A 115,343-nucleotide genomic window follows, 5' to 3' on the forward strand; every position below is an offset into this window, starting at 1 on the left:
TTTTTGTTATGTAAAAAAAGGAGAATACCATAATTCATCCTGTTATGGGCAGAATAGTAGCTATCTTCCTGAAAAACCAAGGCATAAGTTTTACATTTCATATGACCTATGATATCGTTACATTCAAGGAATCTGTACCAGCCATTTCTCTTTCACTGGCTGGAATACATTATAGTTATATAACAATAGGAAGAGTGCACATGGGGGCATCACCAAGACTTGGAGATTTACTGATAGACCAAGGCTTCATTACCCACGATCATCTTGATTTTACCCTGCGGGAACAAAACGCCACCGGAGAACGGATGGGCGAGTGTCTCATGCGGTTGGGGCTTATCACCGACTCGGATCTTGCTCTGGTGCTGGCAAAACAGGGTAACAGCCCCTTTATTGATTTAAGAAACTTTCTCCCGGACCCCAAATTACTCGCACTTATTCCGGGTAAGGTCGCTGCCCATTACCAGTTTCTGGTCGTAAAAAAAGAAGAAAACGAACTCCATATTGCCATTGCCGATCCATTTTCAAAGATGGCAGCCGAACAGGCGTACAGGATTACAGGGCTCATCGTCCACGTCCATGTGGCGGGCGCCAACCAGCTCCAAAGAATGATCGAGCGTTTTTATTATCTCATTGAACACCCCATAGAAGATGAGATTAAATCGATCACCAACAAGCTGCGGCTCAACCCAAATATCGATGTTGATGTACAAAAGCTTGTGGATAACCTGCTCGGCTCTGCTATCAGTTACAGAGTGACAGATATCCATATAACCCCCAGTGATATCTCATCCCGGGTCATGTACCGAATCGATGGGGTTCTGAAACCGATCTACGTCTTCCCCATCAGTCTCCACAGCCGGTTGACCACCAACATTAAAGTCAACTCCGGCATGGATATCGCCGAACAGCGCAAACCCCAGGACGGTAGAATGTCCTTTGACTTTTTTGGTGACACCTTTGATATCAGGGTATCATCGGTGAGAACAAATTTTGGTGAGAACCTGGTTCTCCGCCTGCTACCATCGAGGGGTTCTTCAACCTTTAACATCCATGAACTGGGCTTTGGTAAAGCAAAACAGCAAGTACTGCGTAAAACTTTCCAGCTACCCCATGGCATGGTTCTCATCACCGGCCCTACTGGTTCGGGTAAAACAACTACCCTCTACGCGGCACTTCGTGAACAGGATGCCATTGGCAAGAATATCCTCACCGTTGAAGATCCAATAGAATACGAACTCCTGATGATTCGCCAAACCCAGGTTAATGTGCGGGCAGGCTACACCTTTGCATCAGCCATTCGCACCTTTCTCCGGCAAGATCCCGATGTTATGCTCATAGGTGAGATTCGTGACGAAGAAACCGCGGGGCTTGCAGTGCGAGCAGCACTCACCGGCCACCTTGTGCTATCAACCCTGCACTCCAACAGTGCCATCGCAGCTCTTGCGAGATTAAAGGATCTCGGAATATCACCCTACCTTATGTCTACCTCCTTAAAAGGAATTATGGCTCAGCGCCTCGTGCGGCGCCTCTGTACCTTCTGTAAAGAGGAAACCAGTGCCACTCCCGAGGGTATAGAAGAATTCGGACTCGATCCCGATGGAAAATATTACAAGGCAGGACGCTGCAACCATTGCCAGGACACCGGCTATCTTGGCAGGGATGCCATCTCTGAGGTCATACCAGTCAGCGATCAAATAATGCGGCTTATTGCAACAGATGCCTCTCTTGATGCCATTGAGGATGCATGCCGTGCAGAGGGTTTTACCGACCTTCGTTCCTCAGGAATCAATAAGGTACGTGCAGGCATCACCAGCATCGAAGAACTGACAAGGGTTATAGGCTAATGCCACATTACAGCTACCAGACAATGAACGGCGCGGGGGACGTATTCAAAAAACGCGGCAAGTTTACCTCCCTTGAAGAATTGTTTGGTACAGTGGAGCGTAAGGGGGAGATCCTTGTTGACTACAGGAAACAACTGTTCCCACCCTTAGCCCGGCCAGGTGGAAAACTAAAACGTCCGATTCTCGCTGAGTTTTTCAGAAACCTTGCTCTTCTCATCAAGGGTGGTGTCCCCCTTCGTGAGGCCCTGGATGATATGACTAAACCGCCCTGCCATCCGGTCCTCAGTGAAACCTTCAACACCATCAACGAGCGTATTGATGATGGATTACTCTTTTCTGAAGCCATCAATGAAGCACCATCAATCATCCCCAAAATCATGCTGCCGCTCATTGCCATTGGCGAGGAGACCGGTAACCTTGATAGAACCCTGCGGGACGGCGCTGATCACATTGACCGCGTGGAGCATATAATCAGTTCAACACGCCGGGCTCTTATCTACCCAATTGTTGTACTCTTATCAATGTTCGGGGCCCTTGCATTCTGGATGTTGTTTGTACTACCCCAGTTGATGGACCTCTTTTCCTCAATGGGAATAAAAGACCTTCCCATTACCACGAGGATTCTCATCGCTTCAACCGAATTCTTTGATACCTGGTGGCCTGTAATCCCTATTACAATCGCACTTTTCGCACTCTTTTTTACTCTGAGTAAAAAGAATGCGAAGATTCAGTATATCTGGGACCAGATGTGGAATCATGTTCCACTCATAAAACACGTAGTACGGGCATCCCAGCTCGCCTTCTTTTTTGAATATACAGCCATGCTGACTGACGCAGGAGTCAACATACTCCGTTCCATGGAATTAATGGAACAATCCGTTTCTAACCAAATACTTAAAGACGGCGTCCGAATGATGCGAAAGGAGATCAGCGAAGGTAACCCGATGTCTGAGGCCATTAACTCCTTTGCCTTTTTTGAACCCTTTGTCCTGCGGATGGTTCGTGTCGGCGAACAGACGGGAAGCATGCCCGAGCAATTTTCACTTCTGGCAACTCACTACATGACCCAGGTGGACAAACTGGTCTCTGCAATGTCAAAGACAATTGAACCAGTCATCATAGTTATTGCCGGTTTTATCTTTGCAATTATTGCCCTTGGCCTACTCGGCCCGGTATACAATATGATTTCTCAACTCGCGTAATGAGATGACGACCTTTACCCAACCAAAAGCACAGTATCTTGCCCTCTATGGTTTTAGAACCGCACCCTTTGGTCTGAGCCCTGACACTGAATTTTTCTACCCATCTCCAACCCATATGTCGGCGGGGAAAATCCTGAGCCATGCCATAGCAAACGGTGAGGGCTTTATGGTCCTGACAGGTAGAGCTGGTCTTGGTAAAACATTACTCTTAAAGCGTATACTCGAAGGCCTTGATAAGAGAAAACTACCAATCCTTATCCTCAGCCCGGCTGTTGATGCAAAAGGTTTGCTGCAGTTACTTCTAGGGGAAATTGGTCTTGAATACAACGAACAAACTTCAGCGGCCCAACTATTACAGATCTTCCAAAACCATGTTCTTACCATGGCCGAGCAGGACCGTGAGCTCTTCATCATTGTCGATGAAGCGCAGAACATGCCACTCAAGACCCTCGAACAGCTTCGCATGCTCTCAAACCTTGAAACAGGCAAACGCAAATTGATGCAGATCCTTCTCATTGGCCAGACCGGCCTTGAAAATCTGCTGAATAATCCCAAACTAGGTCAACTCGCCCAGCGTATTGTTGTTCAGGAAAAACTGCAGCCCTTAAACCTCATAGAGGTTACCAGATATGTGGAGTACCGGCTTAAGCGAGCAGGAGGAGAGGACATTCAACTCAGCCCGTCAGCCTGCAGGCTGCTGCATAGCGCAAGCCGTGGAACACCTCGCCTTATTAATAGAATAATGGATAGAACCCTGCTCCTGGCAAGTCTGGACTCAACGAGAGAACTGAGCAAAAGACATGTTAAAACTGCCATCAGCACCATGAAAGACATTACAAAAAACAGCGCACGGACAAGAGCCTTTATTAAGCCAGCGGCCCTTGCAACAGCTGCAATTATTCTTGTAATAATTGCCTATTTTTTTCTACCAGATGATCTGAAAGTTTTCTCACAGATGACCGTTCATGACAATAATCAGGCCCTACTTCAACAGCACGCCATGACGAACTTTGCCCACATTGCCCCTCACACTCCAGTTGCTACTTCAGCCCAGGGAATACGATCATGATCCGTAATAAGCAATGGTGTGTCCTGCAAAGACCAGAGGGTGGCTACCTGCTCACCCAGGTTATGAGTAGTAAAAACACCATAACCTTTTCTCCCATCCAGGAGCTTGCAAGCCTACCAAAAGATCTGGGAGGTTCCATACATTTCACCTTTACCCCTGAAGACTACTATCTCTATACTGACACCTTCCCAAAGCTCAAACCTGAGCTTCTTGAACTGCAGATCAAAAAACGGTTTTCGGATCTGGGCATTGCCATGGACCCCTCGAGGCTCCTTCCAAAAAGCAAAGCAATTCCTGGTAAAAGCAGCTCCATAAACTCAATATTTATATCCCAGGAAGACCTTGATCAGAACCTTTCAGCAATCAGTGCCATGGCAGGTTTACGAAACTGCAGCCTCATTCCGGCTGCAGCCTCCATTGCCGGACTGATTAAAACTGTGACGGAAAAAGCTGTGCTCATCTTTCTTATGGGAGAACGTTTTAGTCACGTACTGGTCGTAAAAAATGGGGTTCCGATCTACAACCAGTCCCTTGCCCAAACAGGTCCCGGCCAGGTGGAAGAGGCACTTATTCCCAATGCCGTCGATTTTGCAAGAGTTACTCTTAGAAAAGATCATGACATTGATGAGATCAATATCGTATGTCTTGGCAAACGACGAGAATCCATCGACCTGGCAAGTCTTGATATTGAAGAGTGGCACCCTGATTTCAGCAAGGCAATAACAACCACAGAGACAGACTATATTCTTCGCCACCCGCATCTCTTCGGCGGGTATTTTGCTGAGCCTGCATATAACTTTATTCCAAAAGAATTTCGTCAAATCTGGAAAGTACAAAATTTTTCCAGAATTGTTGCCATAACTGCAGGCCTTACAGCTGTCGCTCTACTTGCAGGCTGGTTCTATTTTCAGCCCGCTCTTAAAAAGCAGCGCAGTCAGTACCTCACTGCCACAACGGAACTTAAGGAAAAAAAAGATACTATCGCAAATAGAATGCCGCAGACCACAATGCTGAACAATTTTGAGCGACTGGTCAACATCAGAACAAAAGCAAAGGACGATTTCCGCCTGGATATTCTAGCCAAAGATCTCTCAGAATCTCTACCGTCACAGGTTCGGGTTACTGAGCTTATTATTCAGCGCAAAACCACTCAAACCAATGAAAACGTAGACCTTGCCCTAACTCCCGACCCAGCAATACCTGAAGATGAACCCACGGACGGATCTCTTAGTCTCCCTGAAAAAACACAATCTAAACCTTTTTCAATGGCTCTGACATGCCATAGTACAGGAAGCTACAGCGAAGTAACCACCAGATTTGAAAAAACAGCAGTTGCTCTCAATGACTCATTTGGAGTGGAAGACTTAACCTGGAGTTACCGGGAGGAGGACAAGGTGGGAACCTTGTATTGCAACCTTTTTCCTCAGCAAAGGGAGAGAAGTAATGAGTTATAATCTACCCAGGCCTTCCCCCCTGTCACTGCTTTTACAGTGTTTGTGCATAATAGCTTTTGCAATATGTCTCTACCTTTTCGGCACCGCGTATCAGACAAACAACGAGTACAAGGTGGCCTTACAACAGCTTCAGGAAAGAAAAATACAACTAAACCAAGCCTACGAACAGGTCGATAAATATATGAAATTTATTGATACAAACCCATATTACCAAAAAAATCTTGGGGAGCCACAATGGGAAAAAGTGGATGAGACATGGGAAGGGTTACCCTACGACCAATTAGTACAACGGTTTTCAAGTCTCTATAGAGACGATAGACCATTTATCCTGGAATATTTCTCAGCATCACTCGAAAAAGAAAGACAACAAACCGAAAACAACAAAGAGACACCCAGCAACAGTAAACTCATTTTTCATCTGCAAGGTTATTACCTATGTCCATGCCAGTAAATAACGTAAAGGCCATGGCCTTAACCTCACTCCCCCTCATGTTGCTTATCGTGCTCACGAGTGTCATCATATGGCAGTTAACTCAAGTCCTGCCATTTGAAACGGGCAGACGCTTATCGGTTCACCAGGCCTTACAAAATATTCCTAGTGGTGATATGGAAAAACGCATGACGGAACTTCTGCCAGAGGATATGTTTGCTGGAAAGGATCCATTCTTCCGTAGTTCTCCACCAAAACCATCTAATCTTGAGCAAAGTAAAGATGTAGCAGCAACTATAGATCTTCAGGAAATACACCTGACCACTATTGCCCAGGGCAAATCCGGAAGATACTGCCTGATCAACGGAACTATTTACAATGAAGGCCAGAGTGGTGAGGGTTTCACAGTGCAGCAAATAGATCCCCAACATGTGCTGTTTTCAACCCCTGCCCAGGCATTCACATTACAGCCGGGAAAAAAAATCACCCTTGAAAAGGGCAGAATACGTATCCCGGTCAAGGAAAAGTGAGACAGGATTCGTTTCAGTACTCGCCTGGCAGGTATGAACAGTTCGAAAAACTCTCTGAATTCACTATCGGGCTTCTACTCTAAACACTTGATTTCAAATTACACTTCGGATTTCTTGTTTCGTATTACATCATTTCCGGAGTAAGATATAAAAGAGACTGACAGGTAAGAAAGCAACTGCTGATACTAACGAGATTACATCTCACAACACATTTGACTATGAATCCATTCGTTACTTCCCACATTCTGGCTTGTGTCAATAAGCGCTGGCCCAACCGCTTCAAAGAGAACAGGTCCATTATCCTCCTGTTTGTTTCACTTACACTGCTTATGATACTTCCGGGCTGTTCTGCTAAAGAGCCTACCCCTGCAGCCGAGTTACACTCTGCACCATCGGTCTACCCTGAAAATGAGCCCTCACTCTTTAGTCAGGAGAAGCAACAACCTGAAAAACCTACTGTTAAACATGTTGCCATTGTTGATGAAGAAGAAAAGATACCACTAAAACCTAAATTCAAAGAACTCTCCCCCCTCGACAGAGAACGTATCAGTGCAAGTTTTACAGAGGAAACCTACCGCCCCATCTTCCAGATTCTTGCACGAGCAGCAGGCCTTAACCTTGTTCTCGCCCCGGAACTCGAACAATTGATCGGCGGGCATAGTCTCACAGCTGAGTACCAGGAGATAAAGGTCAGAACAATTCTCGATGCGATATGTTCAATTTTTGATGTATCCTGGCATGAAGAACATTCAACACTTTTCATCGAACCGTTTATTAGCAGGACTGTCCACCTCGATTTTGCAGCAGGCGTCAACACATCAAGCTTTAGCGTGGGAGGCGATGTTCTTGGTGGCACCAGCGGCTCAAGTGATGATATTCAAAGCCCGCTCACCGGCAGGTTTGAGGTGGAAGGGGCCATTGACAATACAGTAACGGACATTTACACCAACATAGAAGCCACTGTCAGTCAACGCCTAGAAGGTAATGGAGAATTTCTCCTTAACCGGCAGACGGGTACACTTATGATGCGCGCCCGCCCCCGACTCATCAATGAGCTTGAAGAATACCTCGAGACCCTCCATAAGAAATATTCAAAACAGGTCGTTATAGAAGCTCAGATAATTGAGGTAAACCTTGATGAGAGCCAGAGCCTTGGCATTGACTGGCAAAACATAAACTTATTTACGAGTACAGAGCCGATACTAGAGGTGGCTCAAACCCTTGTTAACGTCAGCGGTAGTAGCACTGATTCATTATACAACATCGCAGTGGACACACAAGATTACTCGCTTACTGCTGTATTTAGTGCGCTTAAACAATATGGAAACCTAAAGGTTCTATCCAACCCGCGTATTAAAGCCATGAACGGACAGTCCGCAATGATAAGTGTAGGACAATCTGTTTCCTACCTCAGTAGTCTTACAAAGACAACAGAAGGTACTGGTGACGACAGGTCTGTTGACATAACGACAGAGATAGGCTCAATTTTTGATGGTATTCTCTTGGGTGTCACCCCTGTTATCAAGGAGGACAACTCTGTTACCCTACATATCGTTCCTATCAAAAGTGAAATTGTATCTCTAGACCAACAGCAACTCTCTGATGATTCAGAGGACTCATACAGTATAACCTTCCCTACAGTGAATCTCAGGGAAATTTCAACCACAGTCAATATACGCCCACACACTATTGTTGTCCTCGGCGGGCTCATAATGGAGCGGGAACAGGAGGAAGAAAGTGGCCTACCATTCCTGAGCGATTTACCCTTCCTCGGATGGGCATTTAAACAAGTTGTAACCTCTAAAGAGACCGTTGAAATGGTGATCATTTTAAAAGTGGATGTTATCCAATAACAGATGAGTAAACTATATGATGTTATAACCCGTCTTGAGGATGTTGCATCCCAGGAAGAAACGGGTCAGGATGCTCAGGCACCTCAAATTTCAGAAGCCACTGAAAGGGTGCGTTCTCCATGGCTTAGGCTTGTTGTAATCACACTTTTAATCATTGTTTTCGGAATAGTATTGATAGGCGCTACTGCCTGGTTGCAACAATGGTTTTCAGGCAATGTATCATTTCCCTCTGCTGACCAACCTATCAAAGAGGTTCTTACAGATCCAAAACCAACACCACCAGCAATAGAGACGGACATAACTCCGTCAGTTACTGGAGACAGCAGCCAACCACGAGCATCTCAACAAACAGTCAAACTTATAACCGAAGATTTTCAAGGTGTAATGAGTATTGATGTGGCTACCCAAACCCTCAGCGTTGAATCATTGGACCAGTTAATTGAATCTGACATATTTGGTATTTCAAATTTTTTAGACTCTCCAAAAGCTTCTAAATTCACAATTTTCATCCACGATCTTGATATTGCAGAGGCTGTCAATGAGGATTTCAATGAAGCTGAGACTACAGAGCCTTTGTATTCTCCAAAGAATACCTCTATTGATGATATTAAGGCCAAGAGTAGCAAATGGCTCCACCAGGCAGAATTATACAGGTATGAACAGGAATGGGAGGGAGCCATAATTCTATACCAAAGGGTATGGGAAATTTCCAAGAACCCAGATGTGGCAAACAATCTAGCCGCAGCCTTGATCGAAGTAAACAGAGTTGATGAGGCTCATATTATCCTTAAAGAAACGTCTGCAGCAGCACCACATGATCCAGATATTCAGCAAAATTTACGGATTGTTGAGCAAATTTTAGGGCAGTGAAGACTTTCTAATTTCCTCTTTACCTGAGACAACATATAGTATGAAAATAAGAGTACTACATAGATTATTTTTTACGGAGCGTGGTTTTACTCTTGTGGAAATTGCTCTTGTTATCACAGTAATTGGTCTGTTACTCACTTTTGGCCTGAGTGCCTGGATGTCAATGAAGACATCACAGCAAATTTCAGCCACACTAACAACGTTAAAAACGAGTTCTAGCTGCCTTGGTAACTATGTAATACATTCAGCGACAGTACCGCCACAGACATATTTCGCAAAAAATTGTACAGAGACAGACGCATGGGGGAGGGATATTGTCTATTACAATAATGGTGATGATATAGAACTTACAAGTGCCTCAACAAAAACAGTTCGCGATAGTGATGGCGATCATCCGGATGGACTCTGGTTACTCGTCAGCAGTGGACCCAATGGTGTGTTTGAAACAACCTCCAATTCGTCCCCATGGGATTGTTCCACAGGAGATGATTTGTGTCACTTTACCAGTAAAAATGCTCTCATTTATGAAACCAAAAAATAGACAGGGCTTTACCCTCATTGAACTTTCCATCGTGCTTGTGATTCTTGGCCTCATTGTAGGTACAGTCACTCCTCTTATTATTTCAATAACCAAAAAAAATAAGCTCACCGGAGGACGAAAAATCGTTGAGACTGCGCGGGATGAGATAAAAGGTGATTTTCTACAAAACCGTATATTGACAAGCGATCTTACCTCGATCGGTCACACCATAGATCCATGGAAAAACGATCTGGTTTATATCCCTGCACCTAATCTCGATGGTATAGATCTTTGTAGCTGGCTTGCTGGAGGCACAAATCAGACTGGACTGTCGGTATGTCTTGATGGCAACTGTACTTCGGGTAAAAAAGACAACGTCGCCTTTGTTATTGCCTCCATAGGCCAAAACTTTAACAGACAGATGGAAGCTGCGACTAATATAGATGGTATAGGTGGGGACAGAGAGGTTCGAATATACAGTTACGGAACTGAAATCGACCGTTACACAGCGGATGTCAACCGGGCTACCGACCAATTTGATGATATTATTCAATACGTTACTGTGGATGAACTCGCTCTGCTTGTAAGCTGTACAATTGTACTCGACAACCAAACAGGGCAGACTATTTGTTCACATGGCGCTGCCATAGACAATGATAGCGACGTGGGAATAATTAACTACAATCAGCAGTTCAGCCTTGGCTCAACCATGGACAACTGTACAACCATTGATAGCACATGTGAAATCCTATATGATACCGCCTTAGCCGAGGATACTGATAAAAATGGAAGAGTGGAACTCGATCAAGTGCCCCCCTCATGTGCACTTAATAATGGTTAGCACCCTATCCAGGAAAAGCTGTCATTAAAAACTGGTAGTGTAGACTCCGAGATAACCGAAGAACCTTTTAACATTGCGAACTTTACATTACTTCCAGATAAGTGAACGTAGTGAGACCTTCGAGGTACCTATCCCTTTTATCGGGTTAGTGTAATTACACCCACTCTCTTTTTCGTTATTACAATTACGTTATCCACCTTTGTAAATCACTATAGATACTAATAAAATTTACCATTTCCTTACCAACCAAACAGCACAAATACCTTTTTCACACCACATATCAACTACATAACCTACCTTCACAACAAAACCACTGCGACCTCCATGTTCTGGCATATTTTATGCTATAATATCTATACAATTAATTTTATGTCGGAAAAAGCCAAACCCATTGCAAGATGGGGACGGAAAGCCACGGGTCCCAAGAGGACAGCCGAGTTACTGCTCGATCAATCGTTTTTGACAGAAAAAAAATCCCCGGGGGAGAAATTATGCGAGCAAAATTACTTAGAAACGATAAGGGTTTTACCCTTATTGAAATGGCTATCGTTCTGGTTATTATCGGTTTGATTCTAGGCGCCGTTATTAAAGGCAAAGATGTTTTGAATAGTGCCAAGCAAAAGAAGTTTTACAATAATTCTATCAAAGAATGGGAATTAACGCTTGCCAGTTACTTTGACAGAACAGGTAACATGCTTGGAGACGGTACCGACAATGCCGGAACTGCTGCCACAGCCAATGGACGATTTGATAGCCAGTATATTTATGGTAACCTTGATGATCAAATTAGAAAAATCGGTTTGACGGTTCCTACAAGCACAGGTCCCACAAGTGGGCAATATCTATTTACTGGCGCTTACAGCGGCCCAACAACAGTAAATTTTTATCTGCAAAATTACACAAGTACTTCTACTGCAACCGGAGCTTCAGGTAATAACAATATCTTACGTTTTATATCGCTTCCTGTCGATTTGGCAATTGCTTTGGATACAATTATTGATGGCTCTATAAGTCCAGATTCTGGTTCTTTTCGCATTTACCCTGACAGCAATACAGAGTGGCCTAACGCTTCCACGACTACAGTCCAACAGGCTTATTACATCATTGATCTTCCATAAGAAGGTATTTACAACTAGGCAGGACTAAGGGGCTTGTATCCAGCAAGTCCCTTTCCTTTTATCCAACCTGTGCAAATAGTTTTTCCTAACACTCTAACTTCAGCCCGAACTAACCAACTTCACTAGCACAACAGGCACATCATCTTTGCACAAAAAATCACCTCCAACCACTATAGTCCCTCCAAAAAAGAACATAGACCTTTTATCTCCCATTTAAAATTTAAAGAAAATTAACAAATGTCGTATGACACTGTAGTACTGCTGATTTTCACTCCTCCCAGGTCTCATTACTCTCAAATCCCTATCAATATTGACTTTAATATTAAATATCTTTTATTACCCCACCACTCCACAAATAAAGGTCTAAGTAAAAACAGGGATAATGTGAGCTACCGCTATGGAATTCCATATAAAAAAACGTTGCTTTGCAAGCAATGATTGACTAGGATTGCACCCTTTTGAATATCTTGTAGACGCGCAATTGGTCGCAAGAATTGTTACAAATCTGTAACAAAGAGGCAAAGCGATTTCATATCAGTACGTTATCGCTTATATGAATTTTGAATGATCGGAATAACCCAATCAAAGTCAACATAACATCATTTTACGGAGCATACGATGAAAGACAAAGATTCGGACTTAACGAACCGCATGGAAGACGAGATTTGGGGAGAGAAATCACTGATGGAGCGCTCCCATATCAACAAGGACACCTACCTTACGTGCTGGTGCCCTCATTGTGATAAAGGGCTCAATGAAGACAACAAGGCTGTTTTCAAGATCACTACGAGTAATGGTGATGTTGGAATAAGCAAGATGTCACCGTATCTTAATGTTCTTGACCGGGAAACTACCATGCAGGTAGATGACCATGATGAGCTTGAAGATGTGCAATGCCCACACTGCGACACCTCACTTATCATACCCGGTGAGATTTGCATACAGGATAATTGCAAAATGATGTCTTTTAACGTTTCAGTTTCCGACTCTCAAAAGTTGAATTTGGTCCTTTGCGTTCGTCGTACCTGTCGCTGGTACAAAATGAGCGATGAGGACAACGAACGACTCATTTTAAGGGATAGCCATGAGTGGTAAGAATAATCGCAGGAACTGGACCAAAGGTCTGACAATTGTCATGCTGGTTGCAGTCGCTGGTGCTGTCATCGGCACCATGGGCAACAGCCACGAAACGACAACTGACAGAGCCTACTTAAAGAACACAGCTGGGTCGGTACTTTTTGATCATGGAAAGCACAGTACATCAGCAGAATCATGTGCTCAGTGTCACCACGAGCTGTACGCTGCAACACAATCAACATCATGTGAAGACTGCCACGACGAAGGCTTTACCGCTGATGAGTTTGATCATGCTCAGTTAAAAGAAGCCCATAGCCGTGATTGTTCCAAATGCCACGAAGAGAGTGGCGCTGATGTCAAGCCAGCCTCCTGTCGGGAATGTCACCCGGGAGCACAGCCTAGCGAGACTCAGACAAACAGTTGCATGGAGTGTCATGATGACGACAGCTACACTCCTGAGATTATGGAACACGATGAATACCTGGAAATAGAAGATCACACCTGTCTTGGATGCCATACGCCACAGACTGTATCTACGGTATATCATACAAATTGCACAAGTTGCCATTTAGAGACCTCGCCGGAACGATTCTCCTCAGCTGATGGAGAAGTGACGTGTGGGGCGTGTCATCTACAATAAGGATGTTGTCATGCAGGGACTTTTGAACCTATTTAAAAAGAAACCGATGGTACCACAGCTGACGAGTTACGATCCAGAAATTCGTCAGATTGCGGATCCTGACCGCGTCGTTCTTCCCATTGAATATCCAGGGAAGATACGCTACATCCCCATTGTTGAGGCTGGTGAAACAGTCGCACGGGGACAGGTCATTGCCAAATCAAGAATCGGAAATTGTGTCTGTGCCAGTATAAGCGGCACTATAAAAGAGATCACTTCTATCTGGACGGCACAGAGTTTTCACTCTCCTGCCATCGTTATTGAAAAAGATGACAAAGCGCCGGATGCACCTGAAGAGATTCTTGGTGGGCCCATGGAAACCAAGGACCGTGAAAAGGCTATGGACAGACTGCGCATTGCTGGTTGCGCTCCGCCATGGAGTCTTTCCGGTCGTGAGTATGAAGATGGTGAAATACCTGATCTACCGCCTGTTGAAACAATTGTTATCACAGGTATCCGTCAGGAAACTACAATTTTAACCTCTCAACTGCTTCTTGAGCAAAATGCTGACAAAGCTGTTGAAGGTTTAAAGATGCTTGGCGCTATCGCACCTAACGCCCGCATCCATATAACTGTTCCAGAACAGTTCAGAGAATGGACCGAAACTAAGTTCAAGGGTATCGCTGAGGTTGAGTATCTGCCGGCACACTACACCGGACGGATTGAGCGGGAAGTTGTATCGCGTATTGTGGGACGCAGAATTCCAAACCGCGAAAGCTACCGCTTCCATGGCATCGCCGTACTCGATGTGGAATATCTTCTCGCCATGGTTGATGCACTTGCTGGAAAGTCACCACTGACCCATAAGTGTCTTACCATCAGCGGCTCGGGAATTGACAAGGCGATTACAGTACGTTTTCCCCTTGGAACTTCAATTGCGCATATCCTGACCAGCCAGGGTCTTGATATAGCAAATTATACCCGCCCTGTTGTAGGCGGCCCCATGATGGGATTTGCACAGTACTCTGATATTACCCCACTTACATACAACAACGGTCTTTTTCTCATCACTGAAGATGTTGCCCCATTTGACGCCTTGGCACCCTGCATCAACTGCGGTCGATGTGCCAGAGCCTGCCCTGTTGACATTCAGGTTCACCTGGTAAATCGAATGATAGAATTTGGACAGCTTGATGCTGCCAGAAAACTGCACCCGGAAGCATGCCATGAGTGCGGCTTATGTGGCAATGTATGTCCTGCTGAGCGACCAATTGTTCAACTCCTCCATTTCTGCAATCATGAAATGGTTCATGGTGAACGTTACAACTGGATCACCGGAGATAATTCATGAAAGAACTTAATATTGTAAATATGCCGGCCAAGCAGGAAAAGCCTATGCTTGATGTTGCCGTCGGCCCACACTATCGCATCGGCACCGGGCTTGCTGAAATATACCAGAAGTGGGTTATTGCACTGATACCGGCTATCGCTGCAAGTCTTTACTTTTTTGGACCAGCTTCTCTTAGAATATTCTGTCTTTGCGTGGGCTTTGCCCTCGCCCTGGACTATATTGCAGAGCGAATCGCACCGTCAAGGGATCTTACTTCAAACTGGAGTAGTGTCAGCCTGTCCTTACTCCTTGCATTTATGCTGCCCCTTAACGCACCCGTCTGGTTAATTTTCATCGGTTGCTTTGTTATGGTCATCGTAGGTAAAAAGTTCTTTGGTGGTGTTGGCGCATACCCGGCGCAACCGGCTGTACTTGCAATTGCCATTCTCCAGCTGTCATGGCCCCAGAGAATGGATAACACTGCGGCCCTTGCCAACTTTGACTGGTCTGCCTACATGGTAGAGCCCCTGCGTCTGGTTAAATCAATTGGAGCGTCGGCTGAGTCCCAGTATAATCTCTTTGATCTCTTTATTGGAAAACAGGTTGCTGGAACCGCCGAAGGAATGGTCTTTTTCGTCCTTCTCGGAGGTATCTTCCTTCTGGTTATGAAAGAGATTCAATGGCAGCTCCCCTTTGGCTTTATCCTTGGACTCCTGGTAACTGCTACCGTACTCCATATAACCAACCCAGAAGCAATTGCCTCCCCACTCTTTTATCTCTTTAGTGGCGGCACACTCTTCATGGCTTTTTTCCTCATTACCGATCACACTACATCCCCTGTCAATAAGACTCCCCTAATTCTTTATGGAATCCTGGCAGGTGTGTTACTGATGCTCATCAGAGGGTATTCAAAGCATGTTGACGGCATCGTTTACGCCGTACTCCTTGCCAATTTATGCGCTCCTCTTCTTGACATGATCAAACCAAAAGTTAAGGGAGATAGAGATGTCTGATATCATTCGTATGGTTGTTGTGCTCTCACTGATTGCCGGAGTCTCTTCCGCGGCACTCACAGCAGCCAATATTAAACTCGGTCCTCAGATCGATAAGCAGACTGACCTCTATGTACGTGGTCCTGCTCTTGAGCGTCTTTTCGAACAACCGGCTGAAAAAGTTCTCGGAAACAAGGTTGTTATCAAGGCTGCCGATCAGAATATTCCTGTATTTTTCACCACGGTTGACGATAAGGTTGCCACCCTTGCGGTTGAAGCCATTGGCAAAGGTGGTTTTGGTGGAGACCTGAAAATCATGGTCGGTATCGATCTTAATGCCAGCGCCATGACAGGAATGGAAGTGGTTTCCCACAGTGAAACACCAGGTCTTGGTGCAAGGATATCTGAAATATCCTTTAGAAAGCAGTGGCAGGGACTACCAACTGATAGCCCCATAGCTCTCACCACAGCCGGAGGTACAATTGACTCAATCAGTGGTGCTTCTACAACTTCAGGAGCAGCCGTACGAGGTACCAACGACGCTCTGGCATTTGTACGTGACTACAAGGACGAGATCCTTAAGTCGATCTCTGAGCTTTAAGGAGGATTTTAAGTTATGGCACAGAAATTTTTACCCACATTGACAGCTGGCTGGTGGAAACGGATACCACCATTTCGCCTTGTACTTGGATTATGTCCAGCACTTGCTGTCACCATGTCGGCCGAGAATGGGCTTGGTATGGGGCTTGCTACCGCATTCGTACTGACCTTATCAAACGGCGCAATCTCAAGCCTTAGAAATGTCATCCCAAGTAAGGTACGGATCGCATCATATATCGTTATCATTGCAACGCTGGTTTCACTCGTTGAGTTACTGATGAAGGCCTACTTCTTCCCACTTGCGGAGCAGCTTGGTATCTACATTCCTCTCATCGTTGTTAACTGTATTGTTCTCGGTCGTGCTGAAGCCTTCGCCTCCAAAAACCCTCCACTCATTTCAATGGTGGACGGCTTTAGTGTAGGAACTGGATATGCAATATCTCTTTGTCTCATTGGTTCTATCCGTGAGATCCTTGGTGCAGGTACCTGGTTTGGCAATCCTGTTTTCAGTGAATCTTTTGAACCCATGGCGTTTTTTGTTTCAGCGCCAGGTGCATTTATGACCATTGGTTCAATACTTGCTCTCCAGAATCTCTACTCTCGCTGGAGCGGCGAGAAATTCATTCAGGGGTAAAAGGGAATAATCATGGAATATATCTATCTCGCTATATCAGCCACCTTTGTAAACAATATCCTACTTGGTCAATATCTTGGTAACTGCCCTTTTTTAGGGGTTTCCAAGAGAATTGAAACAGCAGTAGGAATGTCGGCTGCAATTGTCTTTGTTACTTTACTGGCATCTATCTTCACCTGGTCTGTATTCACCTATGTGTTGATACCCTATGACCTTCAATTTCTACAGACACTGGCCTTTATCCTGATCATTGCGTCTCTTGTTCAACTTGTAGAAATCATACTCAAGAAAAAGAGTAGAACTCTCTACAATGCGCTTGGTGTGTATCTGCCACTGATCACAACCAACTGCGCGGTTATGGGTGTTGCTCTTCTCATTGCGAAAAATGAAATGGGATTTATTGAGATGCTCGTTTTTTCCAGCTGTAGTGCAGTTGGTTATGGTTTAGCTTTGATCCTTTTTGCTGGAATTAGAGAGAGACTTCTTCTTTCTTATGTTCCACAAAGTATGCAAGGTACATCTATTGCTCTTGTAACTGCCGGTATCATGGCACTTGCTTTTATGGGCTTCCAGGGCATGGCCTAAATTTAAGGAGAATTATTGTGATTGCACCGGTACTCCTGTTAGTCGGAATCGCCTTCGTGGCGGCTGTCATTCTAGGCATAGCAGCACGTGTTTTTTATGTAAAAGAAGATCCAAGAATTGAAGCCGTGACAGATTTACTGCCCGGCGCCAATTGTGGTGGTTGTGGTCAGGCTGGTTGCAGCTCTGCTGCTGAAGCCATGGTCAAAGGAATTATCCCTGTCAACTCATGCGTTGTGGGTGGTACAGAAGCGGCTGAAGAAATTGGCGCGTTTCTCGGCTATGACGTATCTGGCGCTGAGCCTACCCTTGCATGTGCATCATGTGAAGGTGGTTATAGAGCTGCCAGGAAATTCACCTACTCAGGTCTCCAGGACTGTAGAGCAGCACTCCAGCTTTACCACGGATTTATCCGTTGTGAAAATGGTTGTCTTGGACTCGGCTCCTGCAGGAATGCCTGTAAATTCGGAGCCATTACAATGGATGAGGAGTCAGGTCTTCCTGATTTCGATCCAGAGCGCTGTGTTGGTTGTGGCGCTTGCGTTGCTGCCTGTCCTAAGGGTATTATTAATCTTGTTGGTGAAAAGGTTAAAATACTTCACTGGAATCAGGAAACCCAGTGTCTATCACCATGTCGTCAAAAGTGTCCTGCCCAAATTAATATTCCTAAATATCTGGCCCATGCCCGTAACGGTGAATTTGGAGCAGCTCTTGCCACAGTAAAAGACAACAACCCGCTGGCTACTGCCACTGGTCGTGTTTGTCCTGAACTCTGTGCTACGGAGTGTAGACGTCAGATTCAAGATGATCCTCTTGCTATCAACGCTGTTAAGCGTTTTCTCTCTGATTGGGAACGTGAAGGTGGTGAACGCTTGCAGGTCTCTGTTGCTCCTGAGACAGGACATAAGATCGCTATTGTTGGTGGTGGGCCATCAGGTCTTACTGCAGCGTACTACCTTGCCCGTCTCGGCCATGAAGTTGAGATCTTTGAGATGATGCCAAAGTTGGGTGGTATGCCGCTGTATGGTATTCCTGAGTATCGTCTATCTGAGGAGCAGTATTCCTGGGATATCAACGGTGTACTGGAGCTTGGTGTTAAAGCGCACACCGGAATGAAGCTTGGTCGCGACTTCTCCCTACAATCTCTTAAAGATCAGGGCTTTGAAGCTACCTATCTCGCACTCGGCTGCTGGTTTGGCAGAATGCTTCCTTTTGAAGGTAAAGAGCTTAAGGGTATTTACAGTGGTATCGATTACCTGAGAAGATTCCATACCGACGAAGAGCAGATTAAAGGTAAACGATTTGTCATTATTGGTGCTGGTAACGTGGCGATGGATTGTGCCCGTTCAGCCCTTCGCGCAGGTGCTGAGAACGTACTTCTTATCTTTCGTTTCTCCCGGGATCTTATGGAGGCAAATGCCCATGAGATAACCGATGCTGAAAACGAAGGTGTTGAAATGCGCTGTCTCATCTCACCTATGAAATTTGTAGGAGAGGACGGAAAACTTACAGGTGTTCAGGTTCAAAAGGTTACCCTTAAGGATAACCCTGGTGGTATGCCTGATTGTGTTCCGGTTGAGGATACTATTGAGATCCTCGAGTGTGACGTTGTGATCCAGGCGGTTGGTCAGGGTACCGACCTTGACGAAATCGTGGAAAAAGATGGTCTTGGTAAAACAAGATTCAGTACAGTAGATGCAAGTGAAGATACACTGGAGACTAATCTCCCTGGCGTATTTGCCGGTGGTGACTGTTTTACAGGTCCGCGCCTTCTTGTTGAAGCCGTTGCTGGTGGGCGCTTTGCAGCGAGGTCTATACACTACTATGTCACAACTGGCGAAGTACCACCGGTTGAGAACAGACAGCGCGAAATGATGCCACCTGCTATGGTTGAATCTCTTATCAATGTTGCTCCTATTTCACTTAAAGCGAAGAAACCAATGGTTCCTGTGCAAGAGAGAATAGACTCCTTTAGGGAAGTTGAGGGAACCATCACTGAAGATCAGGTTATCAAAGAGACAAGTCGTTGTCTTAACTGCGGTGTCTACTGCTATGATCAGGATGACCTTCCGTCATCACAGACACGTATTGCAACATCCTGCCCCAACGAGCCACGCATCGTTGAGAAAGAAAAAAAGAAAGAAGTAGCTTAAGTATTACCCCGCAGTCCGGATTCTCTCCGGGCTGCGGTTTTTTTCTTTAGAAGATCCTGTACTATCCTCGTTTCACTTCCTCTTGTTTCGCTCAGTTGTCTTTCACCTTCCCGACAACATATGGCCCATCCGGAATTGCAGCCACTTTAGGAGAATTTTTCAGGAGTTCATCAACAATCTTTTGAACATCATCTATTTTCGTCCCCCCAAAATAACTGATCTCTTCTTCTGACAAGCCAGGTGAATAAATAAATATCTTCCCTGCATGATCCAGAGCCTGGTATATATTTTGGGCACACCACTGGTCAATGACAAAATCTTTAGGGTCACTGTGGTTTTTGTTAAAATCTTCAGGAGTTGGGTTAGACTTCATGATAGAGGAAAATTCCTCATTGCCCAGTCCCTCTTCACATCCACAGGTAACTATAATATCCCCACCTTTTTTCAGAATATCACGAGCACTTGTGAGACATTTGGCAACCTGGTAAAAAGAGGCATCCAGCGGATAACCTCCTGCAGAAGTCACAACGAGATCAACCTTTTCCTCGAGGTTAGCCACAGCATGGTGTTGAACAAGCTCACACCCTTTTTTATGGGCCTCCTCATAGTGACCACCAAACACACCAGCGAGTTCCCGATCCTGATTGATCACAACGTTGAGGATAAAGTCAACACCTGCTAGTTCAGTAACTTCCATTGCGTACTTATGAAAAATATTTTTCTCAAGCCTGCAATTCGCCCCATGCAATTGATCGATTACTTGAAATGAGTGCATGAATTTCATGGTTTCGTAACTCGATATACCAGGGAGAATCGACTTTCTGCTCCCAGAGAAACCTGCATAAAAATGGGGTTCAATAAGACCGGTTAAAATTTTCAGGTCAGCATCAAGATAGTGAGTATTCACCTCAATGGGTGCACCCTCAATTGTTGCTATTTGTCGTAGTTCTTCTGCCTTTTGACAATAGTGATTCTCTATCCTGTAATTGTTCTTTACCTCTTTGCCCACTAGAGCCTCTAACTCATCACCTAAGTTAGGGCGATGCATCCCTGTAGCTATTAAAATGATAATATCATCCCTTGCAATACCACTCTCTTCCAATATTTGTAATAGTGGTGGCAGTATGATGCTATTAGGCACAGGACGAGTAATATCTGAGATCACCACACATGCATTTTTCCTACCCTTTGCAATTTCTCGTAAGGGCGGCGTTCCGATGGGATTATTGAGTGCCTCCATCACTACTGCAACAGGATCGCTGACACCATCTGCAGGTTTGTTCTCAATAAGTATTGCTGATTCTGGCAAATCAATTGTAATTACATCCTTGCCACAGAGTAAATTCGCCTTCATACACGTCTCCAAAAATATAGTACGCCACACCCAAAATAGTGAACCATCAGATATATGCTGATAATTCTACATTGCTTCATTGCTCAACTCATTTACCAGAGGAATCATCCGTTGGCCCGGGAGCACAGAGAGCTCCTTCTGTATTTGAGAGATTTCCGCAATTATTACAGACAAATTTAGGATTCAATTGAAGGGCATTAACCTCTTCAGTTTTTCCTGCAGTTTTCAACTCACACATATGAATCTTATGGTTTTCAGGATTAGTACATAGGTTGTCGACGTTTGGTAATCTTCCACTCATTATTCACTCCACAATTAAAATTTAAAAATACAACTACTTCCTTCCATCTAGAAGGCGAACCCAATCTGCAATTTTTCTGATATCTTCAGGTCCTGTCTTACAGCAACCGCCAATGATACGTGCTCCTGTATCATACCAAAGTAAAGATCTTTCTCCATAGGCAAGATCCTCTGAAGAATAGCTGTGCCATATCTTGTCTATAGGATCATAATGGTGTCCACCATTTGGATAAACGATAATTGGTTTATCTGTTGCTCCCTTTATTTTTTCTATTAGAGATTCAATATACTGAGGGTCTGTACAGTTTATGCCTATGGCAGCCACCTGATGATACCTATCTAACCAGCGCGCGCAATCTTCAATCTTTTCACCACTACTGATATGTTCGCCATCCTTTGCACTAAAGCAGAACCATGCGCAAACTGCCGGATTATTTTGTAGTAGTCGTATCAGTGCTTTCGCCTCTACTAAAGTAGGAATCGTCTCACAGGCAAGAACATCAGGACCAGCCTCAACAAGAACCTGGAAACGTTTTTCATGAAAGCGCATTAAACCATCTTCGTCCAGTTGATACTCGCCCAGATACTCTGAACCATCAGCAAGATACGCCCCATAGGGACCAACCGAAGCTGCAACAAGGGGGCGCGGACGATTACTACGGTTTTTCTTGTCAGCCCAAAATGCATCACGCACCTCTTTTGCTAGAGTCACTGACAATGCAATTAACTTCCCTGCCTCCTTCTCACTGATACCGCGACTCATAAAACCCTCAAAGGTCGCTTGATAACTGGCACTTATCACACAATCAGCACCTGCAACATAATATTGTCTATGCACCTCTGCAATCTTGTCCGGGTTTTCCAGCAGAATTTTCGCGGACCAGAGGGAATCGACTAAATCACATCCTCCTCGTTCGAGTTCTGTGGCAAGTGCGCCGTCCAGGATAAGTAATGGTTGAGTGGCTAGTATCTTTAGAATTGGATTCATAGATACATTTTTAATTATGGAATCAATAATGATCAATAAGAGTTTTGAAAATTTAAACGGTTACTGGGAAAAAAGAGATACTCCAAAGACAGGTTTCTACATAGAAAACCAGATAGACAAAAAACAAAAACCTTACAAGATAACGAGTGAATTTATAAGTACCGAAGCCAACTAAGAACCCCGGCCAAATACCGCCGGGACTCAGTCCAATACCCCCTAGTGGGGCGTAGTACCATCACGAAATTCATTACACTACAAATGAATTTCTATGGTTCTATGCAGGCCAACTGCCAAACGGCTGTTTTTCCATCTGCATGGTGCCATCGGCGCCTTTAAAGATGTTTATCCAGGCCTGCCAGTTTTGATTATCCAATTCCGGATAATCAAGCCTGTAGTGGCTGCAGCGACTTTCTTTACGCATAAGAGAGGCCTTCAGCTTCATTTCAGCGCTTATGATCATGTTTTTTGTTTCATGGGCCAGCCGTAGTTCGTGCATATCTGCTGCCATCAGCATTGGCATATGGTGATCACGCAACTCCTCTACATAGGCCAAGGCAGCCTGTAACATAAGCTCTTTCTTAATATAGAGAACAAAGTTCGGAATCATTATCCCCTGCAGGGTTTGCGTTACCCATGCAGGGCTGTACCCCGCCTTTCTTTTTAGGGGGGTAAGAATTTCTGATTCAATCTGCTGCACTTTTTTGATTGAAACAGATGCGATTTGTACACTGCCACAGTATTCTGCTGCAGCTTCAGCAGCCACAGCTCCCTGCACTGCCGACCCGGCCAGAGAAGACCCAATCTGTGTGTATATGGCCCCAGCCATATATGAACCAAGCGCATCTCCTGCTGCATACAAACCAGGAATGTTTGATTCGCATTTTTCATTTATGGGAACCAGCCCCTCTGCTTTATGAATTGCCATTCCAGCAGAGGCCCCTCCAACAGATGTCCCCATCATACCTGGAGGACCGCCACCCTCTTTCATTCCTGGAGGAGGACCATAAGGTCTCTTTCTTGACGGACGACCTGCCATGTGCTCCCTCATTTGGTTAAACTCAGCTGGTCTATAAGGCCCTCCACCCAAGGCCTCCTCATTACCCATGCCAGGAGGACCGCCTGCAAGAGGACCACCCTTCATATATGCTCTATAATTTCCATCCACCCCAAGGTCGTGGCGTATTCCGACCCCTGTTACATTCGGTGTTCGTTCAAACATGCCATGCCAACCATCATAACAAGCGGCTGCATTCTTAGCCTGGCCAACATGTCCATCATTCCATTCTTTACCAGTAACCTTAGCGCCAATGTCATAGGCCATAACCGTACCATCATGGGTGAGATCACAAATGGGAAAGCCATTTGGTTTAAAACCACCGGCCCCGGTACAGAGAATGACACTTTTTGCTCTGAAAATATGGACTTCTTCCTCATCAAGATTAAAACCTGCTGCACCTGCAATCCGACCATCCTCTTTAATGAGGTGGGTGACAACGATTCGCTCAATAATTGGGATATTGCGTTCCTTGAGCGGTTGAGTAAAACTCTTATTATAGAGGGGCGAATCAAAAAATCCCCATTCACGAAGATCAGCCACCCGGGCAAGGGAGTGTTCTGCCATTTGCCTCGTATATGTCTCGTTATTACTACCAAGAGCCGACCGGGAAACCTTCTTAACAAAATCATCAAGGCTGATTTTTTCTTTTTCAGGATCGTAGGCAAATATTCCCTTAGCAAAAGGAGTTTGCCCTGAGGAACCGAGTCGCCCCTTTGATATAAGGGTCACCTTAGCACCAGCATCGTGTGCTTTAACTGCAGCAAACAATCCGGCCATTCCACCACCGACAACCAGCACATCTGTTGTCTTATCCACACGACCAATAGAAGTAGTATTGACGCTTGATTTATTCGTGGCCCATCCTGTTTGAAGGCCCAATGCTGCAAGAGTAGCCACACCTGCAACACCCCCCGCTGCTACCATAAACTGCCTGCGCGAAATACTATTATCTTCCTGATCCATACTCATCGTACTGTTCCTTGTTCTAATATGAGTGATGCCATATATCTTTTTATCAGTAACAGCACCCCTGTCACTGCAAACAATACAAAATACACAGAGAGGAGTGAATTGACGTGACGCCCAAGATTAATCGAGTGGCAGATAGCTACAATAATACATGGAACCGCTAAAAGACCGTGCAGCCGTCTCCAGGCATTATAACTCATCGGAATTTGGTTCCGAAATAGAGAGGTGAGCCCCAAAAGCAGCATCAGAATCCAGGCACTCATCCCAAGAGCAACCCCCGTTGTATTTACGGTGCTAACAATTGTAAAAAGTGCATCCATACTGCCTGTACCTGCTTCGTACTTCCGGGGCAGGACAAGTAAAAAAGGATGGAGCAGCACTACAATTAAAAGACTATACCCAAGGACTTTATGAATGGTAATAATACGCCCCATTGAGCAGCCATTAAACATTCTACGATTAATACCTGACAAGAAAAACTGTGCCGACATAAGGCTCAATGACAATAGAATGAGAAGCGAAATTGATTCTTTTAATATGGTGCGCCTTGGGAAATCTCCCGTTAGATAGAAAAAAACTGGTAAGCCAATACATGCTACAGTAAGCCACCACAAACCTTTATTACCTGACTGGCCGTGCATTTTCACCCCCATGAAACAAAAACCGGTATCGATTTTTCCGGTGTAATAGTTATTGCATCCACAGGACAATACATCCTGCACAAGTGACAAATCTGACAATCTGCCGGATACTTGATTATTGCTTTTTGCGTTTTTGCATCAAGGCGAAGGACATCAGTGGGGCAGCTCTTCACGCATATACCACAACCGATGCACCCATTAATTGCTTGGATAGTCATTGTTTGTCTCTTTCACATTTTTTGATCACTCATCAGGCATGGTACCGCTATCTATACGAAACCAGAACCATGCCTGATAGCTTTTTACTGCTGAGGGCGATGTCCTTCCGGAACTGCAACTATCTGATTTTCAACAGTCTGGCAGGTTGCCTTTACAGACTCACCACGTCGTCCAGAGAAACTCACGATGTCACCAACCGCCTTTCCTTCACAAGCCTTAATTGCTTCTGGAGGAGGTCCCTGCTGACCACGGCCCTCCTGCTCGTTCTGGGCACATGCTGCGACAGCCATCATTACTACAGTCATCATTGGTACCAATGTCTTAATCATTCTCTTCTTATTCATAACGTTTCTCCTGTTCACTTTTTCTAGGGGATATTAGTTCAGTTATTCTTGGGTCAACGGATCAACAACGGGCGCAATAACACAGAGCAATATTGTCACTGCGATCTTCACCATTGCCCAGCGAAAATATCAGGTCAATGTGCACAAATTAAGTAGAGAATATGTAGAGAATATGGAAATACCTACTTTGATTGGAAGGTCTTAAGGGAATGTATTGAAATCGTGCAAATAAGATCTAACACCAGACTATAAGCTCAGGAAGGCACCCAGATCTTTGGGAGTGACAAGGTTACGAATAGTAGCAGTATCATCTGATCAGACAGGCGCCTATCTACACCTTAACGCCGTTCAACACCATCCTAAGAACCACGGGCAACCTGAATGATCAACTCTGTTGTTCTGTTCTGAGAAATACGACATGGCTCTGTCTAATGTTCAGGCAGTTATGTATCTATGAACCACCTGCATTGCGAATATCTCAATGCAGGATAGTCAGTTTACTCTCTTCTATTTACGTTGGCCGCCAAAACCACCCCCACCTCTACCTTTTCCCCCACCACTGCCATCCCGGAGGCCTTTCCCGCCACCTCGTCCTCTGCCACTACCGACACCGCTCCGAGGCTTGCTTGCGTCTGGCTCAGTTGCATTTGGGGGTTCACTCGTTTGTGGAGTCACAGTATCTGATATCTTGTTTTCTTTTGTTTTCATATTTCACCTGATCTCAGTATGTTATTTTTCATTTGCCCGTTTTAAGCGGGGGACCAGAAGATGTAGTGATGTGAGTTTTACGCTTATCAACATATTGATAAAAAATTGGAAATGCCACAAAGAAGGCGACGCAGATTATATATTCAATTCCTTTAATATGGGTATAAAAATCCACCAGTGTATGTATTGGCTGAATCATACCACTGGCAATGAGATATTGTCGTACGAGTTCAGTTACTTGCCAATTGGCCTGGGATAAGCCTCCCATAAGTGCTGCAATCGCCCATACTCCAAAGAAACATGCTGACCCTATCAACACTATTGTGACAGATTTTATACGTTTTATTGCCATGGAGTCCTCCTGGATTGTATGTTCGATTCACTCGTCTCTCTATTTCACCCGTCAGACTGGGGTACGATCAAGCTATCTCGTGTAAAACTAGAACCCTGTGATCGCAGTGATATATCCTCGTATCATCTGAAGAGGACCAAAACTAATCAAACCGGCAACAACACATGCTGCCGCCCAGGCTCCAATCAATGCGCAGAACACCTTACCTAAGGTAAAAACAAATCCCATAACTTCGTCATTGATATCTACGTTAACTTTCTCTTTAGTGATAATTTGACTTTTCATGGTGTCCTCCACTCTTGTCTGCCTTTTTGAATGATCTGTTGACCACCTCTTAATCTTTTATTTGCATGAGACATGCCATACGAATACTCTTGAAAAAGAAGTCCACCCCTCCTTAGACATCAAACTAAACAACTGCATTTACTCGTATTAACCTTCCAATCTAACAAGAGAAAGAATACGACTTTGGGAGAAGTTATTCGTATTAGATCAGAGTTGCTGCGGTGAAAAGGAGGGTGACACAACACTACTACACTTGTGTTGCACACCCTCCTAGAGAGGTTAGGAATTGTTAGTACCCTAGAAATTGATTCCTTGTTTTTCTTATGGATGTATTTCGTGAAGGTACTTATCGCGTTTATCGGGGTTATAACTTTCCCCCCATTCAAAAACTATGGGCAGTCGATATACGATAAAGCGGTAGACAACAAAGTAAAAAGCATAGAGGGTTACTGTCAACACCACCTCTTTCCAGTGGGGTACTTCCTGATACATCTGATAATTAAAACAGTAAATTGTTGTATTAAGTCTATTCCAGATAATACCTGCCACCGTGATAAAGGCAGCAATACGAACCGGTCGTACTGCACCATCATGTACACCTTTTGCAAACAGCACCATGGGTAGGAACACCCCGAGGCCTACTTCAAGTAGATAGTAAAATCCCCAGCCTGTGAGCAGATATGCCCACTCGTTATCATGGGCAACTGCCACAAGTTTAATGACCAGATAGGTGATCATTGCATAGGTTGCGCCCTTGGCAAGACCAAGTGTTAAGCGATCGAGACTTTGCCTGAAATCATGGCCACACCTCCAGTGCATAAAGTAATTAATGAGGGTCGAACTCACAATTACCATTGCAAGACCTCCGAATATTGCAGAGCAGAGAAAATGAATCCACTGAAACTCAATGGACAGCCATAACGGATGAATTTTAGTTGGAGCGTAGGTAAATAACGCTCCAAGGGCACCCTGGTGGAGGGTAGACAGAATAATGCCTGCAATGGTGAGTCCAAGCGTCATTCGTTTGATATACATTTTCCAGGCCGGTTTATCGATCCACTCAAACAAAGCCGGTAACACCTCAGCGATTTGTACAGATAGATATGTTGCCACATGCCAGGCCACCAGAAAAAGGACCGCAGCCGGTCCCAGTGACACAAACATTGGATAGGCAAGCCTCCATGGCATCCCAAGGTCCACCTCCAGATAAACAACCGCAAAAAAATAGCCTAAGAGGCCATTAAGAAGGGCCAGACGTTCTATGGGATGGAAATCCTTTCGGCCAAAAAGTGATACCGTTGTACCAAGGAGAAATCCTGACGCTGACAGGGGCACCATACCAAAGAGTCCAAAGCCCAGAAAAAGCCCCCATGGATAATCATTTGAGGCATGGGTTACCGAACCAAGGCCAAACAGATATCGTTGGGTTAGCAGGGGCAGTCCAAAAATAAAGATTACAAAGAGCACCCAATTAACAGGGTTACGTCGAAGTTGCTGAAAATAGTCACTCAAGGTAAGGCCCAAAAACAGCCGCTCTTTAATGCTCCATAAGGTTCCATCTGTTTTGTTCGACTGTCGTACGGGCAGATCTACACTAAGAGAGGTTAATGTCTTCATCATCAATCCTCCTCTAGATTGTTGTTTTGAAGTTTTCCATACTCCTCCTTGCGGGTTGCCAATAGGTGGAACCCTGCAAAAAGAGCCGGCCAGATGGTGAGAACCATCGGGACAATAGCCAAAAAACTCGTTACCGAATCAAGTATTGGCTCATGGGGAATATCTGTATTAAAGCCAGCCTCTTCAAACGGTGCGCTTGAGAGATACATCCATGATGTTCCCCCTGCTTCATATTCTCCGTAGATATGATCCACATACTGGCCCTTGTCTTCTTCAATCCTTCTTCTACCTATTTTGATCAGGTCATCACGTTTACCAAATGTTAACGCATCTTGCGGACAGGCTTCTACACAGGCTGGCGGCCTGCCATATTTTAATCTGGTATCGTAACAGAAGATACATTTCATAATACGGGGGTGAAATGCACTTGAATATTTGAAGGTTGGAATATGAAAGGGGCACGCGACCATACAGGTTCTGCAACCAACGCAAACGTCCGGATTATAGATTACAGCTCCCTCAGGTGTCTTAGTGTAGGCATTGACGAAACAGGATGTAAGACATGCAGGTTCCTGACAATGATTGCACTGTATCTTTTTAAAGAGGGGGTGATCTTGACCTGCAATATCGTAGCGATTCACCACCGTGTAACGGGTTTCGTCTGTACGCCTGTGCTGGCTATGTTCTCTTTCTTCAAAAACACTCTGATCATTAAATGGTTTGTCCGGCCTGGGGAGATTTTGCTCAGCATTACAGGCAGCCTCGCAACTTCTGCAACCGACACAACGGGTCAAATCAACCAGTACCCCGAGACTGTCCTGATATTTTTTAATCTCATGGCTGGTTCCCTGTTCAGGGTGCAAAACTATACCTGCAATTGTTGCCGCCAGACCGCTCTTTAACACTGTTCTACGGCTCGTTTTATCAACCATTATCGTACCTCATAAATTTTTCATGATCCTCATGGCCTTCATGAAATTCTCTCAATTTTTAAGCAAAAACCGCTCCCGCCCCAACCGGGTGAACCCATGACATTCCTGGCAACTTGTAGGCCCACTCTCAGCTTGATGACATCCGAGACACTGCAGATGAAAGGCCCCCTTGAGGCTCGGCTTATCGATATGATAGTTGGTACTATCAAGTGTGGCTTTTTTACCAGGGAGGATAGGATCAATGTGGTGTTGATGGCAACCAGAGCAGGAAACGTCTTCTGAACGAGTTGAATTAGAATGGCATTTTTTACAATTCTCATTCTCTGTTCCCATACCTAAGGTATGGTGATGACATGAGCTGCACTCATACATATCCACATGGGCCTGGTGATCAAATTGTACTTCTTCATACAATTCTTGCAGATACCCAATCGTCACAACCTCTGGAGGCTCACCTCTATCCGTGCCAAGGGCAGGAAGGTAAAAGAGAGCGACCCAGAACAGCGAAAAAAATAGTATTGAAATTATCTTGTCACAACTCATGTCATTGCCCCCTCTACATTAGCAGTAATCACGCCCTGATCCTGCCTGGACTTTTGTCTGTCATCACTCTTTTTGTTATTGTCTTTCTTACTGCTGTAACACTGCACCACAATCTCCATCTCTTCTGAATCGATGGTCTCCTTTATTAAAAGGACCTCTGCAAGATCATGGATCAGGCGATTATGATTACGAAGTAGCTTTTCGGTCTCGTCATAGCACTCATTTATGATCCTTCGAACCTCCAGGTCTATTTCCCGTGCAGTGGTTTCACTGAAATGCGTTTTAATATCCACATCCCCTAGAAATTGATGTTGTGTTTGACGATAGACCATGGAACCAAGGACTCCGCTCATCCCCCATTCACAGACCAGTCGATGGGCAATGTCTGTTGCAGCAGCTATATCATTTGCGGCTCCTGTTGAGAGGTGGTTAAACACTATCTTTTCGGCAATACGTCCACCGAGCAGGACTTTAATTCGGTTAAGCAGATACATAAGAGAGTAGGTATATCGCTCTTCCACAGGTACCTGCTGGGTCAAACCAAGGGCAATACCCCTTGGTATAATTGTGATTTTATGAAGACTGTCTGTTTCTGGCAAAAACCGTGCGACAATGGCGTGGCCAGCTTCATGATAGGCAATGACCCTACGCTCTTTTTCATTGATGGCTGCATTTTTGCGCTCAAGCCCCATCAGAATTTTGTCTTTTGCCTCCTCGAAATCACTCATTTCCACCGATTGCTTTTTATACCTGGCTGCGGTAAGGGCTGCTTCATTGACGAGGTTGGCGATATCCGCCCCACTAAACCCTGGAATTCCCTGTGCAATAACGGTCAAATTAAGAGCCGGCGAAATAGTTATTATTCGGGTATGAACTTCCAGAATCTTGACCCTGCCAAGCAAATTCGGAAGAGATACCGTTAACTGTCGGTCGAACCTGCCGGGTCTGAGCAGTGCAGGGTCAAGAACATCAGGCCGGTTTGTTGCGGCAATTACAATCACAGTTTCATTGCTGGAAAAGCCATCCATCTCAACCAGTAAGGCATTGAGGGTCTGTTCTCGTTCCTCATGGGAACCATTGCTGCCACCGCCCCTTCTTGCTCCTATTGCATCAATTTCATCAATAAATACAATGCAAGGGGCAGTTTTTTTAGCCTGACCAAAGAGCTCTCGCACCCTTGATGCCCCAACTCCAGCAAACATCTCGACAAAATCAGAACCACCTATCAAATAAAATGGTACAGAAGCCTCTCCCGCAATTGCTCTGGCCAGAAGTGTTTTCCCAGTGCCTGGAGGCCCCTGAAGCAGGACGCCCTTCGGAATTCGACCGCCGAGGAGGTTGTATTTGTCATGGTTTTTTAAAAAATCAACGATCTCTTTGAGTTCTTCACGGACCTCGTCGATACCTGCAACATCAGTAAAGGTTTTAATGTCACCCGAGCCGGCTTTGATCTGAAAACGATTATCTTTCCATCTACGGGCCCCAATCGATGATTTTCTGGTAAAAAGAAACCATAAAAAAAGTATGGTTATCCCAAACAAAGCCATGGCTAGAACTCGCCCAAAAAGGGTTGACGGCTCTTCGGCACTCACAACAATGTCACGTGTTATTAATAAGGGAACGAGGCCTGGTAGATCCGGTGAATAGGTCCTGAATTCGACCCCGTTCACATCTTTCCCGCGCACTTCTGACCCCTTGATATGTACCGAGGCGATCCTTCCATTTTGTATTTCAGTGAGAAATTCGCTATACATGCGCTCGGGGGGAGTCGTCTCAAGTAACCAGGCGTTATAGCCGAGTACACCAAGAAAAGTGAGAAAGATTATAAGCAAGCCCAACTGTACCCTGCTATTCATAAGTCTCCTCCTCTACTTCCCGAGGTTCGATGACGGCAGTGTTGGCATCTGTAGACAATAGACCTGTGATCAGATGGTCCAGAATTACCCGCCGGTCTGGCCAGGAGGCTGTATTATGCCGAAAGCTAAACTCATCCAGGTAGCTCTGCATATGTGATGGAGCAATAGCTCGCCTATATATAGTAGTGAGCCAGTTTACTGTTTTTTCCTGCAGAAGCTGTCCCCGTTCAAGCTGCTCCCCGGTTGGTTGTCCCAGATGATCAGGACCAATTCGACAGTGATCAGCCAACAATTCACTGTCTTTGATGAGTAGTGTCGCGCTCTCTTCAACCATATTGTTGATCGCATTTGTTATTACCAGAGGTGAATTTGAATCAAGTTTTGTGAATCGAACCCGTGCACTTGCTGAAAGGCTCAGCTCCAGAACCATACCGATATCCGGTGCAATAGTGCCAGAGGGACCTTTAGATTGTGAGGAAACCATATCAAACAGAACAATATCGCGGCACGGTGTTGATTCAGCAATTGCTGCTCCACGTCGCATTTTCTGTAACCAGCCCCAGGCGGTCTGGTAACAGGATAGCTCCATAAGTCGCTGAAGCTCTCGTGCACTTATACCATCACCATTGAAACAGAATTGCCAGGCAACCCGCATCCAGGAAACTAAGCTTTTCTTACTGCCATGCATCAGGGTGTGAGCAGTTATGGACGTTTGTTTACGACAATACCTGCACACCACGGCATAGGCCGGAGCCATCTCTTGCTGAACCGTACCACAAAAAGGACATTTGAAGCCCCAGGGCCAGCGTTTTCGAAACAGATAGGTTACACATGCCTGTTCATTTGAAAATGAAGTTTCTACTGTATGGGCGTTTTCAAACGTCATGTCCTACATCCCCCATGAAAGAATGATCTTCCTATCTTGATCAATATTCTTCTAGCATATGCAATGCCATGGGGATTGCTGTGTGAAAGAGACGCACAAGGTATCGACAACCACCTTAAACGACGACGTATTTAACTATATAGGGAAACAAACGATAAGGAGTTGGGAGGCGATAACGAGAAAAGATACGACACAATTATGGTGCACACCACAGAAGTGTTGCAACACTTCTGTGGTTTACCTGGTGAACAGATCCATGTCTATATGCAGTTCACGTATTTTGCGATAGAGGGTTGATCTATCAATCTTTAATATTCGGGCGGCTTTTGCCTTATTACCTCCCGCTATTCGAAGGGCTGAGATTATATCATCAGAACCTTTTTGTTCCAGCCCTGCGGGATTTTCTGATTCTACCCCAACCATGGTCTGACCATTACCGGGTTCTCCTGCTGATCCTCTACTCACCTTCCTCTTCCTCGACCACTCTATAACTTCTTCAGGCAGGTCTTCAACTGAGATAGTTGCATCCAGGCAGAGAATGCAGGCCCGTTCAATGGAGTGTTCAAGTTGACGTACGTTTCCAGGCCAGTCATACTGGCGAAGAAGCGCCATGGCCTGTTCGGAGATACCGGTTATATTCTTATCAATCCTTGGGGCATAAAGATGGATAAAGTAGTTGGTGAGCAGTTCAATATCGCCTGTTCGAGCGCGTAATAGCGGCAGAGGGATTTCTATAATCAGCAATCGAAAATAGAGATCTTCTCTAAAACTTCCGTCTTCCACCCGAGCCCGAAGATCAACATTGGTTGCTGCAATAACCCGCACATCCACATGGATTTCCTTATCGCTTCCCACCGGATAAAAGGTCTTTTCCTGGAGAAAACGGAGTAGTCGCAGTTGCATGATCTTTGAAATATCACCTATCTCATCAAGAAAAAGTGTCCCCCCCTCTGCCTGAAGAATTCTGCCTGCCCTATTTTCCTCTGCCCCTGTAAATGCCCCTTTTTTATGGCCAAAGAGTTCACTTTCAAGAAGACTGTCCTGAATTGCACTACAGTCAACCATGATCAGCGGCTTGTTACGCCTTGAACTTTCCCTGTGCAGGGCGTGTACAACAAGTTCTTTTCCAGTACCACTGGCTCCGGTTATGAGCGCCGAGGTCTCTACTCTGCCAATTTTTTCAATGAGCAGATAGACGTTCTGCATCTCTCTACTCGCGCCGACCATTTTATGATAATGCGCCCTTTCAGAATGGTCTACACCCTCTTTACGGGTCATATCTCTTATGACCAATACGGCACCAATGGGTGTTCCTGTGCCATTATCCAAAGGGCTGATACAGACACTGAGCACCTTAGACACTGTGCCCAAAGAACACTCCAACCGTTGATCTATCAATTCACTGCCAGTTGTTATAACCTCCGTTGCAGTCCCTGCAAGTTCATGCAACCCAGCCTTGTTCTTCAGAATATTCGTTAAATTCCCTCCTTCAAACAGGTCCAACTCTAATTGGTGGAAAAGATCTGAAGCAGCACTATTGACTTTCATAATGTTCATGTTCGGATCGACGGAAATTATGCTGTCAGAGACGCTTTTAAACAGTGTTTCCAGGAAATGGCGGTATTGTTTCTGGGCTTGATCGGCCACTTGTCTGGCCTGTTCAAGGTGGTATTGTTGAATTGATATTCTGGCGGTTTTAAGAAGAGTTTCTTTCTCCACAGGTTTGGTCAAGTAGTCAAAAGCACCAAGGCGAACGGCCTCAGAGGCCGTTTCAACATTGGGGTAGCCGGTGATCATCACCACAGGACAGTTAACACCCAGTTGCCTGAACCTTCGCAGCAAATCTATACCGGAACGACTTTCAAGAACAATGTCGCAAATTATCAGATCAAACATTTGCCTGGATACCGCTTTCACCGCCTCAGTAAAAGAAGCCACTGCGATAACGGTTTTATAGCCGGCACGCTCAAGGAATATGCGAAAGGTGTTTCTTAAACTAACTTCGTCATCTACAACAAGGATAGCTGCGTCTATACTATTTTTTGGTGACATCGTGCTCCCTTGGTGAAACAAAATTTTATTTATAGGTGTTCATATCACGAAAAACTACCACTGCCCCCGTTAACATCCCACTGTCCCTGATGGGAGTACTGACATATTCAACAGGGAAATTCGTACCGTTTTTACACCAAAACACATCGCCGGTCTTGTAGTGCACCTGTCCGTCGCGGTACGCCATATAGATAGGACAACTCTCCACCGGGTGAACAGTACCGTCAGCATGGGTGTGGTGGATTAATTTGTGGTGGGTATTGCCAAGCAATTCATCCACCTCCCAGCCTAGCATTAAGGAGGCCGCTTTATTTATGAAAATTACTCTTCCATGGTTATCAAGACCGAGGATACCTTCGCCTGCAGAATCAAGAATAAGGTTCAGTTGTTTTTGCAGTTCCCGCGCCTCCTCTTCCGCCTGAATACGTTCAGCAATTTCTCTGTTTAGTGCTCCATTTACTTTTTGTAATTCAAAGGTTCTTGTTTCTATTGCTTCATCGAATTGCGTCAGAACCTTACGATTCGTCTTTTTTTCGATTCTCAACTCTTTGTTCAACTCATCTATAGTAGCTTGATGTTGATGCAATGAACGCAAGACAGTCAACAGAACAACAAACAAAAGGACCAGGAAGAGAAGTCCACTTACAACAGTAAAAATCGGTGCAGAAGATTGACTGAAGAAAAAGTGCCACATGATGATCAAGCTTAAAAATGCAAGAAATTCCCCTGTAATCAGAACAGCTGTCATATACCGTTTCTTCATTGCATCTCTCTTTCAGCCTCCAATGGTAAATCAATGATAAACCTGGTCCAGTCTCCGGGGTTACTTTGTACTCTGATATAACCGCCATGATCGCTTACCAGTCCGTGACTGATACTCAAACCCAGACCGGTTCCCTCTCCCTTTGGTTTGGTGGAGAAAAATGGATCAAACAATCTGCTCATAATTCCAGGCTCAATCCCAATTCCTTTGTCTGCAAAAGTTAACCGGATGATTCCCCCTTGCTCTTTGCCTATTAATTCCGCTTTGATATCAAGTTTTTTTTCAGGACATGGTTTTGGAAACCGTTTATTTAATGCATACCTGGCGTTACTTATCATATTCAAAACAACCTGCTTTAATTGTTGCTCATTACACATGAAAAGAGGAAGTTTGTTATCAATAGTAACGCAGCAGATAATACCGTCTTTTTTTAATAGATGATCCACCAATTGCAGGCTATTGGAGATCATCGTATCAATTGCCGCAGGAGCGAGTATTTCTTCTCTACGCCGAGCAAAATCGAGGAGGTTTGAAACGATCTTAGCAATCCTCTTCCCCTCACTCATAATGTTCCCTAGGTTTTCTCCTGTTTCAGGATCATCCGGTTCATCAAGTATTATCTGTGCATAGTTGATAATTCCATTGATGGGATTGTTTATTTCGTGGGCCACGCCCGAGGCAAGTTCACCTATTGCTGCGAGTTGAGCAGCTCGTATTGCCTCAGCCCGTACAACCTCCTCCTCGGTGAGGTTCCGGGCGAGTAGAAGAGTGGCATTTATCTCTCCGTTTTCCTCAACAAGGGGACTCACTGTCAGCATGTATTTACCATGAAGACCATGTAAATCTGTTTCGGTTATCTGGGTTTTTTGACAGCTGATAAACTGCTCCAGTGGACACCGGCTTTCCTCTGCATGACCTCCATGGAGAATGTCACACACTTTTTGACCAATTACCTGGCTTCGGAGTCTCTTTGCCGCAGCACACGTTGCAGGATTTGCTTCAAGAATTCTGTTATCATTGGATACCACCAGCGCAGGATCTTGAATGGCAATAAAGATCTTTTTCCACCTGGCCGTAAACATTTTAAGCTGCTGATCTGCCGCCAGGTTTTCTGTTTCATCAATTCCGATCATTACAAGGCCAACCTTACCTTCCTCTATGTTCTGTCGGATGGAGCTATGCCAGCTAATATAACGTTCTGCACCATCTTTGGTGAGTAGTGGCGCTGTGAAATGGATATTCCCCTGCTGTCCTTTGAGTGCTTCTGAAAAGAGCTGCTGAAATTCCAATCTGTTGTGCGGGGGCGTCAACACATCTACCCAGTATTTATCAAATATTTCCTGTTCCCTGTAACCGGTCACCAGTTCAGCCCTCTGATTAAAGGAAATAATTGTTCCACAGGGCCTGATAGTCACCATAAGTGCCTGAATGGTATCGACAATATCTTTATTAAAATCCCTCTCTATCGTAAGCTTTCTCGCAGTATTCTGTGAATACAATGCAAGGGCAATATCGTCTATTACATTGGTAATAAACTCCATTTTCAAGTCACAATTATTGATCCGTTCCTGGCAATGCATGGCAACAATTCCATACATATGATTCTGGTAACCTACCGGCCAGATAGCACAATTAACATCTTCAGATCTCTTCTCATTAGACGAGTCAGTAGCAAGGTGGGTGTAGAGTGGCTTCGTAAGGGAAGTGAGATCACTGCTACACTCAGCAACGACTATTTTGGTCAGATGCTTTTGTATGGTGGAATCATGAAAGGCTGAGGGGGGCGATGCGGCGTAAGGGATCAGACAATTTCGTTCTTTATCAATATCACCTGCCCAAACAAAATCGCAGTGAAAAGTGTCTGTCAGAATATCGCAACAATACTGAAAAATTATTGAATAACTTTGTTCCTCAGGATCACAAAGGCTCTGTTCTCGGATAATTGTCAGCAGCCTGTTACGTTGCTTAAAAAGGCTAAGAGCTTCTGCATCCCTTTCTGTCAGTGGTTTAGCCATTAGTCACCTTCCTAGTGGATGATGTGTAAATCCAATTTCCAACCGACCTGATAAAGTACGTTTAAATTACCCCCTCAATAGAACTTTCGCAATACATCATCCACACCATCAATATGTGATGGTGTTTAACTCTTCCGCCCACAGACACTTAACATAGTCAAGTTGCACATTGATTAATACAAACCCTCATCTTTTTTACTGTCCTCACCTGAATCATCATTTTCAGGATTTTCAAGATCATTAACAAGTTCTTCAAAACTTGAGATAATATCTTCTGGTTCCTCTTCTGCCGCGGCTTCAATTTCTGCTAACTCAACATCGGGATTGAGCGATACGCTAAGAGGACTTGATGCCATTACAACAAAATCACCCTGTTCCTCAGCTACAACTTCAACACGTTGTGTTGATCGCCATAGGGCAAACATCGCGACTGAGCATAACATTACACCAAGACTTCCATAAAAAGCCTCCGGCCCAAAGATATCCATGGCAATGGCGGTACAGGGGGCCCCGACTGCCGCCCCCGTTGCACTGAGCAGCACTAAGGTACCACTTGCAGCAACCATCTGGGTAGGTGTCAAATAATCATTGGTGTGCACACAACAAAGAGAATACAGAGGCATTGACAAGCCACCCACTGCGGCGACAATTGCATAGAACAGTACACCTTCTCCTGTAAAATTCATGGCCAAAAAACAGACTAAAGCCCCCCCGACACAACTGAAAATAATTATCCTGATCGGACCACACTGATCAGAAAGCCACCCCAGGGGGTATTGAAAGAGAAACCCACCAAGGATGAGTACCCCCATAAAAAAGGATACATCCTTTACCGATAAACCAATTTCAGCTGCATAAACCGCCCCCATCCCAAAGAATGCACCAATGGTCATTCCGGTTACAAACATTCCAACGACCCCCAAGGGAGAGACTTGATAAAGTTGTACAATACCGACGTGTTCCATCACTTCTATCTGAGGTCCTTTGGCAGTTGACAGGAGTATTGGAATAACTGCGAGACTAATGAGAAGTGACACTAATAGAAATAACTCAAAACCAGAAGGATGGGCAATGTTAAGCAACATTTGACCGCCAGCCATTCCACCAAGAGAAACAATCATATAAAAACTGAGTACCTTTCCCCGTGTCCCGTTTTCGCAAGCGTCGTTAAGCCAGCTTTCGACAACTATGAACATACCAGCATAGGCAAAACCTGTGATCACACGCATTACCCACCATACCCCAGGGGCAACAAAAATGGCTTGGACCAGTATTGATGTCGATGCAAGAGAGGCCAGGGCACCAAAAGTACGAACATGGCCAACCCGACCTACTATTTTGGGAACCAGATTACAGCCAATAATGAGACCAATAAAATAGCCTGACATCACCAGACCTGTAATAGTTGTCCCAAAACCTTCAATGGAGGCACGTACCCCGATAAGCGTTGCCTGCAGGCCGTTACCTAACATGATGAGCCCCATACCAAAGAATAAGGCCCAGCTATTTGAAATAATATGTAACATTTTAATAGGTTGTTATGTTTTTCTTTACAATTAATGAATTCAAGATCGAAAAGGCGAACCCATACATATATGGCTGCGGCTATTAATTCAAGTAATAATCACTCAATAATAAGAGCTTAGAGACAATTATTTTGGACAAACATCCACTGGAATAGTCCCTTTTAAGTCTCCTGATTAGAAATCAGGTATGTACCTCCCAAGCTATCCTTTTATGCAATGATGTGTATGCTGGTCAATCGTCAATACAACTCCGATTAATAAGTTCCCACATTACAACCGGAGGTTTCGGATCGCTCGACCAGAGGCAGAATATGATGGACAACTAATCGATCTTACATAAGGAAAAGAAATATCGAGAAAATACTGATTGGTGAGGGTTTGATGATGGCAGCGATGCCAGAAAGATGGAGATGTGAATCTACCTCCAGTGGTTTGCAGTATAACTAGTTCCGCCTGCAAATATTAACAACTCCATTCACTTAGTCTCGAACCAGGAATTTATAAACTGTTTGGCTTCTGTACGTATCTCCCTGCTTCAGTACTGTTGAGGGAAAACTATTTTTATTAGGACTATCAGGAAAGTGTTGCGTTTCTAAACAAAGGCCAGAACCCTTTTGGTAAACAGCCTCACCTTTTCCTGTAACGGTGTTATCAAGAAAATTTCCGCTATAGAATTGAACTCCTGGTTCGGTTGTATATAACTCCACAAGCCTCCCTGATTCAGGGTCATAAACACTGCCCGCCAAACGGGAACTATCTGCCTTTGTATTAAGGACCCAGTTTTGATCAAAACCACCAGGGCCGATCTGGAGTTGTCCGTAATCTTCACGTATACGTTCACCAATACCAGTAGGAGTTCTAAAGTCCATTGGTGTTGCTGTGACCTCCCACAGTTCCCCAATTGGGATACAATCATCAGAAACTGGCGTAAAATAATCTGCATTTATCATGAGTTCATGACCATGAATATTACCTGCACCAGAGAGATTAAAATAGGTATGGTTTGTAAGGTTTAGAATGGTGTCCTTGTCTGTAGTAGCCTCATAATCTATGGATAAACCATTATCCGCAGTTAAAGTGTACGTCACTTTTACAGAAAGTGTTCCCGGGTAGCCTTGATCCCCATCCGGGCTTGTGTATGTCAATTCAAGACCTGGATTGATTTCACACGGTAGTTGTTTTGCTTTCCATACGACCTTATCAAAACCCTGAAGGCCTCCATGCAAATGATTTCTTCCGTCATTTAACGGTAGCGAATATTCATTACCACCAAGGGTGAATTTTCCGCTAGCAATGCGATTTCCATAGCGCCCGATAATTGCACCAAAATAGTGAGTGGAATCTATATACTCCTGCAAGGTATCAAAACCGAGCACCACATCGCCAATTTCTCCATTTCTATCTGGAGTTTTCAGGGTAACGATTATACCGCCATAGGTAGCGATGGAAACTAACATTCCACAGCCATTAATGAGTGTGTAAAGATCGACGACAGTGCCGTCAGAAGTCGTGCCAAAGGGCTGTTGTATAATTCCCATTTTACCTATCCTTCCAAGTGTCTATCCATTAATGGAAAGACACGTACTAACACACCATCTACCGGATTCAGGGTTCAATTTTCTTGAGTAACTTTGATTATCGCACTTGTGCCGGGAAAAGGCAGGTAGAGAGATATCCCCCAATCCATGAGAAAGGTTCCTGAGAACAACCCTGAACTTTTTTCTGCCAGCACATCAGAAAGTTGTGTAATCTTTACCGGATCAACAGGGTGAAGAAACTGAAGTTCATAGCTCCCATTTTCGTTCAAACCGGTAAGAACAACAGATCTATCAGCGGACTGTACATCAATTTCACACTGATGGACAAAGAAGATAGCTTCAGATCTATCCTCATTTACAATCCCATAGCCTGTACGGTTGTTACTACGATCGTCTAACCGCACATAGGTCCCTGTGTGGAAGAGTTCTCTATGTTCTTTATACAAAGAGATAAATTCACGAACTTTTTGCTCACTTTCAGGAGAAAGCTCCAGAATATCAAACTCAAAACCAAAGTGATAAGCGATAGATACAACAATCCTGAAGTCAATTTCAGTGACCCTGCCAGAGGTATGGCATAACTCAGGTCCTGCATGACTACCGATTACTTCAGGGGGGAAAAATATACTGGCGCCTTTTTGGATTTGTAAACGACGAAAAGGATCATTGGAATCACTTGCCCAAAAACGTTCAGTACGCGCCAACACTTCATAATCAACACGTCCCCCGCCAGAGGCGCAACTTTCTATTTCCAGCCGGGGATGTTTCTTACGTATTTTGTCAAGTAACCCATAGAAGGATCTTGTCTGTTCGGATACAGCAGCAGCTCCGCTAGACCCGGCTTCAGTAAGAATTCTGTTCATATCCCACTTTACATAATCAATGGGATATGTCTCCAGTAACGTGTCTATCTTTTCAAATAAGTATTCTATGACTTCTGGTAGGCAAAGATTCAGAACCAGCTGGTTTCTGCCTCGCTGACGATTAAAGCCATCAAGGCAAAGTATCCAGTCAGGATGACCCGTAAACAGCTGGCTCTTCTCATTTACCATCTCCGGCTCAAGCCACAAGCCAAATTGCATCCCCAACTCTTTGACATGCTTGCAGAGTGGACCTAATCCTTCAGGATATTTTTTGCTGTCCGGCCACCAGTCGCCTAGAGCCTGGGTATCATCGGATCGATCATGAAACCAGCCATCATCGAGCACGAAACGCTCTATTCCAAGCTGTGCCGCCTTTGAAGCCATTGCCTTTAACCGATCCATATCATGGTCAAAGTACATTGCCTCCCAGGTGTTGACCTGTACTGGTCGATCTGTCGACCGTATAGTCTGGGGGACAATATTTGATCTGAAAAATGTATGGAAGTTTTTTGAAATAGTGTTCAGGCCTGAATCAGAGCAGGTTGCATACACCCATGGGCTCACATATTCACAGCCTGGCTCTATTGTACCTTCACCCGGCAGAAACAATTCGCCAAACTGTAGCTGCTTGCTCCCATCCGGAATATGTTCAGCAATAGATCGGGAATTACCACTCCAGCCAAAATGTGCAGCGTAGATTCTTCCCGTTGTTTCCTCAATTGTGCTCTCGGCCGCAAGCAGAGCGGGGAAATATTCGTGGGAGGTTCGTCCAGTTCTGTTTTCAACTTGCACGCTCCCTTCAGAAAAAGGAACAGTGCTGGTCATAAACTCACCGGTCCAACAACCGTGGAATTTCATCACATGCTTGCAAAATGATGGTACAGGAAGAGAAGCAGCAGCACAAAAATGAATAGAGTACGGGGAGACACCCTTATTTACTATGCACGTTCGTCTCTGCAGAACATTGCTCGGACCATCAATTGCTACCTCTAAATTAAGAGCAATGTGTGCCTGCTGATCTTCGTAGCTAAAAACAGCACTATTTGGGGTTGAGTCAACAGCAACGAGTGTAAAGTTCTGCGCCCAATGTTCCCCTTCGCGCTCGCCTATAAGGGCTGGACTGCCCCTAAAGCCGGTACCAGTTTCAGGAAAAATATTGAGTTGATATGGTTTATCGAGACCAGCTTGAAAAACTGGGGCATTGTGAGCACCTGTTAAATGAGCTGTATCCTCATTCTCAGGTAAACGACTCCCCCAATAGCTGACCACAGGTAAGCTGTCATCTGATATACTCAGGAGATAGGTACAGTTTTCACTATCGAGTCGAACCACAGACATGTTTTTATTATCCCTTTGTTGAACCTAGAGTAAGGCCTGCGATAAAATGTTTTTGCATTGCAAAAAACATGGCCACCGGTGGCAGTGCAGCAATAATCGACCCCGCTGAAATCATTTGCCAGGAAGCTGTCCACTGACCCTTTAATGCCTCAAGACCTGCTGTTACCGGCCGCACGGAATCACTCTGGACAAGTACCAGGGCCCAGAAATAATCATTCCAGACAAAGGTGAAAATCAGCACTGCCAAAGCTGCAAGAGCGGGCCTGATCAGTGGCATGATTATGGTGAAAAATATCCTCAACTCCCCAGCCCCGTCGCATCGTCCTGCTTCTATAAGACTGTTAGGTAGTGCCTTTATAAAATTTCTGAGAAAAAAAGTACAAAACCCTGCCTGAAAGGCAATGTGGAACATCACCAAGCCCTGAATAGAGTCATACATCCCCATACTCACGGTCAGATTCCTCACAGGTATCATAAGAATCTGAAAAGGGATAAAGTTGCCAGCAATAAACATGGCAAAAAGAAAGGTGTTCGACTTGAATCGATATTTGGCCAGCGCAAATGCCGCCAGTACAGAAATTGTCAGCGAACCAATCACAGTAGGAACAGTTATCAGAAGACTATTAACGAGAAACTGCCCCATGGGGGTGGTTTTAAAAACTCCTGTATAGTTTTCAATTATCCTCCACTCAGTGGGAATGCCCCAAAAATTTCCCATATTAATGTCGGCAAGGGAACGAAATGATGTCATAAACATGGCACCAAGGGGAAGCAACCAGATAAGCAGTACAACAACTACACCTATCTTATATACTCTTTGGGTCGTTACAGACCGGTTTTCTATGGGTTTAGGATACATTATGCCCCCGCTTTTTCCTGGTTGAGAAGTCGAATTAAGAAATAGGCGATATACACACTCATAATGAGGAATAATACTGTAGCGATAGCCGCCCCATACCCCATTCTGTAGTTTGTGATTGATTGTTCATACATAAAAAAGGCGAGAACACTGGAACTATTATAGGGCCCACCCTGGGTCATAATGGCTATCAGGTCAAAACTTCTGAGAGAACCAATCACCGTAACAACTATCGCAATAAATGTTGCTGGCCGTAACTGCGGTAAAATAATATGCCACAAGGTGTGTATCCCCGTACAACCATCAATCTCAGCGGCCTCAATTAGACTTTTATTCACCCCATTAAGACCTGTTAGATATAAGATCATGCAATAGGCGACCTGTGGCCATAAGCCGGCGCCTATAATGGCTAGAGTAACGCCAGTTTCACTGGATAAAAGTGCAAGGGGCTCAGATATAATATGCATGCCCATGAGGACCTTATTGAGCAGACCAAAGCTCGGATCGTAAAACCAGGTAAAAACCAAGCCAACAACAATCTGGGAAATGACAAATGGGAAAAAGAAAAGTGATTTCACCACTCTCATCATCCTGCCCTGTTGATTCAGGAAAAGAGCAATAACAAGTCCGATGGGAGGTGCTAAGAGATAAAGGATAACCCACATAAGGTTGTTTTTCAGCGACGTCCAGAAGACTTCATCATCAAACAATTCTCTATAGTTATCAAGTCCAACAAATATCTTTTCCGGGCTGAGGCCATCCCAACTATAAAATCCCAGGATGAGACTTTGCATAATAGGATAGAGAACATACAAAGAAAACATGAGCAAGGCTGGCGCCAAAAACAGCCATGGGACGATATGTACCTGATTTTTTTCCCAGAAATCTTTCATGCGGACTCCACTACAATATGTATAGAGAGGGTCTGTACCTTCTCATTACTTTTGTAAATGTTCAGTAACACCCAGCGCATGTCAGGTCAGCCCAAACTCTATGGTTCTACGTATACTGTCTGGACTAACCTGACATTCCTTTGAGCCCCATAAACTCGCTCAGAGGTATGTATGGTTCAAAAACTTCATTGAGTGCTACACTCTATTGGACGACTATTTCACCTTATAGATTCTCTTACGAGCCTTTTCTATTCTTTCTAAAATCTTGTCGAGACGATCCGGTTTTGCCATAAATTCCTGAAAACCTTTCATGCCGATCTTTGCCATTTCAGGCTTGGTATCACGATCATAAAATTGAGCAGTTCCTGCTGACTCAGAAAGCATTTTATTACCAATATTGAGGTAATAATTATCAGTCACGCCAGCGTCTTTATGGGTTGGTAGCTGCTCTAGAGCATCGTTCATTAAACGGATAATTTCTGGTCGTGCGATAAATGCGAGAAATTTCTTGGCATCTTCCTTGTTTTTCGCCTTGGCTGGAATTGCAAGAAGATCTGTTGGAGCATCTTCATACATTTTTACAGCCGGGTCGATGACAGGAAACTGAAAGAATCCCATGCTATCTTTTAATTCTTCAGGGAAGTTGGGAACAATAAAGTTACCAATCAGATACATTGCTCCCTTGCCTTGATAAAAGAATGGCTGCGCATCCTGCCAGGAGTATGAAGTGTGATTTGCAATATAGTAGTCTGCATCAACCAGCTCACGCCATTTAGCAAAGGTATTTTTAACCCGCTGATCGGTATAGGCGATCTCCCCGCTCATTAGCTTCATATGAAAATCCAGGCCATTAACCCTGAGATTCATGTAGTCAAACCAACCGGCAGCCGGCCAGAGGTTTTTAGTACCGATTGTAATTGGCGCAATCCCATTTTCTTTCAGTGTCGCACAAGCTGCTTTAAAATCTTCCCAGGTTTCAGGTACCCCAATACCATACTTTTCAAAGAGATCTTTTCTGTAATAAACGCCCCACTGGTAGTAGGTATAGGGCAGGCCATACTGCTCACCGTCAAAGGTAACACCAGGTTTGGTGGAGGCCATTTTGTCGCTCAGTCCATTCTGCTCCCAGACGTCACTAATTGGCTCAATCAAACCTTTAGCTACGAAACTGTTCATTCTCTCGCCGGAATACCAAAACACAACATCGGGGGCCTCGCTGGACAACCAGTTTCTGATGGATGCTTTATAACTTTCATGGTCATAAACATTGAGCTCAGCGGTGATATCCTTATGCTCTTTGTTAAACTGTTCAACTGCCTGGGTAATAGCCTTTTTAGGGGCAGGATCTGATGTATCACTATTTATGATGATTGTGCCAGCGAATGCACTCTGGCCCGTGAGCAACAAAGCTCCAGATAAAACTGCTGCTAATACTCCCGTTTTCATAATCTGACTCCTCTGATTCCATTATTTTTCATTATATTGATCAATAATTCTCAGATATTAACTACCTAAACACACCAAAAATCATCATCAATACCAAACCAACAATGCACTTATCCGATTCGTTTTTCTGACTCCGGATCAAAAAGATGTAGTTCGCTGTTGTTAATACAGATCTTTTCCATCTCTCCTCCCTTAAAACTTTTTCGACCTTCTATCTCGGCCACAAGCTCAAGATTTCCAGCCTTTATATCAAGAAGAGATGAGCTGCCTGTCATCTCTGAGAAGACGACTTCTCCCTGAAATGAATTTTCCTTAAAAGAAAGTGTTTCATCATAGAGGTAAAAGGCTTCTGGTCGTAAGCCCAAAATAACATCCTGACCTTCCACAACATTTTCACTATTCTTTTCATTCAGTTGGATATCAATATCACCAACCTTTGCAGCCAACCCTGTCTCTGTCTTAACAATTGTGCTTTCAATCATATTCATAGATGGATTACCAATAAATCCAGCCACAAACATATCAGACGGAGTTTCATAGACTTCAACAGGCGTACCTACCTGATGAATATTGCCATCCTTCATTATTACAATCCGGTCAGCAAGAGTCATTGCCTCGACCTGATCATGGGTAACGTAAATAGTCGTGGTTTTCAGTCGCATATGGAGCTTTTTCAATTCCATACGCATCTGTGTGCGAAGTTTTGCATCAAGATTAGATAGAGGCTCATCAAAGAGGAAAACCTCAGGATCTCTCACCAGAGCCCTGCCCATGGCAACCCGTTGTCGCTGTCCACCGGAAAGGGCTTGGGGCTTTCGCTTCAACAAATCAGTAATACCTAGAATTTCTGCTGCCTTTTCAACGCTTTTCTTCCTCTCAGCAACAGGAACCTTCTTCATTTTCAAACTAAACGCCATATTCTCAAACACCGTCATATGCGGATACAAGGCATAATCCTGAAAAACCATGGCGATATTTCTCAGTTTAGGTGGGATATCATTGACTAATTTGTCACCTATAAATATTTCACCGCCGGAAATACTCTCAAGGCCAGCTACCATCCGAAGCGTTGTCGATTTACCGCATCCTGAAGGCCCGACCAGGACAATAAACTCACTGTCCTGTATCTCCAGATCGATGTCGTGAATCACCTTGATATCGCCGTATTGTTTAACAACTTTTTTCAACAGTACCTGTGACATAGCTTCTGATCCTTAATCAAATTTTAGTACCTTACTCCAGAAAGACTGTCATAAAAAAACAAGAAACCTGGAGGCTAATCTAACATTGATAACTTGGTATAACCGACAAGGCACTTATCCCGGCTTTACTTCTCGTTTACAGGGATGAGTACCTTCACCCCTCAGGTAATCGTGAGACTCCAAAGGGGTACGTATGCACCTTGCGTATTTCAAGTTTGCCAGAGTTAAACAGACCTCATACTAGTCCCATCTGACGCCTTACACACATAGAGTTGTGGCAGAATATTCATCCGTTTTCTATAACCTGCCCCCACATCCTGTATAAAATTCTGTTCGCTACCCTTTTTAACCAGTGCAACCGCACACCCCGCAAAACCGGCACCAGTCATCCTTGCGCCCAGGCATGCCTCGTGCTCCATGGCACACTCCACGATGATATCAAGAGCATTGCCGGAAACCTCAAAATCATCACGCAGGCTGAGATGACTCTCATGCATGAGTTGTCCAAGCAAAACGCCATCACCATTTTCCATAGCCTCTGCTGCCTGAAGCACACGCTGGTTTTCAGAGATAATATGCTTTGCCCGCAGATATGAGAGTGGAGAGAGTTGGCCTTTGTGTTGGACAAGAAGGTCATCACCCGCATCACGCAACAGCTCAACATTCATTATTGCAGCAGCATCAAAACATTGTGTTCTGCGCTCGTTGTAGGCTGAATCGACAAGTCCCCGCCTGGTGGTTGTATCAAGGATGACAATGGAGCTATTTTCGGGCATGGGACAACTTGTGAGTTGAATATCTCTGCAATCTATGAGTAGCGCGTGGTTTTTCCGACCATTGGCGCAAATCATCTGATCCATGACACCACAATTCATGCCCACCCAATCATTCTCCGCCCGTTGCCCTGAGAGTGCCATAGCAACAGGGTCCCACTCGATATTTGAGCTGTAGCAAAAAGCCTGAAGGGTCGCTAGTTCTAGCGCTGCAGATGATGACAAGCTCGCCCCCACCGGAATATTACTGGCGATAACCGCTTCAAAACCTTTCACATCGTGCCCTTCTTCCCGCAGGCCCCAGCAACACCCTTTTAGATACTCACCCCAACTGAACTTCTCTTTTTCAAATGAATCTGTTGAAAACTCAACTCTATTATTCAAGTCTGTTGAAACCACCTTGACTACGTTATCTTTCCGCGCTTTCACAGCCATCACAAGATACCGGTCAATGGCCATAGGCAGGACAAAGCCACCATTATAATCCGTGTGCTCACCTATCAGATTTACCCTGCCGGGAGACCTGATAATTCTCGTTGGGGGCGACTCAAATTCGTCTGTAAATCTACTGCAAATCTCTTCTTCTATTTTGGTTATATTTTTATCCACAATATTATTTGGTAGTTAATTTGTAATGAATACCTGATTGTGACCTGATCATTTCAGCAGCCTGCTCAGGCAGGATATCTCGTTGGGGGCAACCGAGCATTTCATAGCCAACCATAAACTTTTTGATATCGGCTGATCGAAGTAGAGGTGGATAGTAATGTGCATGAAGCTGCCAGTGGTCATTGTTTTTTCCATTTGCAGGAGCTCCATGCCATCCCATCGAATACGGAAACGATGTTTGAAAGAGATTGTCATATCTCACCAGCAACTCTTTCATAATTGCTGCCAGATCATGACTTTGGTTCCCATCTAAATCATCAAGGCGGAGCACATGCTGCTTTGGAAGTAACAGTGTCTCAAACGGCCAGATTGCCCAATATGGCACCAGACAAATCCAATGGTCATTCTCAACGACTATACGCTCCTGTTTTTGCTGTTCATGGGCAATATATTTGAGCAGTAGATTTTCTTTATACTGTTCTTTGTACGCTTGTTGATGTAGGTCTTCTTTAAAGGGCTCTTCAGGAATAAAATCACTGGCCCATATCTGTCCATGGGGGTGTGGGTTAGAACAACCCATTACCTCACCTTTATTCTCAAAAATCTGGACCCAGCAATATTTTTTATTGAGTTCTGCGCTTTGAGATTTCCAGACATCTACCACCTTCAGTAAGCCAGGCAAATCCATCTCGGCAAGGGTCAAGTCGTGACGCCTCGAAAAGCAGACCACTCGACAGATTCCATCAATAGACTCTTCTTTGAACAATCCATCCTCGTTGCTCTCATGCCCCAGATCACATTCGGCGAGTGCCTGGAAGTCATTATTGAAAACAAAGGTATCCTGGTACTCTTCATTTTTTTGTCCCTGCATCCGTGTGTTTCCTGGACATAGATAACACGTGTTGTCATACTTCTGACCAGATTGAGAAACGGCATCCTCAGTCTTACCCTGCCAGGGTCGCTGGGTCCTTTGAGGGGAAAGCAGCAGCCATTCTCCGGTGAGCGGGTTGTATCTTCTATGGGGCCGTGAATTCTTTAACTGTTCGTCCATCATGTGGATTTCCTGATGATGAGTTTAGTCTTTTCTACCTGGGTAACTGGTGGTACATTCTCACAACCTTTTTCAATCTGCTCCAGCAGTAATTTGGCGGCACTTTTTCCTATATTATAAGAAAACTGATCCACGGTCGTCAGGGGTGGATCAATAAGAGATGAGAGTGGATTGTTTGAAAAACCAGCGAGTGCTATATCTTCTGGAATTCGTATACCCCTCTCTTTTAAAACTACAAATGCCCCAAGCGCCACTGGATCGTTAACTGCAAAGATCGCATCCGGTGCAGGCAACAAAGTAAGAATTTTTTCTGCCCCTGATCTCCCATCTCGTCTACGATAGCCCCCACGTATAATAAGAGAATCATCAACCGCCAGACCAAGATCCAAAAGAGCATCCCGGTACCCCCGTTCTCTCTCCCTGCCGATCATGATATTTTCCGGTCCGGCAATATGTGCAATCCGTTTATAACCACGCTCTACAAGATGCGTAACAAGCTCATAAGCCCCCTGATAATCATCCACCACCACCTGGGTAGCAGTTATGTCTTTGTGGGTTCGATCAAAGAAGACAACCGGAATGTTCCTTTTCTTCAATATATCGAAATGACTGACATCAAAGGTTGTCTCGGAAAGGGAAACAAGAAGACCGGCGACCCTATTTGAAACGAGGGCGCGAAGGTTGAGTTTTTCACGCTCATAGTCTTCGTTGCTTTGACAAACCATGATCGTAAAACCAGCATTATACATAAGCTCTTCTATTCCACTGATTGCAGAGGAAAAAAAGTGATGCTGAATTTCTGGTACAATTATGCCAATGGTAGTTGTTCGCTGGTTTTTAAACCCTTGGGCAAGGGTGTCTGGAAAATAATCGAGGCGTTCAGCAATTTCTCTTACTTTTTCTTTAGTGGCTTTGCTGATATCGGGATGATTTTTCAAGGCACGGGATACAGTGGATGTAGATCTCCCTATCTCCCTGGCAATATCTGAAAGTGTAGCTCTGGACATAATACCTAACCCCGATAAACATAAAATATGTCAGGATAAGTACCTTCACCAAATTATCTGGAAGTCCACGCTTATCTCTCATCTAAAAACGCTGAGATACGCACCGATTTCGAAATAATGTATAAGGTGAGTCTTTTGCAAAAATAGAATTTTCGCTCAAGCTTGAGGCTTGTGAAATTTTACCACAGGCATATAAGTAATATTCCGAGGATAAAATTTTGAATAAAACGAAAATATTGAGCTAAAAGGCACTTTTGCAAGTGGCTCAGGTACTAACCTCTAAAGATTGTAATTAAGTGTTAGTGCAATCGATCCCGCAAACGTTCCCGCAAACGATTGCGGTGGTTGCAATAAATTACTATTTATGTATTCTGTCAATGTTTTTCACAAATAATTATTTATTTTTCGCTGGAGCATACAATGATCGGAGTTTACTACTATCCTGAACAATGGCCGGAAGCTCAATGGGAAAGGGATATCCAAAACATCAGTAAGTGTGGGATGAAGCATATCCACCTTGCAGAGTTCTCCTGGATTCATCTTCAACCAAACGAGGATGAATTTGATTTCCATTGGCTTAACAGAGCTATTGACCTTGCAGATAAACATAATCTCAAAGTTGTGTTGTGTACTCCAACAGCAACGCCTCCTATCTGGATGACTAAAAACCACCCTGAGATTCTCATGGTTAAAGAGACCGGTGCAAGAGTAACCCATGGATCACGTGCCCATAGATGCGTCAACTCTGAAAAATTCAGAATGTTTTCAGAACGTATCGCAACAGAGATGGCAAAGCGCTATGGACAGCATCCTGCTGTTATAGGTTGGCAAATAGACAATGAAATAGGCCATTACGAAAATGGAGGTTGCTACTGCAATTCATGCCAGCAAAAATTCACCCATTTTCTGAAAAACAAATACAAAAATATAGAAGAATTGAACAAAAACTGGGCTGGGGATTTCTGGTCTCAGAACTATCAGAGTTTTGAGCAGATTGAATTACCAAATGCTTACGCCTTACCCTACCTGCCCAATGAACACGCCCTGCTTGATTTTAAACGTTTTTTTTCTCTGTCGCTTTCAGACTATCTTGAAGATCAAAGTGAGATTCTCCGCAAGCACATCAATGAGAAGATGTGGATAACCCACAATTTCATGAAGGATGATCCCCACCATTTTGCCGGTCACGTGAAAAGTGGACTTGATCTGTACACCTTGACCATATATCCGGTGGCGGGTTTATACCATGGACAACAGGGCCGTGAACTCCACCGTATCGGCGATCCATACAATATTGCCTTCAACCATGACAAAACCAGAAGCCATAACGGCCGCTGGGGCATCATGGAGCAACAACCAGGACAGGTGAATTGGGGGCCACATAATGTCAGACCCTATCCCGGATCGACACGACTCTGGCTCTGGACTGCCATTGCCCATGGGGCAGAATTTCTTGATACATATCGGTATCGTCAACCGTTAGGCGGATCTGAACAGTACCATGAAGGAATTACAACTCTTGATGGGGTGGGCCTTTCTCCTGGCGGGCAAGATTTTATAAAAACTGCTGAAGAGTTACAATCTTTAGAAGAGCTGTTAAATAGTGAAAAGACTGGGACCGCGTGCCATACACAAAATCGCATTGCCCTCTGTATTGACTGGGACAGCCTTACCGCCCTTTCCATCCATCCCCAGAGTGAACTCTTTTCTCCCCACCAGTGTCTTGAATATTTTTACCGTGGATGCAAACGGCTTGGCCTTGAAGTCGACATAATTTATCCTGAGAATATTGAACAGATCTTCTCCTACGAACTTACCTGCGTTGTTCTGGTAGACCTTGCCAGTGATCATTTTGTCGATACCATCAGTAGATATGTGGCCGAGGGGGGCCATACAATTCTTTCTCCGCGGAATTTTTCAAGGCTCACCAACGGTCATTTTCCTGAGATAGAATATTCCCAGAGATTTGAACAACTGACAGGTTGTGTGTTTCAAGGATACGACGTTATGATTCCCGGCCATAAAGGGAAAATTGATCTACCGGCCGACTCAAAGAGTATTACCTGGCAGGCCTGGGCTGAACAAGTTCTACCTCCAGACAATAGTGAAATATTCGCCCTCCATGCAGACCAGTTCTACCAAGGGCAAACTGCGTCCTTTACAATGAAGAAAGGAAAGGGGCGAATTTCTTATATCGGTTTTGCAGAAAAAGAAGGAGTCGCAACACTTATGGAGCGCTATATTAAATATACCTTTCCAAAAAGTCCCGTTCTTCCGGATAACACCCTTTTCACTCGCCAAGGTTTTTTAGGGTTCTTTTTAAACTACAATGATCATGGGGTTACTCTACCAGCAGAAATACTCAAGAATGGAAAACTGCTATTGGGTGAACGGCAGGTGGGGCCTGCTGATCTGGCGATTGTTCAATATCCGTTATAAGGGTCACTTACTGATAATCTGACCCGAGTTGTTGCGTCGTAATGTACAATACAACAACCGGAGTCAGAAATATCATGCAGGAAACGGTGTTCCCTTTAAAAAAAATGATCCCATCAACTTAACTATTTTCAAAGAATCTTAAACTGATGTTTTATGCTGTAATGAATCAAGCCCTGCCCCCGGACCACTCTTCGACTATCAGATTCACGAGGGATCCAAAACTTTTCGAATCAAGATACCAATATCTTTTTTGGTAAATGGTTTCAGTGCAAACTCCTTAATACCCATGAATTTTGCTTTTTCCTCTGAGATAATAGTGGAATAACCTGTGCAAAGGATAATGGGAATATCAGGTCGAATCTGTAACATTCGTCTACTTAAGTCACTACCTGTCATACCAGGCATAGTCTGGTCTGTTATAATAAGATCAAACTGATCGGGTTGGTTCTGAAAGGTTTCTAAAGCCTCAAGACTGTTAGCTCTTACGGTTACATGATAACCAAGCCTCTCGAGCATGGCTTTGCCCATCGTGGCAAGTATTTCTTCGTCGTCAACAAAAAGGATTCTTTCTCTGCCAATTGGTATCTGGTCATTTATTTCATTTTCCAGTATTTTGCCTTTGTTTTCGACGGGCAAAAACACATGAAAAACCGTTCCTTCACCAAGTTCACTGTAAACGGTTATAACCCCACCATAACTTTTCACTATTCCATGGACCGTTGCGAGGCCCATCCCGGTACCCTTACCGACCTTTTTTGTTGTGAAATATGGGTCAAAAATTTTATTTTTAATGGCGGGCGCTATGCCTGGGCCTGAGTCGCTAATTGAGAACTGAATAAAATTCCCACATGCCACATCTGGTTCGTGTATAAGATCATCACTGCTGAGACTCACCTCTTTCATTGAAATGCCCAGTTTTCCACCAGTTTTTTCCATGGCATGAAAAGCATTGGTGCAGAGGTTCATCAATATTTGATTGAGTTGAGTTGGGTCAACAAAAACAAGACCTGTTACTGCATCAATATCTTGCGTAATATCAATGGTGGATGGCAATGAAGGACGCAGTAATGCTATTGTCTCTTTAATAATACTTGCCGGTTGCAAGTGTATACGCCCAGCATTATCTTGCCGGCTGAAAGCAAGTATCTGGCGAACGAGACTCTTGGCACGATTTCCGGCCTCTAACACCTCATCTAAATCTTCGGAAATAGTTGAGCCAGGTTGGCTTGCATCCCTTGCCATCTCGGTATAGCCAAGGATTGCTGTAAGGATATTATTAAAGTCATGAGCAATACCACCTGCAAGAGTACCGATTGATTCCATTTTTTGTGATTGTTGGAGTTTTATCTCCATATTCTGCTTCTCTTCTGCAGCGATTTTTTTGCCTGTCACATCTTTTGCCATGCTGACTATTAATTTCTGTCCACTAGGAAGTTCACCTAGGGGAGCCGAGCTAAAATCCCATACAATAGTATTGCCATCCTTTGTTTTGATTGTAAATTCACCCTCATCAACTCTCTCCTTGATGTTGTAAAGTGGTTCGATCAGTTCCCTGACTTCTTCATGCTTTTCTCCATAGACCTTTGCGGTCCAGTCGGCAATGGTTGGGATATCAGCATGTGAATATCCGGATAATTGGGTCCATGTCTCATTGACCATGATAATGCGACCATCTTCTGCATGCACCACGATGGGAAAGGGTGAGTTGGTAAATACATTACGAAGACGTTCTTCACTTTCAAGCAAGGCTTTCTCTACCCGCTTACGATCAGTGATATCTCTGGCAATGGCACAATTGTAAGCCTTACCTTCAAACTCGAAGTAGGTGGCGGATATATCAACAGGGATCTCTCTGCCTGTCTGATGCCTGAAAATCATTTCAGCTTCGACAGCTCCATACCTTGTCAGGTTTAGCCAGCTGGTTTGCCAGCCATCCATGGTTAACTCGGGACACACATCGATGAGGCGCAGCTGGGAAAGTTCCTCCTCTGAATATCCTAACATCGTGCATGCTGAGTTGTTAATTTGCTGAAAACTTGAATCAGAATTGATCCAGAATACAGCATCCTTCATATTATCAATAGTAACGCTATGGAGCCGAAGCTCTTTCGTTCGTTCCTCGATTGTTTGTTCCTGATTCCGAAAGAGCAGGGCATTGCGAAGCATTAAGGCCAAGACTTTCGAGAGTGTTGTCACCAGCTGTATTTCAGTTTGGATATGCAGTTTGTCAGGCAGCCCCAGGAGAAGCATGGCGCCAATACGTGTCCCTTGCGCGAGTAACGGGGCAGCTATAGATACGGCAAAATCATTCTCGGACAATAGAGAAGAAATATCCGAAGGTTCAGTCCCTTCCCAAAGGCTGGTTTTGTTCAATGCATGGCTGGCTTCATATAACAGTTTTGTCTCCGGCGACTCTGCCCATTCCCGACGTCTTTCTGGATTTACGGCCAAGAGATTGTGATTATCGTCCATACACTCAATAAGCAGGACACAGCGAGCGCCGGTTAATTCTCTAATTTCTTCGGTCAAATATTTGGAAAGCTGCCCAGGATTCTCCGAACGGGACAACATATTGTCCAGAATTTCCATTACCATTGCTGGAAAGGTGGGGTCTTGATGGATTATATCATAACTCATGCAGCCCCCCTGATCCATGCAACTCGTCCATAGCGTCCTGAATGCATTTACGCAAAGGCTCAAGCGATACCTGCAAGACTTCCCAAGGGAGGCCACAGTACCTTGAGCACTCCTTTAAATCTTCAATTGGCACCGGCTTTATCCCTGTATCTAAATACATAAGTTTGCTGTGCATTTCCCTCATTAAGCCTTCTGCATTGGCTTCATTAAGGCCCAGCTCGTTTTTAAAAATATGGTGCCAGCGGCTGGCCCACTCAGGTAAGAGAAAAAAAACACCTTCATGGGAGAGTCGTTTATACTCCCTACTCCCGAGTATCTGGTGAATACAGTTATGACCATGGACACGAACAACGTCAGGACTTTTGGTCAAGTCACTCATTTGCATGCAACAATCGCCATATATCAAAAGGGTTTTCTGATCCTGAGCACTCTTTCCTTCGAGCTGGGTCGAAAGTTTCTCCCCCAGCAGGTCCGGCCTCATATGAAGCATAGAACTTAAAAAGTTAATCGTCAAATTTGGCCAATAGCGCTTTTTCAGTACCAGAATCTCATCCTTATAAACCCCACAACACATGGCCGTAGATGTTTCTTTATTATCAGATTTACCCAGCATTCCAACCTACCTTTGCAAGCGCTTCACGCATGGCGTGCAGATTCTCTGGAGGTGTATTGTAAGGTACATCTGCACCCAATGAAACTAAGATGAAATGTGGATCTTTTTCTTCGTCTCGCTCATTAAGAATTGATCGACAAATAGTGTACACCTGATCAGCATCCATCACCTCCAGGCTTGGACCATGTGGCCCACTTAATAATACGGGACCGGCCCCGAGTACCTGCCGAGCCTTTGACAGGCCTTCTTCATAGCTGAGAGCATAACCAACAGCCGCGGGAAGTCCTTTTAGAATATCAAGGTGGGCCAGAAAGGTTGCACCACAATGATGAAGTACGGCAGGCCCGCTGATTTCGGAGAGGGCCTTGTCAAGCGCTGGGCGAAGTAAATGCTCTACTGTGTCACGCATGAGGACCGCAGGGGATGCATAACCGCAGGGCAGAAAAGCGATCATGGCACCTTCAGCAAACAGGGTATTGGTAAGCATGACAAAAAATTGATTAACTCTTTCCAATACCCGCTCAGCGTTTTTTGGATCAAAGAGCAACAATTCCATCCAACCCTCCATCCCCAAGACCAATGCCGGGATGTCTATTGGAGCCGGCAGACAGGCTGCCACGGGAACCCTCCCTTCAAATTCTGTTGCCATTAATCTAATGGATTTTCGAAGATAAAGTAGGTGAGGATTCGTGTCAAGGTCAGGCAAGGCGAGCCGGTCCCACTCTTTTAGTGAGGAAACAGCTGGTTTACTTATGTTTGGTGGGTTACTACGGGATTTCTTGATCTGACTGCCAAAAGCTGCACCTACCAAAGCAAAGGCAAAGGGGCCAAAAAGGACATCCGGTTTAAACTCATTGTTTACTGCAACCTGTCCGGCAGTATATGCTTCCGGATCAGAGTAGTATTGATCAAGGGGACAATCAGTCAATCGTGCTCCATATAGACTCAACACCGGAATAAAAGCCCTTCGATCCAAGGGGTTGCCTTGAAGTGTTCCATCAATTCTTTCGAAACAGTTCATGACGAATCCTCCGATAAAAGTGATGCGTCCCAGAGACGCTGGAAAAGAACCGGAGCGTCAATGGCAGTACGAGTCGTTCCATCACCTCCAACTTCCAGATCAAGTCCAGGGCAAACCAAGAAAACTGCGCCACCTACAGCGAGCTGAATACGGCCTGTCAGTTCCCGCTGGTCTAATTCTGCCCTCAGCTGTTTGATATTATGAGCGGTGGTCCGCATCATGGCAGAAACACCGATTACCCGGGCACCTATCTCAACAGCCTTATCCACAAACTCTTTAGCGAGTACATCGTTGCCAAGATCCTCCACGATCCAGCCATCTGCTTGCAGGAAGGTACCAATCATGCGTCGGCCTAACGAGTGGAAGTCGTCTTCGATATTGCCAATAACCACTGGTCCTTTAGTTGGCAGTATTTTATTACCATCCTTTTTATGCTCTGCCGCTTTTAACAGCGCATCTTCTGCTACTTTTGCCGCCATATAGGATTGAGCCAAGGTAAAATTTTCTGCAGTTCGCCATTCCTCACCAATGAGCAGAAGCGTTGGTTCCAAAACATCTTTAAGTAACCGATCATACCCGTGTTCATCTGCCCAGGTATCAAGAAGCAGACTTGCACTGTGGCGATCAGCTTTCTGAATCAGTTCTATTAAAGCATGCTGAATATCCATTGTTGCTATCTCCTTATCCTTTTCCAGGGGCAAAATGCTATGGTCAGATTTATTAACATATCCTTAGCTCTCGATTTCTGGCCGATATCTGGCATTGTATAAATGTTATCATTTTTTAATGTCAATTAAAAGACACTATCATACAAAGTGGCTTGAGCTCCAACTGGTTTTGCTGCAATGTTAACCACCACATTGTTCCATCTATCAATTAGTCCGTAATGCTTATCTTTAACTGACTATCTGGCGAAATTTTGCCAAATTTGCCTCTGTGAGGTAACAAATGACTGCAAAACAATTAAAAGGCGGAGAATACCTGATTGTGAATATGCCAAGCGAAAGCGTGTTCACTCCTGAGGATTTCAGTGACGAACAGAAACAATTTGGTGAAACGACGGAACTGTTTGCTAAAAACGAAAAAAAAATAAAAAAAATCTTGAGGAAATTGATCGTCAGAACTTTGATTTAGTCATTGCAGTGATGCGTAAATGCGGTGAACCTGGACTTTTGATGATGGATGCTCCATCATATCAGGATGCTCACTGACAAGATAATCTTGGAAAAGAGCAACATGCTTTGGGCTGCTGTTATTAATTTTCAGAATTTTCAACTGGCTCTACTTCTTTACCTGACATTTTTTTATTCACGATTTTTCAATTTACAGACAACCATTACACCAGTCTCAGGAAGTAGAGATCAGGTTAATTCTTGCAAATAGCGTAGCAGGCATAGAAAAGATACGGTATGCTCCTGCTGCTCCCTACTCAAACCTTTCACATTGCAAATAAAAAGAGAAGATGGAAACAGAGCTTGTCATTCCGCGGTTTCTCGCATCCAATACTGAGATGCAGAGCCTTCATGTCGATGATGTCACCTGTGTCGAATACAGAACCTCAAGAGAAGCCCGCAATATCAGAATACTTGTCACCACCTACCTCTTTGTAGTTGTACTGCGAGGTGAAAAAATCATCCACCTCCCTGATCGGGATTTACATATCAGAGCCGGACACGCGTTTTTTGCACGGCGAGGGAGCTACCTCTTCTCAGAGATACTTACCTCCAGTGATGAGTACAGAACACTTGTATTCTGCCTTGATGACAGTTTTTTACATCGCTTTCTTAAACGGCATGCGCCACTGCCAACTGCAGTTAAAGCTGGTCCCGATGAGCCAATTTTCAGAATCCACCAGACACCTCTGCTGCTTTCCTCCATCCAATCACTGCTACCCTACTTCATTCATACCAGTAACAACTCAGGGAGCCTGTTGAAACTTAAACTTGAAGAGTTGCTTTTACTTATAATCGATGAAGACAGTAACCAACTTTTTCGATCCTTTCTCCATCAGCTGCACTCCATACGTAAGCAAAACCTACTCGATATCATGGAGGATTATTTTAGAAAGCCCCTGAAGATCGAAGAGCTGGCCCAGCTCTCTGGTCGCTCACTCTCTTCGTTTAAACGTGATTTTCAAAACCTCTTTCAGGAGAGCCCCAGACAATGGGTTACAAATCGCAGGCTTGAGGAGGCACGGGCACTGCTTTTAAGCTCTGAAACCAATGTGAGTGAGGCCTGCTTTGCGGTTGGTTTTGAAAATGTCTCTCATTTCAGCCAGCTTTTCAGAAAACGATACGGGCGAAGCCCCAGCACTATGAAGGAGGAAATGGGTCAAGCTCCACTAATTGCCTTACGGTAATGTTCATAATTGCACCGATAGCGATAACCTTTGAGCCATAGAGAACAGCAGAAAAATGTCAGCAAAGTATCATCCTTGTCAACAGCTACAATGCAACAGGGAGTAAGATCCCGGCAACAGAAAAAGGAGATACCTATGAAACGTCTACTCATCCATGCGGCAATACCATTTTTTTTAGCAAACAGTGCAATGGCTGCTGATTTCACCGTCACAAGCCCCCAACTCAAAGATGGAGAGACAATGCCCATGGAGCAGGTACTAAATGGCTTTGGCTGCACTGGAGCCAACATTTCCCCGGAATTGAACTGGGAAAATGGACCAGAGGGAACAAAGAGTTATGCCGTAACGGTGTATGACCCTGATGCCCCAACCGGCAGTGGCTGGTGGCACTGGATCGCCTTCAATATACCGTCAAACGCAACCGGCCTGCCCACAAACGCAAGCGTCAACCCAGAAGCAAACGGTATGACCCAGAGCAGGACTGATTTTGGGACCTCAGGCTACGGTGGAGCTTGTCCTCCTGAGGGAGACACACCACACAGATACCAGTTTATGGTCTGGGCTCTTGACACTGACCATATTGATCTTGACGCAGAGGCTTCAGGAGCAATGGTGGGCTACTTCCTGAACATGCACAAGCTGGGAAAAGCCGAGCTCACTGTAAAATTCGGTAGATAATCCGATCCTCTAGCCTTTTTGGCGCTTCCATCCTGATCCGTCCTGCGTGGAAGCGCCGCATCTGCTCGACCATTCCTCCCAGACACCAACTCTACGGTCTTAACCTGAGACTATAATCGATATTTTCATGCTGCTGAATACGATAAAGTTGCAGGATGCTTTAGACATAATGTTCAAAAGTCGTATGTGATGCAGAAGAGGCTTACCGGTCGTCATATTACCGCCTTGAAGATGATTGGTGATCATTGCAATGGTGGGCAATTTCAGATCATTCATTTGAAAAAGGGAGACACCTACCAAGGCATTTTCCGCTTCAGTACACCCCATTACCCAGGTATTACTTCTCACCTTCGATGACCTTGCCTATCCGATTCCAGCGAACTCCAGATGGGCCTATAGAAAAATAGATTTGCTGTACCCTGCCAACAAGATCCCTCAGATCAATCGGACCAAAATCACGGCTATCGGTATGCTCAATCCCATTGTCGCCACCGGAAACAAGCACCGAGCCATGGGGAGCTGTCGCCGTGGTACCATCTGCATAGGTGACACTCTCACCCGGCAGAGCCGCCACCCGCCGAATATAAACCATGCTGCGGTCATCCGGATAGACATGGATGATAATGTCACCAACCTTAACCGGACCATGCCGGTAGATCATCCTGTCGACAAAGACATAGTCACCCTGCAAAACAGCCGGCCCCATGCTGCGACTAACTATTTTATAGGGAGCGACAATCCGTGTACGAGCATAATTTTCAGTGATACCAAGACAGATCCACCCAAAAATGAACACGGCTAAATAGACAATTCCAGAATTGTACGCTCTGGTAATATACTGAATCTGTAGTCGTGTACTGGTCTTTACTGCGTCAATAATTGCCCAGAGGTAAACACCGATTGCCGAGACAATAGCGAGAACAACAATAACAAGCAAGTATCCGGCAGGCAGAAATCCAGCTGCGTGCAAGATAATTTGTGGAACAGTCAGAAAAAAAAGTAGAAAACAGGCAGCCTTGATCAGCTCACCATTATAGACTTGGCCGAGACCAGGTATGCAACATGCCAGTAGACCGGCATATAATGTACGTCGTGGACTATGTTCGTTTTTCATTACGTTTACCTTGAAGTTATTGATGGCTAAGGAGCATTCTTTGGCGCTGGATATCAATGGCACAGAACCGGCAATAACAGACTACAGCCCAAACGTGCCAGTTGGGTTATTGCCAGCAGTATTGCTGAGCAGGATATCCCCCAACGCAGCAGCGGAATACTAAGGAAGTCTGTATTCTTTGCGTCCTCTGTTTTGCGCTTGTTTTCATATTTTCGTACGCTACGCATCACCCTTTCGGTGAAATCAGCAGGAACTCGATATTTACTCATTTTCATACCCTCCAAAATATTCTTTAAGCAATATGGTAAGTCGATTTCTCGCCCGGAAGAGACGGGATTTGACAGTTCCTGGAGCAATCTTGTCTTTATCGGCAAGAGCCTGAATCGAATAGCCATCAATGCTGCCGAGCAACGTGGAACGGTACGGTTCATCAAGCCGATGTAAACAGTCCCTCAAGGCCTGCGATTCCTCTCGGCCAATTATCATTTGCAATGCTGACGGTTTGCTATCCTCAGGTTCTTTAATAAAAGCGCACGTTAGATAATCATGGATTTTTTTCTTTCGTACAGCACTCTTTACCTGATTTCTGGCACAGATAAACAACCAGGCAGCAAAGGGTGTACCACGATCCTCATCGAAATCGGGCAGTGATTTATACACACTAAGAAACACCTCCTGACTTATATCTTCAGTGATCTCACGATCCAGAACGAGATGGAAAATATAGGACAGCAGCTGCCGATGATATTTTTCCACCAGCAGGGCGTAGGCCTCAACATCACCCGCTTTGATCGATCGAATTATTTGTCTGTCTTCCTGCATGCAGTTCATCTCCAACTGGATTAATCGTTGTCTGTTACATGTATATACGCAGAAAAATCGAAAAGGTTCCCGGTTTGCCCCTATCAATAAGTACATTTCTAATCCCGATAACGGGATAAGTAGTTTGTTAACTAGTCGCCGCTGAGAAACCAATCAACATATTGATATAAATGAACAATACCTCATAACACGAGTACTGAAATTGCAAATAAATGGTAATATCCCCCCCATAACCTTGCAATTTTAACCACGTTTATGAGGCGAAAATGAAAGGTAAGAGCCCAGACCATCGTCAACTGGATATGTTTAATCAGCGGTTAGCTGATCAGTTAAATCCCAAGCATCCACTATATCGTTTAGGCAATACGATACCCTGGGAAGAATTAGAGCATGAATTTTCTACACTCTATTCAGATATTGGCAGGAATGCGCATCCAATCCGCTTGATGGTAGGATTACTTATCTTGAAGCAGTTACGTAACTTGTCTGATGAGTCCGCTGTAGAAAGGTGGGTGGAAAATGGTTACTACCAATATTTCTGTGGCGAAGTATTTTTCAAATGAAAGTTTCCTTGTCACCCAACCAAGCTCGTTCTATTTCGCAAAAGAATTGGTGAGAAGGGAATTAAAAGAATACTCCAGATTTCAATCGAACTACACGGACCTAAAGCAAGAGAATATGAGCTACTGATCCATAGTACTGTCCAGTTCATGGGTAAGCGTTATCTTCAGACGTTATAAATGCTGTTAGGTTTTGGGAGCAACATGATTATGATACAATTCACACATTCCTTAGTATGAAAAGACCCTATCTAAACATGACATTTTTCAAGATACCAAACGGTTAATCCTTCGCAAGATCCAAAACTCCCCGTACCGTTTCCGCCAGATCTTTCTTGACAAAAGGTTTATAAATAAACGCCTTAAAACCAATTTCTGATGCTGATTCAGCTGATATTTTTTTACTATAGCCGGTGCAAAGAATTATTGGAATATCCGGTCGGACAGCCATACATTCAATAGCGAGGGCATCACCTGACATATTTGGCATGGTCATGTCGGTAATGATCAGATCGAAATCCTTTGATTTTGATTTGAAGAGCTCCAGTGCCTCAATACTACTGGTTCTTATAGTGACTGTGTACCCCAGACTCTCAAACACTCTGCCACCTATCCTGGCTAAGGGGGCTTCATCATCGACGAATAAGATCCGCTCGATACCTTTCGGGAGTTCCTCCTGCTCAAATGATTGCTGCACCTGACGCTTTTTAGTTATTGGCAAATAAACGCTGAAGGTGGTCCCTATTCCGAGTTGGCTTTCAACTCTCACCTTACCACCACTTTTTTCAACTATACCGTGTACCAAAGAGAGTCCCAAGCCGGTTCCTTCACCTTGAGCTTTGGTCGTATAATAGGGATCGAAAATTGATTTGATTGCATCGGGCGCAATACCAGTTCCAGAATCCGATACTTTTATCCTGACATATTCTGCAGGTTGCAATCCTTCGTTAATCATAGGTGATAATGCATCGATGCTTACATCCTGTAAGGCGACACCCAAAATACCACCGGATTTTTCCATGGCATGTACAGCGTTAGTACAGAGGTTCATCATTATCTGGTGTATTTGTATCGTATTACCCATGATTATAGAATCGCAGGTAATGTTCTGCCTGATTTCAATTGTTGTTGGAGTGGATGATCGAATTAATTTCAGTACTTCTCTGACGATTATATCAATCTGAATAGGTTTCATGGTCTCTTCTGATTGCCGGGAAAAGGCCAATATCTGCTGGACCAGATCTTTTGCACGTATTCCAGCTGAATATACTTCACGAAGGTCATCGACCAAATTTTTATCCGATTGTACTCTGGCAATTGCCAATTCGGTGTACCCGAGGATGGCTGAGAGAATATTGTTGAAATCATGGGCAATGCCCCCTGCCAACGTTCCGATAGATTCCATTTTCTGGGCCTGCAACAATTGATTCTCCAGCGACTTTCTCTCTTCTTCAGCGACTTTCTGCTTTGTAATATCGGTGACCAGACCAAAGCTCCCTGTGAACTCACCTTTTTCATTACGCAGCACCGATGGCGAAATTTCAGTGAGTAACGGAGTTCTGTTTTTTTGCTGCCAGATTAATTCGTAGGACGTTGTAATATTGCTTTTTCGAAGGATCAACTGCTGCTGTACAATTTTATTATTGTCTTCGTCAAGAAAAGCCCCATATTCGCAACCGATAACTTCTTCCACACTGTATCCGAGCATCTGCGCAAATTGGTTGTTACAGTAGCTGATAAGTCCTTTTCGATCGATCACGACAACGCCTTCACGCATATTTTCCAAAAGCGTGCTATTACGACGTTCGCTCGTCGCCAAAGCATGTTGGGTCCTGCGGACTTCGGAGATGTCTCTTGCAATTGTTAACTTGCCTTTATTATCCTCTTGGTAGCTTATTGGAGTGTTGCTGATATGGTATATTTTTCCGTCATTTGGAGATTGCAGCTCATAGATTACTTTCTGGCCGGACAACACCTCAGATATTTTGCACCACGGACAAGGACTTTGCCGATTATACAGTGCCGTATAGCAAAACGACCGATCATCGAATAATCGCCGTTCCAGATTCGGATTTGCATAGATTACCTGGTAGTCACTGGATGTAACATAGACATCGTCATCCATGGATTCCATAATAGCGCGATATCGTTCTTCACTCATGGCCAGGGCATTTTCTGTCAGTACACGACGATCTATTTCCACCTCTAATTGACTATTTCGTTCCGACAATTCTTCTGTACGCTGGGTTACTTTGTGCTCAAGCTGCTCATTGGCTTGACGCAGAGCCAGGTCGGCCATTTTTTTTCGTATCTGTGCCATGGTCAGAACACCAGAAAATCCGCCAATAAGGAGGACACCAGCAATAATCGCCCAGCGAAAGTTTCGTTTCAGCTCGGCAATGGATGAATCTAATGCTGCGGTGGGCACCTGTGAAACGATTTTCCAGTAATAATCATCCCCGTTCAAAATCCGGCTGCTTTTGCCTGTAGCACTCGCAGATCCTGTACTTGAAACATATCCTTTGCGCAAAGGACGAACCGTTGTAAAGGTGAACAGACCGTCCTCTGTTGTTACCTGACCTGTCTCTCCCCCATCGATTGAATTGTTCCACAGATCCGGGGCTATAGTTTTTAGACAAAACGATTTCCGTCCCGGGAACATAAAGCCCCACTCCTGTTCACGATTTTTTCCGTGCAGCCAATAACCTTCGCTGTTGAGCAACATAAGGTCGCCTGGCTGCGTAAGAGCCCAATTATGGATCTTGTCAAGCATCTCCTGGCCCTTATAATTCAAAATAACAGCCCCGAGTTTATTTCCTTGGTTGTCTACGACCACCTGACCCACGCGAAGCATAGGTTTTAAGGGATATTCAATTTCACGATTTTCTATATTGAGATCCAGTGGAGAGATAAATACCTCGCCCTTTTTCAACTGAATTGTGTCCCAGAAATAATAGCGTTTACCCTTGTCCTGCAGGAGTTCTGGCGGGACAACAACAGGGACATCCTCACCGAAGTTGACCCTGATTTGCTCCATTCCGTTTTTGTCTAAAAGCCGCACTTGGTCGTAAACTGGATGGTTTTTAGCTAAAGAAAGGAATATATCCTCCAGTCTCTTAATCGCGGCTTTGCTCTGATGTTTATTCTGTGCTTGTAAAAGATTGTTACTGCAGATTTCCGCAAGGAAACCCAGGTCGGCCTGAATAGGATCGATGGTATCATGTATCAGTTGCAGGCCCGTACGCACCACGACTTTTTCCTTATTGGCAACAAGTTCGCGGTGGTTTGCCGTCTCAAGATGATAAATAAAGAGAGAAATTGTCAAAAAAAGAACCACTAGAGGGGCGAGCAAAAGAACAAATCGATACAAAAATGTGGCCGGAAATATAACAGGTTCAATTTGCTTATTAGCCATTAGGATTCCATCATTTTTACTATAGGCTTAAAATTCTGGACACCAAATAAATCTATTCAAAATAAAGGGAAATTCTATTTATTATGTTCAGAGTATTAGTGAAAAGTCAATGCTCAGGTTTGAAAATGAATTTCGTAAATCTGGGTGAGAAAGTTTGGAATCTTGCATGAACCAATCGGCAAACAAGTAATATCCAACACGCTAGTCCATGTAGAACATATTAAGATAAAAACGTATTATTTCGGAATCTTAAATCAGTCGCGACCACCCCCTTTTATGGGAAAGCCAGACTTTTCGTCGGGTACCATGACAAAGCTCCAGTTGCGATCCGGCCAATAGATATTCTGCTCATGGTGCTCAGCTGCAAGGTCCTGAATGTAGTGATAAGCATCAATCGCACCTTGCTCCATAGCTGCCTTTTGTTCGCTTTAGTGGAAGAATGGCTTGGAGGGAGAAATTCCTATAGTCTCAGGCATTCCCATCATTACCTTGTCTCGCTCTTTAACAGGTTCAATGCGTATTATTGCATGTAAATCTTCAAGCGCCCTTAAGTCATAAAACAGAAGAGTATAGAGAGGGTATTTCGAACCGTCTACAAATGTGGTTTTAGCCTGCCCTGCAGCTTGCGCAAGACAGTACAACTCCATAGTTTTGGAGTATTCGTAGGTATCCTGGTCGGTTGCTTTTAGTCCTCGTATGGACCTGAAAACAAGGCTAATTCTATAGGTCGAGCATTCCTATTGTCAAATAATGTGAGCCCAGACCTTACTTGATTGCGAGCCCTAGCGTTTATCATTGCGGTCCGCTAGACCTAACGCGCTAATCCCTATAAGGGAAAATCTCATAAAATTCTTTATTTCAGCATGTTAATTTAATCGATAAACTTTTTAGGACCCATTTTTGAAGCGAAAAGGCAACCTGTTTTTTCATATGCCCACCTGCCACTGGTACACCCACTATTTATAAAATATCAGTTAGTTAACAATCATCACAATGGTACAGTTCCGTAGGAACATTCTCAAACCAACCCCCTAATGTCATTTTCAGTTGTTTTTCATCTCCAAAACAATCTGTATCAGGAGATACAGGAATACCCTGCTCCACATGTTAATATTGCCATCACGAAGGTGTGCAGTCTACTCAGCTACTCACTAAGAAGGTTTTCATGGAGAAGCTAGAATTGCAGGCTCGATTTTTTCTGTTAGGTTTTCATGCACGTATTCATTTTCGATAATGGACTGTATCAGTCAAGCAGAAGTACCTGGTTGTTTATATTTGATATGGCAAGATCAAACTTCCTTATCTCTGACAAGCCAGAATTCAGGTACCCTGCCTACTTATTGCCAAGGCAGGAAGTCCAGAAATTGGAGGTAGGGTGCTGGGAATTTGTAACACACTATAAAATCGAGAGATTATAATATCCAATGTCCTCTTTAAAGCTGACCTCCTGCTCCCAAGTCATCCGACCTTAAAAACAGAGGCCAGCCCAACCTGCCGTTATTAAAGAATATTAATGAGTTAACAAAAACAGCGATTTCGTTTCACCCCTACTTATTTCGTTTAATCTGGATCTATTTCATTTTAAACGTCTAATAATCGTCTAATGAAAAACAGCCAATAACAGCCAACTCCCCACCAAGATTTTGAAGCACACCAATTAGGATCTTTTTGAAAGGCAGATTTTTCTTCAGCTCCATAGTATCCTGATTCGAACATTTCACAAATCCTAACCACTAAGTAAGCACTAATATCCAAATGTTAGAATCAATAATGAGGAGCCTAGGAAACATCTACGATTTCAGTTTCAAATAAAACATTCATATTCTAACTCTGTTTTTTAAACATGTATTTACCTGCAGGTGTATCGAACTAGTACCTGACTCGCAATAGACACGAAATCAACGGGTGAAATTTTACGTTTCCTCATTTTCCTTCATACATCTCCACATAAATGAACTCTGGGGTTACTTCCGCAAGGTATCAATGGGTCAGATATGACCTATTGGTCAAGTGAAACCATCAACCATACCTGGAATCCAATTCATGACCAATCATCATTGCTGGAATGTACTTTTAAATTAGTAGGTTGAATACATATTGAGGGGTGGCTGAATCTGGAGCGAAGTTTGCTATATATTTTATGAATTTATGGTTTTGCAATCAGTTCCCTAGGCTATAGAAACAAATTTAAATTGAGCCTAGTTTCAAGGGATGATGACTATGGTAATGGAGGAGAGGATATGTGGCTATGGACATTGACAGCTGTTACGCTGATAGTATTACTGGTATTTCTCACAAGGAAAAGGCTTAAAAAATAGGTTTTAGAAGAGTTACCTGCCTACCGCTATATAATACCGATGTGCACTCACCAACCTCTAATGGTCAGATATAACCTATTGGACAAATATGACCTTTGCTGAAGGCTCTCGTAATCGGCCTTGCTAATTTCTGTAGCGAAATACGGCCAACAAAACAGACTGATACCTCTATTGCCTCTGATTTAATCTGAGCTGGCATTCTACTTGCTCTTTATATTACAACGTCGAGTCTGATGTTGAAGATATCAAAAATATGTAACAGCCATCAGCATCCGTGCTTGTTGAGTGAAAATGTTTGTCGAATTACAAAGCGATGAACACACAATGGAGACATGGCATGAGAAGTGAAAAAACATTTATAGTCAAGATAAAAGCTGACATCGCTCTTGCAAGGGCTGCATTGGCCCGGTTCAGAGTTCGAGGAATGGCTTTTACAGGCGAGAAAAAAGACAGACATGATGAGCATATCGCCCATTTGGAATTGAAAATAGATCAAATCAATAGTGACCTTAGATATCGATACAAAGCGGGTGAACATCAGTGGAAGGATCTTGATAATGGTCTACTAAATAGCTTGAGAGAACTTCAAGCTGAGCTTTCAATGAGTATAGAGTCACTTCACAATGAGCATAATATGGTAGACACTCACGGTGAGGATGACGGACGATATCCTTATGGCGATCTAAGCGGTCGTTCTTCAGAGAAAACAACTGAGCGAGGAACAGTATCATGGGAGACAAGGGTGGCAAGAAAAACAAGAGCAAAAAGATAAAAGCAGAATCAGGAAACAGCCTAACGTGAGCCCGACTTCCGGCGTAACCCGCAATTCAAATTAAGAGTAAACGTATTTGGGAGGGTAACCCAATAACTGAATCATGGTTTTTTTGAAGGAAGTAATGCCAATGTATTCATTGAAGTGGCGTCGAGGGTTGATGAATGAGACAAAAGTATTGAGATAATTTTATTCGCGCCACATGCTGTTTGGGATAAATCTACTGAAAACACACGCAAAAAAAAGCATACAGGGAGATGAACTCAGAGGAGTGTTGCAATAATACGAGCGAACAACACAGTGCAGGATAAATTTAATGGCTTCAAAGCATGGTAGAAACAAACAGTAGCCCATCATCTCTTCTCGAAACTGATGCTGATCGGCGGCGTGAGATTCTTGGGAAGACCACTCTCACAGCTGAGCTGGTTTCCGCATTTTCGGGGGACCGACCGCTCACAAAAAAAGAGATACATCGGCTAGATGAAATAAAGAAAAAGCGTGGTCAATTATTTTACCCTGACCTTCTTTACGCCATTTCCCATCAGCACTTTCCTGCAGAAATAGCAGAAAACCTGTGGATTGAAATAATCCAGCACAAGAAGCAGGTATCAATATTGTTAGGAAGAAATATTAGGATTGTAGTTGCGGCACTGGATTATCTTTCAAATGTCACCTACAGGATGAATTCGCCAACAGTGGTATGCGAAACCGTTATTGAAGAGATAGTAGAACTGTCCCTTCGAGATGGTTTGACTGGATTGTTTAACCATACCTACTTTTATCAGCAAATAGACCTCGAGGTAAGACGATCACAACGATACGAGACGATAATTTCACTATTGTTGATAGATATCGATGATTTTAAGACCGTCAATGATACCTACGGTCATCAAGAGGGTGATAGAGTGCTCAACGTAATGGCAGGATCATTGCTCGTTGAAGCCAGGGATTCCGATATTTGTTGTCGCTACGGTGGAGAAGAATTTGCAATAATCCTCCCCTGCACAGATATTTATGAAGCATCAATTATTGCAGAAAGAATAAGGATAAAAATGGCCGAGCAGCTGCCTGATGGTAGGGAGGTAACTGTCAGCATAGGAGTGGCATCATATGGAGACAACGAAATTAAAACGTCTCAAGATTTTGTGAAGGACGCAGATACCGCTCTATATAGAGCCAAAAGCAGCGGGAAAAATCGGGTTTCAGAGACCAAAAGAGAAATGGATAATGGAAGGTAACAGTAAAAATTATTATAAAATACTTGGCGTTGCAAAGGATGCTGAGAATAATGATATAGATCGAGCCTACAGAAAACTCGCATTCAAATACCACCCTGATACCTGTAAAGAGAGTGATGGTGATGAAAAATTCAGAGAACTTAATGAAGCAAAAGAGGTATTAAAAGATCCTGAGAAGCGAAAACTTTATGACACCTATGGCAAAAATTGAGAGAAAGTAGGCTAGCTCCTCCCGACTGAAATATGATCACTTCATTTGGCATCTCCTTTGCCATGGCCTGCACACTATATCATAATTTACCGCCCTCTGGTATACGGCTTAAAACCTATCCTTCAAATCAGCGAAAGATGCAATGGTGTGAGCAGGCAGATTGCTAACAGTATGAAAGTAAGGTAAAATTATCAAGAGATACTTCGTAGTCTGAATGTTTCATATCTCACAACTTGATATCGATTATTTCAAATATGTATTGAATTATATTCAGTGCAACACAACGCTTCCCGGCTCAAAGCCATTGAGAATTATTTATGGAAAAAGCCTTTCTGCAAATATTCGATGATATCTTAGGGTCAGTTCGTGAGCCCCTGTTGGTGCTCGATGTCAATTTCAGGGTAATTAAGGCCAACCAGGCTTTTTACACCATCTTTGACGTCAACCCAGACGAGACGGTGGGAACCATTCTCTATGATCTTGGCAATCATCAATGGAATATTCCACGCTTGAGAGAACTGCTGGAGTCTATTCTTCCTCAGAATACTGTGTTTAAGGACTTTGAAGTTGAACATACCTTTGATAACATTGGCTTCAAGATAATGCACTTGAATGCCAGGCGAATTTATAGCAAGGAGAATAAAACTCGTCTTATTTTATTATCAATTGAGGATGTGACCGAACGAGAATACTACAAGAGACACCTTGAGGAAGCTGTTGCTGAGCGGACTGTCGAGCTAAGAACCGCACAGGAAAATGCAGAAAAAAGCAAACAAGTCACTGAGACTACTCTTGTACAGGTCCAACGGCTCAAGGATCAGCTAGAGGCAGAGCGCGCTTATCTCCAGGAGGAGATTAAACTTGAGTTCAACCATGACAACATCATTGGCCACAGTGATGAAATCAATTACGTCTTTTATAAGGTTGAGCAAATCGCAGCCACCGATACCAGTGTCTTGATCTTGGGCGAAACTGGTACTGGTAAGGAGCTGGTAGCCAGAGCAATTCACAGTTTAAGTAAGAGAAAAAACCGGGCCCTGGTCAAGATGAACTGTGCTGCGCTACCTGCAAATCTCATTGAAAGTGAACTTTTTGGTCACGAAAAAGGCGCCTTTACCGGGGCACAGTCCTGCAGAAAAGGGCGCTTTGAAGTAGCAAATGGAGCAACTCTTTTTTTGGATGAAATAGGTGAACTCCCCCTGGAATCACAGCCAAAACTGCTCCAGGTCATTGAGAACGGGAAATTTGAAAGACTCGGTAGTTCAGAGACCCGCACTGTTGATGTCCGTATTATTGCAGCCACCAACCGTAATCTGGAAGAGGAGGTGAATAATAAAAGATTCAGGGAAGATCTCTGGTATAGACTCAATGTCTTTCCCATTACGCTCCCACCTCTCCGTGATCGTCTGGGAGATATTCCTCTACTGGTTCAATTTTATGTAAAGAAAATTACCAAGCGATTGGGCAAGACCATAGAAATCATCCCTACACATGTAATGAATGAACTGCAACAGTATCATTGGCCTGGCAATGTTCGGGAGCTGGAAAATGTCCTTGAAAGGGCAGTGATCGACTCATCTGGTCCGAAACTTCACCTTGTTGATGAATTGAAAAAATCGTTTAAAGATCTCGCTGCTAGTCAAAGAACACTGCAGGCGGTTGAAAAAGATTATATCCTTAGGGTGCTTAACCAGACCGGCTGGAAAGTCAGCGGCAAAAACAGTGCTGCTGAAATCCTTGATATTGATCGCAGTACTCTCCGTGCCCGAATGCGTAAGCTTAATATCCAAAAGCCCTGAGTTCGTTTTGTAAACCTGCTAAACCCTCGCCAGCAGTGGGATTCCAAGGAGAGTCCCTTTCCTCTCAGTACACCAAAGTCCGCGAAGATTATAAAGGTCATATATGACAGACTGGTCATATATGATCACTTTTTCCTCCTCTGTTGGATTCATCACATACAAGTAGTTCTCTTTAATCACCCATAATCAATGCAGATACACTCAGTTTCGAGTGTTTTGTCCAATTGGCTCAAAGGTTGCTACTTAAAGAAGAGAATAGCCAACACTAAATAATTCTTCCAAGAAGGCGCATTTATCAAAGAGAACATCGGAATCTTTGACTGGCAGTACATCTCAGCTCCGGCATCTATTGATAAATAATTTGTTGTCGAATTCAAATTCCAGAGAGGCTCAAAATGCAATTATCAAAAGAAGATTTAAAAGCCGCAATTCTAAAAAAAGCTGAAACATCTAAAAAATCACAATTGTACATTAAGGACTTCTATAGCTGTGATCCTGAGACAAAACCACGTCAGTTAAAAAACTTGGCCAATGACCTTGTGAAAGAGGGCAAATTGATGTTTTGGTCATCTGGCTCAACTACCATGTATGCCCTGAAGAGTCGAATCAAGAATGAAGAAAGCTCTGGAGGGATCTAGCTACTATTTTCATAAAAATGTTTCCTTGTTGAAAATCGACACACAAGGGGGGAACACGTAGTCTCGGTACTCACTCTTTGGACCGGGGCTCAACTGCCTGACAATTAAAATCATGTTGTTTGGGTGTTGTGATCAATTTTATCATAGACCAGAAGTTGTAATACATGACTGCAATGTAAATGGAACCTTATGTTCCAATTTTAGAATAAGTACCAGATAGTTGAAGTATCATTTTTCTTTTTCCAAATAACAAGGGGATGGGTCATCAGACAATCCTTTCACCTAATGCTGTGAGCCAGAATACGATGATAATTGTCAGGACAGTTCTGAACAGTTTACCAGAGAAGCAAAAGGAAGTGCTACAAACGCTCCTCTCAATGGTTGAACCTCCAACTAACGGCAACGGACTCCTTGGTCATGGAATTTACAACGACATTGAAGACAAGTCGGTTTTTACGCTGATGTCAGAATGGAAAACTCGAAAACATGCCGATAGCCATTTGAGTTCAGATCAGTTCAGTGTGCTGCTTGGTGCCAGAATTTTGCTCAGCAAACCGGTTGAGGTTCAGATTTTTACGGTCTCCCTGGTGGAAGGAATGAGTGCAGTGCGATCAGTGCGAAAGGCTAAAGGCGATAAAAACTGGACAATACTATGAGGTATTCAGCAAATCGTCCTGTCTTTGCACTACAACAGTCCTCAGTTTGACGACGGAGAGTGGCTTCTACTTTTACGTCAAAAGCCATTCCCGGGAGCACAGAGAGAAACTCGATTAACGCTATATTTCTAGTGGCTGCACCACTCCAGACTGCATTGAGCAGTGTTATATCACTACCTTTAAAGGAATGGTCCGGCGCTAATTTCAGGAGGACATAAATATGCAGAATAGAACATTTTACACCGACCTCGCAGATGAACAAGTAAGAACAGCCCTTTTATTGGCTGCTGGGACAGGTAGCCGCTTGGCTCCCTTAACTGACTCGATGCCAAAGTGCATGGTGGAAGTTAACGAAATTACCATATTAGAACGATTAATTTCCACCCTTCAGGATCATGACTTTAACCGTCTCGTTGTTGTCGTTGGGCATCAGGGGGAATCTATTCGCAACTATCTTGGGGCCCGAAAAGGTGGAATGGATATCACCTACATAACAAGTCCTTTATACAAAACAACAAACAACATCTATTCCTTATGGCTTGCAAGAGAAGAGATAGACGAACCCTTTTTGCTAATAGAAAGTGATCTGGTTTTTGACTCAGAAATGTTGACGAATATGCTGTCCCCGGATCGAATAGCAGTCGCGAAAATAGAACCCTGGATGAATGGAACCACCGTTACACTTAATAATCATATGGAAATTGAGGCATTTCACAGCGCGCCCCTCTCACCAGATGAAGAGTACTTTAAAACAGTCAATATTTACAGTTTCTCATTGAGTAGTTGGCAATTGGTTAAGCAGCGATTGGATCAGTACATTTCAAATAACCAGGTGGACGGCTATTATGAAACTGTTTTCGCAGATTTGGTAAAGGACAGGTGTCTTATTTTCACGCCCGTATTCTTTGATAACAAGAGTTGGTACGAGATTGATACAATCACAGATCTTCGTGAGGCTGAATTGATATTTACCTCACTACAGTTGCCCGCCTTTGATGCAACGGCGGTTGGGGAAGGTTCTTCTAAGATTAAAGTGCCTTTACCAATGGCACCGACTTCGAACCTACTACAATAAACTCTAATGACAACTACAGAGCCTACTGCAGAAGAGCGATACGAACATATCTCCAGTCAACATGGTGGATTTTGGAGGCACGATTTTATAGATCATAACTATCTCTATAATCTCTATTATCCACCAGAGGAGTTTTTCAGTCATGCTCGCGATCATATCAAGCAATTGGTCCTCAACTATCCAGTGGGCCAGCAGGATCTGGCATACCTTGTGGGTACGTTGATAAATCAACCTGCAGAGAGAGTAGTTGTTGCCAACGGAGCAGCTGAGCTCATTAAAATTATTGCTGGGATACATCGTAAACTCATAGTACCGGTACCTTCATTTAATGAGTATGTAAACGCAGCACCAGTCAGTAATGTAATCCAGTTTCCTCTATGTCAGCAATCTTTTGAACTGGATGTGGACAAGTTCGCTGCTGTCGCTATAGACGGCAAGGCGCGATTAGCGGTAGTGGTAACACCAAATAACCCCACCTCGTTGTTGGTCCCCAAGAGTGAACTTCTTCGGCTGACTAAGATACTAGCACCTCATAACTGCATGCTCATCGTTGATGAATCTTTCATAGATTTTTCGAAAAACAGCGAGAATGGGTCGCTTGAAAACGAAATTGAAAGACATCAGAACCTGGTAATTTTCAAAAGCATGAGCAAGGCGTATGGCATTTGCGGCATCCGCATCGGTTACATGCTTACCGCAAATGCCGACTTTTTAGCAAAGGTCCGTAAGAGAGTTCATATCTGGAACATTAACGGATTTGCTGAAGAATTTTTACGAATGGCCCCAAAATATAAACAGAGGTTCAGGGAAAGTTGTGCTCAGGTTATGGCCGATCGAGATCTGTTTTACAAGCAACTGCAATCAATTCCGGGGATGATTGTTTATCCGCCTGATGCCAACTATATCTTCTGTCGCGTCCCGGACCACAGCATGTCCGGCCCGGAGGCAACCAAAAAGCTGTTTGTTGATCACAATATCTATATCAAACATTGCGAGGGTAAAACTATGCCCGAATCTCAGCGTTATCTCCGTATAGCAAGCCGTACCCAAAAGGAGAACTTCCTTCTGGTTGAAGCATTGCGGACTATTTTACAAGAGGGCTGTGAACCATGAAAAATCCTCAAGATAATGGTCCTGTAACAGAACCCGTCATTCAAAGGACAATACTTTCACATGTGGCAGATTGGCCCAACATCTGCTCCCTAAGCGGTCTTTTCTGCGCTGTCCTCGCCATATATTTTGCTGCTATTGGTATGTTTCACGCCTCAATGATCGGTATGATATGGGCGGTGGTTTTAGACTGGGCTGATGGGATTATCGCGAGAAAGATGAAAAATCGGACAGAAGCACAAGGTCTTTATGGTACTCAGCTTGACTCCATGATCGATATTGTCAGTTTTGGAATTTGCCCTGCAATCGTCCTTCTCAGTTATGGGTCATTTAGTCTGTGGTATCTCCCCGGTGCATTTATCATTATTGCTGCATCTGCACTTCGTTTAAGCTACTTCAATGTTTACGGCCTGGTGGATAAATCAAGCTATATGGGAATGGCCGTGGATAACAACGGCATTATTCTGGTTTTTGTCTTTCTGTTTAATGGACTACTCAATCACCATACATTTTCTATCATTCTGTATATCCTTATTTTATTGTTAGCCGCGTTAAATGTTGCACCAATCAAAACTCCAAAACTTACCGGCCGCTGGTTTTATGTCCTGATCATTTATGCGGTGGTGATAACAACAATACTGAGCTGGCAATGGTATCTCAAATAGAGTGTTTGTGGATATCCACAGCCTAAAGTGATTGTACATGACAACATATCGCCCTTTAAGAGAATGTATATCGAGCAATAAAAATGAGCTCCTGATTTGGGGAACGGACAGTTTTGCTCAATTTCCCTCCCGGGATTCTTCCATAAACTCACATTGTGATCGTGGTTTACCAGCTGCCTCTAGTGAGGATTTAGTGGTGTTACGGACAAACCAGGACCATGTCTATTGCAATTGGCTCCGTACCTAAGGGTTAGGGCCTTATGATGTTGTTGAATATAAAGAATCATCAAGGGAATTTTCTCTTTCAGAGTGCATCATCCAAAACCCTACCCCAATTCTCAATAAAATTAAGCAAATCGGTCGAAGGCCTGTTTACGTACCGTGGTATTCCGGTAGAAAAGAAGCTGAGGTTGCGAAAATACTTGGAGCGGATCTCTTTGGGGCGGCGGAGGATGTGACGACAAAGTATAACGACAAGGCCGAATTTAAGGAAATATGCCATCAACTCGGTATACCTGTTGTGACTGGAACATCTTTTAGAATGCACCCAGAGGAGGACACAAATGCAACAGATATGGCTGTGGTAATCAATAATATTCTCACAACCCATGAAACTGTGATTATTCGTGGAACCCTGGGGGAGTCAGGCATGTCCTTATATAAGACAACGGGCAATGACCTCCGAGAACTGTATGCGAAGATTTCAGCTACCGGTGAAAAAATGGTCATAATAGAGCCATTTTTACCTGTAATTTGCAGTCCCGGTGATCAGTGGACAATAGACAGAGCTGGCGTTATTGACCACATTGGCTTGACAGATCAGGTTTGCGAGAGAGGTATGGTCCACATCGGCACACAATATGGCCCTCCAATATCCAGGCGTCTCTACGAATTAATCAGCCAGACTTCGCTTAAAATTGTTCAACATATGTCAGAGTGGGGCTACTGTGGTGTAATTGGTATTGATTACATTGTGACCGATGAAAACGTCTACCCGGTTGAAAATAACGCTCGTTTTAATGGTTCCTCCTATCCCTGGCTTATCACGGATAAGATTAAAAAATGCCTGCCTTCAGTTGATTACTGGAAATTCATAAAGATAAAGACTCAGCCATGTACATTTGTGGAACTTGTCCACCGGCTTCATGACATTATCTACGACGGCAGAAGGGTGAATTCTATTTTTCCATATAATTGCAGGTTATTAAGTGTGACAGGAGCCTTTTCTGTTCTGTTGCTCGCCGAAGATTTGAACCATCTCACCTATCTTGAAGCACTCTTAGGGGAGCGAGGGGTGAGAAGAGGGAAATAATAGGCTCTCTACCTGTTTGCATGCCTGTTTTTTCTAAATATCCGCTTTATTATAAAATTCCTTAATAACAAATATTGTGATACAATTATTAGTTAAAATAGAACAGCACTTTAATTGGGTAAAATGTATTGGATTTTGTTTCAGTAACGTACCTTTCATAGAAAAAACAGAGAAAGCCAAAGCTGTTGAAAAGCAGGGACGGACCCCCTCAGACTCCAATTAACGCTGAGAACCATTCTTGGGATATCAACCATGACACTCGGCTTTGTTGGTTTGAGGGAACCTATGGTCGCAAAGAAAAAAACAGAAGATACAACAATACAGGTACAAGATTCAGTAACCCCGCGGCAAGTTGATACTGAAGCCAACAACACCTTCTCTGTCGTCGGAATAGGTGCTTCAGCAGGTGGCTTGGAGGCATTTGAAGAGTTTTTCAAGGCCATGCCGGAGAATTCAGGCATGGCCTTTGTTCTTGTGAGTCATCTCGATCCTCATCATGTCAGTATCCTTCCGGACCTGATCCAGAAAAAGACATCGATGAAGGTCTGCCAGGTCTCTGACAATATGCGGCTTGTTCCGAATCAGGTCTTCATCATCCCACCGAACAAGGAAATGGTTATCTTTAACGGTGCTTTGCAGCTTTTAGAGGTGTCAGTGCCGCGAAAGGCCAATCTACCCATCGATATTTTTTTTCGCTCCCTTGCCCAGGATATGGGAGAGAGAGCAATAGGTATAATTCTTTCCGGCACAGGTACCGACGGCACCACCGGTCTCCGATCTGTTAAGAGTGAGGGAGGTCTGGTTATTGCCCAGGAGCCTGGGTCGGCTAAATACGATGGTATGCCGAGAAATGCTGTTAATACCGGCCTGATTGACTATATACTGTCCCCCGGCGAGATGCCTGAGCAACTCATCAATTATGTTCGGCATGTGTCCGGCAAACAGACAGACAGAGTAATTGACGAAGATGATGCTTTGAAAGGCGTCATGCAGAAAGTATTTGTCCTGCTCCGTGCCGCTACTGACCATGATTTTTCACTCTACAAATCAAACACCATCCATCGTCGCATTGAAAGAAGAATGCATGTCCACCAGATCGATACACTCAAGGAGTATGTTCGGTATTTGCAGGAATCCGAGCACGAGATCACCATCCTCTATCGGGAACTGTTGATTGGTGTGACCAGTTTCTTCAGGGATTCCGATGCATTTATATCATTGCAGAACAAATACATAGCCGAAATAGTAAAAAATAAGCTCGATGATGATAATATCAGGATCTGGGTTCCGGGATGTTCCACCGGTGAGGAGGTCTATTCCATCGCTATCATTTTCCAGGAGTGTATGGAGGCGATGCAAAAACACTTCTCTGTACAGATTTTCGGTACCGACTTGAACGTTGAGGCTATTGAAGAGGCAAGGACTGGGATCTATAGTGACGCTGTGTGCGCTGATGTCTCTCCCGAGCGCTTGAAAAAGTTTTTCACCAGGGAAGAAGGTCACTACAGGATAAAGAAGAGCATTCGGGAGATGGCGGTTTTTGCTCCACAGAATATTATCAAAGATCCGCCCTTTACCAAGCTCGATATGCTTTCATGCCGTAACCTGCTTATTTACTTTGGCTCGCAACTGCAGAAAAAGGTGATGCCACTTTTTCACTACAGCCTCAAGCCGGAAGGCCTACTCTTACTAGGGCCATCTGAAACCATTGGACAGTTCACCGATCTTTTCACTCCTCTTGATAAAAAGTGGAAGATATTTAAGCGCAGTACAGCTGATAACATTCTTTTTGCCAAGAACCTCAGGTTCTCTCCCTCACCCACCCCTGCCCCCCCCCATGTTGACCCAGATATTCAAGGTCTTGAGGAAAAAAAGATTGGAGATTCAAGGTCTCTTGGCGATATAGATTCGCTCAAATTGCTGAATATGATTATTGCCCAAAGCGACATGTCAACATGTGTGATCATTGATGACCACGGGAACATTCTTTATATTCACGGTCGAACCGGGCGTTATCTGGAACCTGCTGAGGGAGAGGCAAACTTTAATATCCTGGAAATGGCACGACCAGGTTTAAGGACCGGACTTACCCAGGCCATCCGCAAGTTGGCAACCGAGAGGCGAGAAGTAACCGTTAAAGGGATGCAGGTTCAGGATCAGGGCGGTTACCTGGACTTTAGTCTTACCATCAGACCGTTGCCGCGTCTGCAAGCAGTCCGTCGTGGCTTGATGATGGTTATTTTTGAGGAAACCCCAATTCCTGAAAGTAAAAAGGCGAATAAGACAGAACAACAGCAAAGAGTGGTTGGGGGAGATGAACTGTCAAAGCTTGAAAAGGAGCTGCAGTACACTAAAGAAAATTTGCAGAGCACCATCGAGGAACTGGAAACATCCAACGAAGAGTTGAAATCCACCAACGAAGAGCTGCAAAGTACCAACGAGGAGTTGCAAAGCACCAATGAAGAACTGGAGACCTCAAAAGAAGAACTGCAGTCACTCAACGAAGAGTCAGCCACGGTTAATTCCGAACTGCAAGGCAGAATCGACGAGTTAGTCACAGCAAATGATGACATGAACAACCTGCTTGACGCTACTGAGATTGCCACAATATTTCTTGATATTAATCTGAATATCAGACGTTTTACTACCAAAGCGACCGAGTTAATCCCTCTGACTACAGTAGATATCGGTCGGCCAATCTCTCATTTCTCCTCCAAGTTGAAAGATGTTGACCTGAGCATACATGCCCAAACTGTTCTACAGGACTTGGGAAAATTGGAACTCGAAGTACAGGACACCGCTGGATCAACCTATCGCATGCGCCTGCGACCCTATCGGACGACAAACAATGTGATCGATGGAGTGGTGATCATCTTTGATGATATAACCGAAATGAAAAAACTGACCCAGGCAAAACGACTGGCTGCAATTGTCAACGCCTCCAGTGAGGCCATCGCTCTACACGACCTTACGGGCAATATTCTTGCCTGGAATAAGGGGGCGGTGAAAATGTTCGGATATTCTGAAGCCGAAGCTCTGCAGATGAATATCTTCGATACTGTTTCTGAGGAAAGTGAAAAAGAAATCAAGGCGATATTTGCCAGCATTAAAAAGGATGATGAAGCCAGGCCTATTTCCCTTGAAAGGAAAAATAAAGATGGAGTTAGAGTACCTGTCTGGCTAACAATTACACTGATTAATGATGAAAATGATCGCCCTGAGTTTATCGCCACCATGGAAAGAGACTTGAACCTGCTAAATAAAGAGGCTTTGCACAGTTTAACAGGAGACCAACATGGAACAGGCTAAGGGTGTACCTCGTACCAGCTTCGCTGAACTTCGCAGGCGGGCTCAGGCGTATTTGTCGGCCTCCCCTAGTGATGCAGAAGTACTATCCCAGGAGGATGTTATTAAGCTGGTGCATGAACTTGATACCTATCAGGTTGAACTCGAACTGCAGAACGAGGACCTGATTCAAGCCCAGAGGGAGCTTGAACAATCTCGCCACCGGTTTTCTGACCTTTATGATTTTGCTCCTGTAGGCTACCTGACCATAAGCGACAAGGGTGCGGTTATTGATGCCAATCTGACAGCCGCAGACATGCTTGGTGTACCAAGGGGGGACCTTTTTCTCCTGTCACTCTCGAGCTTTATCTATGAACCAGATCAGGATATTTATTATCTCAGCCGGAAAAAACTTCTGGACACAAGAGAACCGCAAACCTGTATTGTGCGTATACGAAAAGGTGACGACAACCAATTTTATGCTCATTTAAGGGCGGTTGTTGACCCTGATATAGATGATGAAGAGGGGCAATTTCGGGTAACGTTAACTGACATTTCAGAACAAAAAGAGTTAGAACTTGCTCTCTTACGTAGTAAGGAAGAATGGGTTCAAACCTTTGATGCCATCGCCGATATGGTTATCATTCAAGACAGTAATATGTGTATCCTAAAGGCCAATAAGGCAGTTGGGCTGTCCTTTGGATTGGATTATCAGCAGATTGTGGGCAAAAAATGTTTCGAGCTTTTTCATGGTTCACCAGACTATTGTCCTGATTGCCCCACTCTCCAAACATTGAAAGAGATGGCTATTCATACCCACACAATTTTCCATAAAGAGTTAGATAAATTTTTTATGGTCACCTCTTCATTAGCTCCCTTTAGCGCGAAAGATTCCTTATGCTGCGTTCATGTTGCCAAAGACATTACAGAGCAGAAAAAGAATGACAAATTGATCCAACAGGCCCAAAAAATGGAGTCCATCGGGACTCTTGCGGGTGGTATTGCGCACGAGTTCAACAATCTGCTTATGATAATGTTGGGTAGCAATGAATTTATCATCGAAGAACTCCCCCCATCTGGTCTTTGTAGAGAAAGTGCGGAAGAGGTTAAAATTGCAGGATTACGAGCAAGAGATGTGGTGAAACAGCTTTTAACCTTCAGTAGACAGGATAATTCTACGACTAAGGTAATAGATCTTGGTTATGTCGTAGAGGAATCCATGCAACTCATTCGGGCATCTACGCCTGCAAATATTGCGATTGAGCAGAGTTTGTCAGCAGATACGTATCCGATCATGGGTAATGAAACGCAGATAACTCAAATCATAATAAATTTATGCAAGAACAGCGCTGACGCTCTCCCTGCACAGGAAGGTCTAATAACTATAGAACTGTTAAATGAAACCATTGATAAAGAGCAGATTAGGCACCAGAAAAGATTAAAAGCCGGTGACTATGCTAAGCTGATAGTAAGCGATAACGGCATAGGAATAAATAATGATCTCCTTAGTAAAGTATTTGAGCCCTACGTTACAACTAAAGAAATCGGAAAAGGAACTGGCATAGGACTTGCCGTGGTCCACGGTATTGTCGAAAGTCATAGAGGGACGATACTGGTTGACAGTAATCCTGGCCAAGGAACGACCTTTACCATACTTATTCCAGCATATAAAGGTCCGCTGGAAGAGGAGATAGACGAGCAAGATGATCTTCCAACCGGAGAAGAATGCATTTTGTATATAGATGACGAGGCACCGATAGCACATGTTGGTAAACGCAATTTAGATAGCCTTGGTTACAGAACGGAAGCAACCACTGATCCCTTAAAGGCCGTAGAGATGGTCAAATCAGATCCATATAGATTTGACTTGATAATTACAGACATGGCTATGCCCAATATGACAGGTGATCAGCTGATTGATGAAATTTTGAAAATCCGCCAGGATATGCCAATAATCGTATGTACTGGTTATAGAACTGAAAATTTGGATAACAAGGCAAAAGACTTCCGAGGGTGTTCATTTGTCATGAAGCCTTTGGCTAAATCGGATTTGGCAATAAAGGTGCGCAACGTATTAGATAACGCTCAATAATCTCACCTCTCTGGAGTTTTTCTCCGAGTAAGGCAATCTTCAAGCCATATATTCAGAATGACGAAAAAACATTGATACCAAAAGAATGTTAGAGCAATCTGAAAAATTAATCTAGTGAAATGGACATTCGGTTTTCTGATAACTCAACGTCTTATTTCCAACTCACATCTTGGGGTAGTTCTACTATCAGACTTCTGCCCTTCAGCTATTTCGCCTGAGCCAATCGGCACAAAGGAGAAGATATTGATAATATTTTTTGCCGCAAGCCTTCGCTCAACCTGATTTTTCAGGACAAGTATAATTAGACACCCCGCCCTGTTGTCAGGAAGGCAGGAGGTCTGTAAAATAGAGGCAGAATGCCCAAAGATCGTATTTTTGTAATCACGTGTATTTTACGACTCCAGAATGTGCCTTAGAAGCGACACCCTTCTCCCAAGGCGTCCGACCCTAAAAACAAGAGCAACTCCAACCAGCCGTTATTAAGGGAAATTAACGAGTTACCCAAAACAGCGATTTCGTTTTCCCCCTACCTATTTCGTTTTATATGGATCTAATTCGTTTAAAACGTCTAATAATCGTCTAAAGTTTCTTTTGAAATCTTTGGATATGTTTCGGGTAATCCTTCGGAACATGTTATACCCACTTTTTTCAACCTACCTCTGTAAGTTACAGCACACAACATGTGAACCCTACTGACCTTTCTAACTTCGCCCAAAAATATCCTTTGCCTGAACTTCGTGACTTTGGTCAAATAAGCCAACATTTCTTTAGCGAAATGGATTCGTCACCAATACAGGGCAATTAGCTGCTCTTAGAACCTGTTCAGATACACTGCCTAAAAGAATTTTACCCTGTGTCTGTTTTCCATGAGATCTTAGAGGATTACATAACAGCACTGCCTCAGAGACTAGAATTGGCAAGGTTAACCATTTAAGCAAACCTGTAATTTATGACTATTCCTGTGTATACGTAACAAAACCCGTTTTTTCATGTTAATTTAGGTTTTTACCTTATTACTATTTTCGCTGTTTTTTACCTCCTTAGTCAAGTTTTTTCCCTATGAGAGTGAATAGCAGTTACCGGTTCCGAGAATGGGCCCTCAAGTATGCTCGTCGTAGGAACCGGTAACTGGTAGAACGGGTCACCAACCATCATCTAGTGCATACTCTGTCTTTGCTTTTTGCATGATATTGTCCATGGCTCTATAGTAATCACGCTGGGCTATGTTGTTAGAAAGACGACAGTATCGCTGGGTCGTTTTGATCCTCGTGTGGCCAAGCAGGTCCTGTATTGTAACCAGAGGCGCATCGGCGTTTAGCAGTTGTGTAGCCATGGTGTGACGAAGTTGATGGCAGGATACTTTGATCCCGCTCTTTTTGGAGTAATATTCCACTCGCTTCTGGATTCCACGCACAGAGATTGGTTTGCCCCTGTAGGTCCCTTTCTCTACCAGGAACATTCTTTTTTCTCTGGAAACTGGTCTCTTCCGTAGATATTTAGCTAAGGCAGAAGCGGCATCATTGCTGATATACACAACTCTATCTTTATTGCCTTTACCAGACCTCACCATTATCTGGCTCCTGTTGTAATCAATATCGCTGAAAGTCAGACCAGCAACCTCTTCCACTCTGAGCCCGCATCTTAACATGATCATAAAGATCGCAACATCACGGGGTTTTGTGACCACTCTTAAAAAACGTGTAACATCAATATCCTGTAGATGTTGTGGCAAAGGGCTTGGAAGTCGCAGAGACATCCTCCGGCTTACAGGGTTGCAGATAGTATTGTCTACTTCGTCCAGTAAGTATCCATAGTACCTCCGAATGGCGATCAAGTGGCTATTTATCGTTTGTGCTACGAGCCCCCTATCAAGAAGGATATCTATATAACGTTTGATATCATCTACACTTACCTCATTAACTGGTATTGCTACCCAGACCACAAAACGTTGTAATCTATGAAGATAATTTTTGATCGTATGAGCGGATAAATTTCTTCTCCTCAAATACTTCTTGTAGTTCGGAATTGACTCTATGAGGTTCATAGGTGCCTCCGTTTTCAATGGCTGTCATTGCTTTAAAGTATTCTACCTCCCTCGTGGCATCAGATAGCCTGGCATAACGCCTGGTTATCTCGATGGATCTGTGTCCGAGGAGTTGTTGTAATACCTCAAGTCTTAAGCCTGCATTGAGCATATCAGTTGCGAAAGTGTGGCGTAGGCTGTGTAGGCTGTATCCCTTGCCAGTAAGGCCAGCCATCTCTATTGCATTTTTCATAACCGTCCAGGCAGCAACGTAACTGATATTGTGCCGGGAATGACTGTAAAATAGATAATGCCGTTCTGGATCACGGATGGCTAACCAGCTCTTCAAAGCTTTTTCCGCATCTTCGCTATAGTAGACAACCCGGCCTTCATAATTCTTCTCCCCTACATACAAAAGGATCTTTCTCTCTGAGAAGTGAATGTCAGACACTGAGACATTTAACAGCTCACCGATCCTCATTCCTGTTCGTAGCAATAGTAGAATGAGTGCTTTATCTCGAATGCTCTTAAGTTGAGTAAAAATTGCGGTAACATCTTGGGAGGGGATTGCTTTTGGAAGTACTACTTCGCGTTGAATATGGATTTTCTTATGAAGTATTTCATAAGGTAAAATCTCCCTATCAACCAGGAAACGTATGAAAGCATAAAGTGCTCTCAACTTGGTTCTTATTGCACCGACCTTAAGACCTTTATCCTGATCTAAATCAACATAACGACCTATGACTTCATTCGTTACGTCTTCAATATTTACCTGCAATCCTTCTAGGAACTGCAAAAATGAAAGAAGGACACCACCAGATGAAGAAATGGTAGATGCTGCAAGATTTTTACTATATTTTTCGCGAAGGTAAGCTATGGACAGCTCAGATCCGGTACAATTGCTTTTTTGTAAACGTTCGCAGAAACGATCAACCGTTGCACGTCTCTTTGAGGGCCGAAACAAATCCATTACCCCATGAAGAGGTGAAAAAATTAGTTCAGGATGGGATGAATCTCGGCCTGCATCAAGACGTTCTAATGGATGATAATCGACAGGCCAGGGTTCAACCGCTTCATTAGTGCCAGAGTAATTTGGGTAGTAATTATTAAATGAACAGATTGGAATGGTCATTTTGCCTCCTTTTCCTTTTGTAGAAAAAACAAGGTTTTAATGACCATATTCTACCATATGGTTATTTCATCTTTTGTTACGTATACTTCCTGAGAAGGTAGATAAGTCTATTATCTGTGAATTGATCAGAAATGGAGCAACTGTAGACCTAAGCTTACCAAAGAGCAGTCAACCTCTAAAGCTGGCCAACGAATTTAACATTGCCAGTACGAAGGAGAGTGGGCTACTAATTTACTCTGACAGAAGGTGTCTTCTGAGATATGCTCTACAATTCAACTATTTGTTTTATTCGTGAAAGGATTATTGGAACTCTGGATTGGCTCGCCCATCCGGTGGAAGATGACCAGGAAGCGCCTCATGAAATAGATGACTTTCTAAAAGATCCTGGAAACTTTCAACCAGGTGCTTTCGCAATGCAGTTTCAGCCTGAACGATCTCTCCTCCCACTTCGGGCCTTCCGTCCAATACCGTCACTATATCCTCCATGTCATGGCTCATCAGGTAATCACCTTCGCCCCGGTTTCTGAAGGCTGCCAACTTACATGCAAGGAAATATGGTGCTGTGATCATGTATATGCGTTTCCCTGATGGCAAAGATTGGAGAGTTGCCGCCTCGAAGGCTTCTTGGTACCATTCGCTTCCGAAACCAAGTAATTCTGGATTAGTCGGCATAACATCCAAGAGAAGGCCACCTGCTTTCCAGCGGCAAATAGGAGCATTCTCACTGCTGTCTTCTTGGAAACCTCCTGATCGCAACTTTTCAGCCAACAGATAATACTCAGTCATGGTAGCTACCTCAGTAATGACATCCACATCCTGTGTTGCACGAATAGGAGGTGCGGCCATGTCTGTGAGTAGCAAACCGGTGGCACAACCACCCAGGAAAACCAGTTGATCGATCAATTCGTCAAGGAGTTCAACAGCTATTTCAAGGATTTCAATATTTGGGTTTGTTATCCGATGCATATTGCCTCAATCGCAAGCTCAATTTTTGAATGGCTATCTTTCTCTCTCTGGCTCGACCGCTGCGAATCACGTCCACCAAGGTTAGCAACTGATAGAATTCTTTATCGGTACGCGCGGCCTGGGGTGCTGACTTATGGAGCGGTCGAAAAGAGATGCCACGAACCTCTCCATCTGGATCAGGCCAAACCGGGGGCGGCTCCATAGCGGAGCTGACAAACAATTCAGAAAGTGCTGGAGCTGCATAGGCTGTCGGCATTCCCCTTGTCATCTCTCCCTGCTCAGCCCAAAAGACATATTTGAGTCCATGGATAAGAAATTCCTCAAGGTTGCTAAAATGAGGCACTATCTTATCATTCTGTCTTATCGCTAATTTTGCAGCCAACATCCGTTTGACTGCCGCATGAATCTGAGATGGGCTTATCCCTAGCTCCACAGACAAAATAGGATAGGACCATGGTTGTGATTTCATTACAACCAGCTTAAGCAGTATAAAAATATCCTGTGACTTCAACATATGCTATTCTCCATTCTAGATTCCAGAATAAAGAATAGTATAGGCAAAGAAAAAGTACAAATTAATTTTACTTTTTCCGAGCTTTGTTACCATGAAATAGAGATTCCAGTTGGCAATTATAAAGCAAGAAAGAAATTCAAGACTTTACATTCCTAATATGGTGGACCTGCCTACTACCACAAAACTGCTTAGAAATGGAGCAACTGCAAACTGAACCTTACCAAAGTAACCTCAGCTAATGAGCGTGGAGCTTTACATTGCCACAATGAAGATTTGTAGCTTAACCACCTGCTTCAAAAGTAGATTAAACTGCCCCCTGGCAGTTGGAATAAAAGAAAATTGACGGGAACAAATATATCTACCTAGCTGGAATTGAAAGAGGGAGGGAAATTTTGAATAGTTCTCTGCACGCAATCAACAATCCTGATTGCATGATTTGGGAGATTTTTTTGGAAGGGGTATACCACCCTGCAGCTGTGTCAATGATTGCACACAGCTGCAAGCAACTACATAACATTTATATGTTCAATGTATAGCACCATTTTTGCTAGCCTTACGGTGCTATCATTTACACAACACTTCTAACCAACCGGCCAAAACCACCCGGAATTGTACCAGATGACCAGAATGCACGACCCTGCTTAAAATCAACAAACCAATACCCACCCGGCTTTCGTTGGGCATCCACAAAGACAAAGGGTTGTTCTTTCGAAAAACAAGGGTTCAGATAAATGTCCTTCTTGTTTTTAACAGGTTCCATTAGAGACATTGCCTCTTCCATTGTCGGCAATCTCCAATCGGAAAAACCACCATAACCGGCTTTATTCAGCTTTTCGATTTCACGCTGTATATGGCGAGTGGACCCAATATCAATCCCTCCTGCCTGCCACATCAAATTAGTACGTAAATCAACAACAATTTCCTCATTGCCTGATACTGCTAACGAATTCTCAAACCTGCCTTCAGGATTGAGCTCTCGGTCAAAGAAATCCCACTTTTTTATAAGCGGTTCAATCTCATCATCGGTGATGATTTTAGCTTCTACTGGTAACGCAACAGTTTCACCTTTATACTCAGTACATGTCACATCGGGCAGCTGAGCGCCCATATCCTCAACGTATTTTTCCACGACCTCTGGAACAACCAGATTGGAGTCACCATTATCCAGGACATTATCAATCAGCCACTGCTTAATAGTCTCATTGATGGCGTAACTCTTCTCAAAGATAGATGACGTGCCCTGCCCTTCAACACAATCTTTAATGATATTCACCGGAGCCTTAATTTCCGCCATAATTTTTGCATGTTTGACAGCTCTTTCCATCAAACATAGCTTTGGTGTTTCACCCCAGTTATCTACAAAAAAGTAGTACACACACTCATCATTGTTGCGCACTCTCTCCCGACCACCCCAGGATTCGAACGTTCCAAAGGATAGAGCGGGATCCATCTCCCAATCAATTGGGCTGATGGTCTGATCACCAACTTTCAACTTATGAAACATCCCCATAAAGCACCTCCACATCACATTGTTATACAGATTTTGACTTTTCCCTCTAATTCCTTACAATATTAATAAGCATAAAGAATCTTTCGTTAACTAGCCCCGGCTAACACAAAATAAACCGTGATAAGTACCTTCACTCAATTCATCTTATAAGCAGACAAACCGAGTATTGAAACAAGCGCACACTTCAGATAAGCGCAGACTTCGGGTGAATTCATAAAGCACTCATTCTCCTAGTCACTACAGTGTAGTAGTTATAATAATTATTATCAAGAAATGATCAATACAAAACATAAAAATGTTCACAGGGGGTATCCTCTTCCACGGGGAGCCACGTCACTTAAAGAAGGGATAAACTTCTCGATTTTTTCAAGGAATGCTCGAGCTGTGACCCTTGTGATTCAATACGTAAACCCGAAAAACGGTAAAAACAACACTGTCTTTTTCCCTCTGGATAAAGAGGAGAATAAGACAGGCGACATGTGGCATATTTTCTTAACCACCCATAAGCAATCCTTTACCTATGGCTACCAGATAAGCCATGACAGCGACACCACCAAAGAAAGTGACCCTATCCTTCTGGACCCCTATGCGAGATCCTTAACACCGAGAAACTGGGGGGACGATGCAACATACGGAACCCGGCCAAGTTGTAAAATCGAGTCAGATAATTTTGACTGGCAGGATGACAGACCCCTCAAGACACCTCTGGCTGACACCATCATTTATGAACTCCATGTAAGAGGATTCACCCGGCATCACAATTCAGGAGTTAACTACCCCGGCACCTATCTAGGACTCATAGAGAAAATACCGTACCTTAAAGATCTTGGCATTACTGCAGTTGAACTCATGCCAATCACAGAATTTGATGAAAACGATAATATCTTCCACAACCCCGATAGCGGTGAGAGATTAAGAAATTATTGGGGCTACAACCCGGTATCTTTTTTTGCTATTAATTCTGGATATGCTGATAAACCTGACATCGCACTTACAGAATTTAAAACCCTGATCCGTGAACTGCACAAAGCAGGTATCGAGGTATTTCTCGACATGGTTTACAACCACACGGGTGAAGGAGGCTATGAAGGCAATACCAGCAGCTTTCGTGGTATCGACAACTCAATCTACTACCTCCTTGGTGCCGACGGTAGCTACCACAATTTTTCAGGCTGCGGTAATACCTTTAACTGCAATCACCCTGTTGTCCGTGATCTTATTAAAGAATCCCTCCAGTACTGGGTAACAGAGATGCATATCGATGGCTTTCGTTTCGACCTTGCTTCCATACTTGGTAGAGACCAGCAGGGAAATGTACTACCAAATCCACCCATGATTGAAATCATTGGCCAGGACCCTGTACTACGCGATACTAAAATGATTGCAGAAGCCTGGGATGCAGCAGGCCTCTATCAGGTTGGCAGCTTTTCTACAGACTCCCGCTGGGCGGAATGGAATGGCCGGTTCCGCGATGATGTCCGCACCTTTATGCTTGGTCGAAACAAAACAGTCACCCAGCTCGCAACCCGAATTGCTGGAAGCTCTGACCTTTATGAAACAAGCGGCAGAAGCCCGCTGTGCTCCATAAATTTTATAACAAGCCATGACGGTTTTACCCTCTATGACCTTGTCAGCTATAATGAAAAGTACAACCTGGCAAATGGAGAGGACAACCGGGACGGAGACAACCACAACCTCAGTTATAATTCTGGCCATGAAGGACACAGCAATGATCCTCAAATTGAGCAGTTCAGACAGACAAAGATTAAAACCTTTGCCACCCTGCTGTTACTCTCCCAGGGCGTGCCAATGATCCTTGCAGGAGATGAGTTTGCCAGAAGTCAGGGCGGAAATAATAATGCCTGGTGCCAGGATAACCAAACAAGCTGGATTGACTGGTCGCTACTGAAAAACAACCAGGGCCTGTTTAACTTTTTTAAGTATTGTATCGAACTACGCAAAACCTACAAAGCCTTCAGACAAGAACGATTCTTTGCTCACTCAACACAAGATGGGAACCATCCACATACAACTTCAATTCACTGGCAATATCTGACACCTGAATCACAAAATTGGGACGACAACTGCCATGGCCTGGCATTTCACCTTCGTTGTGAGGAATCAGAACCCAGTGATTTTTTTCTTATGATAAATAACGGAGAACAACCGCTGTTATTTACCCCACCAGCCCTCAGGAGCAAAAGAAAATGGTACACAATAATTGACACATCACAAAAATCACCCTTGGATTTCAGCGAGCTGTCTCAAGCTGCGGCACTAGCTCAAAATGCCAGCGTAAAAACCATGCCATTTAGTTGTGTTGTTCTTCAGGGGAATTAGCCCACATATTTCATGAAATGCTAAGATCAAAAACAAGTCTAACAGTTTAATATCCAACTGTTAGACTTGTTTTTGTCTTCAAACTCCTCGTGACAGTTTGCATCTTAACCAATTGTATGTTTCTCACCCTGCGGGCTCGCTGAGATGATCAGCTATCCTTCGTTATCGTAGAAAATTACCTACTCAAGTAGTATAACTTTCTACATGCCTTGGCTCGCTGAACCACCTCCTTTTACAGCTATATTTTTTATTATTGGCCATAATTCATTAGGTTCAATATTCATCTTGTGCTACTGTGCATACGAATTTAAAATTAAAAACCACCGATGTAAATTTGCCTAATTACACGATTAACTATAAACTTTATAGATACAGTTTTCCACTGACCCGTAAAAGTGGGTATCAGGAATTTTAGTAAAATCTCATTATGTATTGTATCGCAAAGGACTTCTTTACATGACTCAGGTGTTGTTACTCGGAGACTCCCTTGTTGCCTCCCACAGTTGGGAAAAACGTCTCCCCTCATACAAGGTCACCAACCGCGGAGTAGCGGGTGTGATGACCTCAGATGTTCTTTCATTCATAGATGACATAAAAAACGAACAACCCTACGCCGATATCATTATGCTGATGGTTGGTACCAATGACATCCTCACTGGTAATTTTGAATTTATTCACACACTGAGAAAAATTTGCATCGAACTCTGTAAAAACTACCCAGCATCTGAAATTCTCATCACATCCATCTTCCCGATGGACCTTCCCCATCTCCCTTACAACACAGTTTCAAGCCTTAACTGCCATATAGAAGCATTAACTATGCAAACGGGCTGCTGCTTTCTGGACATACACAGTCGTCTGGTAAATTTGCCCTCACCCGTCTTTCAGGAAGATGGTGTGCATGTAACCAAAGAAACTTACGAAATTTGGACTCGATCCTTGCTTGAACATATTGCCTTTCTTATTGAAGATGACTAATATCCTGAGTCGTAAACAAACCAACTGATTTATTCCATTTATAGGGGTTACATTATGTACTCAAGATTTTCACTTGCTGCAGTAGGACTATTTTGCCTATTGGTTTCCTTTTCACCTGGTAACAGTGCGGCCATGCCCGGGTTAGCTTCGCCATCCGGGGAAGACGTCGTTTCAGGCACAGTCAAAGAGACCATGAATGCGTCTGGATATACCTATATGCTCGTTGATGCAGACGGCAAAGAAGCCTGGGTTGCTATTCCAGAGGCACAGGTAAAGGCTGGGGCTACGGTTAACTATTTTGCAGGAATGGAGATGACTTCATTTAACTCCAAAACCCTCAACCGCACTTTTGATTCTATCATTTTCAGCCCCGGCTTAGCTTCTGACACTCCAGCACAAGCACCTGTGGCAACAACTGAGTCAAACGACTCTTTTGCTTCAGCTGTTAAGGCAGAACAATCAGCACCTTCGGCAGCCGCCATAAATGACACACAGGCCTCAGGCGGAAGTTCTGGTGCCATCGTTCCTCTTGCCGAAATCTCCGTTGAAAAAGCTGTTTCTCCAAACGGTTATTCAGTAGCTGAACTGTTTTCTCAAGCTAAAGAGCTTAGCGGAAAAAAAGTACAGATCAAAGGCCAGGTCGTGAAAGTAAGTCCTGCAATTATGGGGAGAAACTGGGTACACCTCCAGGACGGAACCGGTGATCCGATGAACAACACCCACGATCTCGTGGTAACCACCAATGAGACTGTAGAACTTGATGCGGTTGTTACCTTTGAGGGAGTTATCATTGCCAATAAGGATTTTGGGGCCGGTTATAAGTATGATGCCATTGTTGAAGAAGCAGCACTCATCCAATAAAGGTTCGCAATGCACTATGTACTCGTTGGCCCGGGAGCTCTGGGTTGCCTACTAGCTTCTACTGCTGCCAGGGGTAGCAAGGATGGTGAAACTTTCACCATCCTTGATTACAACAATGAACGCGCAAATCACCTGAACCAAAATGGCATCTTGTACCAGGAGGGTGAGCAACAAACTACGTTTGCTGTCAGAGCCGTTTCCGACCCGAAAGAGCTACAAGATGTTGATGTGATTTTACTCTGTGTAAAATCCTATGATATCAAGTCCTGCCTTGAAGTCTGTGCCCCAATACTTAGGAAACAGACCCTTCTTGTCTTTATGCAAAATGGTATTCGACATCTGGCTTGTGAAGAGGCTCTACAGGGGGCAACAGCTGCCTACGGCACAACAACAGAAGGTGCGACCCTTCTCGGCCCAGGGAATGTTAATCACGCAGGAAGAGGTGCCACCCACCTCGGTTTTCTTAACCCCCAAACCGATTTTTTCAATACCAGGCTGGCAAACACCCATGGGCTCCTCAGTCGAGGTGGACTTGCAACAAGCCTTACTTCAACTGTGCTCACCAAATTGTGGGCAAAACTCTTTGTCAATGTGGGTATCAACGCTCTTACTGCGACCCTTGGCTGTAAAAATGGTGAGATTTTAACCCTACCAGGAGTTGAGCAGAGGATGCACGCGGCAATCCAAGAAGCGATACAAGTGGCACAGGCCAAAGAGATCGATATTTTAGGTGATCCCATAACTGTTGCTCAAACTGTTTGCAAGAACACAGCCACCAATGTGTCATCTATGCTTCAAGATGTGAGAAAAAAACGTAAGACAGAAATTGGTGCGATTAACGGGGCCGTTGTAGCTTTTGGCAAAGAGCTAGGCATTGAAACCCCGGAAAATGCACTCCTCATGCAACAGGTAAAAGACATTGAAAACAACTACTAAAACAGCCCCCGTCCATACACTTGAAAAGGATTCTGTACCGCTTAACCAATTGGGTTTTGATTTTGACGGAGTCATTGCAGATACGGCAACAACTTTTTTAAAAATTGCTAAGAGCCAATACGGATACAACTCATTTTCCAAAGAAGATATCACCAACTTTGAGCTGGAGGAGTGTATCAACATGCCAAAAGATGTTGTTGAGAGGATATTTACTGATATTCTGACAGACTCTCTTGGCACCGGCTTACAACCCATGGAAGGGGCGGTCGCCACTCTCAGTCAATTTGCCCGACACGAAAGACTTACCATAATCACGGCCCGGCCAATCGACCAGCCTGTACACGACTGGCTAGAGACGTACTTTGATAAGTCGCTTCTCAGTAACATTAACGTAGTCGCAACCGGAGACCACAACGACAAGATACGTCATATCCATGCAAACGGGATACAGTTCTTTGTCGATGATCGGGTTGCAACATGCCAATCACTGGTTACTGAAAACATTTGTCCAATTGTCTATAACCAGCCATGGAACGCAGGGCGGCATAACTTGACAACGGTATCAGACTGGGATGACATATCTACACTCGTAACTCTTCCACGGTAAAACCTATGAAATGTCCACACTGCCAAGGCGATATAAAAATCTACAGGAATCCTATTCCAACCGTAGACATCATCATCGAAATTGAAGATAAAATTGTATTGATTGAAAGGAAAAACCCACCCCATGGCTGGGCGCTGCCAGGCGGTTTTGTTGATTACGGGGAATCATATGAGACGGCTGCTGTCCGTGAAGCAGAGGAAGAGACAACCATTAAGGTTACCAACCTTCAACAATTCAAGACATACTCCAATCCAGACAGGGACCCCAGGCAACATACAGCATCAACGGTTTTTATTGCCACCGGCACAAACAACCCCATAGCAGCCGATGATGCTCTGAAAGCCGAGCTATTTTCTGAGGATAATCTTCCGGAACTTGTCTTCGATCATCAGGAGATTTTAAAAGATTACTACATGAGTAAAAAAAAGTAGATCCTCTCACACAAGGACGACAAAGAATACCACCCACCCTTAACTAAAAGGGTGGATGTAACCTTATCTGGCAGAGAGAAATTCTATTGCTGCCTCAGGCTTGATGTTAGCTTGGGCGGAGAGAGCTGTGTTACTATTTGTGAGAATCGCTTTCATGGTCTTTGGTAAAAGCTCCTCCGCTGCTTTCAAATCAATCACTTCTGAAACTTCGCTCATTTTCTCTGATTGACTCAGCATCACATTATCGCCAATATTTTTTCCAGCTGCACCATTCTCTGAAGAAATATTTGACCTACCTTTTTTACTTTGAGATGTTTCCGTTTCAGTTTTCTGATTAGATAAATGACTTTTAGCTAATGAAACGTTTGAGACAGAAGATAATGTCATGAGGCACTCCGTATATTTATGATAATAACTGTTTTAAAAATGATTTTTCGTACTACATAATTACCTATCGACACAAACTGAAAATTATTTAACCATTAAATAAAAGAACACATCAACACCACGTATCATCGTTTCTGACATATAGTATATCAGAAAATTCTACTCTAAACTACCCATCTCAGGTGAGTAGTATCTCCTTGAAGTGAAGTTTCCCTACTGATATCAAACGTTCTTAAATATTTAGACGTATGAAAAAAACAAAACTGGCCCGTTTACCAAGAGGTAAACGGGCCATTGTATTTTGTTACAGAGACATTAAAAAACAGTATTAAGTACCCAGTATCCTAGCAGACCCATACCTATGGATCCATAAATCATCACTCAGGGAGTACACTCACTCCCAAATTTCTTAGCTATAACACCAAAGGTGGCAAGACCTATAAGACCTGCCACAACTACAAAAACTATCTCTTTCACGGAGTATTACCCCCTGATTTTAATTCCTGGTCTCTTACGTAATCTGATAGATTCAGGTGTTACTTCAACCAGTTCATCGTCGTTAATATATGCAATACAATCTTCCAGACTCAACTCTGTAAATGGAGTCAGAATAACTGCCTCATCAGAACCCGAAGCACGCATATTGGTCAGTTTTTTACCCTTACCAGGGTTAACAACCAGATCATTAGAACGGCTACATTCACCGACAATCTGTCCCTGGTACAAAGGAGCTCCCGGCCCTACAAAAAGCTTACCACGATCCTGGAGATTAAATAAAGCAAAAGCTATCGCAGTACACGCATCTTTAACAACAAGCACACCATTAACTCTGTTGGTAATCTCTCCAGCATGGGGACCATACTCGTCAAACACGTATGCCATCATACCCATACCCTTGGTATCGGTCATAAACTGCGAGCGGTAACCGAGCAGACCACGGGTTGGGATGGAGAACACCATTCTCGCCATTCCATTCTCACTGCTCATTTCTTCCATCTGCCCTTTGAGTTTACCGAGCTTTTCAATAACAGGACCCTGATATTTCTCATCAACATCCACAGTCAGTTTTTCATATGGTTCAAGTACCTGGCCATCTTCTTCTTTTAGAATAACCTGGGGACGGGTAACCTGAAATTCATATCCTTCACGACGCATCTTCTCAATCAAGATGGAGAGGTGAAGCTCGCCACGACCAGAAACCCTGAACCCAACGGCATCCTGTAGTACTTCATACTGCAGTGCCACATCAGAAAGAATCTCCTTTTGCAGCCTGTCACCAATGTGTCTTGAGGTAACATACTTACCTTCTTTGCCCGCAAATGGAGAATCATTAGGGACAAAGTTCATGGAGATAGTTGGAGGATCTATGGTAATAAGCGGTAGCGGAGTCGGATTTTCCTGATCGGTGAAGGTAACACCAACAGTCACATCGTCCATACCAGCGACAGCAACAATTTCACCAACACCTGCTGAATCGACAGAAACTTTTTCATCACATTCGAAGCGGTAAATCTTAGAAATACGAACAGGCTTAATAGAACCATCACGACGGGCAACAACGATGGGCTGATTAATCTCCATAGTACCGTTTACAACTTTACCAATACCCAGTCGACCAAGGTAGGGAGAGTAATCAATGGTACCAACCTGCATCTGCAGAGAAGCATTGCTGTCACCTGCTGGCGGTGGGGTATGATCCACAATCATTTGCGATATATGTTCCATGGTTCCACCATTTTCAACTGGATCGTTTGGATCAAGAAGAGAAAAACCATTTTTGGCAGAAGCATACACGATTGGAAAATCAAGAGTGTCATCAGGTGCATTGAGCTTTACAAATAGGTCAAAAACCTCATCTACAACCCAGTCACAACGGGCAGCTGGCTTGTCAATCTTGTTAATTACAACAATAACCGGGAGGTTGTTTTCCAAGGCCTTCTTAAGAACAAAATAGGTCTGAGGCATTGGACCTTCCTGAGCATCTACGAGAAGTAGTGCTCCATCAGCCATACGAAGGACACGCTCCACCTGACCACCAAAATCTGCATGGCCTGGGGTATCAATGATATTAATCCAATGATCCTTGAATTTGTAAGAACCATTTTTCGCAGTTATCGTAATACCGCGCTCTTTTTCCAAGTCCATGGAATCCATGAGCCTTTCAGAAACGTCCTGATTATCACGGAACATACCTGAATTTTTAAAAAGCTGATCTACAAGCGTTGTTTTTCCATGATCAACGTGGGCTATGATTGCCACATTCCTAATTTTACTCTGGTCCATGTTCTACCTATATATTGTATTTAGTACAGCCAGACCGAAATCGATCTCGCTCAAAAACGAAAGATTGTATAAAGAAAAAAAGCACATACCAGAACCGGTAGCGCCCTTAAACAGTATATTATATATAAAAAACATTACAGACTACCACAATCACCCACATTAAGCAAGAAAACCTTGAGAGCTATTTTTTCTCACCGGTTGGTCCAAGACAAACTTATCCCACTAAAGTTCCGGATAAATTATTAATAGAGACGGCAACACGCTAACTCCCTTCGACACTAAAAAACCGCTATCAGTCCCTTTCAGGCGTGAATAACCGAAAGCTGTCTGCTCAAAGTAACGATAAAAATCCTTCCCTCCCTGCAATTTTAATCACTACTACGCTCCATGGAATTTTTAGGTGCATAACAGTTTACAATGCAATAATATATCTCATATACGCTTACACACATAGGGATACATATTAAGGATAAGGTAATGACAACACTGAATGTTTTTGCAGGAATCTGTGGGTTTTCCACCAAAATAACCGCCACCGATAAAGGTGGCTATATGGCAGAGCTCAGCCTAGTAAGCGAATGTCCTAATTGGCAGAAAATAGATCAAATTTTTGCAGGTAAAGAACGTAATGTCATGGCAGAACTTTTCAAAAACAAGGAAACAGGTACCCTGCAATCTGAGATTATAGACACTGTCCTTAGCTCAATCCCCCATCTCTCCTGCCCTGTGCTCTCCGGCGTCCTCAAGGCCCTCGAGGCCAGCGTAGGACTTGCGCTACCTAAAGATGCGACCATTACCTTCACCGAGGAAAACTCCTAAGAGGCCAAATCAGGTGAACGAATTCAGCCGAAAGGTGATAGATGTCTTACAACAGATCCCTTGCGGTAAGGTCACAACCTACGGAACAGTCGCCTTTCTTGCCGGTAGCCCCGGTGGAGCGAGGCAGGTCGCACGACTCCTTCATTCTAGTTCAGACAAATATAAGCTTCCTTGGCACAGGGTGGTCAACCGTGAGGGTAAGATTCCACCAAGGCCTTCAATGAGTCATCTTCAGCAACAAAGACTTCTTGAAGGCGAAGGTGTTGAGATCAGCAAGGGTGGTTTTATCGACCTTGATGTTTATCTTTGGGTTCTGTGAGAGAGTGTTAGTGCTTGTTACCTTAAGGAAAGTATTATCTTACATCGAGATTTTCGGAAGTGGAGCAAAACGATTAGGTTAATTAGATTGATTCAATGAACGGTGTTAAAAGGTTCTTATAAATTATTTCTAATAATTAACCATTGAAAGCTAGCAGAAAGAGATTTTATGCCTTTTTCTGATAGCACCACCACCTCAATACTTGTCATAATTTTTGACTTTTTTGCCAATAATTCTAGGAATTCATCTCTCGTGTGCTCAAGAGATACTAACTTACATATTGATTCACCATTCGTAGGTTTGTGAAATTTTGTAGTTGTTTTTCTCAAAGTTGGTATATCGGTTGATAAATCCAATCCTAATTTATCAGATAAAAATTGGGCAGATGATGCTTCGGCCAAGGTAAACTGTGCACAATAACTAACTTGACCAAAAAGGTTCATTACGCTTTCACTTTCAGGGAGACTTAGCTCTTGCTTTACCTCATCATATTTTATTCCAAGATGAGTATTTATCGGAATATCTGCTATGCTATTCATAAAATTCCTCTCTTTCCTTAGTCAGTACAAAACGACAACTATATTAAACATTTACATAATTTAACACGGCACTTCACGTAACAAAAGTTTGCCCCAAACACAATACTTAATTTTTCACAGTTCAGACAACACAACAGCCCTGGCATTAGCCGAACGCAACAATGTTGGGATATTTTCATCCACATAATCAAACACTCTGGCCCGTTTATTCTTAGCCGGTCGCATTACCCGACCAATTACCTGTAATAGACGCCCCTCAAAACTTATGGGAGTGGTCAGGAAAAGAGTCGAGAGTCCTGGACAATCAAATCCTTCTGAGATCAGCTGCAGTGTAGCAACAAGCACCTCAACATTACCAGCCAGAACCCCTTCAACAACCTCACTTCGTTGCTCGGGTGCCAGTTGCCCTGAAAGCAACTCTACCTTCAAGCCATGCATTGCAATTTTCTCTACAAAAAGACGGCAGTGACTGACACGATCTGAAACCACAAGAATAGTCCCGCAGTCGGGCATTTTAGAAACTTTTACAATGTCATTTATGATCTGTTGATTTCTACCCTCATGGTTTACCAATGCCTTAATAAGTGCCTGATAGTCACCACGATAGCCATAATCAAAAGAGGTCGAGGTTCGAATAACTTCAGGTGCAAGGATTGCTCCTGTTGCCATGAGTTCATCACGATCAACCCTATGGATACGATCACCCATAAAAAAGTAGATGAGTTTAGTCATTTCATCGTCGCTACGATAGGCTGTGGCGGATAGGCCCAGAAGATATTGACAATCAAATGCTGAAACCACATCGGTAAAAAGACTAGCGGGTACTCTATGACACTCATCAACCACAAGCTGGCCAAAATAAGGGAACAACTCTTTCGCCCTTTTCCGAGCTGTGTTTACAATGGCAATAGTGACAGGGGCAATATCAAAGCGCCCATCTCCAATTAATCCGGCATCAATACCTAGAAACTGTGTAACCCGCTCCTTCCACTGGTAGAGCAACTCCTTTGTATGAACAATAACGATGGTGGGTTGACGTCTTTTGGCAATGAGCGCAAGGGCCATCACAGTTTTCCCACTCCCCGTGCCCGCCTCAATAACGCCAAAGGACCTAGGAGTCGCCTTATCGACGGCTTCCTGCTGATACGGTCGCAGGCTCCCGCAAAACTCCAGTTCTATCTCGTCAAGTACTCTTCTCTCATCGACAATCTCAGGATCTTCTCCTGAAAATTCACGACACAGAAGTACTGCCTGGTTGGAAAAGCCCCGTGGGAATCTCAGACCACCGGGAACAGGATCATAATATGTAAGATGGGGCTTGAGCTTTTTTCCAATCCAACGACCATATTTTTTGGCTGCCAAATATTGTGGATTATCGATGGTGAGCTGTTTTTTTATCTCTTGCTCAAAGGAAAGGTCGATTCCTTCAAGCAAACAGTCTGAACTGACGGTGAGCGTTGGCTTCATTATGTAAGTCCGTGGATGTGTAATGAAAATAATTAATGCTTTTGCCTCCTGAGTGCACTATTTTCTCTTCCACTATCACTCAGGTGATTTTGACTTGTATTCACAAAAGACTACTTTAAACATTTAGAACTTTTGACAAAGCTCGATGAGCTTGGAGTAAAAAGTATTTTTTCTGAGTAGTCTACAAATAATCTACCTTACTCATTCTGTGCCACCTTGCCAAACACACTCTGCCATATTGGAATTCAGGCTCCACTCAACGGATTTGTACTACAAAAATCTGATATCCTCTGGGTGATTGTAGCCTGTATAATCCCCGACCTTCCCTGGGTATTGCTAAAGCTTTTATTTGCTGTAACGACCTTCAACCCTTACGACATCAGGCTGTTTTGTACTGCCCAGGCAAGCATGTTGTTCTGTTTTCTACTCTCTGCAGGCCTCTCACTTTTGAGTAAACATTCGGGCAAGGTTTTCCTCATCCTTGGGGGAAACAGCCTTTTCCACCTGCTCCTTGATTCACTCCAGAAAAAGTGGGGTAATGGTGTGAATATAATAGCTCCATTTGACTGGAAATTATTCCATCTGGACCTTTTCTGGCCGGAATATACTGGTACCATTATCTTTACCATCGTAGGATTTTGTTACCTCATCAGATACTGGCCCAAAATTGTTCGCGCCAATCCCCTGCAACTCACGCCTCACCCTGTAAAATATGCAGTTGCTTCACTCTTTTTTCTCCTCTACGTTACTGCTCCTGTCTACTTTATGGATCAGCTCGAAGAAGCAGACACCTATTTCATCCACACCATGCGAGAGAGTAAAGAGCGACCCGGAAAAACAATCAAACTTGACCGAGCACATTACTTGAGTGAGACACAGGAAGTGAGAGCATGGAATGGAGAGAATTTCAAACTGAAAGGTAATCTTCCCAAGTCATCTGGCAGGGTCTCATTTTCAGGTGTTTTTCTTGACAGTTCAACTATCCAGAGTAGAGAGTTTCATCTCCACAAAAATTACAGAGATCTTGCTTCTCTTCTCGGCCTATTTATGGCTTGCACTTTGGTTCTTCACTCGGTAGTTTTAGCCAAATTCAACAGAAAAAAACCTTATTAAGGATACTCTATGTACCGTCTTTTCAGACTGCTGATTACAATTTCTCTATTTTTCCTGCCATTTACCCAGCAGGTAATGGCTGCAGACCCCATACGCCTCACAATCCCTCAATCTGTCATCACAGAGGTCACACGTGCCCTTTTGCCGATTAACATCGCTACCCATTCAAAATCGGTTGATGGTGATATTACAATTATTAATATCAGTAATGTTAAGTTAACAAACAAGCACCTTGCATGCAGACTGCATCTTGCAGGCAATAACCTCGCACTGCTCACTGAAATTGCAGGCCATGAAATACGATTAAAGGTTGGCTCGATTGAGCTGGATGTTACAACCGATGCAGCTCTACGCTTTGATGCAAAAAAACAGATCCTCTATCTCAAACCTGTGATTAAAAATATGGGAGGAGGCAGTGACGGAGCAAATGGTGAAATTGGCAAGGCGCTGATTGCGATGCTAAACGGAAGGGAATTTCCCATCAATATGCAGCAGTTGGACCCACTCGTTGCACAGACAGGAACAAAAACTGTGACCATTAATTCAGAGATCGTTAATATTGAAGCTAAACCGGAGGTTATCCAGCTTAGCCTCAAACCAATAATTACAGCTCAGTAGAAGACATTACCAGACCAAATCGTCTGGGATCTTATAATCTGCATATGGGTCATCAGGATCGTCTGGTTCATCCCCGGTTCTCTCATTCAGGATCATCACTGTTTTCTTATCAATGGCGGTGATCTTTTCAACCACAACCCGGGGTAATACTTCAAAGTTTTCTGCAAATACGACTATACCCAACCTGCCATCACTGAGTTTATCAGCAACTTCTTTTGAGACAAAGATTCGCTGAATTTTCCCATCTACATTAAATCGATACGCGATTCCCTTCTCATCTTTTTCTACTCTATTCTGCTCAATAAACTGTTTGATCTGGGCAACTTGTTCCCGCTTTTTCAGCTTAGCGTCCCGCTCCCGATTAAGCTGACGTGCCCTTGCCTTCTTTTTCTCTTCGACCTTTTGGGCAAGCAGTACGTTCTCATCAATAACCTGATTTTTTTTAAGAGTTTTTCCCTGCTTTTTCTTTTTGTGATGTTGCTGCTTTTTGGCTTCATTCGCCTTTTTCTTATCAGCGAGTCCAAGAGCCAAAAGTTGGTCCTGAAATGATTTCCCCATCTCGTATATACCGTTTTTTAATATGTAATAATTTGCATTGAAACCTTACTGATGCTTCGACGCTGGATATTTGTATACAATTGTAACTAAGATTTAATACTTTTTAAAGAGCACGATCATAAAAACCTATCAGCCTTAACATGGTCATCATGCTTATACAACAGGTATAGGAAGGCAAAAACAGATGCTCCCAAATATATATTTCGTAAAAAAGAAAGATTATCAGAAAAAAGTCCGAGCCCGCATCCCAAAATTGTAAATCCAACCGCTATAAAAATCTGCGAGTAATGACTTTTGATAAAAATATAGCGATTGTCGCCATTCTTCCCTGCCAGATCAAAAAAACGCTTATTAAAGGTCAGGCGGAAAAACGATGTACAAAAAGCAATTATCAATAGCATCGCTATCTGTGTGACCTGCCCAAAAGAGGCTTCAAACATGGCCCTTAACAACCAGGAGAACATATACAGTCCCACACCGATTTGATAAACTAGCTGTTTATCTATCCGGTCTATCCGGTTTTTAATAATAAAGAAAATCGCCCCGAGTATGACTGCCAGGACGATGACTACCCCCCCTAATTTTACAAAGCTCTCTCCAACCATCAAAAAGATAGAGATGACCCAGAAATAACTTTCAAGATAGAGAAAAACACCATCAAAGGCAAAAATTAGCCTGGAGTTGTATCTATCGTTGAAACGAAGAAGCCTTAAAAGATTCATGGGCTCTTGTTTGTTCAACGTTTGTGGAAACAAAAGATCCCCGCGTGCTCTAAGAAAATAGACAACTCCGATGGATGAAATAACTGTGGAGACTACACATACCGATGCGATCCCACTATTTTCAAGCAGCAGACTTCCTCCTAAAATCCCTATTTTCAGGACAATAAGAATGTATATCTGAAAATTACCAAAACGTTTTCCGCTATTTTTTTCGCTTCCTCCAGAGAGGAACAATATTCGCTGGAGCGTCCAGTACAAGCAACTGTAAGATCCGTTGACTATTGCAACCAGAGCGAGGGGTGCTTCCATGACCAGCAGGGCGAGAAGGACGAGTTCTAAAAGAAAGGAAAGCAATAAAGGCCAGAGGTAAGAGCTACTGCGAAGGTAATCGAGACAAAACAGTGTGCATGAAAAAGCAAGCCCTGTGATCGCGATAAACCAGGAAATTTCATCCAGTCCGGCCCCATTTTTATAGAGATAGACAGGGAGGAAAAAGGGAAACAGGCCGAGTAGAAAACTGTGAAACCCTAAAAACAGATAAAAATTCTGTGCAGCTTTTCCCATGTTAATTCCAGGTTTACTTCTCATCTGACCAATCTGACCAATCTATCCAATACAACATTGTTATCAAAAAATATCCTTTTGATCTATCTGCAGTTGCGATAACCTCTCATAGTCTGCGGAAAGATCTTCTTTCTCTCCATATCTTGGAACGTCATGCATCTTCAGGTACGGCCTTGAGTTCACCTCAAGAAATATACATTTTTGTTCCTTGTAACTTTTGTCGATACCCTCATCAAAAATTGCGTCAATGCCAAAGATATTTGCATTAAAAAGAGAAAGCACCTTGGTAAAAAGCGCAACGTTTTCTGGAGGCAAAGAGTTCTTATCTACAATTTCAACCACTCCACCAGGTGCAAGCGCCACTCTATGAAACAGATAGACACGCTCGCCTTCCTCCACCACGGAAGAAAGGGACAATCCCTGCTTCTTTAGATAGGAAATGACCTGAGGACTTTTTTCAATATAATGAATTGTAGGAGCAAGCTTCATCTCCTTTCTGATCTCGTTTTCTTTATCGATAAGACTCGTAATAGTTGAACTACCGTCACCATCTACAAATGGAGGATAGCGCTGTATAACCGACATTATCTTTCCCTCTACCACTACCACCCGGTAATTTTTTCCCTCAAGATACTGCTCAACTACTGAGATCGGCCACCACGCCCGCGCAAAAAACATTGCCCGCCACAGTTCAGCATAATTGGTAATGGGGAAGTGACTGCCCCTTGAGAAACCGCTCACATTGGGTTTCACCACCAGGGGGAAACCATGCTCTTTTGCAAAACGAACGGCCGTAAAAGGATTAAAGAATGTAGTACCTTTTGCATGGGGGATATCATGGGCTGCAAACATTTCCCGAGCCTGTAATTTAGACCTGCAGCTCTTGCGAACATCAAGGCTGTTATAACTGGAGCAGCCCCCTAAAAAATTCTGATCTATCCAGCGATAGAGGATTCGTTTTATGGCTTTCATTCTTTAACCTTATAGTGGGCAACAAGCTTTTTAAAAAATATCGGACATCGCTCTGACGAGGAGAAATCAACCTTTGAGGCAAGTCTCGCAGAAACTTTCATGGAGTGACGTATAAACTTCAGTTTTTCTTTTCGACTGATCTCTTCGTCCAACAGCATCAGAGGCATTGGCAGATAAATATTTATTTCAACCACATGGAAATTACCGGCAACAATTTCTTTAATGGAGTCTGCCTTCAGCCCAACACGGGCTATATAAAAACAACCAATAGCACTGAGGGTCTGCCACAGATGCTCTCGCTCGTCATCACTGAGTTGATCACCCACATCCTTATACACAGAAGATGTATTGTTAATACCGTTAACGACAAGGGATTCTCCACTCTTGTTTACAGTTTCAGTGAGAGAAACCGTCTCATACCTATCTAAACTATCACCATTACGAATATAAAAGAACTCAAATTCACGGGCTTCAGTAGCGGCCTCTTGCAGAAGATAGGTAACTCCCTTCCCCTTGCGGTTTCCACGAAGTTTATTGAGTTCTGCAAGATTCCTCGCGATGCCTACGCCATGGGAGTTTTGTCCCCACTCCGGTTTTACAAAGACCGGGAAATCGGGGACGATGTCACCATCATCCACCACCTGCTGTAAACGCCACTGATCTGGGATATGGCTGTCCAGATCCAGCTTAGAAAAGATATTTTTAGTTCTATTAAAGTAGGTGTGATTAAGTTGGAAAAAGTTCCATGGTTTCGTCCAATAACGAATGCTGTAGATAATAAGCCAGAACACCAGTAAAAAACGAACCATAGTTATTGTCCCGCTTTATATGCCATCCTGCACTAACAGTCCCGCACCACTTTGTTCCAAAAACTGTGAATCCAGAGGGTAGTCGTCATAACATTTGCCAAGCAGGGCATCATTGGAATACATATGCACGCTCAAACTCTCTTCCAAAGCAGTTATCCTGTGAATAGCATTGTCAAATCGTCCGGCAACACCCTCGACACAAAAATGATCTCCTGGCTCCATAATACATGACGTTACAGGTTCAGGGCCAGCAGTCCCCATAGTAAAATGCTCCACACCGATGCGTCCGGAAACCAGATGATAAAAGGCATAATCGGGGTGTCCATGGACTGCACCGGCAATCCCTCGATCCCAACGGATAATCATTCCTTCGAATCCTGCTTCATCCCTTGCTATGATGTTTCGGGAGTATGATCGTGTGGCTTTTGGAAAATCTAACAGGGAGAGATCCAGCTTCTTTGTGTAATTCAACACCTCTCGGCAATAGTGTTCTCGTTTCTCCTCCCTGAAAAGAGAGGAGAAAAATGAACCTAACTCAGAAGACTCTGCTGATTGTATATAGGTCGCAGGAACAATACAGGTCATAAGCTTCTTCCCTTTTATTGCTGAATCAAGCGATTTCCCATTTCGATAACATTTGAGAAAAAATTCTTCACATCAGCTGTTGTGGCATCAGGATTAGTCACAAGCAGTCTCATCACCATCTTTCCGTCAACATAGGCAACACCAACAAGGCTTGTCCCTTCGTGATAGAGTTTTGTGCGCAGTGCAAGATTAAAACTGTTTGAATTTTCTTCGTCGACCTTATAGCGAAAACAGATGTTAAAAGACGTTCTGGGAGCGACCATCTCAAGCTCATCACTTTCCTGGACTATTTTTTCTGCATATTCACACAAAGTGAGATAGTTCTCCACCCTTTTTGCAAGACCTTCTCTGCCGAAAAACTTCCAGTCAAGAAACCACTTTAGACTATCAACCCTTCTCCCACATTGCAGGGAGACTGCGCCAAAATCCTCAACTTCATTCACCTCTTCATCCCTGAAAAGGTAGCTACCATCGCCAGCACTTAAAACATTACCCAAGGTGCGAATGCGATTATTGATAAGAAAGATATTACACATGAGAGATGCACCAAGCATCTTATGAAAATCACAGGTAAAAGAATCTGCTCCCTCAAGGCCTTTAAGATAGGTCTCCCTTAAACGAGGGCTGAGCACTGACGCTCCCCCCCATGCACCATCCACATGGAGCCAGAAGCCAAACTCTTTTCTGAGCTCGAGTAGCGGTTCAATGGGATCATAAGCGCCTCGTACGGTTGTACCAGCTGTGGCCGAGACAAAGAATGGTTCCCCACCTTCAGTCAGGACCTTCTGTATCGATTCCCGAAGGGCTTCGGGAATCATCTGACCATTACTATCAAGGACTACTTTAATAAGCTGAGAAGTACCAAGACCTAAGATGTTGGCGGCCTTATCCATAGAGTAATGGGAGTCGGCACCAACAAAGGCGTACAATTTTTTCTGTCCGTACAAGCCATCTGTCTTTACACCTTTGTTCCAGGTATTTCTCGCCGACATCATGGCAATCATATTGGCATTTGATGAACCTGTGGTCATCTGCCCCTCACCATTTACAAAACCTACAAGATCCAGCATCTGCTCGATCATGTATTTTTCAATAATTGTGGAAACAGGAGCCGACTCGAAGGTGCAGGCCGAGGTGTTTGTTACTGCGGCAATGATTTCACCGACAACAGAAGGCAGGTTCGCACCAACCCACATCCTGTTAAGAAAGGCCGGATGATTGGTTTTCACAGAATAGGCCAGATACTTCTCCACCCATTCAAAAATCGCTTCCCAGTCACCATTTTTTTCAGGACTATGCAGGTTTAAAACCTCAGAAAGCTCACTGGGACTACGATACTCAAGTGCCTTTCCATCTTTCTGAGAACCGCGATAGGATTCTACAACCGTTAGTAAACGGCTAAATATCTCATTTTCATTCATTTTTTCGTTATAAACTATAGATTCTTATAACACTGCGATTTTAGCAAACCACCCACGATCACCTGTGGAAAAAGCAACACAATCAGTATGTGAAAGGAAACATCAGTTAAGTGGCATTACACAGGCTATTTGCCTTGTTAGTACAATTTTAGCAACCAAATTATCATATTTCCCTGTTTCTGGGCTCCAAAAGTAATACTACACTTTACGGATTGCAAGAACAGCATTGGCGGTAAAAATAAGTAGAGCACCGCACCAGCCTACAACCTGCAGGGGAGGATCACCAGCTAACAAGGGGCCGAGCAAGGCTGCAAGTAAGATTCTTGAAGATGATATTATGGAACCTTCCACTGCAGTTACAAACAAAAAACCATAGGTAAGCAGGTATTGCCCAAGCACTCCGGCAACAGAACAGAGAAAAAGGTAATAGAACTCCTCTTTATTGGGCCAAAAGATAACCTCATGATACCCACAGAGGATAACCACCGCTCCAAGACCAAAAAGTACAAACAGGATTGTCTGGGAATCGTGATATCGTCTGCTGACATTTAAATATATGATGGCGGCGGCAGCAGCCACTCCGGAGCCGAGCCCCCAGACACTGCCAGTATCAATTGTCATGCTCGTCATATCTTCAGGTACGAGCACCATCCACACTCCTAAAAACGCAACGACGACAACAGCTAGAGAAAAAATATCCCTCTGATTTTTTAAAAATACCCAGGAAAACAGAGCCACAAAGAGTGGGTAGGTCATGTTAAGGATATTGGCCTCCGACACACTTCCCATGGTAACAGCCTTATAAAAGCAGAACACAGCTATGGTATTTGCAATCGTCCGGCCCAGCAGGACGTGATAATTTTTCGGTTTCAACTTCTGTTTTTGTAGCAACATTGTGGAGGAAACGACGAGAAACCCCAGAAGAAATCTTGAAAATACAAAGAAGGCGGTATCAATATCAACAACAGGTTCCGACCACCTGATAATAAGAGTCGCGAGATAGAAGCAAAAGGTAGAGCAGAAGACTGCCAGCCAACCGAAAAGTTTACGGGAAAAGATATTTATTGATTGATCTACAGGCATTGTCTCCCGTTCCTCTGGTGTCGTTGAAAATCATTTTCTACCCATAGTTTAGAAGGAGCATGGGACATTGTTCGCCACAGAGTAATACCACACTACCCCTAACTGAGCCATACTATCCTGCATAGTAGTACAAGGCAAAGAAATATTTACATAAAGTGCATTTCCAGCTTGGATAATTTTTCTTTTGCAGTATCCTGACAAAGGAGTTCAAAAGTGCAGGAGTTGATGATTATTCCTGTTGTCATATTCTCTTTTTAGTGAGGTCACCATGGCACAATTTCTCTTCGTTTTACAATCCAACGACAATGAAAAAGCAACACGATGTTTTCAATTTGCCAAAATTGCCCATTCAAAAGGACATAATGTGAACATGTTCTTTATAGACAGTGGTGTTGACTGGGCCATAGCGGGAAAAGACGGCAGCGAAAAAACTGTAACAGGGGACTGTGTAGCCGACTATCTTCCGTATCTTGTTGAAAATGAAGTCACCACAGGAATCTGTACCCCATGTGCAAAAAACAGAAACCTTGACGAGGCCAACTTCAACTCCAATATGGTGCTTGATGGTGGTCCTCACCTGATCGATATGGCTGCAGAATCAAAGGTATTTAATTTTTAAGGCCTGTATATCAGGAAGTATGATCAAGAAGTATGAAAAATCAAAAAACCGGTATGACTGTTCCAGTCATACCGGTTTTTTGTTAAAGCATATAAGAAACATGCTGTCAGGTCATTGTGTGTTCTCAGCGCCAGCAACCTGGAAGACGGGGTGCACTAATCAACCTTTGCCTGAGCCATCAGATAACTATTTAAAGCTTCCTGCAGGGTACGTATAGCTAAATGGGCACAGTGCTCTTCTGATTCAGGAAAGCGTCCAACTTCCTGAAGTACATCGTCACCACGTAAATCAAGAACCTCGGTAAACCCCTTGCCTGTTGCAAGCTCTGCCGCGAATGAACCGGCAATGGAACTGGAGCTGCATCCATCAGTGAAATAACTCACCTGATTAACCAGTTGGTTCTGAACCTTGATATACATTTCCATGGTATCACCACAGTCACCAGTGAGCTTAGCATAACCATCAGCATCATCGAGACGACCACAAAACTTTGGATTCCGCCAGCGATCAAAACCCTTTTCACCAAGGGTCTCCCGTGCTTCCTCAAAGACCTCACTCTGAATTTTGTCCATCAGAGCATCAAACTCCTTGTCGTTCATAATCCTTCCCCTTCAACTACCAGTGTCCATCAGTGTTTGCCGCTTCACTGTAGGTGACATCACCGGCATTAAAACGTGTAACAACGTCTTGAACAGTCCCTGTTATATCATTTACGACCTTCACACCCGCAGCTGCAACAGTTTTATATGCATTTGGTCCACAGTAACCTGTCAATAGTACCTCGGCACCTTTGTCTGCCACCATGGTTGCAGCCTGTATACCTGCACCTTTAAATGCGTTAACATTAGTGCTGTTATCGACAGCCTCAAAAGCCATGGACTCTGTATCCACAATAATTATAAATGGTGCCCTGCCAAAGCGGGGATCAACATCTGAAGACAACTCCTGTCCTTTCGACGTAACTGCTATTTTCATTGGTCTACCTCTTATACAGTCTGATGAACTGATACCTGCATTATGCGATGGCTTATCAGGTCTTATTCGACGCTACCTACCGAAAATGAGAACCATTGAGGCGCATGAAATAAGATATATTTCAAGGCCCCAAGACGTTCACAAATCCGGTCAGATTGCTTCCCGTTAACAGGGATTAGTGAGCACCACCGCCACCACAAACCTGGTCATCTCCAATAATCGGTAATTTCTCAGCAATCATATCTTCAACCACCGGACGAATATCTCTTCTTTCGCCATCGTAATATACATCGATACCTACCTGGTTAAATCCCTGGAGGGGACGCATGCCAATACCACCAACAATAAGACGCTGAACCTTTGCTTCTGCTAAGATATTCACAGGCACCATACAGCCACCCTGAACATGCTCTTTGTTTTGAAGAATGGAAACTTCTTTAATTGCTCCATCTTCCACATCTACTAAAGTGAAAACATCACAATGTCCAAAATGGCCTGCTCTCATTCCATCAAGCCCACCTGCTCCTTCCGAAGGTACTGCAATACGTACTGTTGTCATTCTCACTACTCCTTTATTATTTTATTTAATTACTGCTGCAAAATCCTTAATTCCCATCTCATTCATAGACGAAGAATTCTCAATACGTCTCCACACATCAAGAAGAGCTATTGCCGCTTCTGATTCAGGAGCATATTCAAGAACACTTTTTCCCTGAATCATTGCTTTAACAAATATTGGATCAAATGGTACTCGACCAACAAGCTGCATATTGTGCTCTGTTGCAAAACGCTCTATTTCCTCTGTCATATCAGGATTGAGATCAAATTTATTGACCACAACCAGGCCCGGCACTCTAAAATGAACAGCAAGTTCTGCTACGCGCTGCATGTCGTGCAATCCAGAGACCGTTGGTTCTACGACAATAACGAGAGCTGTCGCACCACCAATCGCCGCAATAACGGGACAACCAATTCCTGGGGGACCATCGGTTACGATCATCTCGCATTCTTTTAATTCGGCAAGTTTTCTGGCCTCCTGGCGGACAAGACTCACAAGTTTTCCGGAGTTTTCTTCTGCAATCCCTAAACGGGCATGGACCATTGGCCCAAAACGGGTGTCAGACTGATACCATTCACCACACTGCTGAACCGGAAAGTCAATCGCACCCTCGGGACAGAGATCGACACAAACCCCACATCCCTCACAACTAAGAGGGTCTATCTTAAAGTCAGATGAAACTGCACCAAACTTACAGAGTTCAAGACAGCGGCCACACTCCACACAATCATTCTCGCGAATAGAGGCAAGCGAGCCTCCCATAAAAGCTGTTGTCTTTCTGACGACAGGGGCCATTAACAAGTGAAGATCAGCCGCATCGACGTCGGCATCACAGAGGACACTATTTTCAGCTAGGGCTGCAAAGGCGGCAGTCACACTGGTTTTACCCGTTCCCCCCTTACCACTGACGATTACAAGTTCTTTCAGCATTGCGCCTCCTTTATGCCACGGCTGTGTTGCTCAATATTTTCATATAAGTCTCGAAATTTTGTGGCCCATTCTGGGAATTCTACAACCATGGGAACGCCTTTTGAGTAGGCCTCAGCAATCTTTCGGTCAAAAGGTATTTCGAGCAACACCGGAATGTTTTCCTCTGCAGCATACCTGACAACAGAATCGTCTCCCAAGTCCGACCGATTAATAACGAGCCCGCTTGGAATCCCTAAGACCTTCACAGCTTCCACCGCAAGTTTAAGATCATGCAAACCAAATGGTGTTGGCTCTGTCACCATCAGCACAAAGTCACTTCCTTTCATCGCTGATATTACCGGACAGGATGTTCCGGGAGGAGCATCGATGATTGTAATGTCCCGATCGTTTTCAACCGTGCGTACCTGCTTAATAAGCGGTGGGGACATTGCCTCACCCACCCGCATACGCCCAGCATAAAAGCCAACCTCTCCAAAATGCCCTGATTCCATCACCCCAAGTTCCCGCGAAGACGCAATAATGGCACCCTCCTCACACACTTCAAGACACCCCTCACAGCTGTGACACAGTTCTGGGAACACCAGTAGTGACTTACCGGCAATAGCAAGTGCCGAGAAACGACAAATATCTGTACACTTTCTACAAAGAGTACACTTTGTCGTATCAATCTCCGGAATGAAGGTGCTAACCGGCTCCACTTTCTCAATTTGTGGTTTTAAAAACAGATGAGCATTAGGCTCTTCCACATCACAATCAAGAAGGTTTACGTCACCATGGAGAGACAGGGCAAGATTTGTCGCCACCGTAGTTTTCCCTGTCCCCCCTTTACCGCTTGCAATACTTATGATCATTACAATAAATCTCCAGTACTTACGCGTTCATGAGTCCTGTTATTGATTGATACAATTCAACCATCTTCAACGCATCCTCTTCATCAGGGCTTACAGGGATCTGCATAAAAATCCCGTAACCTTCTGTTGCCTCATGGAAGGCGTGAGGGTCCAAATCACTCACCATGGCACAGTTAACAAGAGGGTGCTTTTTCATTAGGGTCTTCGCGAACTCAAGACTCTCACAATCTGTCAGCTTAGATCCCACAACAACCACATCAACCTGATTATTTTTAACGATGCTTAAACCAAACTCCTGCGTACTACAGGTGCCTAGACTATTGTTCCAATCACTGGGCAAGCCTTTCATAAATCCATCGAATTCCCCGGGCTCTCCGGTAACAAAAAATATACGCGTCATCATTTTCTCCAGTTTTGAATTATCAGTTATTATACAATCTCAACAATCTTCACAGGCGACCTAGCAGGACATCTCAGTTCCCTTTACGCATTATCAGCTGGATCTTTTTTCCCTTCCATCGCATCAATTTTCTGCATGAGGGTTTCAAGCATCGTTTGAGTCTTTTTATATTCAGATTTTAGTGCTGACAGTTCATCCGTCTTCGCCTGCAATTCTTCATTAGCAGTGGACTGCTTCATCTGCCCCTGTCCTCCCGCAATATCTGGAAAAGAACCGCGACAGCGGCCGCCCATCCCCCTCCCCTGACCATCTTTTCTACCCCTCAAAGAGAGCTCATCAGTTCGCCTGCACATTCCCTGTTGTCTTCCACTCATTGGTCCGTTTCCCTCAGGTCCCTGTTTGTTTAATCCTGGCATAATATTTCCTCCTCTGAAGGTTAGTGTCTTAGAAATTCGTTCTTGGTTTTTAAGATTGAATTTCGTGTAAACACTTATCCCGACTTATTTCCTTTTTATCGGGGTTAGTGTCTTAGAAATTCGTTCTTGTTTTTTAAGATTGAATTTCGTGAAGACACTTATCCCGACTTATTTCCTTTTTATCGGGGCTAGTGTCTTAGAAATTCGTTCTTGTTTTTTAAGATTGAATTTCGTGAAGACACTTATCCCGACTTACTTCCTTCTTATCGGGGCTAGTGTCTTATTCCAAAACTCCTGCCGTAATGACAGAAATTGTGTTGGTTCATTTCATAGCTGGCAGAAAATATTGTTCTCACATGCCAGCTCTACTGTTGCTCTTTTTCCCTTCTAAATTTACCGCGACAACATCGTCCATTACGGCATCCTGGCATGACAAAGTTTGCAAAGTCAGCTCCTTCCAGATAACCATCAATGAACACGTCAACTTCTCCAGTCAAAAATGA

General features: G+C 43.8%; 110 protein-coding genes, 2 pseudogenes and 1 riboswitch (1 of these 113 only partly in view). Of the genes and pseudogenes, 47 read left to right on the plus strand and 65 right to left on the minus strand.

From position 1 onward, the window contains the following. Positions 1 to 200: 200 nt before the first annotated feature. From ACX6CI_RS14110 to ACX6CI_RS14200, 19 genes are all read left to right on the plus strand, one after another. A complete protein-coding gene (locus ACX6CI_RS14110; RefSeq protein WP_458774283.1) occupies positions 201 to 1,844 on the plus strand; it encodes a GspE/PulE family protein in 1,644 nt (547 codons plus the stop codon). Further along, positions 1,844 to 3,046 (plus strand): type II secretion system F family protein, encoded by a 1,203-nt coding sequence (locus tag ACX6CI_RS14115; RefSeq protein WP_458774284.1) that lies wholly within the window; start codon positions 1,844 to 1,846, stop codon positions 3,044 to 3,046. Before ACX6CI_RS14110 ends, ACX6CI_RS14115 begins: the two co-directional genes overlap by 1 nt. 4 nt (positions 3,047 to 3,050) lie before the next feature. Then, positions 3,051 to 4,115: an ExeA family protein gene (locus ACX6CI_RS14120; protein ID WP_458774285.1), complete on the plus strand. Its 1,065-nt coding sequence runs from the start codon at positions 3,051 to 3,053 to the stop codon at positions 4,113 to 4,115. Next, positions 4,112 to 5,569, plus strand: coding sequence for a hypothetical protein (locus ACX6CI_RS14125; RefSeq protein ID WP_458774286.1), 1,458 nt, complete (start codon positions 4,112 to 4,114; stop codon positions 5,567 to 5,569). The genes ACX6CI_RS14120 and ACX6CI_RS14125 overlap by 4 nt, the downstream gene beginning before the upstream one ends. After that, complete coding sequence (locus ACX6CI_RS14130) at positions 5,559 to 6,020, plus strand: hypothetical protein (RefSeq protein WP_458774287.1); 462 nt, start codon at positions 5,559 to 5,561, stop codon at positions 6,018 to 6,020. Before ACX6CI_RS14125 ends, ACX6CI_RS14130 begins: the two co-directional genes overlap by 11 nt. Next, entirely contained in the window at positions 6,005 to 6,529 is a 525-nt protein-coding gene (locus ACX6CI_RS14135) for a hypothetical protein (protein ID WP_458774288.1), read from the plus strand. The genes ACX6CI_RS14130 and ACX6CI_RS14135 overlap by 16 nt, the downstream gene beginning before the upstream one ends. A gap of 218 nt (positions 6,530 to 6,747) precedes the next feature. Next, positions 6,748 to 8,382 (plus strand): pilus (MSHA type) biogenesis protein MshL, encoded by a 1,635-nt coding sequence (mshL, locus tag ACX6CI_RS14140; protein ID WP_458774289.1) that lies wholly within the window; start codon positions 6,748 to 6,750, stop codon positions 8,380 to 8,382. Positions 8,383 to 8,385: 3 nt separating this feature from the next. Next, complete coding sequence (locus tag ACX6CI_RS14145) at positions 8,386 to 9,252, plus strand: tetratricopeptide repeat protein (RefSeq protein ID WP_458774290.1); 867 nt, start codon at positions 8,386 to 8,388, stop codon at positions 9,250 to 9,252. A gap of 40 nt (positions 9,253 to 9,292) precedes the next feature. Further along, the gene (locus ACX6CI_RS14150; RefSeq protein WP_458774291.1) at positions 9,293 to 9,793 is read left to right on the plus strand and encodes a type II secretion system protein; all 501 of its coding nucleotides are present in this window, start codon (positions 9,293 to 9,295) and stop codon (positions 9,791 to 9,793) included. Beyond that, positions 9,777 to 10,613: a type II secretion system protein gene (locus ACX6CI_RS14155; protein WP_458774292.1), complete on the plus strand. Its 837-nt coding sequence runs from the start codon at positions 9,777 to 9,779 to the stop codon at positions 10,611 to 10,613. Before ACX6CI_RS14150 ends, ACX6CI_RS14155 begins: the two co-directional genes overlap by 17 nt. A 371-nt stretch (positions 10,614 to 10,984) precedes the next feature. Beyond that, a riboswitch (cyclic di-GMP riboswitch) is annotated at positions 10,985 to 11,059 on the plus strand. A 45-nt stretch (positions 11,060 to 11,104) separates the two neighbouring features. Next, a complete protein-coding gene (locus ACX6CI_RS14160; protein ID WP_458774293.1) occupies positions 11,105 to 11,731 on the plus strand; it encodes a type II secretion system protein in 627 nt (208 codons plus the stop codon). 618 nt (positions 11,732 to 12,349) lie between these two features. Then, positions 12,350 to 12,826: a hypothetical protein gene (locus ACX6CI_RS14165; RefSeq protein ID WP_458774294.1), complete on the plus strand. Its 477-nt coding sequence runs from the start codon at positions 12,350 to 12,352 to the stop codon at positions 12,824 to 12,826. Then, positions 12,816 to 13,448, plus strand: a complete 633-nt coding sequence (locus ACX6CI_RS14170) for a cytochrome c3 family protein (RefSeq protein ID WP_458774295.1) — start codon at positions 12,816 to 12,818, stop codon at positions 13,446 to 13,448. Before ACX6CI_RS14165 ends, ACX6CI_RS14170 begins: the two co-directional genes overlap by 11 nt. Further along, positions 13,426 to 14,778 (plus strand): 4Fe-4S dicluster domain-containing protein, encoded by a 1,353-nt coding sequence (locus ACX6CI_RS14175; RefSeq protein ID WP_458774296.1) that lies wholly within the window; start codon positions 13,426 to 13,428, stop codon positions 14,776 to 14,778. Before ACX6CI_RS14170 ends, ACX6CI_RS14175 begins: the two co-directional genes overlap by 23 nt. Continuing rightward, complete coding sequence (locus ACX6CI_RS14180) at positions 14,775 to 15,770, plus strand: RnfABCDGE type electron transport complex subunit D (RefSeq protein WP_458774297.1); 996 nt, start codon at positions 14,775 to 14,777, stop codon at positions 15,768 to 15,770. The genes ACX6CI_RS14175 and ACX6CI_RS14180 overlap by 4 nt, the downstream gene beginning before the upstream one ends. Further along, positions 15,763 to 16,350: an FMN-binding protein gene (locus ACX6CI_RS14185; RefSeq protein ID WP_458774298.1), complete on the plus strand. Its 588-nt coding sequence runs from the start codon at positions 15,763 to 15,765 to the stop codon at positions 16,348 to 16,350. The genes ACX6CI_RS14180 and ACX6CI_RS14185 overlap by 8 nt, the downstream gene beginning before the upstream one ends. A 15-nt stretch (positions 16,351 to 16,365) precedes the next feature. Beyond that, complete coding sequence (rsxE, locus tag ACX6CI_RS14190) at positions 16,366 to 16,983, plus strand: electron transport complex subunit RsxE (protein ID WP_458774299.1); 618 nt, start codon at positions 16,366 to 16,368, stop codon at positions 16,981 to 16,983. 12 nt (positions 16,984 to 16,995) lie between these two features. Beyond that, positions 16,996 to 17,568 (plus strand): electron transport complex protein RnfA, encoded by a 573-nt coding sequence (locus tag ACX6CI_RS14195; protein ID WP_458774300.1) that lies wholly within the window; start codon positions 16,996 to 16,998, stop codon positions 17,566 to 17,568. 17 nt (positions 17,569 to 17,585) lie between these two features. Next, a complete protein-coding gene (locus ACX6CI_RS14200) occupies positions 17,586 to 19,718 on the plus strand; it encodes an FAD-dependent oxidoreductase (RefSeq protein ID WP_458774301.1) in 2,133 nt (710 codons plus the stop codon). 91 nt (positions 19,719 to 19,809) lie between these two features. Here ACX6CI_RS14200 and ACX6CI_RS14205 read toward each other — a convergent pair whose 3' ends face one another. The 28 genes from ACX6CI_RS14205 to ACX6CI_RS14340 form a co-directional block, all read right to left on the minus strand. After that, a complete protein-coding gene (locus ACX6CI_RS14205) occupies positions 19,810 to 21,072 on the minus strand; it encodes a nickel-dependent lactate racemase family protein (protein ID WP_458774302.1) in 1,263 nt (420 codons plus the stop codon). A gap of 88 nt (positions 21,073 to 21,160) precedes the next feature. Continuing rightward, complete coding sequence (locus ACX6CI_RS14210; protein WP_458774303.1) at positions 21,161 to 21,373, minus strand: hypothetical protein; 213 nt, start codon at positions 21,371 to 21,373, stop codon at positions 21,161 to 21,163. 33 nt (positions 21,374 to 21,406) lie between these two features. Beyond that, positions 21,407 to 22,360, minus strand: coding sequence for a homocysteine S-methyltransferase (gene mmuM / locus ACX6CI_RS14215; protein WP_458774304.1), 954 nt, complete (start codon positions 22,358 to 22,360; stop codon positions 21,407 to 21,409). A gap of 274 nt (positions 22,361 to 22,634) precedes the next feature. After that, entirely contained in the window at positions 22,635 to 24,386 is a 1,752-nt protein-coding gene (locus ACX6CI_RS14220) for an FAD-dependent oxidoreductase (RefSeq protein ID WP_458774305.1), read from the minus strand. Further along, positions 24,383 to 25,027 (minus strand): ferric reductase-like transmembrane domain-containing protein, encoded by a 645-nt coding sequence (locus ACX6CI_RS14225; protein WP_458774306.1) that lies wholly within the window; start codon positions 25,025 to 25,027, stop codon positions 24,383 to 24,385. The genes ACX6CI_RS14220 and ACX6CI_RS14225 overlap by 4 nt, the downstream gene beginning before the upstream one ends. A 2-nt stretch (positions 25,028 to 25,029) precedes the next feature. Further along, the gene (locus ACX6CI_RS14230) at positions 25,030 to 25,245 is read right to left on the minus strand and encodes a 4Fe-4S dicluster domain-containing protein (RefSeq protein ID WP_458774307.1); all 216 of its coding nucleotides are present in this window, start codon (positions 25,243 to 25,245) and stop codon (positions 25,030 to 25,032) included. An 84-nt stretch (positions 25,246 to 25,329) separates the two neighbouring features. Next, positions 25,330 to 25,590: a hypothetical protein gene (locus ACX6CI_RS14235; RefSeq protein ID WP_458774308.1), complete on the minus strand. Its 261-nt coding sequence runs from the start codon at positions 25,588 to 25,590 to the stop codon at positions 25,330 to 25,332. A gap of 507 nt (positions 25,591 to 26,097) precedes the next feature. Continuing rightward, entirely contained in the window at positions 26,098 to 26,298 is a 201-nt protein-coding gene (locus ACX6CI_RS14240) for a hypothetical protein (RefSeq protein ID WP_458774309.1), read from the minus strand. 28 nt (positions 26,299 to 26,326) lie between these two features. After that, the gene (locus ACX6CI_RS14245; protein ID WP_458774310.1) at positions 26,327 to 26,650 is read right to left on the minus strand and encodes a hypothetical protein; all 324 of its coding nucleotides are present in this window, start codon (positions 26,648 to 26,650) and stop codon (positions 26,327 to 26,329) included. A gap of 87 nt (positions 26,651 to 26,737) precedes the next feature. Next, positions 26,738 to 26,935, minus strand: coding sequence for a hypothetical protein (locus ACX6CI_RS14250; protein WP_458774311.1), 198 nt, complete (start codon positions 26,933 to 26,935; stop codon positions 26,738 to 26,740). A 321-nt stretch (positions 26,936 to 27,256) separates the two neighbouring features. Next, a complete protein-coding gene (locus ACX6CI_RS14255) occupies positions 27,257 to 28,555 on the minus strand; it encodes a polysulfide reductase NrfD family protein (protein WP_458774312.1) in 1,299 nt (432 codons plus the stop codon). Beyond that, positions 28,555 to 29,484, minus strand: coding sequence for a 4Fe-4S dicluster domain-containing protein (locus tag ACX6CI_RS14260; protein WP_458774313.1), 930 nt, complete (start codon positions 29,482 to 29,484; stop codon positions 28,555 to 28,557). The genes ACX6CI_RS14255 and ACX6CI_RS14260 overlap by 1 nt, the downstream gene beginning before the upstream one ends. A 51-nt stretch (positions 29,485 to 29,535) precedes the next feature. Further along, positions 29,536 to 30,027, minus strand: a complete 492-nt coding sequence (locus ACX6CI_RS14265; protein WP_458774314.1) for a cytochrome c3 family protein — start codon at positions 30,025 to 30,027, stop codon at positions 29,536 to 29,538. Continuing rightward, on the minus strand, positions 30,024 to 31,883 hold the full coding sequence (gene ftsH / locus ACX6CI_RS14270) for an ATP-dependent zinc metalloprotease FtsH (RefSeq protein WP_458774315.1): 1,860 nt from the start codon (positions 31,881 to 31,883) through the stop codon (positions 30,024 to 30,026). Before ftsH ends, ACX6CI_RS14265 begins: the two co-directional genes overlap by 4 nt. Further along, the gene (locus tag ACX6CI_RS14275) at positions 31,876 to 32,769 is read right to left on the minus strand and encodes a transposase (RefSeq protein WP_458774316.1); all 894 of its coding nucleotides are present in this window, start codon (positions 32,767 to 32,769) and stop codon (positions 31,876 to 31,878) included. Before ACX6CI_RS14275 ends, ftsH begins: the two co-directional genes overlap by 8 nt. Before the next feature lie 237 nt (positions 32,770 to 33,006). Then, a complete protein-coding gene (locus ACX6CI_RS14280; protein WP_458774317.1) occupies positions 33,007 to 34,821 on the minus strand; it encodes a sigma-54 dependent transcriptional regulator in 1,815 nt (604 codons plus the stop codon). 25 nt (positions 34,822 to 34,846) lie between these two features. Continuing rightward, entirely contained in the window at positions 34,847 to 35,584 is a 738-nt protein-coding gene (locus ACX6CI_RS14285; protein WP_458774318.1) for a PAS domain-containing protein, read from the minus strand. Next, on the minus strand, positions 35,581 to 37,599 hold the full coding sequence (locus tag ACX6CI_RS14290; protein ID WP_458774319.1) for a PAS domain-containing sensor histidine kinase: 2,019 nt from the start codon (positions 37,597 to 37,599) through the stop codon (positions 35,581 to 35,583). Before ACX6CI_RS14290 ends, ACX6CI_RS14285 begins: the two co-directional genes overlap by 4 nt. Before the next feature lie 173 nt (positions 37,600 to 37,772). Then, positions 37,773 to 39,071 carry an MFS transporter gene (locus ACX6CI_RS14295; RefSeq protein WP_458774320.1) on the minus strand — a complete coding sequence of 433 codons (1,299 nt, stop codon included), beginning with the start codon at positions 39,069 to 39,071 and terminating at the stop codon, positions 37,773 to 37,775. A 533-nt stretch (positions 39,072 to 39,604) separates the two neighbouring features. After that, on the minus strand, positions 39,605 to 40,663 hold the full coding sequence (locus ACX6CI_RS14300; protein ID WP_458774321.1) for an aldose epimerase family protein: 1,059 nt from the start codon (positions 40,661 to 40,663) through the stop codon (positions 39,605 to 39,607). 74 nt (positions 40,664 to 40,737) lie between these two features. Then, positions 40,738 to 42,864, minus strand: coding sequence for an alpha-galactosidase (locus ACX6CI_RS14305; RefSeq protein ID WP_458774322.1), 2,127 nt, complete (start codon positions 42,862 to 42,864; stop codon positions 40,738 to 40,740). 7 nt (positions 42,865 to 42,871) lie between these two features. Continuing rightward, positions 42,872 to 43,723: a carbohydrate ABC transporter permease gene (locus ACX6CI_RS14310; protein ID WP_458774323.1), complete on the minus strand. Its 852-nt coding sequence runs from the start codon at positions 43,721 to 43,723 to the stop codon at positions 42,872 to 42,874. Next, positions 43,723 to 44,616 carry a carbohydrate ABC transporter permease gene (locus tag ACX6CI_RS14315; RefSeq protein ID WP_458774324.1) on the minus strand — a complete coding sequence of 298 codons (894 nt, stop codon included), beginning with the start codon at positions 44,614 to 44,616 and terminating at the stop codon, positions 43,723 to 43,725. Before ACX6CI_RS14315 ends, ACX6CI_RS14310 begins: the two co-directional genes overlap by 1 nt. Before the next feature lie 213 nt (positions 44,617 to 44,829). Further along, on the minus strand, positions 44,830 to 46,062 hold the full coding sequence (locus tag ACX6CI_RS14320) for an ABC transporter substrate-binding protein (RefSeq protein ID WP_458774325.1): 1,233 nt from the start codon (positions 46,060 to 46,062) through the stop codon (positions 44,830 to 44,832). A gap of 110 nt (positions 46,063 to 46,172) precedes the next feature. Beyond that, positions 46,173 to 47,264, minus strand: coding sequence for an ABC transporter ATP-binding protein (locus ACX6CI_RS14325; protein WP_458774326.1), 1,092 nt, complete (start codon positions 47,262 to 47,264; stop codon positions 46,173 to 46,175). Between the two features lie 224 nt (positions 47,265 to 47,488). Continuing rightward, on the minus strand, positions 47,489 to 48,646 hold the full coding sequence (gene galK / locus ACX6CI_RS14330) for a galactokinase (protein ID WP_458774327.1): 1,158 nt from the start codon (positions 48,644 to 48,646) through the stop codon (positions 47,489 to 47,491). A gap of 4 nt (positions 48,647 to 48,650) precedes the next feature. Further along, on the minus strand, positions 48,651 to 49,697 hold the full coding sequence (locus tag ACX6CI_RS14335) for a UDP-glucose--hexose-1-phosphate uridylyltransferase (protein WP_458778470.1): 1,047 nt from the start codon (positions 49,695 to 49,697) through the stop codon (positions 48,651 to 48,653). Beyond that, a complete protein-coding gene (locus ACX6CI_RS14340; protein ID WP_458774328.1) occupies positions 49,697 to 50,704 on the minus strand; it encodes a LacI family DNA-binding transcriptional regulator in 1,008 nt (335 codons plus the stop codon). The genes ACX6CI_RS14335 and ACX6CI_RS14340 overlap by 1 nt, the downstream gene beginning before the upstream one ends. Before the next feature lie 420 nt (positions 50,705 to 51,124). Between ACX6CI_RS14340 and ACX6CI_RS14345 the strand changes: the two genes are divergently transcribed. Beyond that, positions 51,125 to 53,143, plus strand: a complete 2,019-nt coding sequence (locus ACX6CI_RS14345; RefSeq protein WP_458774329.1) for a beta-galactosidase — start codon at positions 51,125 to 51,127, stop codon at positions 53,141 to 53,143. A 204-nt stretch (positions 53,144 to 53,347) separates the two neighbouring features. Here ACX6CI_RS14345 and ACX6CI_RS14350 read toward each other — a convergent pair whose 3' ends face one another. From ACX6CI_RS14350 to ACX6CI_RS14365, 4 genes are read right to left on the minus strand one after another with little or no spacing between them, the layout of a single operon-like run. Further along, on the minus strand, positions 53,348 to 55,780 hold the full coding sequence (locus ACX6CI_RS14350) for a hybrid sensor histidine kinase/response regulator (protein ID WP_458774330.1): 2,433 nt from the start codon (positions 55,778 to 55,780) through the stop codon (positions 53,348 to 53,350). After that, the gene (locus tag ACX6CI_RS14355; protein ID WP_458774331.1) at positions 55,770 to 56,393 is read right to left on the minus strand and encodes a DUF1638 domain-containing protein; all 624 of its coding nucleotides are present in this window, start codon (positions 56,391 to 56,393) and stop codon (positions 55,770 to 55,772) included. The genes ACX6CI_RS14350 and ACX6CI_RS14355 overlap by 11 nt, the downstream gene beginning before the upstream one ends. Further along, positions 56,383 to 57,414 carry a uroporphyrinogen decarboxylase family protein gene (locus ACX6CI_RS14360; RefSeq protein WP_458774332.1) on the minus strand — a complete coding sequence of 344 codons (1,032 nt, stop codon included), beginning with the start codon at positions 57,412 to 57,414 and terminating at the stop codon, positions 56,383 to 56,385. Before ACX6CI_RS14360 ends, ACX6CI_RS14355 begins: the two co-directional genes overlap by 11 nt. After that, on the minus strand, positions 57,411 to 58,082 hold the full coding sequence (locus ACX6CI_RS14365; protein ID WP_458774333.1) for a cobalamin B12-binding domain-containing protein: 672 nt from the start codon (positions 58,080 to 58,082) through the stop codon (positions 57,411 to 57,413). The genes ACX6CI_RS14360 and ACX6CI_RS14365 overlap by 4 nt, the downstream gene beginning before the upstream one ends. 280 nt (positions 58,083 to 58,362) lie before the next feature. On the opposite strand from ACX6CI_RS14365, the gene ACX6CI_RS14370 reads away from it, so the two are divergent. Further along, entirely contained in the window at positions 58,363 to 58,548 is a 186-nt protein-coding gene (locus ACX6CI_RS14370) for a hypothetical protein (RefSeq protein ID WP_458774334.1), read from the plus strand. Here ACX6CI_RS14370 and ACX6CI_RS14375 read toward each other — a convergent pair whose 3' ends face one another. Next, entirely contained in the window at positions 58,549 to 58,689 is a 141-nt protein-coding gene (locus tag ACX6CI_RS14375) for a hypothetical protein (protein WP_458774335.1), read from the minus strand. Positions 58,690 to 58,876: 187 nt separating this feature from the next. Here ACX6CI_RS14375 and ACX6CI_RS14380 point away from each other — a divergent pair, with 187 nt between their 5' ends. Continuing rightward, complete coding sequence (locus ACX6CI_RS14380) at positions 58,877 to 59,773, plus strand: helix-turn-helix transcriptional regulator (protein ID WP_458774337.1); 897 nt, start codon at positions 58,877 to 58,879, stop codon at positions 59,771 to 59,773. A gap of 135 nt (positions 59,774 to 59,908) precedes the next feature. Further along, complete coding sequence (locus ACX6CI_RS14385; protein ID WP_458774338.1) at positions 59,909 to 60,451, plus strand: YbhB/YbcL family Raf kinase inhibitor-like protein; 543 nt, start codon at positions 59,909 to 59,911, stop codon at positions 60,449 to 60,451. 99 nt (positions 60,452 to 60,550) lie between these two features. Here ACX6CI_RS14385 and ACX6CI_RS14390 read toward each other — a convergent pair whose 3' ends face one another. From ACX6CI_RS14390 to ACX6CI_RS14405, 4 genes are read right to left on the minus strand one after another with little or no spacing between them, the layout of a single operon-like run. Beyond that, positions 60,551 to 60,799 carry a hypothetical protein gene (locus ACX6CI_RS14390; RefSeq protein WP_458774339.1) on the minus strand — a complete coding sequence of 83 codons (249 nt, stop codon included), beginning with the start codon at positions 60,797 to 60,799 and terminating at the stop codon, positions 60,551 to 60,553. Beyond that, positions 60,789 to 61,565 carry a signal peptidase I gene (gene lepB, locus ACX6CI_RS14395; RefSeq protein ID WP_458774340.1) on the minus strand — a complete coding sequence of 259 codons (777 nt, stop codon included), beginning with the start codon at positions 61,563 to 61,565 and terminating at the stop codon, positions 60,789 to 60,791. The genes ACX6CI_RS14390 and lepB overlap by 11 nt, the downstream gene beginning before the upstream one ends. 53 nt (positions 61,566 to 61,618) lie before the next feature. Further along, positions 61,619 to 61,834 (minus strand): hypothetical protein, encoded by a 216-nt coding sequence (locus tag ACX6CI_RS14400; protein ID WP_458774341.1) that lies wholly within the window; start codon positions 61,832 to 61,834, stop codon positions 61,619 to 61,621. Then, positions 61,827 to 62,387, minus strand: coding sequence for an RNA polymerase sigma factor (locus ACX6CI_RS14405; protein WP_458774342.1), 561 nt, complete (start codon positions 62,385 to 62,387; stop codon positions 61,827 to 61,829). Before ACX6CI_RS14405 ends, ACX6CI_RS14400 begins: the two co-directional genes overlap by 8 nt. 302 nt (positions 62,388 to 62,689) lie before the next feature. On the opposite strand from ACX6CI_RS14405, the pseudogene ACX6CI_RS14410 reads away from it, so the two are divergent. Continuing rightward, positions 62,690 to 63,046 (plus strand): annotated as a pseudogene (locus tag ACX6CI_RS14410) (transposase); the annotation flags it as partial. Between the two features lie 184 nt (positions 63,047 to 63,230). Here ACX6CI_RS14410 and ACX6CI_RS14415 read toward each other — a convergent pair. The 3 genes from ACX6CI_RS14415 to ACX6CI_RS14425 form a co-directional block, all read right to left on the minus strand. Beyond that, positions 63,231 to 66,362, minus strand: coding sequence for a hybrid sensor histidine kinase/response regulator (locus tag ACX6CI_RS14415; protein WP_458774343.1), 3,132 nt, complete (start codon positions 66,360 to 66,362; stop codon positions 63,231 to 63,233). A gap of 254 nt (positions 66,363 to 66,616) precedes the next feature. Continuing rightward, on the minus strand, positions 66,617 to 66,772 hold the full coding sequence (locus ACX6CI_RS14420; protein ID WP_458774344.1) for a hypothetical protein: 156 nt from the start codon (positions 66,770 to 66,772) through the stop codon (positions 66,617 to 66,619). A gap of 18 nt (positions 66,773 to 66,790) precedes the next feature. After that, a complete protein-coding gene (locus tag ACX6CI_RS14425) occupies positions 66,791 to 67,009 on the minus strand; it encodes a hypothetical protein (protein WP_458774345.1) in 219 nt (72 codons plus the stop codon). A gap of 2,008 nt (positions 67,010 to 69,017) precedes the next feature. Here ACX6CI_RS14425 and ACX6CI_RS14430 point away from each other — a divergent pair. The 12 genes and pseudogenes from ACX6CI_RS14430 (at position 69,018) to ACX6CI_RS14485 (ending at position 83,533) form a co-directional block, all read left to right on the plus strand. Next, positions 69,018 to 69,452: a hypothetical protein gene (locus ACX6CI_RS14430; protein WP_458774346.1), complete on the plus strand. Its 435-nt coding sequence runs from the start codon at positions 69,018 to 69,020 to the stop codon at positions 69,450 to 69,452. A gap of 329 nt (positions 69,453 to 69,781) precedes the next feature. Next, positions 69,782 to 70,690, plus strand: a complete 909-nt coding sequence (locus ACX6CI_RS14435) for a GGDEF domain-containing protein (RefSeq protein ID WP_458774347.1) — start codon at positions 69,782 to 69,784, stop codon at positions 70,688 to 70,690. Then, positions 70,680 to 70,892, plus strand: a pseudogene (locus ACX6CI_RS14440) (DnaJ domain-containing protein); the annotation flags it as partial. The gene ACX6CI_RS14435 and the pseudogene ACX6CI_RS14440, both read left to right, overlap by 11 nt. 326 nt (positions 70,893 to 71,218) lie before the next feature. Continuing rightward, the gene (locus tag ACX6CI_RS14445; RefSeq protein WP_458774348.1) at positions 71,219 to 72,700 is read left to right on the plus strand and encodes a sigma-54 interaction domain-containing protein; all 1,482 of its coding nucleotides are present in this window, start codon (positions 71,219 to 71,221) and stop codon (positions 72,698 to 72,700) included. A 395-nt stretch (positions 72,701 to 73,095) separates the two neighbouring features. Further along, positions 73,096 to 73,338, plus strand: a complete 243-nt coding sequence (locus tag ACX6CI_RS14450) for a dissimilatory sulfite reductase D family protein (RefSeq protein WP_458774349.1) — start codon at positions 73,096 to 73,098, stop codon at positions 73,336 to 73,338. 305 nt (positions 73,339 to 73,643) lie between these two features. Then, positions 73,644 to 73,994: a putative quinol monooxygenase gene (locus tag ACX6CI_RS14455; protein WP_458778471.1), complete on the plus strand. Its 351-nt coding sequence runs from the start codon at positions 73,644 to 73,646 to the stop codon at positions 73,992 to 73,994. A gap of 220 nt (positions 73,995 to 74,214) precedes the next feature. Then, the gene (locus ACX6CI_RS14460; protein ID WP_458774350.1) at positions 74,215 to 75,069 is read left to right on the plus strand and encodes a phosphocholine cytidylyltransferase family protein; all 855 of its coding nucleotides are present in this window, start codon (positions 74,215 to 74,217) and stop codon (positions 75,067 to 75,069) included. Between the two features lie 6 nt (positions 75,070 to 75,075). Next, the gene (locus ACX6CI_RS14465; protein ID WP_458774351.1) at positions 75,076 to 76,182 is read left to right on the plus strand and encodes a pyridoxal phosphate-dependent aminotransferase; all 1,107 of its coding nucleotides are present in this window, start codon (positions 75,076 to 75,078) and stop codon (positions 76,180 to 76,182) included. Beyond that, entirely contained in the window at positions 76,179 to 76,844 is a 666-nt protein-coding gene (locus tag ACX6CI_RS14470) for a CDP-alcohol phosphatidyltransferase family protein (RefSeq protein ID WP_458774352.1), read from the plus strand. The genes ACX6CI_RS14465 and ACX6CI_RS14470 overlap by 4 nt, the downstream gene beginning before the upstream one ends. Before the next feature lie 454 nt (positions 76,845 to 77,298). Beyond that, positions 77,299 to 78,156, plus strand: a complete 858-nt coding sequence (locus ACX6CI_RS14475; protein WP_458774353.1) for an ATP-binding protein — start codon at positions 77,299 to 77,301, stop codon at positions 78,154 to 78,156. A gap of 252 nt (positions 78,157 to 78,408) precedes the next feature. After that, positions 78,409 to 81,465, plus strand: a complete 3,057-nt coding sequence (locus tag ACX6CI_RS14480) for a chemotaxis protein CheB (protein WP_458774354.1) — start codon at positions 78,409 to 78,411, stop codon at positions 81,463 to 81,465. Further along, a complete protein-coding gene (locus tag ACX6CI_RS14485) occupies positions 81,452 to 83,533 on the plus strand; it encodes a PAS domain-containing hybrid sensor histidine kinase/response regulator (protein ID WP_458774355.1) in 2,082 nt (693 codons plus the stop codon). Before ACX6CI_RS14480 ends, ACX6CI_RS14485 begins: the two co-directional genes overlap by 14 nt. A 767-nt stretch (positions 83,534 to 84,300) precedes the next feature. Here ACX6CI_RS14485 and ACX6CI_RS14490 read toward each other — a convergent pair. The 6 genes from ACX6CI_RS14490 to ACX6CI_RS14515 all read right to left on the minus strand — a co-directional run bounded on the left by ACX6CI_RS14490 (position 84,301) and on the right by ACX6CI_RS14515 (position 89,678). Further along, positions 84,301 to 84,429, minus strand: a complete 129-nt coding sequence (locus tag ACX6CI_RS14490) for a universal stress protein (RefSeq protein ID WP_458778472.1) — start codon at positions 84,427 to 84,429, stop codon at positions 84,301 to 84,303. 245 nt (positions 84,430 to 84,674) lie between these two features. Continuing rightward, a complete protein-coding gene (locus ACX6CI_RS14495) occupies positions 84,675 to 85,577 on the minus strand; it encodes a tyrosine-type recombinase/integrase (protein ID WP_458774356.1) in 903 nt (300 codons plus the stop codon). After that, the gene (locus ACX6CI_RS14500; protein WP_458774357.1) at positions 85,489 to 86,688 is read right to left on the minus strand and encodes a tyrosine-type recombinase/integrase; all 1,200 of its coding nucleotides are present in this window, start codon (positions 86,686 to 86,688) and stop codon (positions 85,489 to 85,491) included. The genes ACX6CI_RS14495 and ACX6CI_RS14500 overlap by 89 nt, the downstream gene beginning before the upstream one ends. A 300-nt stretch (positions 86,689 to 86,988) precedes the next feature. Next, positions 86,989 to 87,654, minus strand: a complete 666-nt coding sequence (locus ACX6CI_RS14505; RefSeq protein ID WP_458774358.1) for a hypothetical protein — start codon at positions 87,652 to 87,654, stop codon at positions 86,989 to 86,991. After that, positions 87,626 to 88,168, minus strand: a complete 543-nt coding sequence (locus tag ACX6CI_RS14510) for a hypothetical protein (protein WP_458774359.1) — start codon at positions 88,166 to 88,168, stop codon at positions 87,626 to 87,628. The genes ACX6CI_RS14505 and ACX6CI_RS14510 overlap by 29 nt, the downstream gene beginning before the upstream one ends. Before the next feature lie 568 nt (positions 88,169 to 88,736). Beyond that, the gene (locus tag ACX6CI_RS14515; RefSeq protein ID WP_458774360.1) at positions 88,737 to 89,678 is read right to left on the minus strand and encodes an Lcl C-terminal domain-containing protein; all 942 of its coding nucleotides are present in this window, start codon (positions 89,676 to 89,678) and stop codon (positions 88,737 to 88,739) included. Positions 89,679 to 89,951: 273 nt separating this feature from the next. Between ACX6CI_RS14515 and glgX the strand changes: the two genes are divergently transcribed. From glgX to ACX6CI_RS14545, 6 genes are all read left to right on the plus strand, one after another. After that, a complete protein-coding gene (gene glgX, locus ACX6CI_RS14520) occupies positions 89,952 to 92,018 on the plus strand; it encodes a glycogen debranching protein GlgX (protein ID WP_458774361.1) in 2,067 nt (688 codons plus the stop codon). Between the two features lie 456 nt (positions 92,019 to 92,474). Next, complete coding sequence (locus ACX6CI_RS14525; protein WP_458774362.1) at positions 92,475 to 92,996, plus strand: GDSL-type esterase/lipase family protein; 522 nt, start codon at positions 92,475 to 92,477, stop codon at positions 92,994 to 92,996. A 54-nt stretch (positions 92,997 to 93,050) separates the two neighbouring features. After that, the gene (locus ACX6CI_RS14530; protein ID WP_458774363.1) at positions 93,051 to 93,857 is read left to right on the plus strand and encodes a DNA-binding protein; all 807 of its coding nucleotides are present in this window, start codon (positions 93,051 to 93,053) and stop codon (positions 93,855 to 93,857) included. Between the two features lie 9 nt (positions 93,858 to 93,866). After that, the gene (locus tag ACX6CI_RS14535) at positions 93,867 to 94,793 is read left to right on the plus strand and encodes a ketopantoate reductase family protein (RefSeq protein WP_458774364.1); all 927 of its coding nucleotides are present in this window, start codon (positions 93,867 to 93,869) and stop codon (positions 94,791 to 94,793) included. Further along, positions 94,777 to 95,400, plus strand: coding sequence for a 5' nucleotidase, NT5C type (locus ACX6CI_RS14540; RefSeq protein ID WP_458774365.1), 624 nt, complete (start codon positions 94,777 to 94,779; stop codon positions 95,398 to 95,400). The genes ACX6CI_RS14535 and ACX6CI_RS14540 overlap by 17 nt, the downstream gene beginning before the upstream one ends. A gap of 5 nt (positions 95,401 to 95,405) precedes the next feature. After that, entirely contained in the window at positions 95,406 to 95,831 is a 426-nt protein-coding gene (locus ACX6CI_RS14545; protein ID WP_458774366.1) for an NUDIX domain-containing protein, read from the plus strand. Between the two features lie 63 nt (positions 95,832 to 95,894). Here ACX6CI_RS14545 and ACX6CI_RS14550 read toward each other — a convergent pair whose 3' ends face one another. Together ACX6CI_RS14550 and typA are read right to left on the minus strand one after the other, a co-directional pair. Further along, positions 95,895 to 96,218, minus strand: coding sequence for a hypothetical protein (locus tag ACX6CI_RS14550; RefSeq protein ID WP_458774367.1), 324 nt, complete (start codon positions 96,216 to 96,218; stop codon positions 95,895 to 95,897). A 483-nt stretch (positions 96,219 to 96,701) separates the two neighbouring features. Then, positions 96,702 to 98,501 carry a translational GTPase TypA gene (typA, locus tag ACX6CI_RS14555; RefSeq protein ID WP_458774368.1) on the minus strand — a complete coding sequence of 600 codons (1,800 nt, stop codon included), beginning with the start codon at positions 98,499 to 98,501 and terminating at the stop codon, positions 96,702 to 96,704. A gap of 477 nt (positions 98,502 to 98,978) precedes the next feature. On the opposite strand from typA, the gene ACX6CI_RS14560 reads away from it, so the two are divergent. Then, entirely contained in the window at positions 98,979 to 99,320 is a 342-nt protein-coding gene (locus ACX6CI_RS14560; RefSeq protein WP_458774369.1) for a DUF6951 family protein, read from the plus strand. 13 nt (positions 99,321 to 99,333) lie between these two features. Continuing rightward, entirely contained in the window at positions 99,334 to 99,639 is a 306-nt protein-coding gene (locus ACX6CI_RS14565) for an MGMT family protein (protein WP_458774370.1), read from the plus strand. Positions 99,640 to 99,755: 116 nt separating this feature from the next. On the opposite strand, the gene ACX6CI_RS14570 is transcribed toward ACX6CI_RS14565, so the two are convergent. Together ACX6CI_RS14570 and ACX6CI_RS14575 are read right to left on the minus strand one after the other, a co-directional pair. Next, on the minus strand, positions 99,756 to 100,178 hold the full coding sequence (locus tag ACX6CI_RS14570; RefSeq protein ID WP_458774371.1) for a hypothetical protein: 423 nt from the start codon (positions 100,176 to 100,178) through the stop codon (positions 99,756 to 99,758). Positions 100,179 to 100,292: 114 nt separating this feature from the next. Next, positions 100,293 to 101,645, minus strand: coding sequence for a DEAD/DEAH box helicase (locus ACX6CI_RS14575; RefSeq protein WP_458774372.1), 1,353 nt, complete (start codon positions 101,643 to 101,645; stop codon positions 100,293 to 100,295). A gap of 216 nt (positions 101,646 to 101,861) precedes the next feature. Between ACX6CI_RS14575 and ACX6CI_RS14580 the strand changes: the two genes are divergently transcribed. Both ACX6CI_RS14580 and ACX6CI_RS14585 read left to right on the plus strand, forming a co-directional pair. After that, the gene (locus ACX6CI_RS14580) at positions 101,862 to 102,758 is read left to right on the plus strand and encodes a hypothetical protein (protein WP_458774373.1); all 897 of its coding nucleotides are present in this window, start codon (positions 101,862 to 101,864) and stop codon (positions 102,756 to 102,758) included. Between the two features lie 9 nt (positions 102,759 to 102,767). Then, the gene (locus tag ACX6CI_RS14585) at positions 102,768 to 103,376 is read left to right on the plus strand and encodes a hypothetical protein (protein WP_458774374.1); all 609 of its coding nucleotides are present in this window, start codon (positions 102,768 to 102,770) and stop codon (positions 103,374 to 103,376) included. Between the two features lie 6 nt (positions 103,377 to 103,382). Here ACX6CI_RS14585 and ACX6CI_RS14590 read toward each other — a convergent pair whose 3' ends face one another. From ACX6CI_RS14590 to ACX6CI_RS14620, 7 genes are all read right to left on the minus strand, one after another. Next, positions 103,383 to 103,934 carry a DUF2058 domain-containing protein gene (locus ACX6CI_RS14590; RefSeq protein ID WP_458774375.1) on the minus strand — a complete coding sequence of 184 codons (552 nt, stop codon included), beginning with the start codon at positions 103,932 to 103,934 and terminating at the stop codon, positions 103,383 to 103,385. Positions 103,935 to 104,050: 116 nt separating this feature from the next. Next, the gene (locus ACX6CI_RS14595; RefSeq protein WP_458774376.1) at positions 104,051 to 105,220 is read right to left on the minus strand and encodes a hypothetical protein; all 1,170 of its coding nucleotides are present in this window, start codon (positions 105,218 to 105,220) and stop codon (positions 104,051 to 104,053) included. 63 nt (positions 105,221 to 105,283) lie between these two features. Further along, positions 105,284 to 106,192, minus strand: a complete 909-nt coding sequence (locus ACX6CI_RS14600; RefSeq protein ID WP_458774377.1) for a cyanophycin synthetase — start codon at positions 106,190 to 106,192, stop codon at positions 105,284 to 105,286. Next, positions 106,189 to 107,001: an ATP-grasp domain-containing protein gene (locus tag ACX6CI_RS14605; protein WP_458774378.1), complete on the minus strand. Its 813-nt coding sequence runs from the start codon at positions 106,999 to 107,001 to the stop codon at positions 106,189 to 106,191. The genes ACX6CI_RS14600 and ACX6CI_RS14605 overlap by 4 nt, the downstream gene beginning before the upstream one ends. A 15-nt stretch (positions 107,002 to 107,016) precedes the next feature. Next, a complete protein-coding gene (locus ACX6CI_RS14610) occupies positions 107,017 to 107,586 on the minus strand; it encodes a cupin domain-containing protein (protein ID WP_458774379.1) in 570 nt (189 codons plus the stop codon). A gap of 14 nt (positions 107,587 to 107,600) precedes the next feature. Then, positions 107,601 to 109,007, minus strand: a complete 1,407-nt coding sequence (locus ACX6CI_RS14615) for a pyridoxal phosphate-dependent decarboxylase family protein (protein ID WP_458774380.1) — start codon at positions 109,005 to 109,007, stop codon at positions 107,601 to 107,603. A gap of 198 nt (positions 109,008 to 109,205) precedes the next feature. Beyond that, a complete protein-coding gene (locus ACX6CI_RS14620) occupies positions 109,206 to 110,090 on the minus strand; it encodes a DMT family transporter (RefSeq protein ID WP_458774381.1) in 885 nt (294 codons plus the stop codon). A gap of 268 nt (positions 110,091 to 110,358) precedes the next feature. On the opposite strand from ACX6CI_RS14620, the gene ACX6CI_RS14625 reads away from it, so the two are divergent. Then, complete coding sequence (locus ACX6CI_RS14625) at positions 110,359 to 110,709, plus strand: DsrE family protein (RefSeq protein ID WP_458774382.1); 351 nt, start codon at positions 110,359 to 110,361, stop codon at positions 110,707 to 110,709. A gap of 155 nt (positions 110,710 to 110,864) precedes the next feature. Here ACX6CI_RS14625 and ACX6CI_RS14630 read toward each other — a convergent pair whose 3' ends face one another. The 8 genes from ACX6CI_RS14630 to ACX6CI_RS14665 form a co-directional block, all read right to left on the minus strand. Beyond that, the gene (locus ACX6CI_RS14630) at positions 110,865 to 111,308 is read right to left on the minus strand and encodes an iron-sulfur cluster assembly scaffold protein (RefSeq protein WP_458774383.1); all 444 of its coding nucleotides are present in this window, start codon (positions 111,306 to 111,308) and stop codon (positions 110,865 to 110,867) included. 16 nt (positions 111,309 to 111,324) lie between these two features. Next, positions 111,325 to 111,684, minus strand: coding sequence for a NifB/NifX family molybdenum-iron cluster-binding protein (locus ACX6CI_RS14635; RefSeq protein ID WP_458774384.1), 360 nt, complete (start codon positions 111,682 to 111,684; stop codon positions 111,325 to 111,327). A 175-nt stretch (positions 111,685 to 111,859) separates the two neighbouring features. Next, on the minus strand, positions 111,860 to 112,243 hold the full coding sequence (locus tag ACX6CI_RS14640) for a NifB/NifX family molybdenum-iron cluster-binding protein (protein WP_458774385.1): 384 nt from the start codon (positions 112,241 to 112,243) through the stop codon (positions 111,860 to 111,862). A gap of 21 nt (positions 112,244 to 112,264) precedes the next feature. Further along, positions 112,265 to 113,170, minus strand: coding sequence for an ATP-binding protein (locus tag ACX6CI_RS14645; protein WP_458778473.1), 906 nt, complete (start codon positions 113,168 to 113,170; stop codon positions 112,265 to 112,267). Then, positions 113,167 to 114,024 carry an ATP-binding protein gene (locus ACX6CI_RS14650; RefSeq protein ID WP_458774386.1) on the minus strand — a complete coding sequence of 286 codons (858 nt, stop codon included), beginning with the start codon at positions 114,022 to 114,024 and terminating at the stop codon, positions 113,167 to 113,169. Before ACX6CI_RS14650 ends, ACX6CI_RS14645 begins: the two co-directional genes overlap by 4 nt. A gap of 19 nt (positions 114,025 to 114,043) precedes the next feature. Next, on the minus strand, positions 114,044 to 114,427 hold the full coding sequence (locus ACX6CI_RS14655) for a hypothetical protein (RefSeq protein ID WP_458774387.1): 384 nt from the start codon (positions 114,425 to 114,427) through the stop codon (positions 114,044 to 114,046). Between the two features lie 80 nt (positions 114,428 to 114,507). After that, the gene (locus ACX6CI_RS14660) at positions 114,508 to 114,840 is read right to left on the minus strand and encodes a DUF5320 domain-containing protein (RefSeq protein WP_458774388.1); all 333 of its coding nucleotides are present in this window, start codon (positions 114,838 to 114,840) and stop codon (positions 114,508 to 114,510) included. A gap of 365 nt (positions 114,841 to 115,205) precedes the next feature. Then, positions 115,206 to 115,343 carry the final stretch of a NifB/NifX family molybdenum-iron cluster-binding protein gene (locus ACX6CI_RS14665; protein ID WP_458774389.1) on the minus strand. 243 nt of this gene lie beyond the right edge of the window, so only the last 138 of its 381 coding nucleotides appear in the window; the start codon falls outside the window, past its right edge — the gene reads right to left on this strand; its stop codon occupies positions 115,206 to 115,208.

This window comes from Desulforhopalus glucosivorans (assembly GCF_054397165.1).

Coding starts and splice junctions, on each gene's coding strand:
- ACX6CI_RS14300 (WP_458774321.1), bottom strand. CDS start 40,663: ATGGGAATTATACAACAGCCCTTTGGCACGACTTCTGACGGCACTGTC.
- ACX6CI_RS14155 (WP_458774292.1), top strand. CDS start 9,777: ATGAAACCAAAAAATAGACAGGGCTTTACCCTCATTGAACTTTCCATC.
- ACX6CI_RS14660 (WP_458774388.1), bottom strand. CDS start 114,840: ATGCCAGGATTAAACAAACAGGGACCTGAGGGAAACGGACCAATGAGT.
- ACX6CI_RS14495 (WP_458774356.1), bottom strand. CDS start 85,577: ATGAACCTCATAGAGTCAATTCCGAACTACAAGAAGTATTTGAGGAGA.
- ACX6CI_RS14605 (WP_458774378.1), bottom strand. CDS start 107,001: ATGGTTCGTTTTTTACTGGTGTTCTGGCTTATTATCTACAGCATTCGT.
- ACX6CI_RS14165 (WP_458774294.1), top strand. CDS start 12,350: ATGAAAGACAAAGATTCGGACTTAACGAACCGCATGGAAGACGAGATT.
- ACX6CI_RS14145 (WP_458774290.1), top strand. CDS start 8,386: ATGAGTAAACTATATGATGTTATAACCCGTCTTGAGGATGTTGCATCC.
- ACX6CI_RS14640 (WP_458774385.1), bottom strand. CDS start 112,243: ATGACAACAGTACGTATTGCAGTACCTTCGGAAGGAGCAGGTGGGCTT.
- ACX6CI_RS14285 (WP_458774318.1), bottom strand. CDS start 35,584: ATGAAGAAACGGTATATGACAGCTGTTCTGATTACAGGGGAATTTCTT.
- ACX6CI_RS14530 (WP_458774363.1), top strand. CDS start 93,051: ATGTACTCAAGATTTTCACTTGCTGCAGTAGGACTATTTTGCCTATTG.
- ACX6CI_RS14460 (WP_458774350.1), top strand. CDS start 74,215: ATGCAGAATAGAACATTTTACACCGACCTCGCAGATGAACAAGTAAGA.
- ACX6CI_RS14600 (WP_458774377.1), bottom strand. CDS start 106,192: ATGAAAGCCATAAAACGAATCCTCTATCGCTGGATAGATCAGAATTTT.
- ACX6CI_RS14310 (WP_458774323.1), bottom strand. CDS start 43,723: ATGTATCCTAAACCCATAGAAAACCGGTCTGTAACGACCCAAAGAGTA.
- ACX6CI_RS14545 (WP_458774366.1), top strand. CDS start 95,406: ATGAAATGTCCACACTGCCAAGGCGATATAAAAATCTACAGGAATCCT.
- ACX6CI_RS14290 (WP_458774319.1), bottom strand. CDS start 37,599: ATGGCTAAACCACTGACAGAAAGGGATGCAGAAGCTCTTAGCCTTTTT.
- ACX6CI_RS14295 (WP_458774320.1), bottom strand. CDS start 39,071: ATGTTAGGTAACGGCCTGCAGGCAACGCTTATCGGGGTACGTGCCTCC.
- ACX6CI_RS14485 (WP_458774355.1), top strand. CDS start 81,452: ATGGAACAGGCTAAGGGTGTACCTCGTACCAGCTTCGCTGAACTTCGC.
- ACX6CI_RS14280 (WP_458774317.1), bottom strand. CDS start 34,821: ATGTCACCAAAAAATAGTATAGACGCAGCTATCCTTGTTGTAGATGAC.
- ACX6CI_RS14360 (WP_458774332.1), bottom strand. CDS start 57,414: ATGAACTGTTTCGAAAGAATTGATGGAACACTTCAAGGCAACCCCTTG.
- ACX6CI_RS14365 (WP_458774333.1), bottom strand. CDS start 58,082: ATGGATATTCAGCATGCTTTAATAGAACTGATTCAGAAAGCTGATCGC.
- ACX6CI_RS14630 (WP_458774383.1), bottom strand. CDS start 111,308: ATGAACGACAAGGAGTTTGATGCTCTGATGGACAAAATTCAGAGTGAG.
- ACX6CI_RS14225 (WP_458774306.1), bottom strand. CDS start 25,027: ATGCACGGCCAGTCAGGTAATAAAGGTTTGTGGTGGCTTACTGTAGCA.
- ACX6CI_RS14180 (WP_458774297.1), top strand. CDS start 14,775: ATGAAAGAACTTAATATTGTAAATATGCCGGCCAAGCAGGAAAAGCCT.
- ACX6CI_RS14650 (WP_458774386.1), bottom strand. CDS start 114,024: ATGATCATAAGTATTGCAAGCGGTAAAGGGGGGACAGGGAAAACTACG.
- ACX6CI_RS14210 (WP_458774303.1), bottom strand. CDS start 21,373: ATGAGTGGAAGATTACCAAACGTCGACAACCTATGTACTAATCCTGAA.
- ACX6CI_RS14380 (WP_458774337.1), top strand. CDS start 58,877: ATGGAAACAGAGCTTGTCATTCCGCGGTTTCTCGCATCCAATACTGAG.
- ACX6CI_RS14245 (WP_458774310.1), bottom strand. CDS start 26,650: ATGGCAATAAAACGTATAAAATCTGTCACAATAGTGTTGATAGGGTCA.
- ACX6CI_RS14370 (WP_458774334.1), top strand. CDS start 58,363: ATGACTGCAAAACAATTAAAAGGCGGAGAATACCTGATTGTGAATATG.
- ACX6CI_RS14205 (WP_458774302.1), bottom strand. CDS start 21,072: ATGAAGGCGAATTTACTCTGTGGCAAGGATGTAATTACAATTGATTTG.
- ACX6CI_RS14115 (WP_458774284.1), top strand. CDS start 1,844: ATGCCACATTACAGCTACCAGACAATGAACGGCGCGGGGGACGTATTC.
- ACX6CI_RS14435 (WP_458774347.1), top strand. CDS start 69,782: ATGGTAGAAACAAACAGTAGCCCATCATCTCTTCTCGAAACTGATGCT.
- ftsH (WP_458774315.1), bottom strand. CDS start 31,883: ATGAATAGCAGGGTACAGTTGGGCTTGCTTATAATCTTTCTCACTTTT.
- ACX6CI_RS14220 (WP_458774305.1), bottom strand. CDS start 24,386: ATGAGTATGGATCAGGAAGATAATAGTATTTCGCGCAGGCAGTTTATG.
- ACX6CI_RS14445 (WP_458774348.1), top strand. CDS start 71,219: ATGGAAAAAGCCTTTCTGCAAATATTCGATGATATCTTAGGGTCAGTT.
- ACX6CI_RS14130 (WP_458774287.1), top strand. CDS start 5,559: ATGAGTTATAATCTACCCAGGCCTTCCCCCCTGTCACTGCTTTTACAG.
- ACX6CI_RS14235 (WP_458774308.1), bottom strand. CDS start 25,590: ATGAATAAGAAGAGAATGATTAAGACATTGGTACCAATGATGACTGTA.
- ACX6CI_RS14335 (WP_458778470.1), bottom strand. CDS start 49,697: ATGGACGAACAGTTAAAGAATTCACGGCCCCATAGAAGATACAACCCG.
- ACX6CI_RS14125 (WP_458774286.1), top strand. CDS start 4,112: ATGATCCGTAATAAGCAATGGTGTGTCCTGCAAAGACCAGAGGGTGGC.
- ACX6CI_RS14230 (WP_458774307.1), bottom strand. CDS start 25,245: ATGACTATCCAAGCAATTAATGGGTGCATCGGTTGTGGTATATGCGTG.
- ACX6CI_RS14575 (WP_458774372.1), bottom strand. CDS start 101,645: ATGAAGCCAACGCTCACCGTCAGTTCAGACTGTTTGCTTGAAGGAATC.
- ACX6CI_RS14470 (WP_458774352.1), top strand. CDS start 76,179: ATGAAAAATCCTCAAGATAATGGTCCTGTAACAGAACCCGTCATTCAA.
- ACX6CI_RS14615 (WP_458774380.1), bottom strand. CDS start 109,007: ATGAATGAAAATGAGATATTTAGCCGTTTACTAACGGTTGTAGAATCC.
- ACX6CI_RS14185 (WP_458774298.1), top strand. CDS start 15,763: ATGTCTGATATCATTCGTATGGTTGTTGTGCTCTCACTGATTGCCGGA.
- ACX6CI_RS14535 (WP_458774364.1), top strand. CDS start 93,867: ATGCACTATGTACTCGTTGGCCCGGGAGCTCTGGGTTGCCTACTAGCT.
- ACX6CI_RS14250 (WP_458774311.1), bottom strand. CDS start 26,935: ATGAAAAGTCAAATTATCACTAAAGAGAAAGTTAACGTAGATATCAAT.
- ACX6CI_RS14320 (WP_458774325.1), bottom strand. CDS start 46,062: ATGAAAACGGGAGTATTAGCAGCAGTTTTATCTGGAGCTTTGTTGCTC.
- ACX6CI_RS14510 (WP_458774359.1), bottom strand. CDS start 88,168: ATGTTGAAGTCACAGGATATTTTTATACTGCTTAAGCTGGTTGTAATG.
- ACX6CI_RS14340 (WP_458774328.1), bottom strand. CDS start 50,704: ATGTCCAGAGCTACACTTTCAGATATTGCCAGGGAGATAGGGAGATCT.
- rsxE (WP_458774299.1), top strand. CDS start 16,366: ATGGCACAGAAATTTTTACCCACATTGACAGCTGGCTGGTGGAAACGG.
- ACX6CI_RS14525 (WP_458774362.1), top strand. CDS start 92,475: ATGACTCAGGTGTTGTTACTCGGAGACTCCCTTGTTGCCTCCCACAGT.
- ACX6CI_RS14635 (WP_458774384.1), bottom strand. CDS start 111,684: ATGAAAATAGCAGTTACGTCGAAAGGACAGGAGTTGTCTTCAGATGTT.
- mmuM (WP_458774304.1), bottom strand. CDS start 22,360: ATGAATCCAATTCTAAAGATACTAGCCACTCAACCATTACTTATCCTG.
- ACX6CI_RS14625 (WP_458774382.1), top strand. CDS start 110,359: ATGGCACAATTTCTCTTCGTTTTACAATCCAACGACAATGAAAAAGCA.
- ACX6CI_RS14325 (WP_458774326.1), bottom strand. CDS start 47,264: ATGTCACAGGTACTGTTGAAAAAAGTTGTTAAACAATACGGCGATATC.
- ACX6CI_RS14255 (WP_458774312.1), bottom strand. CDS start 28,555: ATGATGAAGACATTAACCTCTCTTAGTGTAGATCTGCCCGTACGACAG.
- ACX6CI_RS14265 (WP_458774314.1), bottom strand. CDS start 30,027: ATGAGTTGTGACAAGATAATTTCAATACTATTTTTTTCGCTGTTCTGG.
- ACX6CI_RS14240 (WP_458774309.1), bottom strand. CDS start 26,298: ATGAAAACAAAAGAAAACAAGATATCAGATACTGTGACTCCACAAACG.
- ACX6CI_RS14110 (WP_458774283.1), top strand. CDS start 201: ATGGGGGCATCACCAAGACTTGGAGATTTACTGATAGACCAAGGCTTC.
- ACX6CI_RS14585 (WP_458774374.1), top strand. CDS start 102,768: ATGTACCGTCTTTTCAGACTGCTGATTACAATTTCTCTATTTTTCCTG.
- lepB (WP_458774340.1), bottom strand. CDS start 61,565: ATGAAAAACGAACATAGTCCACGACGTACATTATATGCCGGTCTACTG.
- ACX6CI_RS14500 (WP_458774357.1), bottom strand. CDS start 86,688: ATGACCATTCCAATCTGTTCATTTAATAATTACTACCCAAATTACTCT.
- ACX6CI_RS14405 (WP_458774342.1), bottom strand. CDS start 62,387: ATGCAGGAAGACAGACAAATAATTCGATCGATCAAAGCGGGTGATGTT.
- glgX (WP_458774361.1), top strand. CDS start 89,952: ATGATCAATACAAAACATAAAAATGTTCACAGGGGGTATCCTCTTCCA.
- ACX6CI_RS14560 (WP_458774369.1), top strand. CDS start 98,979: ATGACAACACTGAATGTTTTTGCAGGAATCTGTGGGTTTTCCACCAAA.
- ACX6CI_RS14620 (WP_458774381.1), bottom strand. CDS start 110,090: ATGCCTGTAGATCAATCAATAAATATCTTTTCCCGTAAACTTTTCGGT.
- ACX6CI_RS14450 (WP_458774349.1), top strand. CDS start 73,096: ATGCAATTATCAAAAGAAGATTTAAAAGCCGCAATTCTAAAAAAAGCT.
- ACX6CI_RS14275 (WP_458774316.1), bottom strand. CDS start 32,769: ATGACGTTTGAAAACGCCCATACAGTAGAAACTTCATTTTCAAATGAA.
- ACX6CI_RS14135 (WP_458774288.1), top strand. CDS start 6,005: ATGTCCATGCCAGTAAATAACGTAAAGGCCATGGCCTTAACCTCACTC.
- ACX6CI_RS14170 (WP_458774295.1), top strand. CDS start 12,816: ATGAGTGGTAAGAATAATCGCAGGAACTGGACCAAAGGTCTGACAATT.
- ACX6CI_RS14315 (WP_458774324.1), bottom strand. CDS start 44,616: ATGAAAGATTTCTGGGAAAAAAATCAGGTACATATCGTCCCATGGCTG.
- ACX6CI_RS14195 (WP_458774300.1), top strand. CDS start 16,996: ATGGAATATATCTATCTCGCTATATCAGCCACCTTTGTAAACAATATC.
- ACX6CI_RS14120 (WP_458774285.1), top strand. CDS start 3,051: ATGACGACCTTTACCCAACCAAAAGCACAGTATCTTGCCCTCTATGGT.
- ACX6CI_RS14515 (WP_458774360.1), bottom strand. CDS start 89,678: ATGGGGATGTTTCATAAGTTGAAAGTTGGTGATCAGACCATCAGCCCA.
- ACX6CI_RS14570 (WP_458774371.1), bottom strand. CDS start 100,178: ATGAATAGCATAGCAGATATTCCGATAAATACTCATCTTGGAATAAAA.
- ACX6CI_RS14420 (WP_458774344.1), bottom strand. CDS start 66,772: ATGGAGCAAGGTGCGATTGATGCTTATCACTACATTCAGGACCTTGCA.
- ACX6CI_RS14415 (WP_458774343.1), bottom strand. CDS start 66,362: ATGGCTAATAAGCAAATTGAACCTGTTATATTTCCGGCCACATTTTTG.
- mshL (WP_458774289.1), top strand. CDS start 6,748: ATGAATCCATTCGTTACTTCCCACATTCTGGCTTGTGTCAATAAGCGC.
- ACX6CI_RS14655 (WP_458774387.1), bottom strand. CDS start 114,427: ATGATGACGCGTATATTTTTTGTTACCGGAGAGCCCGGGGAATTCGAT.
- ACX6CI_RS14350 (WP_458774330.1), bottom strand. CDS start 55,780: ATGAGTTATGATATAATCCATCAAGACCCCACCTTTCCAGCAATGGTA.
- ACX6CI_RS14480 (WP_458774354.1), top strand. CDS start 78,409: ATGACACTCGGCTTTGTTGGTTTGAGGGAACCTATGGTCGCAAAGAAA.
- ACX6CI_RS14430 (WP_458774346.1), top strand. CDS start 69,018: ATGAGAAGTGAAAAAACATTTATAGTCAAGATAAAAGCTGACATCGCT.
- ACX6CI_RS14305 (WP_458774322.1), bottom strand. CDS start 42,864: ATGTCTGTGGTTCGACTCGATAGTGAAAACTGTACCTATCTCCTGAGT.
- ACX6CI_RS14385 (WP_458774338.1), top strand. CDS start 59,909: ATGAAACGTCTACTCATCCATGCGGCAATACCATTTTTTTTAGCAAAC.
- ACX6CI_RS14160 (WP_458774293.1), top strand. CDS start 11,105: ATGCGAGCAAAATTACTTAGAAACGATAAGGGTTTTACCCTTATTGAA.
- ACX6CI_RS14150 (WP_458774291.1), top strand. CDS start 9,293: ATGAAAATAAGAGTACTACATAGATTATTTTTTACGGAGCGTGGTTTT.
- ACX6CI_RS14425 (WP_458774345.1), bottom strand. CDS start 67,009: ATGGAGTTGTACTGTCTTGCGCAAGCTGCAGGGCAGGCTAAAACCACA.
- ACX6CI_RS14550 (WP_458774367.1), bottom strand. CDS start 96,218: ATGACATTATCTTCTGTCTCAAACGTTTCATTAGCTAAAAGTCATTTA.
- ACX6CI_RS14400 (WP_458774341.1), bottom strand. CDS start 61,834: ATGAGTAAATATCGAGTTCCTGCTGATTTCACCGAAAGGGTGATGCGT.
- typA (WP_458774368.1), bottom strand. CDS start 98,501: ATGGACCAGAGTAAAATTAGGAATGTGGCAATCATAGCCCACGTTGAT.
- ACX6CI_RS14260 (WP_458774313.1), bottom strand. CDS start 29,484: ATGGTTGATAAAACGAGCCGTAGAACAGTGTTAAAGAGCGGTCTGGCG.
- ACX6CI_RS14465 (WP_458774351.1), top strand. CDS start 75,076: ATGACAACTACAGAGCCTACTGCAGAAGAGCGATACGAACATATCTCC.
- ACX6CI_RS14610 (WP_458774379.1), bottom strand. CDS start 107,586: ATGACCTGTATTGTTCCTGCGACCTATATACAATCAGCAGAGTCTTCT.
- ACX6CI_RS14455 (WP_458778471.1), top strand. CDS start 73,644: ATGATAATTGTCAGGACAGTTCTGAACAGTTTACCAGAGAAGCAAAAG.
- ACX6CI_RS14505 (WP_458774358.1), bottom strand. CDS start 87,654: ATGCATCGGATAACAAACCCAAATATTGAAATCCTTGAAATAGCTGTT.
- ACX6CI_RS14595 (WP_458774376.1), bottom strand. CDS start 105,220: ATGGGAAAAGCTGCACAGAATTTTTATCTGTTTTTAGGGTTTCACAGT.
- ACX6CI_RS14355 (WP_458774331.1), bottom strand. CDS start 56,393: ATGCTGGGTAAATCTGATAATAAAGAAACATCTACGGCCATGTGTTGT.
- ACX6CI_RS14590 (WP_458774375.1), bottom strand. CDS start 103,934: ATGGGGAAATCATTTCAGGACCAACTTTTGGCTCTTGGACTCGCTGAT.
- ACX6CI_RS14345 (WP_458774329.1), top strand. CDS start 51,125: ATGATCGGAGTTTACTACTATCCTGAACAATGGCCGGAAGCTCAATGG.